The sequence below is a fragment of the Azospirillum sp. 11R-A genome (genome assembly GCF_049472615.1).
GTDB lineage: Bacteria > Pseudomonadota > Alphaproteobacteria > Azospirillales > Azospirillaceae > Azospirillum > Azospirillum palustre.
In genome coordinates, this window is sequence record NZ_JBCEBL010000016.1 from 1 (window position 1) to 115,343 (window position 115,343).

The 115,343-nt window shown below is 68.5% G+C and carries 96 protein-coding genes and 1 pseudogene (1 of these 97 running past the window's edge); 43 read left to right on the forward strand and 54 right to left on the reverse strand.

The features are described from left to right. From VH569_RS20540 to VH569_RS20550, 3 genes and pseudogenes are all read right to left on the reverse strand, one after another. Positions 1-275, reverse strand: a pseudogene (locus VH569_RS20540) (electron transfer flavoprotein subunit beta/FixA family protein); the annotation flags it as partial. A 199-nt stretch (positions 276-474) separates the two neighbouring features. After that, positions 475-1,044 carry a cob(I)yrinic acid a,c-diamide adenosyltransferase gene (locus VH569_RS20545; protein ID WP_423317457.1) on the reverse strand — a complete coding sequence of 190 codons (570 nt, stop codon included), beginning with the start codon at positions 1,042-1,044 and terminating at the stop codon, positions 475-477. Positions 1,045-1,053: 9 nt separating this feature from the next. Next, entirely contained in the window at positions 1,054-1,248 is a 195-nt protein-coding gene (locus VH569_RS20550) for a twin transmembrane helix small protein (protein ID WP_098735145.1), read from the reverse strand. Between the two features lie 149 nt (positions 1,249-1,397). Here VH569_RS20550 and VH569_RS20555 point away from each other — a divergent pair, with 149 nt between their 5' ends. Both VH569_RS20555 and VH569_RS20560 read left to right on the forward strand, forming a co-directional pair. After that, positions 1,398-2,885, forward strand: coding sequence for a GH1 family beta-glucosidase (locus VH569_RS20555; protein ID WP_423317459.1), 1,488 nt, complete (start codon positions 1,398-1,400; stop codon positions 2,883-2,885). A 22-nt stretch (positions 2,886-2,907) separates the two neighbouring features. Continuing rightward, a complete protein-coding gene (locus VH569_RS20560) occupies positions 2,908-3,336 on the forward strand; it encodes a hypothetical protein (RefSeq protein WP_423317461.1) in 429 nt (142 codons plus the stop codon). Positions 3,337-3,340: 4 nt separating this feature from the next. Here the strand turns inward: VH569_RS20560 and VH569_RS20565 are convergent, their stop codons facing one another. Continuing rightward, positions 3,341-3,631 (reverse strand): hypothetical protein, encoded by a 291-nt coding sequence (locus tag VH569_RS20565; RefSeq protein ID WP_423317463.1) that lies wholly within the window; start codon positions 3,629-3,631, stop codon positions 3,341-3,343. 246 nt (positions 3,632-3,877) lie between these two features. On the opposite strand from VH569_RS20565, the gene VH569_RS20570 reads away from it, so the two are divergent. Continuing rightward, positions 3,878-4,864: a peptidoglycan-binding domain-containing protein gene (locus tag VH569_RS20570; RefSeq protein WP_423317465.1), complete on the forward strand. Its 987-nt coding sequence runs from the start codon at positions 3,878-3,880 to the stop codon at positions 4,862-4,864. 12 nt (positions 4,865-4,876) lie between these two features. Here the strand turns inward: VH569_RS20570 and VH569_RS20575 are convergent, their stop codons facing one another. From VH569_RS20575 to VH569_RS20605, 7 genes are all read right to left on the reverse strand, one after another. Beyond that, positions 4,877-5,107 (reverse strand): DUF1178 family protein, encoded by a 231-nt coding sequence (locus VH569_RS20575; protein WP_098735150.1) that lies wholly within the window; start codon positions 5,105-5,107, stop codon positions 4,877-4,879. Positions 5,108-5,193: 86 nt separating this feature from the next. Then, complete coding sequence (locus tag VH569_RS20580) at positions 5,194-5,874, reverse strand: endonuclease III domain-containing protein (protein ID WP_423317467.1); 681 nt, start codon at positions 5,872-5,874, stop codon at positions 5,194-5,196. A gap of 101 nt (positions 5,875-5,975) precedes the next feature. Then, complete coding sequence (locus tag VH569_RS20585) at positions 5,976-6,749, reverse strand: ABC transporter ATP-binding protein (protein WP_377807522.1); 774 nt, start codon at positions 6,747-6,749, stop codon at positions 5,976-5,978. 10 nt (positions 6,750-6,759) lie between these two features. Next, positions 6,760-7,536 carry an MlaE family ABC transporter permease gene (locus VH569_RS20590; RefSeq protein ID WP_109049940.1) on the reverse strand — a complete coding sequence of 259 codons (777 nt, stop codon included), beginning with the start codon at positions 7,534-7,536 and terminating at the stop codon, positions 6,760-6,762. A 331-nt stretch (positions 7,537-7,867) separates the two neighbouring features. Continuing rightward, positions 7,868-8,989 carry an alanine racemase gene (gene alr, locus VH569_RS20595; RefSeq protein WP_423317470.1) on the reverse strand — a complete coding sequence of 374 codons (1,122 nt, stop codon included), beginning with the start codon at positions 8,987-8,989 and terminating at the stop codon, positions 7,868-7,870. 5 nt (positions 8,990-8,994) lie between these two features. Next, positions 8,995-10,500, reverse strand: coding sequence for a replicative DNA helicase (locus VH569_RS20600; protein WP_109049942.1), 1,506 nt, complete (start codon positions 10,498-10,500; stop codon positions 8,995-8,997). A 156-nt stretch (positions 10,501-10,656) separates the two neighbouring features. Continuing rightward, on the reverse strand, positions 10,657-11,241 hold the full coding sequence (locus VH569_RS20605; RefSeq protein ID WP_376965643.1) for a TIGR00730 family Rossman fold protein: 585 nt from the start codon (positions 11,239-11,241) through the stop codon (positions 10,657-10,659). A 146-nt stretch (positions 11,242-11,387) separates the two neighbouring features. On the opposite strand from VH569_RS20605, the gene VH569_RS20610 reads away from it, so the two are divergent. The 3 genes from VH569_RS20610 (at position 11,388) to VH569_RS20620 (ending at position 14,047) form a co-directional block, all read left to right on the forward strand. Then, positions 11,388-11,873: a c-type cytochrome gene (locus VH569_RS20610; RefSeq protein ID WP_109049944.1), complete on the forward strand. Its 486-nt coding sequence runs from the start codon at positions 11,388-11,390 to the stop codon at positions 11,871-11,873. A 3-nt stretch (positions 11,874-11,876) separates the two neighbouring features. After that, positions 11,877-12,773: a c-type cytochrome gene (locus VH569_RS20615; protein WP_423317473.1), complete on the forward strand. Its 897-nt coding sequence runs from the start codon at positions 11,877-11,879 to the stop codon at positions 12,771-12,773. 260 nt (positions 12,774-13,033) lie between these two features. After that, on the forward strand, positions 13,034-14,047 hold the full coding sequence (locus tag VH569_RS20620; RefSeq protein ID WP_423317475.1) for a LysM peptidoglycan-binding domain-containing protein: 1,014 nt from the start codon (positions 13,034-13,036) through the stop codon (positions 14,045-14,047). 22 nt (positions 14,048-14,069) lie between these two features. Here the strand turns inward: VH569_RS20620 and VH569_RS20625 are convergent, their stop codons facing one another. Together VH569_RS20625 and corA are read right to left on the reverse strand one after the other, a co-directional pair. Further along, on the reverse strand, positions 14,070-14,477 hold the full coding sequence (locus tag VH569_RS20625; RefSeq protein WP_423317477.1) for a hypothetical protein: 408 nt from the start codon (positions 14,475-14,477) through the stop codon (positions 14,070-14,072). Positions 14,478-14,567: 90 nt separating this feature from the next. Continuing rightward, entirely contained in the window at positions 14,568-15,599 is a 1,032-nt protein-coding gene (gene corA, locus VH569_RS20630) for a magnesium/cobalt transporter CorA (RefSeq protein ID WP_423317479.1), read from the reverse strand. 151 nt (positions 15,600-15,750) lie between these two features. Between corA and VH569_RS20635 the strand changes: the two genes are divergently transcribed. The 5 genes from VH569_RS20635 (at position 15,751) to VH569_RS20655 (ending at position 22,734) form a co-directional block, all read left to right on the forward strand. Beyond that, positions 15,751-16,275 (forward strand): hypothetical protein, encoded by a 525-nt coding sequence (locus VH569_RS20635; RefSeq protein WP_423317481.1) that lies wholly within the window; start codon positions 15,751-15,753, stop codon positions 16,273-16,275. A gap of 121 nt (positions 16,276-16,396) precedes the next feature. Beyond that, positions 16,397-17,308, forward strand: coding sequence for a ribose-phosphate diphosphokinase (locus VH569_RS20640; RefSeq protein ID WP_423317482.1), 912 nt, complete (start codon positions 16,397-16,399; stop codon positions 17,306-17,308). A 226-nt stretch (positions 17,309-17,534) separates the two neighbouring features. After that, positions 17,535-19,247, forward strand: coding sequence for a methyl-accepting chemotaxis protein (locus VH569_RS20645; RefSeq protein WP_423317484.1), 1,713 nt, complete (start codon positions 17,535-17,537; stop codon positions 19,245-19,247). Positions 19,248-19,396: 149 nt separating this feature from the next. Then, positions 19,397-19,903, forward strand: coding sequence for a hypothetical protein (locus VH569_RS20650; RefSeq protein ID WP_423317486.1), 507 nt, complete (start codon positions 19,397-19,399; stop codon positions 19,901-19,903). Further along, complete coding sequence (locus tag VH569_RS20655) at positions 19,903-22,734, forward strand: bifunctional diguanylate cyclase/phosphodiesterase (RefSeq protein ID WP_423317488.1); 2,832 nt, start codon at positions 19,903-19,905, stop codon at positions 22,732-22,734. The genes VH569_RS20650 and VH569_RS20655 overlap by 1 nt, the downstream gene beginning before the upstream one ends. Before the next feature lie 12 nt (positions 22,735-22,746). Here the strand turns inward: VH569_RS20655 and VH569_RS20660 are convergent, their stop codons facing one another. Then, positions 22,747-23,379: an exonuclease domain-containing protein gene (locus tag VH569_RS20660; protein ID WP_423317490.1), complete on the reverse strand. Its 633-nt coding sequence runs from the start codon at positions 23,377-23,379 to the stop codon at positions 22,747-22,749. A 136-nt stretch (positions 23,380-23,515) separates the two neighbouring features. Here VH569_RS20660 and VH569_RS20665 point away from each other — a divergent pair, with 136 nt between their 5' ends. Both VH569_RS20665 and VH569_RS20670 read left to right on the forward strand, forming a co-directional pair. After that, on the forward strand, positions 23,516-23,884 hold the full coding sequence (locus tag VH569_RS20665) for a DUF427 domain-containing protein (protein WP_423317492.1): 369 nt from the start codon (positions 23,516-23,518) through the stop codon (positions 23,882-23,884). Between the two features lie 473 nt (positions 23,885-24,357). Then, positions 24,358-25,638, forward strand: a complete 1,281-nt coding sequence (locus tag VH569_RS20670) for a DEAD/DEAH box helicase (protein WP_423317493.1) — start codon at positions 24,358-24,360, stop codon at positions 25,636-25,638. 524 nt (positions 25,639-26,162) lie between these two features. Here the strand turns inward: VH569_RS20670 and catB are convergent. Next, on the reverse strand, positions 26,163-26,798 hold the full coding sequence (gene catB / locus VH569_RS20675) for a type B chloramphenicol O-acetyltransferase (protein WP_423317686.1): 636 nt from the start codon (positions 26,796-26,798) through the stop codon (positions 26,163-26,165). Between the two features lie 324 nt (positions 26,799-27,122). Here catB and VH569_RS20680 point away from each other — a divergent pair, with 324 nt between their 5' ends. Next, positions 27,123-27,821, forward strand: coding sequence for a hypothetical protein (locus VH569_RS20680; RefSeq protein WP_423317495.1), 699 nt, complete (start codon positions 27,123-27,125; stop codon positions 27,819-27,821). 67 nt (positions 27,822-27,888) lie between these two features. On the opposite strand, the gene VH569_RS20685 is transcribed toward VH569_RS20680, so the two are convergent. Continuing rightward, positions 27,889-29,217 (reverse strand): acetylornithine deacetylase/succinyl-diaminopimelate desuccinylase family protein, encoded by a 1,329-nt coding sequence (locus VH569_RS20685; protein ID WP_423317496.1) that lies wholly within the window; start codon positions 29,215-29,217, stop codon positions 27,889-27,891. Between the two features lie 159 nt (positions 29,218-29,376). On the opposite strand from VH569_RS20685, the gene VH569_RS20690 reads away from it, so the two are divergent. The 3 genes from VH569_RS20690 (at position 29,377) to VH569_RS20700 (ending at position 31,851) form a co-directional block, all read left to right on the forward strand. After that, positions 29,377-30,219 carry a 2-keto-4-pentenoate hydratase gene (locus VH569_RS20690; protein ID WP_423317498.1) on the forward strand — a complete coding sequence of 281 codons (843 nt, stop codon included), beginning with the start codon at positions 29,377-29,379 and terminating at the stop codon, positions 30,217-30,219. A gap of 144 nt (positions 30,220-30,363) precedes the next feature. Next, positions 30,364-31,320: a DMT family transporter gene (locus tag VH569_RS20695; RefSeq protein ID WP_423317499.1), complete on the forward strand. Its 957-nt coding sequence runs from the start codon at positions 30,364-30,366 to the stop codon at positions 31,318-31,320. 81 nt (positions 31,321-31,401) lie between these two features. After that, positions 31,402-31,851 (forward strand): DoxX family protein, encoded by a 450-nt coding sequence (locus tag VH569_RS20700; protein WP_423317500.1) that lies wholly within the window; start codon positions 31,402-31,404, stop codon positions 31,849-31,851. A 2-nt stretch (positions 31,852-31,853) separates the two neighbouring features. On the opposite strand, the gene VH569_RS20705 is transcribed toward VH569_RS20700, so the two are convergent. Beyond that, positions 31,854-32,369 (reverse strand): adenine phosphoribosyltransferase, encoded by a 516-nt coding sequence (locus VH569_RS20705; RefSeq protein ID WP_423317502.1) that lies wholly within the window; start codon positions 32,367-32,369, stop codon positions 31,854-31,856. Positions 32,370-32,678: 309 nt separating this feature from the next. On the opposite strand from VH569_RS20705, the gene VH569_RS20710 reads away from it, so the two are divergent. The 10 genes from VH569_RS20710 to VH569_RS20755 all read left to right on the forward strand — a co-directional run bounded on the left by VH569_RS20710 (position 32,679) and on the right by VH569_RS20755 (position 44,721). Further along, positions 32,679-33,785, forward strand: coding sequence for an ABC transporter permease (locus tag VH569_RS20710; protein WP_423317506.1), 1,107 nt, complete (start codon positions 32,679-32,681; stop codon positions 33,783-33,785). After that, positions 33,785-34,606 carry an ABC transporter ATP-binding protein gene (locus VH569_RS20715; protein WP_098735177.1) on the forward strand — a complete coding sequence of 274 codons (822 nt, stop codon included), beginning with the start codon at positions 33,785-33,787 and terminating at the stop codon, positions 34,604-34,606. The genes VH569_RS20710 and VH569_RS20715 overlap by 1 nt, the downstream gene beginning before the upstream one ends. Positions 34,607-34,615: 9 nt before the next feature. Then, entirely contained in the window at positions 34,616-35,575 is a 960-nt protein-coding gene (locus tag VH569_RS20720; protein ID WP_423317508.1) for an MlaD family protein, read from the forward strand. Between the two features lie 50 nt (positions 35,576-35,625). Next, the gene (locus VH569_RS20725; RefSeq protein WP_423317688.1) at positions 35,626-36,228 is read left to right on the forward strand and encodes an ABC-type transport auxiliary lipoprotein family protein; all 603 of its coding nucleotides are present in this window, start codon (positions 35,626-35,628) and stop codon (positions 36,226-36,228) included. Positions 36,229-36,342: 114 nt separating this feature from the next. Beyond that, a complete protein-coding gene (locus VH569_RS20730; RefSeq protein WP_423317510.1) occupies positions 36,343-37,107 on the forward strand; it encodes a DUF6969 family protein in 765 nt (254 codons plus the stop codon). A 162-nt stretch (positions 37,108-37,269) separates the two neighbouring features. Beyond that, positions 37,270-38,406, forward strand: a complete 1,137-nt coding sequence (locus VH569_RS20735) for a DUF2336 domain-containing protein (RefSeq protein WP_098735181.1) — start codon at positions 37,270-37,272, stop codon at positions 38,404-38,406. Continuing rightward, on the forward strand, positions 38,403-39,740 hold the full coding sequence (locus VH569_RS20740; protein WP_423317512.1) for a PAS domain-containing sensor histidine kinase: 1,338 nt from the start codon (positions 38,403-38,405) through the stop codon (positions 39,738-39,740). The genes VH569_RS20735 and VH569_RS20740 overlap by 4 nt, the downstream gene beginning before the upstream one ends. Before the next feature lie 28 nt (positions 39,741-39,768). Beyond that, positions 39,769-41,028 (forward strand): GNAT family N-acetyltransferase, encoded by a 1,260-nt coding sequence (locus tag VH569_RS20745; protein WP_423317514.1) that lies wholly within the window; start codon positions 39,769-39,771, stop codon positions 41,026-41,028. A 3-nt stretch (positions 41,029-41,031) separates the two neighbouring features. Next, entirely contained in the window at positions 41,032-42,741 is a 1,710-nt protein-coding gene (gene ade, locus VH569_RS20750; RefSeq protein ID WP_423317516.1) for an adenine deaminase, read from the forward strand. A gap of 324 nt (positions 42,742-43,065) precedes the next feature. Next, positions 43,066-44,721 carry a CocE/NonD family hydrolase gene (locus VH569_RS20755; RefSeq protein WP_423317518.1) on the forward strand — a complete coding sequence of 552 codons (1,656 nt, stop codon included), beginning with the start codon at positions 43,066-43,068 and terminating at the stop codon, positions 44,719-44,721. On the opposite strand, the gene VH569_RS20760 is transcribed toward VH569_RS20755, so the two are convergent. Continuing rightward, positions 44,718-45,470, reverse strand: a complete 753-nt coding sequence (locus tag VH569_RS20760; RefSeq protein ID WP_423317520.1) for a Fic family protein — start codon at positions 45,468-45,470, stop codon at positions 44,718-44,720. The two genes, VH569_RS20755 and VH569_RS20760, sit on opposite strands and share 4 nt — an antisense overlap. A 206-nt stretch (positions 45,471-45,676) precedes the next feature. Here VH569_RS20760 and VH569_RS20765 point away from each other — a divergent pair, with 206 nt between their 5' ends. Continuing rightward, on the forward strand, positions 45,677-46,081 hold the full coding sequence (locus tag VH569_RS20765; protein WP_423317522.1) for a bacteriohemerythrin: 405 nt from the start codon (positions 45,677-45,679) through the stop codon (positions 46,079-46,081). A gap of 42 nt (positions 46,082-46,123) precedes the next feature. Here the strand turns inward: VH569_RS20765 and VH569_RS20770 are convergent, their stop codons facing one another. From VH569_RS20770 to VH569_RS20790, 5 genes are all read right to left on the reverse strand, one after another. Next, positions 46,124-47,839: a tetratricopeptide repeat protein gene (locus tag VH569_RS20770; protein ID WP_423317524.1), complete on the reverse strand. Its 1,716-nt coding sequence runs from the start codon at positions 47,837-47,839 to the stop codon at positions 46,124-46,126. 92 nt (positions 47,840-47,931) lie between these two features. Further along, positions 47,932-48,948, reverse strand: coding sequence for an aminoglycoside phosphotransferase family protein (locus tag VH569_RS20775; RefSeq protein ID WP_423317526.1), 1,017 nt, complete (start codon positions 48,946-48,948; stop codon positions 47,932-47,934). Beyond that, a complete protein-coding gene (moaB, locus tag VH569_RS20780) occupies positions 48,945-49,481 on the reverse strand; it encodes a molybdenum cofactor biosynthesis protein B (RefSeq protein ID WP_423317528.1) in 537 nt (178 codons plus the stop codon). Before moaB ends, VH569_RS20775 begins: the two co-directional genes overlap by 4 nt. 52 nt (positions 49,482-49,533) lie before the next feature. Next, the gene (locus VH569_RS20785; RefSeq protein WP_423317529.1) at positions 49,534-51,567 is read right to left on the reverse strand and encodes a transglycosylase SLT domain-containing protein; all 2,034 of its coding nucleotides are present in this window, start codon (positions 51,565-51,567) and stop codon (positions 49,534-49,536) included. A gap of 492 nt (positions 51,568-52,059) precedes the next feature. After that, complete coding sequence (locus VH569_RS20790; protein ID WP_423317531.1) at positions 52,060-52,950, reverse strand: uracil-DNA glycosylase; 891 nt, start codon at positions 52,948-52,950, stop codon at positions 52,060-52,062. A gap of 152 nt (positions 52,951-53,102) precedes the next feature. On the opposite strand from VH569_RS20790, the gene VH569_RS20795 reads away from it, so the two are divergent. Both VH569_RS20795 and VH569_RS20800 read left to right on the forward strand, forming a co-directional pair. After that, positions 53,103-54,752 carry an electron transfer flavoprotein-ubiquinone oxidoreductase gene (locus VH569_RS20795; RefSeq protein ID WP_423317533.1) on the forward strand — a complete coding sequence of 550 codons (1,650 nt, stop codon included), beginning with the start codon at positions 53,103-53,105 and terminating at the stop codon, positions 54,750-54,752. Positions 54,753-54,920: 168 nt separating this feature from the next. Next, on the forward strand, positions 54,921-55,730 hold the full coding sequence (locus VH569_RS20800) for a zinc-ribbon domain-containing protein (RefSeq protein WP_423317535.1): 810 nt from the start codon (positions 54,921-54,923) through the stop codon (positions 55,728-55,730). Between the two features lie 21 nt (positions 55,731-55,751). Here VH569_RS20800 and VH569_RS20805 read toward each other — a convergent pair whose 3' ends face one another. Continuing rightward, the gene (locus tag VH569_RS20805; protein ID WP_423317537.1) at positions 55,752-57,314 is read right to left on the reverse strand and encodes a sigma 54-interacting transcriptional regulator; all 1,563 of its coding nucleotides are present in this window, start codon (positions 57,312-57,314) and stop codon (positions 55,752-55,754) included. Positions 57,315-57,536: 222 nt separating this feature from the next. On the opposite strand from VH569_RS20805, the gene VH569_RS20810 reads away from it, so the two are divergent. Further along, positions 57,537-58,838, forward strand: a complete 1,302-nt coding sequence (locus VH569_RS20810) for a D-amino acid dehydrogenase (protein WP_423317539.1) — start codon at positions 57,537-57,539, stop codon at positions 58,836-58,838. Here VH569_RS20810 and VH569_RS20815 read toward each other — a convergent pair. From VH569_RS20815 to VH569_RS20840, 6 genes are all read right to left on the reverse strand, one after another. Continuing rightward, positions 58,781-59,053, reverse strand: a complete 273-nt coding sequence (locus VH569_RS20815) for a hypothetical protein (protein WP_423317541.1) — start codon at positions 59,051-59,053, stop codon at positions 58,781-58,783. The genes VH569_RS20810 and VH569_RS20815 overlap by 58 nt on opposite strands. After that, positions 59,050-59,712: a LutC/YkgG family protein gene (locus VH569_RS20820; RefSeq protein WP_423317543.1), complete on the reverse strand. Its 663-nt coding sequence runs from the start codon at positions 59,710-59,712 to the stop codon at positions 59,050-59,052. Before VH569_RS20820 ends, VH569_RS20815 begins: the two co-directional genes overlap by 4 nt. After that, the gene (locus VH569_RS20825; protein WP_423317545.1) at positions 59,705-61,129 is read right to left on the reverse strand and encodes a LutB/LldF family L-lactate oxidation iron-sulfur protein; all 1,425 of its coding nucleotides are present in this window, start codon (positions 61,127-61,129) and stop codon (positions 59,705-59,707) included. The genes VH569_RS20820 and VH569_RS20825 overlap by 8 nt, the downstream gene beginning before the upstream one ends. After that, positions 61,119-61,868: a (Fe-S)-binding protein gene (locus VH569_RS20830; protein WP_423317547.1), complete on the reverse strand. Its 750-nt coding sequence runs from the start codon at positions 61,866-61,868 to the stop codon at positions 61,119-61,121. Before VH569_RS20830 ends, VH569_RS20825 begins: the two co-directional genes overlap by 11 nt. Before the next feature lie 40 nt (positions 61,869-61,908). Continuing rightward, a complete protein-coding gene (locus tag VH569_RS20835) occupies positions 61,909-64,770 on the reverse strand; it encodes an FAD-binding and (Fe-S)-binding domain-containing protein (protein WP_423317549.1) in 2,862 nt (953 codons plus the stop codon). An 82-nt stretch (positions 64,771-64,852) separates the two neighbouring features. Further along, positions 64,853-66,529, reverse strand: a complete 1,677-nt coding sequence (locus VH569_RS20840) for an L-lactate permease (RefSeq protein WP_423317551.1) — start codon at positions 66,527-66,529, stop codon at positions 64,853-64,855. 478 nt (positions 66,530-67,007) lie between these two features. Between VH569_RS20840 and VH569_RS20845 the strand changes: the two genes are divergently transcribed. The 3 genes from VH569_RS20845 to VH569_RS20855 all read left to right on the forward strand — a co-directional run bounded on the left by VH569_RS20845 (position 67,008) and on the right by VH569_RS20855 (position 73,189). Beyond that, a complete protein-coding gene (locus VH569_RS20845) occupies positions 67,008-67,778 on the forward strand; it encodes an FCD domain-containing protein (RefSeq protein WP_423317553.1) in 771 nt (256 codons plus the stop codon). Positions 67,779-67,961: 183 nt separating this feature from the next. Further along, the gene (locus tag VH569_RS20850) at positions 67,962-69,395 is read left to right on the forward strand and encodes a sigma-54-dependent transcriptional regulator (protein ID WP_423317690.1); all 1,434 of its coding nucleotides are present in this window, start codon (positions 67,962-67,964) and stop codon (positions 69,393-69,395) included. Further along, positions 69,392-73,189: a response regulator gene (locus VH569_RS20855; RefSeq protein ID WP_423317555.1), complete on the forward strand. Its 3,798-nt coding sequence runs from the start codon at positions 69,392-69,394 to the stop codon at positions 73,187-73,189. Before VH569_RS20850 ends, VH569_RS20855 begins: the two co-directional genes overlap by 4 nt. 46 nt (positions 73,190-73,235) lie before the next feature. Here the strand turns inward: VH569_RS20855 and VH569_RS20860 are convergent, their stop codons facing one another. Beyond that, positions 73,236-73,481 (reverse strand): hypothetical protein, encoded by a 246-nt coding sequence (locus VH569_RS20860; protein ID WP_423317557.1) that lies wholly within the window; start codon positions 73,479-73,481, stop codon positions 73,236-73,238. Between the two features lie 263 nt (positions 73,482-73,744). Here VH569_RS20860 and gltA point away from each other — a divergent pair, with 263 nt between their 5' ends. The 3 genes from gltA to VH569_RS20875 all read left to right on the forward strand — a co-directional run bounded on the left by gltA (position 73,745) and on the right by VH569_RS20875 (position 76,918). Then, positions 73,745-75,076 carry a citrate synthase gene (gene gltA / locus VH569_RS20865; RefSeq protein ID WP_423317559.1) on the forward strand — a complete coding sequence of 444 codons (1,332 nt, stop codon included), beginning with the start codon at positions 73,745-73,747 and terminating at the stop codon, positions 75,074-75,076. Between the two features lie 46 nt (positions 75,077-75,122). Further along, positions 75,123-76,136: an NUDIX hydrolase gene (locus tag VH569_RS20870; RefSeq protein WP_423317561.1), complete on the forward strand. Its 1,014-nt coding sequence runs from the start codon at positions 75,123-75,125 to the stop codon at positions 76,134-76,136. A gap of 131 nt (positions 76,137-76,267) precedes the next feature. Then, entirely contained in the window at positions 76,268-76,918 is a 651-nt protein-coding gene (locus VH569_RS20875; protein WP_109051712.1) for a response regulator, read from the forward strand. 73 nt (positions 76,919-76,991) lie between these two features. Here VH569_RS20875 and VH569_RS20880 read toward each other — a convergent pair whose 3' ends face one another. From VH569_RS20880 to VH569_RS20890, 3 genes are all read right to left on the reverse strand, one after another. Then, positions 76,992-77,825: a molybdenum storage protein subunit alpha gene (locus tag VH569_RS20880; RefSeq protein WP_423317563.1), complete on the reverse strand. Its 834-nt coding sequence runs from the start codon at positions 77,823-77,825 to the stop codon at positions 76,992-76,994. Positions 77,826-77,836: 11 nt separating this feature from the next. Continuing rightward, positions 77,837-78,676, reverse strand: coding sequence for a uridine kinase (locus VH569_RS20885; RefSeq protein ID WP_423317565.1), 840 nt, complete (start codon positions 78,674-78,676; stop codon positions 77,837-77,839). Between the two features lie 279 nt (positions 78,677-78,955). Continuing rightward, positions 78,956-82,462, reverse strand: a complete 3,507-nt coding sequence (locus tag VH569_RS20890) for a NahK/ErcS family hybrid sensor histidine kinase/response regulator (protein ID WP_423317566.1) — start codon at positions 82,460-82,462, stop codon at positions 78,956-78,958. Between the two features lie 268 nt (positions 82,463-82,730). Here VH569_RS20890 and VH569_RS20895 point away from each other — a divergent pair, with 268 nt between their 5' ends. Continuing rightward, positions 82,731-83,915, forward strand: coding sequence for a hypothetical protein (locus VH569_RS20895; RefSeq protein WP_423317568.1), 1,185 nt, complete (start codon positions 82,731-82,733; stop codon positions 83,913-83,915). Positions 83,916-84,002: 87 nt separating this feature from the next. On the opposite strand, the gene VH569_RS20900 is transcribed toward VH569_RS20895, so the two are convergent. Next, positions 84,003-85,718, reverse strand: a complete 1,716-nt coding sequence (locus VH569_RS20900; RefSeq protein WP_423317570.1) for an MFS transporter — start codon at positions 85,716-85,718, stop codon at positions 84,003-84,005. A gap of 212 nt (positions 85,719-85,930) precedes the next feature. Continuing rightward, positions 85,931-86,998 carry a transporter substrate-binding domain-containing protein gene (locus tag VH569_RS20905; RefSeq protein WP_423317572.1) on the reverse strand — a complete coding sequence of 356 codons (1,068 nt, stop codon included), beginning with the start codon at positions 86,996-86,998 and terminating at the stop codon, positions 85,931-85,933. A 169-nt stretch (positions 86,999-87,167) separates the two neighbouring features. On the opposite strand from VH569_RS20905, the gene VH569_RS20910 reads away from it, so the two are divergent. Next, on the forward strand, positions 87,168-90,629 hold the full coding sequence (locus VH569_RS20910) for an ATP-binding protein (protein ID WP_423317574.1): 3,462 nt from the start codon (positions 87,168-87,170) through the stop codon (positions 90,627-90,629). A gap of 35 nt (positions 90,630-90,664) precedes the next feature. Here VH569_RS20910 and VH569_RS20915 read toward each other — a convergent pair whose 3' ends face one another. Together VH569_RS20915 and VH569_RS20920 are read right to left on the reverse strand one after the other, a co-directional pair. Further along, positions 90,665-91,318 (reverse strand): bifunctional 4-hydroxy-2-oxoglutarate aldolase/2-dehydro-3-deoxy-phosphogluconate aldolase, encoded by a 654-nt coding sequence (locus VH569_RS20915; protein WP_174470653.1) that lies wholly within the window; start codon positions 91,316-91,318, stop codon positions 90,665-90,667. Then, on the reverse strand, positions 91,318-92,244 hold the full coding sequence (locus VH569_RS20920) for a MurR/RpiR family transcriptional regulator (RefSeq protein WP_423317576.1): 927 nt from the start codon (positions 92,242-92,244) through the stop codon (positions 91,318-91,320). Before VH569_RS20920 ends, VH569_RS20915 begins: the two co-directional genes overlap by 1 nt. A 211-nt stretch (positions 92,245-92,455) precedes the next feature. Between VH569_RS20920 and VH569_RS20925 the strand changes: the two genes are divergently transcribed. Next, the gene (locus tag VH569_RS20925; RefSeq protein WP_423317578.1) at positions 92,456-93,298 is read left to right on the forward strand and encodes a fumarylacetoacetate hydrolase family protein; all 843 of its coding nucleotides are present in this window, start codon (positions 92,456-92,458) and stop codon (positions 93,296-93,298) included. Between the two features lie 69 nt (positions 93,299-93,367). Here the strand turns inward: VH569_RS20925 and VH569_RS20930 are convergent, their stop codons facing one another. After that, complete coding sequence (locus VH569_RS20930; RefSeq protein WP_423317580.1) at positions 93,368-95,545, reverse strand: methyl-accepting chemotaxis protein; 2,178 nt, start codon at positions 95,543-95,545, stop codon at positions 93,368-93,370. Positions 95,546-96,038: 493 nt separating this feature from the next. Beyond that, entirely contained in the window at positions 96,039-97,214 is a 1,176-nt protein-coding gene (gene hmpA, locus VH569_RS20935; RefSeq protein ID WP_423317582.1) for an NO-inducible flavohemoprotein, read from the reverse strand. 134 nt (positions 97,215-97,348) lie between these two features. Here hmpA and norR point away from each other — a divergent pair, with 134 nt between their 5' ends. Further along, the gene (gene norR / locus VH569_RS20940) at positions 97,349-98,950 is read left to right on the forward strand and encodes a nitric oxide reductase transcriptional regulator NorR (RefSeq protein WP_423317584.1); all 1,602 of its coding nucleotides are present in this window, start codon (positions 97,349-97,351) and stop codon (positions 98,948-98,950) included. Continuing rightward, positions 98,947-99,213, forward strand: coding sequence for a hypothetical protein (locus VH569_RS20945; protein ID WP_423317586.1), 267 nt, complete (start codon positions 98,947-98,949; stop codon positions 99,211-99,213). Before norR ends, VH569_RS20945 begins: the two co-directional genes overlap by 4 nt. Here VH569_RS20945 and VH569_RS20950 read toward each other — a convergent pair. From VH569_RS20950 to VH569_RS20965, 4 genes are all read right to left on the reverse strand, one after another. Then, entirely contained in the window at positions 99,210-100,493 is a 1,284-nt protein-coding gene (locus VH569_RS20950) for a TRAP transporter large permease (RefSeq protein WP_423317588.1), read from the reverse strand. The two genes, VH569_RS20945 and VH569_RS20950, sit on opposite strands and share 4 nt — an antisense overlap. Then, complete coding sequence (locus VH569_RS20955) at positions 100,490-101,029, reverse strand: TRAP transporter small permease (protein ID WP_423317590.1); 540 nt, start codon at positions 101,027-101,029, stop codon at positions 100,490-100,492. Before VH569_RS20955 ends, VH569_RS20950 begins: the two co-directional genes overlap by 4 nt. Before the next feature lie 79 nt (positions 101,030-101,108). Continuing rightward, positions 101,109-102,938 carry a histidine kinase N-terminal 7TM domain-containing protein gene (locus VH569_RS20960; protein ID WP_423317592.1) on the reverse strand — a complete coding sequence of 610 codons (1,830 nt, stop codon included), beginning with the start codon at positions 102,936-102,938 and terminating at the stop codon, positions 101,109-101,111. Between the two features lie 188 nt (positions 102,939-103,126). Further along, entirely contained in the window at positions 103,127-103,330 is a 204-nt protein-coding gene (locus VH569_RS20965; RefSeq protein ID WP_423317594.1) for a general stress protein, read from the reverse strand. 215 nt (positions 103,331-103,545) lie between these two features. On the opposite strand from VH569_RS20965, the gene VH569_RS20970 reads away from it, so the two are divergent. Next, on the forward strand, positions 103,546-105,030 hold the full coding sequence (locus tag VH569_RS20970; RefSeq protein WP_423317596.1) for a sigma-54 interaction domain-containing protein: 1,485 nt from the start codon (positions 103,546-103,548) through the stop codon (positions 105,028-105,030). A gap of 32 nt (positions 105,031-105,062) precedes the next feature. Here VH569_RS20970 and uxuA read toward each other — a convergent pair whose 3' ends face one another. The 10 genes from uxuA to VH569_RS21020 form a co-directional block, all read right to left on the reverse strand. Next, entirely contained in the window at positions 105,063-106,259 is a 1,197-nt protein-coding gene (gene uxuA, locus VH569_RS20975) for a mannonate dehydratase (protein WP_376965502.1), read from the reverse strand. Positions 106,260-106,308: 49 nt separating this feature from the next. Continuing rightward, positions 106,309-107,583 (reverse strand): TRAP transporter large permease, encoded by a 1,275-nt coding sequence (locus VH569_RS20980; protein WP_376965500.1) that lies wholly within the window; start codon positions 107,581-107,583, stop codon positions 106,309-106,311. Then, positions 107,583-108,086 carry a TRAP transporter small permease gene (locus VH569_RS20985; protein ID WP_423317598.1) on the reverse strand — a complete coding sequence of 168 codons (504 nt, stop codon included), beginning with the start codon at positions 108,084-108,086 and terminating at the stop codon, positions 107,583-107,585. Before VH569_RS20985 ends, VH569_RS20980 begins: the two co-directional genes overlap by 1 nt. Before the next feature lie 71 nt (positions 108,087-108,157). Next, entirely contained in the window at positions 108,158-109,183 is a 1,026-nt protein-coding gene (locus tag VH569_RS20990; protein WP_423317600.1) for a TRAP transporter substrate-binding protein, read from the reverse strand. Positions 109,184-109,255: 72 nt separating this feature from the next. Further along, on the reverse strand, positions 109,256-110,284 hold the full coding sequence (locus VH569_RS20995) for a Zn-dependent oxidoreductase (protein WP_423317601.1): 1,029 nt from the start codon (positions 110,282-110,284) through the stop codon (positions 109,256-109,258). A gap of 39 nt (positions 110,285-110,323) precedes the next feature. Next, on the reverse strand, positions 110,324-111,838 hold the full coding sequence (locus VH569_RS21000; protein WP_423317603.1) for a mannitol dehydrogenase family protein: 1,515 nt from the start codon (positions 111,836-111,838) through the stop codon (positions 110,324-110,326). Between the two features lie 159 nt (positions 111,839-111,997). Beyond that, positions 111,998-112,756 carry a GntR family transcriptional regulator gene (locus tag VH569_RS21005; protein WP_423317605.1) on the reverse strand — a complete coding sequence of 253 codons (759 nt, stop codon included), beginning with the start codon at positions 112,754-112,756 and terminating at the stop codon, positions 111,998-112,000. A gap of 283 nt (positions 112,757-113,039) precedes the next feature. Continuing rightward, complete coding sequence (locus VH569_RS21010; protein WP_423317607.1) at positions 113,040-113,873, reverse strand: ABC transporter permease; 834 nt, start codon at positions 113,871-113,873, stop codon at positions 113,040-113,042. Between the two features lie 12 nt (positions 113,874-113,885). Beyond that, positions 113,886-114,788 (reverse strand): ABC transporter permease, encoded by a 903-nt coding sequence (locus VH569_RS21015; protein ID WP_098735235.1) that lies wholly within the window; start codon positions 114,786-114,788, stop codon positions 113,886-113,888. Next, a protein-coding gene (locus tag VH569_RS21020) for an ABC transporter ATP-binding protein (protein WP_109096235.1) crosses the window boundary here: on the reverse strand, positions 114,785-115,343 show its 3' portion. 509 nt of this gene lie beyond the right edge of the window; only the last 559 of its 1,068 coding nucleotides appear in the window; its start codon lies beyond the right edge, outside the window; it ends in the stop codon at positions 114,785-114,787. Before VH569_RS21020 ends, VH569_RS21015 begins: the two co-directional genes overlap by 4 nt.

The following is a 115,343-nucleotide window of genomic DNA, read 5'->3' on the forward strand; positions in this document are numbered from 1 at the left end:
GGACCTTGGCGACGGCCAGCGGTTCGGTCGTCACGTCGGTCTGCACCAGGATGGCGCGGTCGGCGCCCATGGCCAGCGCCGTGCGCAGCGTCTCCTGCGCCTGGGTCGGGCCGACGGACGGCTTCCTTCAGGCGCACGGCTTCTTCGACGGCGATCTCGTCGAAGGGGTTCATGCTCATCTTCACGTTGGCGGTCTCGACGCCGCTGCCATCCGCCTTGACGCGGATCTTCACGTTGTAGTCGACCACTCGCTTAACGGGGACGAGGACTTTCATAACTCACCCTGGCTGCTGAGCGCGCGCCTGTTACGGCGAACACCGCGAAAATTGCTGTGGTTGCGAACGGACCATAGGATCTGGCAATACCACTGTCAATGACGCGCCGGACGCGCGGGCGGCGTTGTTTGCCGCCCTGTTTGTCGCGGCCAGGGCGAAGGCAAACGTGAATGCCCGGCGCCAATCGGAATGCGCCTACTCAGCGGTTCGCGCCGGGCACCCACAGTACGTCGTCCGCCCCGTTGCGGTTCACCACCCGGCTCAGCACGAACAGGTGGTCCGACAGCCGGTTGACGTATTTCAGCGCCGCCGCGGTCACCGGCTCGTGCCGTGCCAGATCGGTCATCAGACGTTCCGCCCGGCGCACCACGGTGCGGGCCAGATGCAGATGGGCCGCGGCCGGCGAGCCGCCGGGCAGGATGAAGGAGGTCAGCGGGGCCAGACCGGCGTTCATCGCGTCGATCTCCGTTTCCAGCCGGTCGACCTGGGCCTGCACGATGCGCAGCGGCGGGTATTTCGGTTCCTCCTCCTCCGGCGTGCAGAGGTCGGCGCCCAGATCGAACAGATCGTTCTGGATGCGGCCCAGCATGGCGTCGGCGTCCGGCCAGTCATGGGTATGCAGCCGCGCCATGCCGATGACGGCGTTCGCCTCGTCCACCGTGCCGTAGGCGGCGACGCGGCGGTCGCCCTTCGGCACCCGGCTGCCGTCGCCGAGCGAGGTTTCGCCGGCGTCGCCGCCGCGCGTGTAGATCTTGGTCAGCTTTACCATGGGGAAGCGTCAGCCTTGGGTCAGGATGGCGAGGACGAACAGCAGCAGGGCGGCGCCCTGGAGCATCACGCGCAGCCGCATCGCCTTGTTGGAGCGGCGCGGGTCCCCCCTCCCGCCGCGGGCCATGAAGAAGAGGCCGACGAACAGCGAGCCGACCACCGCCAGCATCGCCATGACCATCAGGATGGGGAAGAGAGTCTGCATGGGGCTCACTATATCCCAGCATCCGGCCCGCGCCTACGGCGACGGAATCGGGGCTTGGGGTAATCACCCGGTTGCCAACGCCGTTGGACTGCCTACAGTGCGCGGCGGCAGGACCGGGGAAGCCGGCGGAACAGGCTGGCGGAACCGACATGACTTTGGAGAAGCAGGCGATGCAGCGGCGGACTTTCCTGAAGACGGCCCTGAAGGCGACCGCGGCCACCGCGGCCGGCACCGGCGCCCTGGCGGTGCTGGGCCGCGAGGCTGTCCAGGCCGCTCCCGGGGGCGCTCCCGCCGCGGTCCCGTCGGTGTCCTTCCCGATGGATTTCCTGTGGGGCGTCTCGACCTCCAGCTACCAGATCGAGGGCGCCGTCGCCGAGGATGGGCGGGGACCCAGCGTCTGGGACACCTACAGCCATTCCTTCGGGCGGATCGCCAACGGCGACACCGGCGACGTCGCCTGCGACCATTACCACCGCTATGCCGAGGATGTGGATCTGATGGCGAGGGCCGGGATGAAGGCCTACCGCTTCTCCATCGCCTGGCCGCGGGTGATGCCGCAGGGCACCGGTGCGGTGAACGTCAAGGGTCTGGACTTCTACGACCGGCTGACCGACACGCTGCTGGCCAAGGGCATCCAGCCCTGGCCCTGCCTGTTCCATTGGGACCTGCCGCAGGCGTTGCAGGACAAGGGCGGCTGGACCAACCGCGACATCGCCGGCTGGTTCACCGACTACGCGCTGGCGGTGACCGCCCGGCTGGGCGACCGCGCCCGCAACTGGGCGATGCTGAACGAGCCGTCGGTGGTCGCCATCTTCGGCCACGGCACCGGCGGGCATGCGCCGGGTCTGACTGGCCGCCAGAACTGCCTGAAGGCGATCCACCACCAGAACCTCGCCCAGGGCACGGCGCTGGCGGCGCTGCGCCAGGCCGGCGGCAAGAACTGGCGGCTCGGCACCGTGCTGTCGCTCCAGCCGTCCTGGCCGGTCGGCGGGCTCGACTCGAACTATCCCGCCTCGCTGATGTGGGACGCGCTGTGGAACCGCTCCTGCCTGGACCCGCTGTTCAAGGGCCGCTTCCCGGAGCAGCTGGAGGCCGAGTTCTCCCGCATCGCCAAGCCCGACGATCTGGCCCGCATCAAGCAGCCGGTCGATTTCCTCGGCGTCAATTACTACAGCCGCATGCATCAGCAGCCGGACGGGCAGGGGCTGTTCGGCACCGGCTATGGCTCGGCGCCCGAGGGCACGCGCAAGACCGGCATGGAATGGCCGGTCGAGCCGGACGGCCTCAGCGAGATCCTGGCCGAGCTGCAGGAGAAATACGGCAACCCGCCGGTCTATGTGACGGAGAACGGCGCCGATTACCCCGACAGCGTCGGCCCCAGCGGCCGGGTCGAGGACCGCGACCGCATCGCCTACCTGCGCGACCATCTGCTGGCTGCCGCCAAGTCGATCGACGAGGGCTGCAACCTCAAGGGCTACATGGCCTGGACGCTGCTGGACAATTTCGAATGGTCGGAGGGCTATCGCCGCCATTTCGGCCTCGTCCAGGTCGACCGCAAGACGATGGCCCGCACGCCCAAGGCCAGCTACGACTGGTATGCCTCGGTCATCCGCAACAATGCCGTTCCGCTGGTCTGAGCAACCGCGCTAGACTGCGGCCATGCCGACCCCCCGCCCGACCCAGCCCACCCGATTCGCCATCCAGAAGGCGCGTGGCAAGGGCTGGAAGACGCTGGAGGTCGGGGAGGAACTGGCCCATGCCAAGGCGCGCTTCGACCGGATGGTCGGCGTCAACCCGCGGGCCTATTTCCGGCTGATCCAGCTCGATTACAACGCCGACTCCGGCTATGAGGGCATGGAGTTCAACTGGACGCTGATCGAGCTGTACGACCCGACCCAAGGCGGCCGGGTCAGACCGGCGGCGAAGCCGGTTCCGCCCAAGCCCGTCCCGGCGCCCCCGCGCAAGCCGGGCGGCAAGCGCAAGGCGGACGAGGCGGTCGCCCTGCCGCTGCGCATCTATCTGGCGGTGATCCTGATCGGCACGCTGGCGGGCGGCCTCGTCTATCTGCACTTCGCCGGTGGACGGTAGAGCCTCACTCCGCCGTGTAGCCCTTGCGGCGCATGCACTGGGCGAAGATTTCCTTGCGGTAGCCGAACTGCGGCGTTTCCGGCAGCGGGCGCAGCGGATAGCCGCGCAGGCGCATGGTGGTGTCCACCTGCTCGGTGCATTCGTCATAGGCGACGGTCGGCACGTCCGGGCTGGCGGTCCACTCGCGGTAGGCCGGCGGGCTGCTGCATCCGGTCAGCAAGGCCACGGCCGATAGGACGGCCAGCCCCGGCAAGGCCGGCAGGAGTCGCGGACTTGCGGTATCGGTCCCGGTCATGGCGTGCGTCCTGTTCCTTTTTCGCCCCCGATTTGACGCTACCACGTCCGGCCCTTTCCGATCCATTTTCGCGCACCATTTCCGGGAACGCGCCTTTTCGGCAACGCTGCGCGGCTGACAAAGCAGACGCCCAAAAATCGCCGCCGGAAATGCGACGCAATCTGGTAACACGATCCTAATCCCCGATTCGGGGGGAGTGTCGTGGCTCTGAAGTCGGTCTGATGTCACGGACGAAAGGGAGAGGCAATGTCTGGGATTTCGCGGCGGGTGCATGGTGGCGCCGCGGTGGCGGCTGTCGCGCTGGTGGTTTCGGCCCTGACGGTGGGAGCGCCGGGCCCGGCATGGGCCGAGGCGTCGGTCGCCGACATCCAGTGGGCGCAGACCATCCTGAAGGACAAGGGCTACAACATCGGCGGCCGGGCCAAGGGCCAGATGACGCCGGAAACCCGATCCGCGCTCAGCGCCTATCAGAAGTCGGCGGGCCTTCCCGCCACCGGCAACCTGGATCAGGCCACCATCGCCAAGATGATGGGCGAGCGCGAGAGCAAGGCCGCGCCGACCATGGGCAGCCTGTCCAAGAGCCAGGTCGGCCAGACCCGCCACGACAAGGAGGTGGCACCGCGCGCCGCCCCGACCGGCCGGGTCGAATCCGGCAACGAGAGCGTCGGCGGGATGGCCCAGTTCGGTGGCGCCCCGGTGTCGTCCCCCTCGTCGTCGTCTTCCTCTTCCTCCGCGTCGTCCTCGGCCAGCCACAGCGCGCCCGCCGCGGCACCGGCTCCATCGGCCCGTCCGTCGGCCCCGGCAGCCAGCGCGGTGACCTCCAGCGCACCGCGCCAATCGGCCAGCGCATCAGCCAATGCCCCTGCGGCCAACGCATCGGCCAGCGCGTCCGAAGGGCCGACACCGCAGGCGGCACCGCGCGGAGCGGTGGCGGCGACCACGCCGGATGGCAAGCCGGCCCCGGTCGAGGAACCGGCGGCGGTCGGCGCCGCCCCCTCGATCTGGCAGTCCAACACCGCGCGGGCCGGTGTCGCCGGCCTGATCGCCGCGACGCTGGGCGGCATCGGCTTCGCCTGGTGGCGCAGCGGCCGCGGTGCCGATCCGCTCAGCCGGGCGCCGGCCGGCGACGACCGGCCGCGTGAAAACCGCGTCGAGCCGAGCTTCGGCACCCCCCGCCGCCGCGAGGAGCTGACCACCGGCCCGCGGCTGACGGCGGAAGCCCGGCGGCGCTGAGCGCCGCCCCCCTCACATCATCATCGGGCAGCCGCCTCCGCCGCAGCCGCCGGGGCCGCAGGCGGGGGCGGGGGCCGGCTGAGACTTTCCGACGCGCGGCGCCATGATGGCCTTGGCGACCTCGGTGCCGCCGCAGGACGGGCAGGGGATGCCGGCGGCCTTCTTGGTGTCGTAATCGGCCATGTTGTCGAACCACTGGTCGAAATCATGGCCGCAGGCGCAGTGCAGGGCGTAGACGATCATCGCGGGGAGCTCGAAAAGCGGAAGTCCGGGCGCTCTTCTAGCCAGCCCTTCCGCTGTCCCGCCAGGATCTGCATCAATCGGAAGCGTCACCGTGACGTGGTCACCCCCACCCGCGCGCACATCGGCAGCAGCGGGCAGGTTGAGCAGCGCGGCCGTTCGCCGGTGCACACCCATTTGCCGAAGGGCACCAGCCGCTCGTTGATCTCCACCCAATAGCGTTTCGGCAGCACCGCCAGCAGGGCCGCCATCGTCTTTTCCGGCGTGCGCGCCTGCACATAGCCCCAGCGGTTGACGATGCGGTGGACATGGATGTCGACCGCCAGCGCCGGGATGCCGAAGCCGACCGCCAGCGTCAACGCCGCGATCTTCGGCCCCACCCCATGGAAGCGCATCAGCCCGTCCGGCGTGTCGGGCACCTCGCCGCCCAGTTCCTCGACGATGCGGCGGGACAGCGCGCGGATGTCGCGCGCCTTCGGTTCCGGGAATGTGGCGCCGTGCAGCAGCTCCACCAGCCGCTCCTCCGGCAGGGCGGCCATGGCGGCCGGCGTGCCGGCGACGGCGAACAGCCGCTCGGCGACTGCCAGCGATGTCTCGTCCCGCGTGCGGGCGGAAATCAGGCTGGCGACCAGCTGCTGGAACGGGGTGGCATAGCCGCGGTCGCGCAGCTCGAACATCGCCGCCTTGGGATAGGGGGCGACCGCGACCCGCAGGCGGCGGAAGACCTCGTCGATGTCGAAGTCCGGGGATGTCGCGGGCTGCACACTCACGGGAGGCCACCTCCGGGGAACGGGGCCGGGGAACGGGGCGTTGAAGAGCCCCGTCCGGTAACCGGCAAATCCCCCGATTGTTCCGCCCGCGATTGTCCCGCCTACAGCGCCTTGATCTGCATCTTGATCGGCCCGTCCGCCCGGCCATGGACGAACTGGTCGACATAGGCGTTGCCCGAATTGTCGATGTCGCGGGCATGGCCGGTCCAGATGATCCGGCCCTGGTAGATCATGGCGATGCGGTCGGCGATCTTGCGGGCCGAGGCCATGTCGTGGGTGATGGTGACCGCGGTGGCGCCGAGGTCCTTCACGCACTGCACGATCAGCTCGTTGATGACGTCGGCCATGATCGGGTCGAGGCCGGTCGTCGGCTCGTCGAAGAAGATGATCTCCGGCTCGTCGGCGATGGCGCGGGCGAGGCCGACGCGCTTCTGCATGCCGCCCGACAGCTCCGAGGGCGACAGCTCCGCCACGTCGGGGGTGAGGCCGACGGCGCCCAGCTTGGCGACGGCGATCTCCTTGGCCTGGGCGCGTGGCATATGGGCGCCCTGGATCAGGCCGAAGGCGACGTTCTCCCACACCTTCAGGCTGTCGAACAGGGCGGCGCCCTGGAACAGCATGCCGAACTTGTGCAGCAGCTTCTCGCGCTCGCGCGAGCGCAGCCGGGTCGTCTCGACGCCGTCGACCTGGATCGAGCCGGAATCCGGCGTCAGCAGCCCGAGGATGCTCTTCAGCATCACCGACTTGCCGGTGCCCGACCCGCCGATGACGACCAGCGACTCGCCCTTCGCCACCTCCAGGTCGATGCCGTTCAGCACCTTCTTCGGGCCGAAATGTTTGGTGACGTTCTTGAGCGCGATCTTGGGAACGGTCATGCGGTGGCGCTCACTTGGTCGAGAAGAAGAGGCCGGTGATCAGGTAGTTCCACACCAGGATCATGATCGAGGCCGACACCACCGCGTTGGTGGTCGCCGCCCCGACGCCCTGGGCGCCGCCCTTGGAGTGGTAGCCGTGGTAGCAGCCCATCAGCGCGATCAGGAAGCCGAAGATCGCCGCCTTGACCAGGCCGGAGATGACGTCGACCGGCTGGAGGAATTCCCAGGTGCGGTTGATGTAGCTGGCGGCGTTGAAGTCCAGCCGGTAGACGCCGACCAGGAAGCCGCCGAAGACGCCGATGATGTCGGCGACGATGACCAGCAGCGGCACCATGGTCAGCCCGGCGATCAGCCGCGGCGCCACCAGATATTTGTAGGGGTTGGTCGACAGGGTGGACAGGGCGTCGATCTGCTCGGTCACCCGCATGGTGCCGATCTCCGCCGCCATGGCGGCGCCGATGCGCCCCGCGACCATCAGGCCGGCCAGCACCGGCCCCAGCTCGCGCGTGATCGACAGCACGACGACGGTGGCGATGGCGCCCTCCGCCTGGAAGCGGGAGAAGCCGCTGTAGCTCTGCAACGCCAGCACCATGCCGGTGAACAGCGCGGTCAGCCCGACCACCGGCAGCGAGTAATAGCCGATGTCGATCATCTGCCGCAGGATCTGGCGCGGATAGAGCGGCGGCCGCACGCAGTGCGACAGGGCGGACCCGGTGAACAGGGCAAGGCGTCCGGTCGCTTCCAGGAAGATCAGGAAGGCCCGGCCGGTGGCGGCAAGGAAACCCATTAGTCGGACCGCATCCTTGGTTTGAGACTCATTTGGGCGATGCGGTCATAGCACCGTTGAACGGCTAGGTCATCCTTGGACTTTGCAATGGTGGGCGGAGTTGGTCGTCGCGGTCGCGGGAGCGTTCGGCCGTGTCGGGCAACGACGACACGGATGTCACGGATTAGAACACGGATTTCACGGATACCGCTTCGGCCAATTGTGCCTCTTCCGGCAAAGCAGCCACTTCCCCAAGTGAAATAAAAATCCGTGTAATCCGTGTCTAAATCCGTGTAATCCGTGTAAATCTTGCCAGACATGGCTGAGCCTCGGGCAAGGCTCCAAGCCTCGTCTACTCTCCACCCACATAAACCCGGTGATAGCGCCGGCCGAGCGAGGTCAGAACCTCGTAGCCGATGGTGCCGCCCTCCGCCGCCACGGTGTCGACCGGGCGGCTCGGGCCGATCAGCTCGACCATGCGGCCGGCCTGGGCCACGCTCTCCGGCAGGCCGGTGACGTCGATGGTGATCAGGTCCATCGAGATGCGGCCGACGATGGGGGCGGCGACGCCGTCGACGAAGACGTGCCCCTTGCCGCTCAGCGAGCGCAGATAGCCGTCGGCATAGCCGACGCCGATGGTGGCGATCCGCGCCGGGCCGGTGACCTTGTGGGCGGCGCCGTAGCCGACCGTCATCGGCGCCGTGCAGTTGCGCACCTGCAGGAGCCGCGCGTCCAGCCGCACCGTGCCGCGCATCGGGTTGGGCAGATGCGGCGTCGGGTTCACGCCATAGAGCGCGCAGCCCGGCCGGGCGAGGTCGAAGTGATGGTCCGCGCCGTGGAAGATGCCGGACGAGTTGGCGAAGCTGGCCTTCGCCCTGGGCAGCCGGGCCAGCGCGCCGCGGAACCGCTCCAGCTGCTCCCCGGTCATCGGGCTGTCGAACTCGTCGGCGCAGGCGAGGTGGGTCATCCAATAGCGGACGTCGATGCCCTCCAGCCATTCCGGATGGCCGGCCAGCTCGTCCAACTCGTCGGGGCCGAGGCCAAGGCGGTTCATGCCGGTGTCGATGTGGATCACCGCCGGCAGCACCTCGCCGCGCGAGGAGGCGAAGGCCCGCCACGCCGCGATGTCGCCCAGGTGGTTCAGCACCGGCAGGATGCGCTCGGCGAGGAAATCCCCCTCATGGCCCGGCGGCAGCCCACCCAGCGAGAACACCTGCGCGTCCGGAGCGACCGGCTCCAGCGCCCGGCGGACGGCCAGAGCCTCCTCCAGCTGGGCGACGACGAAGGTCCGGCAGCCGGCCGCGGCCAGCGCCGGCACCACCCGTGCCACCCCCAGCCCATAGGCGTCGGCCTTGACCACGGCGGAACATTCGGCCGGCGCCACCCGGTCGCGCAGCTGCGTCCAGTTGGCGACGACGGCGCCGAGATCCACGGTGAGGATTGCGCAGGCGCGCAGGCTCTGGTCGCTGGTCACTCTGGTCACTCGTCGGTCTGGTGGTGCTGGTCGAGATCGCCGAACTTGGTGAACTGGCCGTCGAAGTAGAGACGGACGGTGCCGATCGGACCGTGACGCTGCTTGGCGATGATCACCTCGGCGGTGTTGTGCACCTCGCCCAGGCGCTGCTGCCAGCGCTGATAGCGGTCGTTGAACTTGTCGTCGCTCTCGTCGGGCCGGCGCGACGGCTCGGCGCGCTCAAGATAATACTGTTCGCGGAAGACGAACATCACGACGTCGGCGTCCTGCTCGATGGAGCCCGATTCGCGAAGGTCGGCCAGCTGCGGGCGCTTGTCCTCGCGCAGCTCCACCGCGCGGCTCAGCTGCGACAGCGCCACCACCGGCACGTCCAGCTCCTTGGCGATGGCCTTCAGGCCGCGGGTGATCTCCGAGATTTCCTGCACCCGGTTCTCCGCCCCGCGCGACGACGAGCCGCGCAGCAGCTGGAGGTAATCGACCACCACCATGCTGAGGCCCGAGGTGCGCTTCAGCCGGCGGCAGCGCGTGCGCACCGCGGCGACCGACAGGGCCGGCGTGTCGTCGACATAGAAGGGGCAGCGCGCCAGATCCTGGCTGGCCTGGACGAACTTGGGGAAGTCGGTGTCGCGGATCTCGCCGCGGCGGATCTTGTCGCCGGGCACCTGCACCTCGTCGGCGAGGATACGGGTGGCGAGCTGTTCCGCCGACATTTCCAGCGAGAAGAAGCCGACGACGCCGCCTTCCTGGCCGCTGGAGCGCATGTGCGCCTTGGCGGCGTTGAAGGCGATGTTGGTGGCCAGCGCCGTCTTGCCCATCGAGGGGCGGCCGGCGAGGATGATCAGGTCCGACGGGTGCAGGCCGCCCAGCTTGCGGTCGATGTCGATCAGGCCGGTGGTGACGCCGGTGACGTGGCTGGAGCGGCGGAAGGCCGCCTCCGCCGTCGTGATGGCGTGCTTGACCGACTCGCCGAAGGCGACGAAGCCGCCCTGCACGTCGCCGGTTGAGGCAAGGTCGAACAGCTGCTTTTCCGCCTCGCCGATCTGGTCGAGCGCGGTGATGTCGAGGTCGTGGCGGTACGCCTCGTTCACCATGTCGGTGCCGACCTCGATCAGCTGCCGGCGGATGAACAGGTCGTGGATGGTCTTGCCGTAGTCGCCGGCATTGACCACCGTCACCACGTTGGCGGCCAGTTCCGCCAGATAGGCGCTGCCGCCTTCGACCGCCAGTTCGGGGTCGTTGTCGAACAGCGCCTTCAGCGTGACCGGGTTCGCGATCTGGCCGCGGTCGACCATCTTGGTGATGGCGGCGAAGATGCGCTGGTGGGCCGGATCGTAGAAATGCTCCGGCCGCAGGAACTCGCCGACCTTCTCATAGGCCTTGTTGTTGACCAGGATCGCGCCCAGCAGCGCCTGCTCCGCCTCCTCGTTGTTGGGAGGCGTTCGGTATTCCGCCGTCGGCTTGACCGCGGCGGAGGGGCGGGGATCGAACAGCGATGAGGTCTGGTTGCTCATGGAGGACACAGTATCAGAAACAGAACGCGAACGCTCGGTGAAGGGCGGGGAGCCATCCACAAAAGCTGTGCACAGAAGTTATCCACAGGCTGGGAAGTCCGGGGATAACGGCGGGAAGGGCCGGTGAGGCCTGAATGCGACGCCTGGAGGCTGGCCTCAGAGCTTCCGGGGCTGCGCCGGATGGGCCGGGTCGGGCATCGTCCCCAGCGCCTCGAACACCGCGTCGACATGGTCGGCGACGCGGTAGAGGGCGGAGCGGTCGATGCGGGCGAAGCCCTGGGCGACCATATGGTCGATCAGCCCCAGGAGCGGGCGCCAGTAGCCGTCGACGTCGGCGATGACGATGGGCTTGTCGTGCAGCTGAAGCTGCTTCCAGGTCAGGATCTCGAAGGCCTCGTCCAGCGTGCCCAGGCCGCCCGGCAGGATGACGAAGGCGTCCGACCGCTCCACCATCATGCGCTTGCGGGTGTGCATGCTGTCGACGACATGCAGCTCGGTCAGGCCGGTGTGCTCGATCTCCGCCGACTGGATGTGTTCCGGGATGATGCCGACCACCTCGCCGCCGGCGGCAATCGCGGCGTCGGCGGCGATGCCCATCAGCCCGACCCGGCCGCCGCCATAGACCATGCGGATGCCGCGCCGTGCCAGCCCGTCGCCCAGCGCGTGGGCGGCCTCCTTGTGGACATCGGCGACACGGGACGACGCCCCGCAATAGACGCAGACGGACGACAGGCTCTTCATCGCGGGTCAACCTTTCTCGCCACCGTCCTCCATAGGGGGCGGGGCCGCAAAAAAATCTGGCGAATGCCATGGAATATCGGGTGGGGGCTGCGCGTCAACAGCGGCACAAGCACCGTTTAAGCCACGGCATCATCGGGAGGGACCACATGAGCAACCGGGTCGTCAATGTTCTTGCGGCGGCATCCGTCGCCGGTCTGATGTTCACGCTGTTCGGCATGTCGGCCGGCGCCGCCGGCGCGGCCGATCCGGCCGAGCAGGTCAAGGACCGGCAGCAGACCATGAAGAAGCTGGGCGGCGGCATGGGCGCCGTCGCCAAGTTCGTGAAGAACGAGGGCGCCACCGCCGAGGATGCGGCCAAGGGGGCGGAAGCCGTGCTGGCGGTGTCCAAGATGGACCCGAAGAAAATCTTCCCCGAAGGCACCGCCGTCGGCGTGGCCGACAGCGCCGCCAAGCCGGAGCTGTGGAAGAGCTGGGCCGAGACCCAGAAATACTGGAGCGCCGTCCAGCCGGCGGCCGAGAAGCTCGACGCCGCGATCAAGGGCGGCGACCGCGCGCAGATCGCCCAGGCGCTCGGCGCCACCTCCAAGACCTGCGGGAGCTGCCACGAGGACTTCCGCGTCAAGAAGAACTGACCGGTGCGGCGCGTCCTGACCGCCGCTGCGATGCTGCTGCCGCTCGCCTTCGCGGGCGGCAGTGCGCGTGCTGCCGGTGATGTGCCTACAGGCGACGCTGCAAAGGACGCCGTCAGCCGGGGCGCCTACATCTTCAACGCCGCCGGCTGCCTCGGCTGCCACACCGACGAGAAGGGCGGCGGCCAGCCGCTGGCCGGCGGCCGGGCGCTGGCGACCCCCTTCGGCACCTTCTATACCCCGAACATCACCGCGGACCCGGTGAACGGCATCGGCCGCTGGAGCGACGCCGACTTCATCCGCGCGGTGCGCGAGGGCGTGCGGCCCGACGGCGCCGCGCTGTTCCCGGCCTTTCCCTATGCCAGCTACACGCGGATGACCGACCGCGACCTGCTGGACCTGAAGGCCTATCTGCTCAGCCTGCCGGCGGCCCCGGCCGCCAACAATCCGCACGACCTGTCGCCGCCCTTCTCCTGGCGCTTCCTGGTGCCGGTCTGGCAGTGGATGTACCTGACCCCCGGCCCGGTCGCCGACGACCCGGCCAAGCCGCCGGCCTGGAACCGCGGGCGCTATCTGGTCGATGCGCTCGGCCATTGCGCCGAATGCCACAGCCCGCGCACCCAGCTCGGCGGGCTGGATTCGGACCGCTACCTCGCCGGCAATCCGCAGGGGCCCGACAATGACAAGGTGCCGGGCATCACCAACTCCAAGGCCAAGGGCAAGGGGATCGGCGACTGGTCCGACGGCGACCTGTCGCTGTTCCTGGAAGCCGGCCTGACCCCGGACGGCGATGTTGCCGGCGGCGCGATGGGCGAGGTCGTTCGCAACACCACCTCCAAGCTGACGGCGGACGACCGCGCCGCCATCGTCGCCTATCTGCGGACGGTGCCGGCGAAGGAGTGAGTCTTCGCGGCAACAGGCGCCGATTTGGTGCGGAATCATGATCCATTCGGGCAATCGAGCCCGATTGGCGGAGGGTTCCGCTCCAACGGCGCCATTCTTTTGCGACCTGTCCTTCTGCTATAGTCAGGCATCCTGCCAGTGTGGCGGGCCGCCGGATGGGTGCTCAGGTGAAACGAAACGCGTTGTTCGCAGCTTTGGGCGTGGCTCTGATGGGTGGGGCGGCGGCGGTCGCCCTTTGGCCCGCCGGGAAACCTGCGACCGTGCCGGCGACCGCACCGGCGACCCTGGCCTCCGCTCCGGCTCCCGTTCCCACGGCGGCACCGGCCCAGACGGCGACGCGCACCGACACGCAGAAGGCGGCACCGGCGGCGGTACCGGAACCGGCCAAGGAGCAGGCGAAGGAACCGGCCAAACCCGCGGCGCCCAGCTTCGACGTGGTGCGGGTGGCGCCGGACGGCGCGACGGTGATGGCCGGCCGTGCCGCCCCCGGTTCGGAGGTGACGGTCACCGACGGCGGCACCCGCGTCGCCTCGGCCAAGGCCGACCAGCGCGGCGAATGGGTGATGCTGCCCGACAAGCCGCTGTCGCCCGGCACCCGCGAGTTGAACCTGACCGAAACCCGCCCCGGCGCCGACGTCCCGCTTCCCGCCGACAAGGTGGTCGTGGTGATGGTGCCGGAACCCGCGGCGAAGCCCGGACCCGAAACGCCGGCCGCACCGGTCGCGGTGGCGGTGCCGCGCGACGGGCTGGCCGGCGTGGCGCCGGCCATGGGCGGCAGCTCGCTCTTGCAGGCCCCGCCGCTTCCCGACAACGGCGCCCCGCCGCCGCCGGGCGGCGTGTCGGTGGAGACGATGGACTACGATCCCGCCGGCCGGGTGGCGCTGGGCGGGCGGGCGGCGCCCAACAGCGCGGTGCAGCTCTACCTCGACAACATCCTCGTCGGCAGCGCCCACAGCGACCCCAAGGGCAACTGGCGCCTGACCCCGGAAAAGCTGATCGACCCCGGCCTCTACACCCTGCGCGCCGATCAGGTCACCCTGTCCGGCAAGGTGGTGTCGCGGGCCGAACTGCCGGTCCAGGTCTCCGCCATGCCGGTCGCCACCGACGGGCGCAACATCGTCGTCCAGCCCGGCAACAGCCTGTGGCGGCTGGCGCGCCGCACCTATGGCGACGGCATGCTCTACACCACCATCTACACCGCCAACCGCGAGCAGATCCGCGACCCGGACATGATCTATCCCGGCCAGATCTTCACGCTGCCGCAGGTGAATTGAGGCGGCGGGTTTCCGCAAACCCTCAGCCCGCCGGCCTCCGCCCGATGGCGGCCCAGCCGAGCGGGGTGAGGCGCAGCACCTCCGGTCCTTCGCCGGCCGGATTCGGGTCGAGCGCCACCAGTTCGCGGTTCTCGAACCAAGCCCAGCGCGACACCTCGGCGGTGGTGCCGGTCCAGCCGTCGGCCAGCCGCTTCAGCACCTCGAGGTCGGCCGCCGCGATGGGGAAGCGCGGCTTCGCCACTGCCGGCTTGGCGGCCGGCGCCGGTGCTGCGGCCACTGGCAGCGGCGGGGCGTCGGCCCCGGCGCGGGCGCGGATCCAGTCGGTCTGGTAGCCGCGCAGCGCCTGTTCCAGTTCCGTGCGCGCGGCCTCCACCGGACAGCGCAGATAGGCGTCCAGCAGGGCGTGCAGCGTGTTCGTCGCGTCGGTCATGTCCGTCACCAAACTCCAAAACCAACCCAGTCAAAGAGCAACCATGTCATTCGGGCCATTTCGCACCGGGACCGCCCGGCCGGAATGCCGTCACAGCCATCCCGTCCGCCGGAAGCGGACATACAGCGCGGTGCAGACCACGGCGATCACCGCCAGCACCGCCGGGTAGCCGTACCGCCAGTGAAGCTCCGGCATATGCTCGAAGTTCATGCCGTAGAGGCCGGCGACGGCCGTCGGCACGGCGAGGATGGCGGCCCAGGCGGCCAGCTTGCGCGTCACGTCGTTCTGCCGCGCGGTCGCCAGGATCATACTGGTTTCGAAGGCGAAGGACAGCACCTCGCGCAGCGAGCCGATCTGTTCGTTGACGCGGATCACATGGTCCTGCACGTCGCGGTAATAGGGCCGGATCGCCTGGTCGATCATCGGCAGGTCGAAGCGCTCCAGCCGCGAGCAGACCTCCAGCAGGGGCGAGGCGTTGCGGCGCAGCCGTTCCAGATCGCGGCGCAGCTGGTGGATGCGCTCGATCTCTCCCGTGCTGGGCGGGCGGGCGATCAGCATCGCGTCCAGCTCGTCCACCGTGGCGCCCATCTGGTCGAGCACCGGGAAATAGCAGTCCACCACATAGTCCATGATGGTGTAGACGATGAAATCCTCGCCATGCTTCAGCAGGTGCGGCGCGCTTTCCGCCCGTGCCCGCACCGGCGAATAGCTGGTCGAGGCGCCATGCCGCACGGTGACGACATAGCCGCGGCCGGCGAAGACATGGGTTTCGCCCAGCACCAGCTCGCCTTTTTCCAGCCGGGCGGTGCGCAGGACCATGAACAGGCTGTCGCCATAGACGTCCAGCTTCGGCCGCTGGTGGGCGTGCAGGGCGTCCTCCACCGCCAGCTCATGCAGGCCGAACTGCCGCTTCACCTCCATCAGCAGCGCCTCGTCTGGCTCCCACAGGCCGATCCAGACAAAATGCCCATCTTTCGCGGCCCAGGCTCCGGCCTCGCCGATGGGCACCTCGGCGATGCGGCGGCCGTCGCAATAGGCGGCGCTCGCCACCACGGCGTTGCGGGGCCGGTCGGGGGAAGGATCGGGAGACGGGGCAGGGGAGGGGGAGGGCAGCTGCGTCATGGAGTGGAAAACCGGAAGAGGGGAAGCAGGTCGCCGCCACTCTAAAGAGGTTCCCCGGCAGCGTCGACGGATCCGCCGCCGCCGTCCGGGCGGAGAGGCCGTCTCGTGCGTTCACACCGTCAAGGACCAGCTTGGACGGAGGGGGAGGGCGATGTTCGAATCGGCGGCACGCGGCATGTATTTTCTGGCGGCGGCGACGCTCGGCCTGTTCGCCCTGATGTTCATCGCCCTGTCGGCCCTGACGGTGGTGGAGGGGGTGGTTGCGCTGGACAGCGCCGTCCTGACCTCGGCCATGCTCGACGGGGTGGGGATGATCGTTCTGGCCATCGCGGTGTTCGAGATCGCCAAATACCTCTACGAGGAGGAGATCGTCCGCGAACGCGAGCTGCGCCGCGCCGACGAGGCCCGCCGCACCCTGACCAAGTTCCTGACCACGATCATCATCGCCGCCAGCCTGGAGGGGCTGGTGCTGGTGTTCGAGGCGCGCACCAGCGAGATTTCCGCCATCGTCTATCCGGTGATGCTGCTGGGCGTGGTCACGCTGCTGGTCGTCGGGCTCGGCGCCTTCCAGCTGCTGGCGCGCAAGGCGGAGAGCATCCATGTCGATCCGGCCGCCTCCGAAGCGGACGAGGCCGAGGAGGACAAGCGGCCGGGGAACCAAGCCGATGGCGATTAGGCCGGCACTCCTGGCCTTTCGCCATACCGCCGTCCGCCATGCCGCCTTTTGCCGTGATTGACCCGCCCATACTGCCTGCGCCAAGCTTGCCGCCGTCCAAGGTGGTAGAGGGAGAAGGGGCATGGCCCGCAATACGGGCAACTACACGGCCGTCTATGGCTTTCCGGAATCGGCGGACGCCGCGCGCCGTCTGGCCCAGGCGCTGGAGATCCCCTGCCACATCGCCGAGCTGCACCGCTTCCCCGACGGCGAAAGTCTGGTCCGGCTGCCGGAGCCGGTAGAGCGCGCCATCGTCTACCGTTCGCTCGACCGCCCGAACGACAAGCTGGTCGAGCTGACGCTCGCCGCGTCGGTGCTGCGGCGCCAGGGGGCGACCGACCTCTGTCTGGTGGCGCCCTACATGGCCTACATGCGGCAGGACGCCATCTTCCGGCCGGGCGAGCCGGTCAGCCAGACGGTGGTCGGCGACTGGCTCGGCCGCTGTTTCGACCGCTTCGTCTGCGTCGAGCCGCACCTGCACCGCACCCACACGCTGGACGAGGTCTTCGTCGGCCGCCCGTCCGTCGCGCTGAGCGGTGCCGCCCCCATCGCCGAGCATCTGCGGGCGAACGGCGTGGCGTCGGGCACCGTCATCGTCGGCCCGGACGAGGAATCCGCCCCGCTGGTGGAGGCGGTGGCCGGTCCGCTCGGCCTCACCGGCATCGTCGGCCGCAAGGAGCGGCGCGGCGACCGCGACGTGACGGTGGCGCTGCCCCCCGACGCGCCGATCCATGGCCGGCCGGTGGTGATCGTCGACGACGTCATCAGCTCCGGCGAGACGATCTTCTCCTGCGCCCGCGCGGCACGGGTCCTGGGGGCCAGCCGGGTGCAGGTCTATGGCGTCCATGCCCTGTTCGGCGACATCGTCGCCGAGCGCTTCACGGCCGAAGGGCTGGGCCGCCCGCTGTCCTGCGACGGCGTGCCACACCCCTCCAACGCCCTGTCGCTCAGCGGCCTTCTCGCCGATGCAATCGGCTCTCTTTGTACCCCCTGACCGTCTTCGGTGAAGCATTGGCAAAGAGTCGGCGGTTCTCAGCGAAGCAAACGGAAAATATCCGGGATAGACTGTTGGTCTTCCCGGAGACTGTTTGCAACCGCCGCTTGTTTCGACCACATTGCCCCAAACTTGTCAGGGGCGACAATTTTTGGTAAAATTCTTTCAATCTTGACGGGTGGCGCGGGAATGATCTTGCGCCACGCATGACGTGATGGATGAAAGAATGAGTGGTGGCGCTGGCCGGCCGTTGGACGGGGATGCTTTCGGACTGGGGCAGGAAGAACTCGGGTTGCTTGCCGGCATCGGCCGGGTCGCCCTCGACCGCCTTCCTGCATTGGCCGGCCGTTTCCTCGCCCACGCGGCCCTGACCGTCGAGCCGAAGCCCGATCTCACCCGCCTGCAGGCGGAGCTGGCCGATCACTGGCGCCGGATGTTCCAGGATGCCGGCAGTCCGCAGCATGCCGAACGCTGCCGCACCCTGGGCGATGCCTACGGCCGCATCGGCCTGACGCCGGCCGGCTGCACCGCCGCCTACGGCCTCATGCTCGGCGATCTGCTGGCCCTGGTTCAGGACGCCCTGTTCTGGCGGCGGGCGACGGCGCGCCGCTCCGCCGCGGCGGTGGCGCATGCGGTGGCCTGCGACATCGGCCGCACGCTTGCCGGCCTGGGCCCGCAGGCCGATGCCGCATCCCACGGCACGGAGTTCGGGAAACTCGCCGGCCAGCTGATGGACCGGACCGTGGATGCCGCCATCGCCATCAACGACTCCGCGGTGGCGACCGCGCAGATGGTCGGACAGCTCCAGGCGGTGGACCACGAGTCGCAGGGCATCGCCGCGGCGACCGAGGAAACGGTGACCGGCATCCAGGAGATCGGCCGGCGCACCCGCGACATCGCCGATCAGGCCGCCGAAGTCCAGGCGGTGACGGTGGACGGCGGCCGCACCGTCGACGACGCCGTCAGGCGCATGGAGGAGATCGCCGGCGCGGTGGATGGGGCCGCCCGGCGCGTCGGCGAGCTGTCCATCGCCTCCGAACGCATCGCCGAGATCGTCTCCACCATCGAGGCCATCGCCAAGCAGACCAACCTGCTGGCGCTGAACGCCACCATCGAGGCGGCGCGCGCCGGCGAGGCCGGCAAGGGCTTCGCGGTGGTCGCCAGCGAGGTGAAGGGCCTGTCCAACCAGACCGCCCGCGCCACGGAGGACATCCGCCTGCGCATCGACGCGCTGAAGGCGGAGATGAGCGCCATCGTCACCTCGATGGAAGAGGGGACGCGCGCCGTCGATGCCGGACAGCATGCGATCCGCGCCGTCAGCGAAAGCATGGCCGACATCGGCGGCCAGATCGGCCTCAACCGGCAGCGCATGGCCGACATCGCCGGCATCCTGACCCAGCAGTCCGCCGCCGCCAACGAGGTCGCCTCCGGCACGGCGCGCATCGCCGAAAGCAGCGCCGCCAACAGTGCGGCGATCCTGCGCAGCGTCCAGGCGACGCGCAGCGTCGAAAGCATGCTGGGCAGCCAGCTGTCGCTGCTGCTGGAACAGGACGTGCCGGGCAAGATCATCAAGATCGCCAAGGTCGACCATGTCATCTGGAAGAAGCGGCTGGCCGACATGCTGGTCGGGCTGGAGACCCTGCGGCCGGAGGAGCTGGCGAGCCACGAGGCCTGCCGGCTGGGCAAATGGTATTACGGCCCGTCCTCGCTGGCCTACCGCGCCCATCCCGCCTTCGGCCGGCTGGAAGCCCCGCACCGCAACGTCCACGACCATGGCAAGGCGGCCGCCCGTGCCTTCGCCGACGGCGACATGGAGCGCGCGCTGGCCGAGGTGGCGGAGGTGGAGCGGTCGTCCAGGCAGGTGATCGAGCTGCTCGACGACCTCGACAAGGCCGGCCCGGCGGGTGGTGCGACGCCGGCGTCCGCGGTCGGCTTCTGATCCGTTGCGGCGGCACGTCGCCGCATGGCGGTCCGCCGGTAATACTAACGTTCGTGGTAGAAACTGGTGTAGTCTGGTCTCCGGACCGTCGAGAGCGGCGGTCCGGATCTGGCGATGCGCGGGGGCGGTCCGTTGAGCGGAGGCGTGTGATGTCTAAGGTGACGGACGTCGTTCTTCGGATGGCCCGCAAATTGACCGAGGACATCGCGGCACTGGCCCGCCTGCGTGCCGCTGGCAAGCCGAAGACCTTTCCGCGCTTCCGCGAAATCCGGGCGGCCTATCTCGACATCCAGGGCCTGATCTTCTCGATCCAGGAAAGGCTGGAGATCGCCGGCAAGGAACTGCCGTCGAATTTCCCGCAATGGGTGCTGCGGCAGAAGCTGAGCGCCATCGCCATCTTCACCGACATCAGCCATTCCTTCGTCAGCGACCCGCCGCTGGCGCTGACCGCCTCGCTGGGGGCCTTCGACGTGCTGGTGGCGGAACAGAAGGCCTTCAACGAGACCCTGCACACCTTCGACACCATGCTGATGGAAGCCGGCATCGACGACAGGATGGCCGACGAGCTGGACGCCACCCGCAGCAAGATCGAAGAAATTCTCGGCATGATCGAAAAGCTTCTGCTGACCAGTCCGAAGATCCTAGAGGAGTTCTGATGCCGGAACCGGCAGCCGATCCCAAGGCAGATCCCGTTGCGGACAGCCCGTCGGCCTCCGGTCCGAACCCGACAGCCCGTCGCATCATGCGCAATCTCCACGTGCCGGTCGCCGTCCCCCTGCTGGCCCTGATTGTCGGCACCGGCCTGTCCCTGCTGGCGATGCTCCAGTCCGAGCGCCTGCTGGCCAGCGAGGAGGCGCACCGCTTCTCCGCGCGGGTCGAGGAGTTCCACGGCCAGCTTGCCGACCGCATCAAGGTGTACGAGCAGGTGGCGCGCAGCGCCGCCTCGCTGGCGATGACCTTCCCCGACCTGCATTGGACGCAGTGGACCCGCTTCGTCGAGGCGCTCGACATGCCGCAGCGCTACCCCGGCATCATCTCCATCGCCTATGCCCGCGCCGTCGCGGCCGACCGGTCGGGCGATCTGGTGGCGTCGATGCGGGCCTCCGGCCTGACGGCCTTCCGCATCTGGCCGGAGCATGCCGGGGCGGACCGGGTGGTCAACATCTTCACCGCCCCGGTCAACGAGGCGAATGTGCGGGCCATCGGCTTCGACATGATGTCGGAGGCGGTGCGGCGCTCGGCCATCGAACGGGCGCGCGACAGCGGCGAGCCGGCCGCCACCCGCGCCATCACCCTGAAGATCGACGAGGCGGCGGGGGCCAGGCCCGCCTTCATCCTCTATCAGGCGACCTACCGCGGCGATCCCCTGCCGCCGTCGCTGGAGGCGCGCCGCGCCTCCTTCACCGGCGTGGTGCTGACCCCGGTCCGGATCGGTCCGCTGGTCGACGGGCTGATCGACGGCCAGCGGGCCGACACCGGCCTGGAGATCTACGACGTGCCGCCGGCGGAGGCCGAGTTTCCGCTCTACCGCAGCCACCGCCCGTTGGAGACAAAGCCCGCGATCAGCCTGGACCGCGAGCTGCCGGTCGGCGGGCGCGTCTGGACCGTCCGCTACGACAGCCTTCCCGACGGCGTGATCACCGCGCATGACTGGGTGCCCGGCGCCCTGCTGGCGGTCGGCATCGCGCTCAGCATCGCGCTGTCGCTGGTCCTGCGCATGGTGCTGGTGATCCATTCCCGCGCGGTCGAGCTGGCCGGCGAGATGACCGCCTCGCTGCGCCTGCAGGAGGCGGAGCGGCAGCAGCTGTTCACCCAGGCGCCGCTGGGCATCGCGCTGGTCGGCACCGACGGGCTGGTGATGGACTGCAACCCGGCCTTCGCCAGCGCCGCCGGCCTGCTGCGGCAGGATCTGCTCGGCACCGACGCCCGGCTGCGCTTCGGCGACCAGGCCTCGGTCTTCGCGCTGGAGGCGGCGCTGCATGGCGAGAGCGGCAAGCTCGAATCCGACCAGCCCCTGCTGATGGGCGGCCGGCGCAGCCATTTCAGCCTGCATTTCCAGCCGGTCACCGCCGGGGGGGCGCTGAAATTCGTGCTCGCCTTCGCCGAGGACATCGGCGAGAAGCGCCGGGCCGAGCAGCACATCCAGTATCTCGCCCATTTCGACGCGCTGACCGGCCTGCCCAACCGTGTCCTGCTCTACGACCGCATCGCCCAGGCCCTGCGCGAGGGGCGGCGCGACGGCAGCAAGGTGGCGGTGCTGTTCATCGACCTCGACCGCTTCAAGGTGATCAACGACAGCCTGGGCCACAGCTTCGGCGACGAGGTTCTGCGCTCGGTGGCGCGCCGGCTCCAGGCGGGCCTGCGCGAATCCGACACGGTCGGCCGGCTGGGCGGCGACGAGTTCCTGATCGTCGTCCGCCGGGTGGCGGAGCCGGGCGACGCCGCCCGCGTGGCGGAGAAGGTGGTTGCGCATCTGGCCAGCCCGTTTGCCGTCGGCGGCCAGAATTTCGTGGTGACGCCCAGCATCGGCATCAGCCTGTACCCGGACGATGCCGACGATCCCGAAGGGCTGATCCGCTGCGCCGACATCGCCATGTACCATGCCAAGGAGCAGGGGCGGAACGGCTTCCGCTTCGTCACCAAGGAGATGGGCGCCAAGTCGCGCGAGCGCATGGATCTGGAGGGCGCGCTTCGTCAGGCGATCCGCGAGGGCGAGCTTTTCCTGGTCTACCAGCCCCAGGTCGACACCCTGACCGGCCGCATGGTCGGTCTGGAGGCGCTGGTCCGCTGGCGCCATCCCGATGAGGGGCTGATCCTGCCCGGCCGTTTCCTGCCGGTGGCGGAGGAGACCGGGCTGGTTTTGGCGATGGGCGACTGGGTGCTGTTCGAGGCCTGCGCCCAGATCCGGCGCTGGCGCCAGCGCTTCGACCTGTCGATTCCGGTGGCGGTCAACGTCTCCGGCGCCCAGTTCCGCGACGGGCAACTGCCGGTCAAGGTCGCCCGCGCGCTCGACGCCAACGGCCTCAGCGGCTGCGAGCTGGAAATCGAGGTGACGGAAAGCACGCTGATCGACGATGTCGAATCGGCGGCGGCCACCCTGGCGGCGCTGAAGCAGCGCGGCGTCCTGATCGCGCTGGACGATTTCGGCACCGGCTATTCCAGCCTCAGCTACCTGCACCGGCTCCCCATCGACAAGCTGAAGATCGACCGTTCCTTCATCCACGACCTGTCCATCGGCGCCAGCGACGCCTCCGTCCCGCGCGCCATCGTCGGCCTCGGCCGCAGCCTGGGCCTGTCGGTGATCGCCGAGGGGGTGGAGACGCAGGAGCAGTTGCAGCTGCTGCGCGATCTGGCCTGCGAAAGCTACCAGGGCTTCCTGTTCAGCCGCCCCATCCCGCCCGAGGAGATCGAGCGGCTGCTGGAGAAGCTGACGGCGGTGCAGTCCCCCCCCATGCAGCCCCCCGTACAGCCCGTGTCGGCGGAGTGAGGGCGTTGTGCCTCACTCATACACGGCGTCGCGCGGGCCGGTATCTCCCAACGCCATCTTGACGAAGGCGTCGGCCGTCAGGTCTGCGTCGAGCAGCGCGCCATGGCGGGCGAAGCGGTCGCTCCGGTCGAGCCACAGCCGGTCGCACAGCGCATCGAGCGAGCCGGAAGCGCCGGGGAAGGCCTCGTGCGACATCTCCTTGGTACAGATGAACCGGTCGGCCGGGAAGCTGTCGGCACCCCATGCGGCGCGTCCGCAGCGCGCGAACTCATAGTTCAGGAAGTCCATCTCGTTCTCATAGGCATGGGCCACCAGAGGATCCTCGCCCAGAAAGGCGAGAAGCGCGTCGGCCACCTCGGGAAAGCGGGGTGCCGCCTTCAGGTCGGCGGGCTTGATGCCGTGCACCTTGATGGAGTCGGGATGGAGAGGGGCGTCGGGGTTGACCCGCGTCTCCCAGCTGCGCGCTTTCCTCCAGCCATCGCCCTCGCGGATGAGTTCGAGACACCCGATCTCGATGACGATGCCGGGCTGACGCAGGCCCTTGGGCGCCTTACGGATGTCCTGGAGGCTCGGCAGGCGCCGTCCGGTCGTCTCGATGTCGATTGCGACCAACCGGTCACGCCCTTCCCATGGCTGCATGCTCATTGAGATCCAATCTTTCTTCGGTGGAGCCACCTGTGGCACGGATGTGAAACGAGGACAACGCTCCGTCACACCGCCCAGAGTAGCATGGCGCAAGCGCCGTGACCGGCGCGACCGCTGGCGAGCAAGGAGTATCGCTGTGAAAATTCCCGGCCCCGAGCATCCCATCGCGATCGTCCCCAACCCGAACCGGATCCGTGTCGTCTTCGCCGGCCGGGTCGTCGCCGAAACGGCACGCGCCCTGACGCTGACGGAGGCGAATTTGCCCGCGGTCCACTATATTCCCCGCGCGGATGCCGACATGACGGCCTTCGAGCGCACGGCGCACACGACGCATTGCCCTTACAAGGGCGATGCCACCTACCACAGCCTGCGTGTGGGTGACCGCGTCGCGGTCAACGCTGTCTGGACCTACGAAACCCCCTATCCCGCCGTGGCCGCCATCCGCGACCATTTGGCGTTTTATCCGGACCGCGTCGATTGCATCGAAGAGCACGCAGCCCCATAGCGGCAGCCGGCGGAAGACTCGGCATGCGGTGCGGTTTCCAGCGAAATACCCGACGCCTCCGTCCCGCGCGCCATTGTCGGCCTCGGCCGCAGCCTGGGCGCGGAGCAGCCCAGCATGGGACAGCAGAGGGTGGGAGGCGAAATTTCGGGAAATCCTGCCATTCCGATTCAAGTCTCCACAGGCCATGCGATAAATCCTGCGCATGGCTGGCAAGCATCCGGTTTCGTTCCTGAGCACCGAATAATCTTGATATTGCGGCGCAATATCTTATTATACACATATTGATCGCTGGAGGCTTGAACGTCTCTTGAGTGAGACGCGGTAGGTTTCATGGCGTGGCACCCTGCTGCGCCCCCAGCAAGTCGCAACTCCCTCGTTCGACCCCCCTCCTGGCGAGATAGCCGGCGCTTGACCGTTCCCCGATCGGGGGGTGGTCCGCTTTGCGCCGTCATGCTTGTGGAAGGCTCCACTCCTTGTCCGAACTGATTGTTGCTGAACAGACTTTCGCTGACCTTGGCATTCATTCCAAGATCGCCCAGGCTCTCGGTGAGCATGGCTACACCACGCCGACGCCGGTCCAGGCGGCGGCCATCCCGCCGGCGCTGGCCGGCCGCGATATCCTCGCCACCGCCGAAACCGGCACCGGCAAGACCGCGGCCTTCATGCTGCCGGCCTTGACCCGCGTGGCCGAAATGCCGGTTCCGGGGATTGCCGCGCCGCGCATCCTCGTGCTTGCCCCGACGCGTGAACTGGCCAGCCAGGTCACCCAGGCGGCGCGCAAATATGCCAGGCCGCTGCGCATGAACATCATCGACGTGGTCGGCGGCATGCCGTACGGCGAGCAGCTTCGCATGCTGTCGCGCCCGGTTCATGTCGTGGTGGCGACCCCCGGGCGCCTGATCGACCACATCGACCGTCAGCGGATCGATCTCAGCGCCGTCGAGGTTCTGATCCTCGACGAAGCGGACCGCATGCTGGACATGGGCTTCCTCGACGATGTCGAGCGGATCGCCGATGCCTGCAAGGCCGACCGCCAGACGTTGCTGTTCACCGCCACGCTGGACCGCCGCATGGGCCAGCTTGCCGGCAAGCTGCTGCGCAACCCGGAGCGTGTCGCCGTCGAAAGCCAGGCGACCGCGATCAACGTGGAACAGCGCCTGCACCATGCCGACGACATGGACCACAAGCGCCGCCTGCTGATGCACTTCGCCGGCCAGGAAGAAGTCGGCAAGGCGATCATCTTCGCCGCGACCAAGCGCGATGCCGACGCGCTGGCCGAGGAGTTGAGCGCCGCCGGCCATGCCGCGGCCGCCCTGCACGGCGACATGGACCAGTCCAAGCGCAACCGCACGCTCCAGCGCCTGCGCACCGGTCAGGTCCGCCTGCTGGTGGCGACCGACGTGGCGGCGCGCGGCATCGACGTGCGCGACATCACCCATGTCATCAACTTCGACCTGCCACGCTCGGCGGAGGACTATGTCCACCGCATCGGCCGCACCGGCCGGGCCGGCGCTTCGGGTATCGCGGTATCCTTCGCATCCCGATCCGATCGCGACACCTTGTCCCGCATCGAACGCTTTACCGGCGCGACGCTGGCGATCCACACGATTTCGGGCATGGAGCCGCAGCGTTCCTTCTCCGGCGGTGGCGGCCGGCCGGCGGGCCGCCCGGCCGGTGGTCGCGGAGGAGCGAGGCCGTGGCAGCGCGACGGCGGCCAGGGCAGGCCGTCACAGGCCCGGGCCGGACGCTGGTAAGCGCCGTTCAGACAGGATATGACCAGATCAGGCGCGGTTCCCCCCGGAACCGCGCCTGATGTCTTGTGGGCCTGAAGCGAGCGTCGGGCGATCTCGCGGAAACGGCGTAATCCAGCCTGTTCTGTTGCAAAGTTCGACGGCAGGCGCGAAGAGTCGTGGCGTCCGCGTATCGGGCGGCCACACCGAACAGGCGGACTCTAACCTTTTGGTTTTTCGTGTGATTCACGCTTCAAGCGATTCCGCTTGAACCGATCACACTCTAAGGCGGCCTCGGCGGGCAGGCACCGTCAAGTTGGCGTCGGCGCAGGTGCCGGCGGCAGCTGGCCCGGGGTTTGGCGCGGGTGCGGACGACGCGCCCTGAACGCCGCTACGCTGGCGACCGCTCGACAGCCGCAGCTTCACCAGCGGCTTGCTTTCGCGACAGCACCGGGGATTTCGGCCATTCCAGTTCTGAACGAGGGGCGCGACGGCTGCCGGCTTTGCCCATCCCGCTCCAGCGACAGGCGAAGCCGGCATGGTCGCCGTCAACTGCGTTTGATCACGCTTTCCCAATGACGATGAAGCGCTGCAACGTCGCCGCTGGTCAGGATCGGCATGGCGCTCTGCAACTGGTCGTCGGACCAATCCCACCACGTCATCTCAAGCAGCAATGCAACAAGCTGGTCATCGAAGCGCTTCCGGATCGTTCTGGCGGGGGAGCCACCCACAATCGCATAGGGTTCGACATCCCGCGTCACCAGCGACCTTGTGCCGATCACAGCGCCGTCGCCAATCGTGATGCCGGGCATGACGATGGCTTCCGAACCGATCCAGACGTCATTGCCGATCACCGTGTCGCCTCCGGGCTGGTAGCCGTTCTGCGCGCCGGCGAATGCCGGCACGTCGGGCATCCAGAAGAAGGGAAAGGTGCTGATCCAGTCGCTCCGGTGGCCTTGATTGCCCGCCATGATGAACGCTGCGCCGGAGCCGATGGAGCAGAAGCTGCCGATCACCAGCTTGTCGGCCCCTTCGTCCGGGAGAAGAAACCGGGCGCAGTCATCGAAGCTGTGGCCATGGTAATAGCCGGAATAATAGCTGTAGCGGCCAAAAACGATGTTCGGGTTGGTGACCTGCTTTTCCAGAAGGATGCCCTTGAAGGGGCTTTCGAAAAAGTTCTTCATCGGATCGCTCCGCTGCATCTGAGCCGCCAGATAGGCGGTTTCCTGTCCGCGTGGGCGCGCAGACAACCGACGCGAGCCGCCAATCGGGTTGCTCACGTCAAAGCTCTTCGCGTCAAGCGCGCGAGAGCACGATGCAGGTGGTACTTGGTGCGGCCTTCATGGCGAGGATATTTACAGCGCAACATTCGGATCGCAAGAGCGAGAGGGCAAGACTTCCGCTGTGCCGATGGAGCGACCCCCCATCTCCATTTTCAAAGAACGCCACCGAAAAGGAAAATTTTCCTGTAATCTCCCCCACAAGCCCCCGACTTGTGGAGTTCCGCCATGCCTCTCGATCCCCGCAGCTTCACCACCGACAATTTCCCCCGTTGGGCCGAGGAGCCGCCGACGCCGTCGGATGGCACGCTGGTTCCCGGTTCGCAGTTCCATGAGGAGCAATGGATCATGGCCGCCGGCATGCTGGCCCGCGGCAACAGCTTCCTTCAGGTCTCGCGCGCCATGGGGTGCAGCCGAACCACGCTGTGGCGCGCCTATTACGGTTCCAAGGATTTTCGTCACAGGGTGTGGTGGGAACGGCAGGCGCTGAACCGCGAGGCCGAGCTGCGCCTGTCCTCGCTGCGGGTGCTGGTGGCCGAGCAGATCGAGCGGCTGGTCACGTCCGGCGATCCCGCCACCGTCCGCTGGCTGGCCGAGCGGCTCGGCCTGTTCGCCGGCCTCGACCTGCCCGCGGCCAAGCGGCAGGCCGCCCAGCCCGATCAGCCGCCCGCCCCGAAACCGGCCCCGAAGCCTGAAGACCCGCCCGCCGTCATCGTCCCCGAACTGGACGACGACGCCATCCCCGGCGCGATCCGCGAGCGCCACCCGCCGAGCCCGGCGCTAGTCGCCGCCGTCCTGGCCCAGCCGGAGGCGACGGGGCCGAAGGGCGTCTTCCCCTATACGCTCAACCAGTATGAGGAGTATCCCAACCTCAACCCCGGCCCGGTCAGCCGCCGCGCCGCCGGTGCCTTCGCCGGCCGGCGGTAGATGGAACGTCCGGCGGAAACTGTTCCACGCCGTTCCATCCGCCACTTTGGCCGCAGCGCCGGTGCCGTCAGAAGCGCAGCCCGCCGCCGGCCTCCGCAGCACCCCCCAGAAGATCCAGCGTCGCCAGCGCCATCACCTGCGCCGACTGCACCATGTCGTCGATGCCGACCCATTCGTCTGGCTGGTGGGCGAGGTCGAGGATGCCGGGGCCGTAGGCGATGCAGTCCTTCAACTGGCCGACGCGGACCACATGCTTCTGGTCGTAGGTGCCGGGGGACACCACATGCTGCGCCGGGCGGCCCAGCACCGTTTCGATGGCGGCGGCCACCGCCCGCACCACGGGGGCGTCGGCGTCGGTCATCGTCGGCAGGAAGGCCAGCACCTCGCGCAGCTCGTAGTCGAAGCCGGGGCGGTTGCGGCGCAGGTCTTCCAGGATGGCGACGATCTCGCCGCGCACCGCGTCCGGGTCCTCCTCGATCAGGTAACGGCGGTCGATCACTATGCGGCAGCGGTCGGGCACCATCGGGCTGGGCAGGCCGTCATGATCCTCGCGCTGGCCGCCATGGATGGCGTTGATGTTGATGGTCGATTGGCGCGCCCCCTCCGGCACCACCGGCATGTCGGTGCGCTTGGCGGCGAGGCGCGGGATCAGCTCGGTCTCGATCCGGTGCAGAACGGCGCCCATGTGGCGAACCGCGCAGTTGCCGAGGAAGGGCATCGAGCCGTGGGCGACGCGGCCCTTGGTCTCGATCTCCGCCCACCAGACGCCGCGGTGGCCGATGCAGACGCGGTCGACGTTCAGCGGCTCCGGAATGATGACATGATCGACCCTGGGCCGGGAGAAATAGCCGAGCGTCGCCAGATGCCCGACCCCGCCATAGCCGCCGGACTCCTCGTCCACCGTGCCGGAGATCTCCAGGGCGCCGGCCGTCAGCAGCCCCTCCTCCAGCAGCGATTCCACCGCGATGATCGAGGCGGCGATGCCGCCCTTCATGTCGCAGGCGCCGCGGCCATAGACCCGTCCGTCCTTCACCACCCCGCCGAAGGGATCGACGGTCCAGCCCTGGCCGGCCGGCACCACGTCGATGTGGCCGTTGAAATGCACGCAGGGTCCCGGACGCGGCGCCTCGATGCGGGCGACGACGTTGGTGCGCGGATAGCGGTCGCTGTCGCCGGCCGCCCCCTCCGCCCGCACATACTCCACCGCGAATCCACGCGCCGCCAGCCGCCGGCCGATCAGCTCGGCACAGTCGGTGTAGACATCGCCCGGCGGGTTGACGGTGGGGATGCGGATCAGCGCTTGAGTCAGCGCGACCAGCTCGTCGCGCCGCGACTCGATCCGCTCGAAAAGCCGGCGAAACAGCAGCTTGGTTGCGGCGTCGGTGTCGGAACGCATGGCCTCTCCCGCGGCAAGGACCCCGCCAGTGTCGCCGCATCCCGATGGTCCGTCCACCCCGCCTTTCGGGAAGCGTGCCTGTCGGCGCTCTTGTGCAGCGCACTTTCCCGGATCGTCCGGGGCCGCTACAGTCGCGGCGCCTCTCAGTGGAGATCCTCTATGACCGTCACGCATCCCATCGGGCTGAGCGCCCCGACCCTGGCCGACCCGGTGATCGCCGAGGCCGCGACCCGTTTCGTCGACGCCCGCCGCAGCGCGACCGGCCTTGCCGATTTCCCCGGCCCGCTGCCGGCCGACCTCGCCACCGCCTACGCCATCCAGGCGACGGCGACCGCCGCCTGGCCCGACGAGGTCGCCGGCTGGAAGGTGGCGCGGGTGCCGCCGGCCCTGGAGGAGACGCTGGGCGCCATGCGCTACATCGGCCCGATCTTCGCCGGCACCGTGGTGACGGGGGCCGGCGGTCCCTTGACCTTCCCGGTCATCCCCGGCGGCTTCGGCGCGGTGGAGGCGGAATTCGCGGTGCGCATCGCCGCCGATGCCCCCGCCGACAAGCTGGATTACAGCCCGGCGGAGGCTGCGGCCTTCATCGCCGCCGTCCATGCCGCCATCGAGGTGGCGGGCGGTCCGCTGGCCCCCGTCAACACGCTGGGCCCGACCGCCTCCACCGCCGTCTTCGGCAACAACAACGGCCTGATCGTCGGCGAGGAGATCGTCGGCGGCGTCGAGGGCAGCGACGCGCTCAGGGCCGAGGTGCTGATCGACGGGCAGAGCGTCGGCGTCGGCAGCAGCGCCAAGCTGCCGGGCGGCATCGCCGCCGCGGTCGCGGTGGCGCTGAGCATCGCGGTCCGGCTCGGCCGTCCGCTGAAGGCCGGGCAGTGGATCTCCACCGGCGCGCTGACCGGCGTGCACGCCATCGCCATCGGCCAGCAGGCGCGGATCGCCTTCACCGGCCTGGAGCCGATGTCCGGCACCGCCGTCGCCGCCGGGGCAGTGGGCGCCTGACGGTTCACTCCCTTCACCATCAGCACCGCGGCCGGTGCAATCCAGGGTATGGCGCCGGTCATGGCCCGACACGGCCTTGACGGAAGCCAAACGGCGGCGGGGATGCTTGAATGGCCTCCCCCCTCCAGTCCCCGGATTTTCCCCTTGTCCCAGTCCAGCCTGTCTTCCGAAGCGACCGCGCCCGACCTGTCCGGGGCGCGCCTGCTGCCCGTCCAGATGCTGGCCGGTCTGGGGCTTGCCGTGGCCGGGGTGGTCGCCTTCTCGCTGCGGCCGGTCATCATCAAGCTGGCCTACCGCTACAATGTCGATCCGGTCACCCTGATCATGCTGCGCATGGTCTTCGCGCTGCCCTTCTTCCTGGGGATGGCGCTGTGGGCGGGAGCCAGCAAGGGAGAGCGCGCCCCGATTGCCGGCCGCGACATCGCTTTGACGGTGGCGCTGGGCGTCACCGGTTATTATGCCGCCAGCTTCTGCGATTTTCTGGGCTTGCGCTATGTCTCGGCCGGGATGGGGCGGCTGCTGCTGTTCCTCTACCCGACCATCGTCGTGCTGCTGTCGGCCCTGTTCCTCGGCAAGCGGATCGGCCTGCGCGAGGTGGTGGCGCTGGTGGTCTCCTATGCCGGCGTCGCCCTGGTGGTCTGGTCGGAGATCGGGACCGGCCATCCCGACTTCGCGACCGGGGCGGCTCTGGTCTTCATGGGTGCCTTCCTCTATTCGATCTATCTGGTCGGCAGCAGCCGGGTGGTCCAGCGGATCGGCTCGATGCACTTCACCGCCTATGCGATGACGGCGGCCTGCCTGTGCTGCATCCTGCAATTCCTGGTGCTGCGGCCCTTGTCGGCGCTGGACCTGCCGCTGCCGGTCTATGGACTGTCAGCGGTGATGGCGGTGGTCTGCACCGTGCTGCCGGTGCTGATGACGGCGGAGGCGCTGCGGCGCGTCGGCCCCAATCTGGTGGCGCTGAGCGGCGCCATCGGCCCGGTCTCCGCCGCGGTGTTCGGCTATCTGGTGCTGGCCGAACCGATGGGCTGGCTGCAGCTGGCCGGTGCCGCCCTGACCGTCGCCGGCGTCATGATCATCAGCCTGTGGAAGACGGCCTGAGTTTTCCCCTGTTCTTTTCCGGGGAATAACCGTGCGCCTTCCGTCGTCTCATCTTCCAACAGAATGAAAGGGATATCCGAGATGACGAACTATGCGACCACACCGGCGGGATACGGCGCCGCCACCACCGGGCAGGACGCGCTGCTGCTGGCGGCCCGCGTGCTGCTCGGCGCCATCTTCGTGCAGAGCGGTTTCGGCAAGCTGATGGCGCTCAGCGGCTTCATCGCCGGGATGGAGAGCCAGGGCGTGCCGATGGCCGCCATCGTCGCTCCCATCGGCGCGCTGGTGGAGGCGTTCGGCGGGCTGGCCATCGTGCTGGGTGCGTGGACCCGGCTGGCAGCTCTGCTGGTCGCGGTCTTCACCGTCGCCGCGACGCTGATCGCCCACCGCTATTGGGAGGCGGCGCCCGACGCCGCGAAGATGCAGCAGGTCCAGTTCATGAAGAACCTCGCCATCATCGGCGGCTTCCTCTCGCTGGTCGCGTCGGGCGGCGGGCGCTTCAGCGTCGACGGCTGGCTCAGCCGGCGCTGACCTCAGGAATCGTACGCCATCAGCGAGACGCTGGGCACGTCGATCCGGTCGCGGCCATTCAGGAAGGTCAGCTCCACCAGGAAGGCGGCGGCGCGGACGTCGGCGCCGACCTGGCGCAGCAGGCTGATGGCGGCGGCCATGGTGCCGCCGGTCGCCAGCAAATCGTCCAGCACCACCACGCGCTGGCCGGGCTTCACCGCGTCGGCCTGCACCTCGATGGTGTCGGTGCCGTATTCGAGGTCGTAGGAATGGGCGATCTTGTCGCCCGGCAGCTTGCCGTGCTTGCGCACCATGATGAACCCGATGCCCAGCGTCAGCGCCAGCGGGGCGGCGACCAGGAACCCGCGCGACTCGATCCCGACCAGCAGGTCCGGCTTGTGCGGGCGCACCTCTTCGGCCAGTGCGTCGATGGCGGCCTTCCAGGCGGCACCGTTCGCCAGCAGCGGCGAGACGTCGTAGAACAGGATGCCGGGCTTCGGGAAATCCGGGATGTCGCGGATATGGTCTTTGAAGTTCATCGGAGGTCTTGTCCGTAAAGAATCGCAAGCCGGCATAAGTGGCCCGGTCCGCCTTCCGGCACTCTAGCCGCTGGCCACCCCGGCGCAAAGCCGCGATTGGACGCAGACCAAGGTGTCGCCTTGACCCGGCTGAGCCGGATTTGCCGGATGGGGTTGACCATCCGGCGATGCTCCGCCACGTTCCAGGCGTGCCGGCCAAACGTACCGGTCGATGTGCGGATGCGTGCGGCGGAGCCTGTGGCAGCGACTTTGGCGAAGGACGGAGCGGCGAAGGATGGGGCCCGGATCGAAGCCGGGAACGATCCGGGCTTGGCCGACGGCGGGTGGCGGATCGCCGCCGCCGGGCGCTGGACCCTGCAATGGGCCACGGCCGCGTCGGATGCGCTGGACCGTGCGCCCAAGCCGCCGGGCGGTGCCGTGGTGCGGCTCGATCTGGCGCAGGTGGAGGCGCTCGACACCGTCGGCGCCTATCTGCTGAACCGCCTGGCTGAACGGCTGGGGGCCGACGGGCATGCCGTGTCGGTTGCCGGCCTCCGGCCGGAACATTCCGCCCTGTTCGATGCCGTGCGCGACGCCGGCAAGGCGCCGCCCCACCCGATCGAACGCGAACACCACCCGATCCTCGACATGGTGGTGCGCACCGGCCAGACGACGGTGAACGCCGCCAAGGAGATCCTCGACCTCGTCGGTTTCCTCGGCCTCGTCACCGTCACCTTCGCCCGGCTGATCCTGCGCCCGTCGCGCCTGCGGCTGACCTCCGTCCTGTTCCACATCGAGCAGACCGGGCTGAACGCCCTGCCGATCCTGGGGCTGCTGTCCTTCCTGATCGGCGTGGTGCTGGCCTTCCAGGGGGCGGACCAGCTGAAGCGCTTCGGGGCGGAACTGTATGTGGTGAACCTGCTGGGCATCTCCGTCCTGCGCGAGATCGGCATCCTGATGACGGCGATCATCGTCGCCGGCCGCTCCGGTTCCGCCTTCACCGCGCAGATCGGCACCATGAAGGTCAACCAGGAGGTCGACGCCATCGGCACCATGGGCCTCGACCCGGTGGAACTACTGGTGGTGCCGCGGGCGCTGGCGCTGATGATCACCCTGCCGCTGCTGGCCTTCTACGCCGACGTGATGGGGCTGTTCGGTGGCGCCGTGATGGCCTATGCCACGCTGGACATTACCTTCGGGCAGTTCATCCGCCAGCTGCACAGCGCGGTCGGCATCAACACGGTGATCGCCGGCCTGATCAAGGCGCCGGTCTTCGCCCTGGTGATCGCCATGGTCGGCTGCTACGAGGGGCTGAAGGTCTCCGGCAGTGCGGAGAGCGTCGGCATCATGACCACCAAGGCGGTGGTGGAGGGCATCTTCCTGGTCATCGTCATCGACGCGGTGTTCTCCGTCCTCTTCTCCATGCTGGGGGTGTGATGGCAGGATCCCCCGTCATCCGCGTGCGCGGACTGGTCACCCGCTTCGGCCCGCAGACCGTCCATGACGGCCTCGACCTCGATGTCGAGCGGGGAGAGGTGCTGGGCGTCGTCGGCGGTTCCGGCACCGGCAAGTCGGTGCTGCTGAAGGAAATCCTCGGCCTGATCGACCCTGCCGCCGGCCGGATCGAGCTGCTGGGCCACGACACCGCCGACCTGGACCGGGCGGAACGCACGGCGTTGCAGGCCCGCACCGGCGTGCTGTTCCAGAACGGCGCCCTGTTCAGCTCGATGACGGTGGCGGAGAATGTGATGCTGCCGCTGAAGGAGCACACCGACCTCTCCCCGGCGCTGATCGCCGAGGTGGCGCGGGTGAAGATCGCCATGGCCGGGCTGCCGCCCGATGCCGGCACCAAGCATCCGGCCCAGCTGTCGGGCGGCATGATCAAGCGCGCCGGCCTCGCCCGCGCCCTGGCGCTCGACCCCGACATCCTGTTCCTGGACGAGCCGACCGCCGGCCTCGACCCCATCGGCGCCGCCGCCTTCGACACGCTGATCCAGGGCTTGCAGCGCAGCCTGGGGCTGACCGTCTTCATGGTCACTCACGATCTGGACAGCCTGACCTCCATCTGCGACCGCATCGCCGTGCTGGTCGACAAGAAGATCCGGGTGGGCACCCTGGCCCAGCATCTGGCCGATCCCCACCCGTGGATCCACGACTATTTCCACGGACCGCGCGGCCGCGCGGCCCTCGACGCCAAAGAGCGCAACCAGGCTCGACGCCACGAAGAAGAAGACGCCAGGCGTCTTGCGAAAGGGTAGGGGCACGTCATGGAAACCCGCGCCAGCTACATTCTGGTCGGCAGCTTCGTGCTGGCTCTGGTCGCCGGCCTGCTGGTCTTCACCGCCTGGATCGCCAAGGTCCAGCTCGATGAAACGCGCGAGACCTACCGCATCTATTTCACCGGCTCCGTCACCGGGTTGCAGCAGGGCAGCCCGGTGCGCTACCGCGGCGTGCCGGTGGGAACCGTGTCGGACATCCGGCTCGACCCCGACAACGTGACGCGGGTCCGGGTGACGATCATGGTGCAGAACGGCACGCCGATCATGTCCGATTCCATCGCCTCGCTGGAGGTGCAGGGCATCACCGGCGGCGCCTACGTCCAGATCTCCGGCGGGAATGTCGGGGGCAAGCGCCTGACCGCCACCGATGCCGACGGCGTGCTGACCATTCCGTCGCGGCCCAGCTCGCTGACCGCGGTGGTCGACAGCGCGCCGCAGCTGGTCAATCGCTCGCTGGAGGTCATCACCAAGCTGGGCGAGATGCTGAACGGCGAGAACCAGAAGGCCATCGGCGACATCCTGGCCAACGCCCGCACCATCAGCGCCGAGCTTGCCCGCGCCAGCACCGGCCTGGAGGAAACCATGACCCAGGCGCGCCAGACCCTGCACGGCTTCGAGACGGTAGGACCCCAGCTGGACCGCACGCTGGCGCAGGCGCACGACACGCTGGCGACGGTCGACGGCACCGCCAAGCAGATGGGCGGCGAGACGCGCGAGCTGTTGCGCTCGCTGAAGCGCACGTCGGACACGCTGAATTCGCTGGTCGCCGAAAACCGCGAGCCGGTGCGCGACTTTACCGCCACGGGGCTGTATGAATTGACGCTGTTGATCACCCAGTTGCGCGATCTGTCCGGACAGCTGTCGCGGGTGGTCACCCGGATCGAGAACGACCCGTCGAACTTCCTCTTCGGCGGGACGCGGCAGGGCGTGGAGGTGCGTGGGAAATGAGGCGGGTGACGATGGTGCGGAGCGGGTTTGCAGGGGCTGTCGTGCGCGGGATGTGCGGGGCGGCCCTGCTGCTGGGGCTGGCCGCCTGTTCAACGCTGAACCCGACGGCACCGCATCTCTACACCCTGACCCCGCGGGCCAGCGTCGCCGCCGGCCCGAAGGCCGACTGGCAGCTGCTGGTGGAGACGCCGGCGGCGGCGGCGGGGATCGACACGCCGCGCATCGCGCTGGCCCGCACGCCGACCTCGCTCGACTATTTCGCCGACGTGTCCTGGGCCGACCGGGCGCCGAACATGGTGCAGGGGCTGATCGTCCAGACCTTCGAGGACAGCGGCCGCATCGTCTCGGTCGGGCGCGACACGGTGGGGCTGCGCTCAGACTATGTGCTGAAGTCGGAACTGCGCGATTTCCAGGCGGAATACGCCACGCCGGGTGCGGCCATGCCGGACCGGGTGCATGTTCGGCTGTCGGCCAAGCTGGTCGCCATGCCGCGCCGGACCATCGAGGCCGGCGAGACCTTCGAGGCGTCGGCGCCGGTGCGCGGCCGCTCCTTCACCGACGTGATCGCCGCCTTCGATCAGGCGCTGGGGCAGGTCACCGGCGAACTGGTCGGCTGGTCGCTGTCGCAGCGCGTCCGCCCTTCCGGCAGCTGACGGAAGGCAAGCGCAGGCGGAGCTGCAACCGCAGGTGCGATGTCCGAAAAGGCCTTGCCACGCCCGCATAGCCGCGTACGTAATAGGGATGTTCGCGCAGCGCAGGATCGGGCGATGACGGATTTGTCGGACGTGTCGCGGGAAGAGTTGGAGGCGATGGCCGAGGCGGGACACGAAGTGCGCCTGTGCCGGCGCGTTCTCGCCAAGACCGGCGACACGGTGGTGGGTGAGCTTCTGCGCGGACATGGCACGCTGTACGAGTGGAAGCATTATCCGCCGGGCGACGTCTACGACGCCGAGTTCCATGCCCAGTATTATTACCACTGCCATCCCGAAGGCGAGCGGCCGCACGGGGAGCATGGCCATTTCCACACCTTCCTGCGCCCGCACGGCATGCCGCCGGGCCTGCGGCCGGCGCCGCTGGCCGATTTCGTGGCGCCTGACAACGACAACGACGCGCTGTCCCACCTGATCGGCATCGCCATGGACGTCGCCGGCCAGCCGGTGCGGCTGTTCACCACCAACCGCTGGGTGACGGGCGAGACCTGGTACAAGGCGGACGACGTGATCGCCATGCTCGACGCCTTCGAGATCGATCACGCCCGGCCGTCCTGGCCTGCCAACCGCTGGATCACGGCGATGATGCGGCTGTTCCGTCCCACCGTCGTCGCCCTGCTGCGCGAACGTGACACCGCCATCCGGCATTGGGCCGACAGCCATCCCGATGCCTATGTCTATGAGGACCGCGGGCTGGAGGTCGCCTCACAGCGCCACATCTCGGTGGAGCAGCAGATCGCCGAGGTGGCGCTGCAACTGCGCGGGACGCGCCGCCGTGGCTCCATCCTGCCGGAACCGCCCAGCTTCGTCGAAATGTCGTGATCCACTTCCCGGCGGATGGGCTTATGACCGCAGGGCGTTAAGGAAGGTTCAACCGTTTCGGAAGATCCTGAACGTGTGGACAAGTCTCCGCCCACACCCGCGCGGGTTTTGCGTTCCGCGTCCAATATGGAGACGGACCAGGGCAGGAAGGGTCCGGGACCCATGAGTGACGATTTCAAGTCGGGTCATCTGACACAGCAGGACGTGGCGCGGCTTCTGGCCGACCCGTCGCCGAACAGCCGGACCGATCTGGCCGCCAAGCTGTCCCAGCAGTTCGACAGTCCCGAGCTGTCGCAGGCGGAGCGCAAGCTGGCGGAGGACATCATCCGCGTCATGGTCAAGGACACGGTCCTGCGCGTCCGCCAGACCCTGGCGGAGAACCTGAAATCCAGCCCCTCCCTGCCGCGGGACGTCGCCCTGACCCTGGCCCGCGACGTGGAGGCGGTGGCGATTCCGGTGCTGAGCGTCTCCACCGTGCTGACTCCGGCCGATCTGGTCGAGATCGTGCGCTCCGGCGCCGATGCCAAGAGCACCGCCATCGCCCAACGCCCGACCGTGCCGGCCGCCGTCGCCGACGCGCTGATCGAAAGCGGGTCCGAACGCGCGGTCGCAGCATTGGTCGCCAACGAGGGGGCGGAACTGGGCGAGCAGAGCCTGGGCCGCGTCATCGACCGTTTCGGCGCCAGCGAGGCGGTGCAGGACCCGCTGGTCCACCGCTCCAGGCTGCCGATCACCATCGCCGAACGGTTGGTGGCGGTGGTGTCGGAACGGCTGCGCCAGCATCTGGTCTCGCACCACGAACTGCCGTCGAAGGTCGCGTCGGAGCTGATCCTGCAGAGCCGCGAGCGGGCGACCGTCGCCCTGTTCACCGGTGAAAGCGACGAAGGGGCGCTCGACCGTCTGGTGACGCAGCTTGCCCGCACCGGCCGCCTGACGCCGTCGCTGCTGGTCCGCTCGCTGTGCACCGGCGACATCGCCTTCTTCGAGACGGCGATGTCGCGCATGGCGAATGTGCCGATGACCAATGCCCGGCTGCTGATCCACGATGCCGGCCGGCTTGGGCTGAAGTCTCTGTACGACAAGGCGAAGCTGCCGCCGGCTCTGTTGCCGGCCTGCCGCATCGCCATCGACGTGCTGAAGGAAACTCCCTATGACGGCGAGCCGGGCGACCGCGAACGCCACCGCCGCCGGGTCATCGAGCGTATCCTGACCCAATATGAGGATCTGGCGCCGGAGGATCTGGAATTCCTGCTGGCGAAGCTGGGCGACATGATGCAGCCGGAAAACGCGGCGGCGTGACCAACCCGACCTTTTTCTCCGGTCCCGGCCAGCCGGCAGGCGGCGGTCCGGCCGACGCCGTCCGCTGGCTGGAACGCCGCATCGCCGAATTGGAATCCGCTTTGCGCCAGAGCGAGGCGCGGGCCGGCGAAGCACGCTTCCGATCGCTGTTGCGGACGGCGGCCAGCATCATCCTGGTTCTGGGCGACGACGGCCGCATCGTGGAGGCCAACCGCGACGCCGAGCGCGCCTTCGGGCTGGAAGCCGGCAGCGCCATCGGCCGTCTCTGGGCCGAGGCGATGAGGGAGCAGCCGACCGGCCCCTTCGCCGCGCAGCTTGCCGTCGCCGCGATGGGCACGGAGGTCCGCAACTTCGAGCAGGTGCTGCGCGAGCAGGACTGCATGAGCGAGCGGGTGCTGCTGTGGAACCTGAACCGCCTGCCGAAGGCCGACGGCGCTTCTGCCGGCATCCTGTGCGTCGGCCAGGACATCACCCGGCGCAAGCGGGCCGAACTGGCCCTGCGGCAGGCCCGTGACGAGCTGGAGATGCGGGTGGCCGAGCGCACCCGCGCGCTGATGCAGGAGGTTCAGGAACGCCGCCGCGCCGAGCAGGCGCTGATCCAGGCCAAGGAGCAGGCCGAACTGGCCAACCGCGCCAAGAGCGAGTTCCTGGCCAACATGAGCCATGAGCTGCGCACGCCGCTGAACGCCATCATCGGCTTTTCCTCGATGATGGAGAGCGAGATCGTCGGGCCCCTCGGCCATCCCAAATATCTCGACTATGCCAAGGTGATCGGCAAGTCGAGCCAGCATCTGCTGGCGGTCATCAGCGACATCCTGGACGTCGCCAAGATCGAGGCCGGCAAGCTGGAAATGCACCCCCAGCCGATGGATGTCCGCGACGCGGTGGAAAGCTCGCTCCTGCTGATCGCCGAGCGGGCGGAGGAGGGCGGACTGGCCCTGTCCCAGGACATTGCCCCCGACACCCCTCACCTGCTGGGCGATCCGGTGCGGGTGAAGCAGATCCTGCTGAACCTGCTGAGCAATGCGGTGAAGTTCACCCCCGTCGGCGGCAGCGTCGCCCTGCGGGTCCGTCCGGAGGGCGACCGCATCCTGATCGAGGTCGCGGACAGCGGGATCGGCATGAGTGCGGAGGGCATCGCCATCGCCCTGCAACCCTTCGGTCAGGTCGACAGCCAGCTGTCCCGGCGGTCCGGCGGCACCGGACTGGGCCTGCCGCTCGTGCGGTCCTTCGTCGATCTGCTGAACGGCACGCTGGACATCCGCAGCCGCGAAGGGGAAGGCACGACGGTCAGCGTGCGCCTGCCGGTGGCGTTGCCGTACGACGGGGAATAGCCAGGGCCCGAGGCAATCAGGGAATGACATGTCTGTGATACAGGGACCGGCGGCGCGGGACGGCGACCGGAACGATGGGCCGTTGTCGGTCGCGATGGTGTTCGGGATTTCCGGGGTCGATCCGCTGGAGTGGGATGCCTGCGCCGCCGGCAAGGGACCGTTCGTGAGCCATGCCTATCTGAGGGCGCTGGAAGAAGGCGGTCTGGCTGGCCCGGACATCGGCTGGCGTCCCGCCCATATGATCGTACGGGAGGCGTCTGGCCGGCTGGTCGGCGTGGCTCCCCTCTATCTGCGCGACCGCTCGACGGACGAATTCTGGTCGGATCAGGCCTGGGTCGATGGCTATCAGGGGTCGGGCGGGCGCTATTTCCCGAAGCTGGTCATGGAGATTCCCTACACGCCGGTGACCGGGCCGCGCATCCTGTTGCGGAATGGGGCGCCGTCCGGCACGGCCGATGCGCTGATCGGCACTCTGCGGTCGCTGGCCCACAAGCACGGACTGTCGTCCATCCATGTCGGCTTTCCCGGCGAAGAGGACCGGGCCCGTTTCGAGGCGGCGGGATGGCTGACCCGCCATGCCGTCGATTACGAGTGGCGAAACGAGGGATATCGCGACTTCGCCGATTTCACCGCCGCCCTGTCGAGCCGCCGGCGCAGAGTGATGCTGTGGGAGCGCCGCAAAATCGCTGCGAGCGGGCTGCGGTTCCGCGAGGTGCCGGGCAGCCGGGTCGCAGAGGCCGATGTCGCGATTTTCCTGGACTTGCTGAGCGATCTTCATCTCCGCCGGGGAAGGCGTCAGGCACTGACCATGGATTTCGTTCTGCGGCTCTGTGCCGTCCTGGGCGATGCCGTGACGCTGACCTTTGCCGAATCAGGCGGCGTTGCGATCGGTGCGCTGATGACGGTGGAAGGGGACGACTGCCTCTATGTCCGAACCTGGGGGGCGAGAGAGGAGGCGCGCTTCGTTCATTTCGAAACCTGCTATTACCGTAGCATCGAACGGGCGATTGCCCATGGCCTGAGCCGGGTGAATGGCGGGCGCGGCGGGCCGCACAAGCTTGAACGCGGTTTCCTGCCGGTGCTGGCCCATGCCTGCCACTGGTTCCTTCACACCAACATGCGCGGTGCGGTCGCGGAAGGCTTGGATCTGTACAACGCAAAGGCTCTCGCCAAATTCGCGCAGGAGCAGGCCCGCTCCCCTTACCGGCAACGGGATGGCCGATCGGTGCTTGCACGGCATGGTGAGGCGGGCCACCTTGCCTCTTTGAATGGACGAGGGGCGGAGTAGGACATGACTGTAAGCCGCGACGATCTGAAGACGCGCATCGGGCAGGCGCTGGGAGAGGCGAAGGCCGATCTGGTCATCAAGAACACGCGCTTTCTCAATGTCGTGACCGGCGAGATCGCGGAAGGCGACATCGCCGTCTGCGGCGAGGTCATCGTCGGCACCTACGAGTCCTATGATGGGGTGGAGGAGATCGACGGGCGCGGGCTGACCGTGGTTCCCGGCTTCATCGACACCCATGTCCATTGCGAGTCCACCTGCGTCACCCCGCAGGAGTTCGACCGCTGCGTCCTGCCGCGCGGCACCACCACCGCCATCTGCGACCCACACGAGATCTGCAATGTGCTGGGCGAGCAGGGGCTGCGCTATTTCCTCGACAGTGCCGGCGGAACGGCGCTCGACCTGTTCGTGCAGTTGTCCTCCTGCGTGCCGGCGACGGAGCTGGAAACGTCGGGTGCCCGGCTGGAGGCGCCGGACCTGATCCGCCACATGGACCATCCCCGCGTGCTGGGGCTGGCGGAGTTCATGAACTTCCCCGGCGTCTTCCACAAGGTGGACGGGGTACTGGACAAGCTGGCCGCCTTCGACGGGCGCCACATCGACGGCCACGCTCCGCTGGTGTCGGGGAAGGAGCTGAACGCCTATCTCTCCTGCGGCATCCGCAACTGCCACGAGACGACCAGTGCGGATGAGGCGATGGAGAAGCTGCGCAAGGGCATGCAGGTGCTGATCCGCGACGGTTCGGTGTCGAAGGACGTCCATGCCCTTGCCGAAGTGATCACGCCGGAGACCTCCCCCTTCCTCGGCTTCTGCACCGATGACCGCAACCCGCTGGACATCGCGGAGGAGGGGCACATGGATCACCTGATCCGCAGCGCCATCCGCCTCGGTGCGCCGGTCGCCCATGTCTATCGCGCCGCCACCTGGTCGGCGGCGCGCGGCTTCCGCCTCTATGACCGCGGGTTGGTGGCGCCGGGGCATCGCGCCGACCTCGTCCTGCTCGACGACCTGGAGGACTGCGCGGTCAACCGGGTCATCCGCAACGGTAAAATCGTCGGGCCGCACAGTTTCGACGGCCGGCCGGCGGTGACGCCGGTGGGGCTCGCTTCGGTGAAGCTGGAGCCGGTGGCGGACGAGGATTTCGTCGTGCCGGGCGGCGGGTCGGTCCAATCGGTGATCGGGCTGGAGCCGGGCAGGATCCTGACCGAACACCGGCGGATCGAGGTGCCGGTGGTGGACGGCCGGATGGTGGCCGATCCGTCGCGCGATCTGCTGAAGATCTGCGTCTTCGCCCGCCATGGCAGCAACCGCAACATCGGCCGCGGTTTCGTCCAGGGCTTCGGCATCGCGGAAGGGGCGCTGGCGTCGTCGGTCGGGCATGACAGCCACAACATCTGCGTGGTCGGTGCCAGCGACGCCGACATGCGCGTCGCAGTCAACCGGTTGATCGAGCTTCAGGGCGGCTTCGTCGCCGTGCGAAACGGACAGGTGGTCGGCGAACTCGCCCTGCCGCTGGCCGGGCTGATGAGCCTGGAGCCGTTCGAGACGGTGGAGGTGAGGCTGCGGTCCCTGCGCGCCGCCGTCCGCGCCATGGGCTGCCCGCTGGCCGAGCCCTTCCTGCAACTGGCCTTCCTGCCGTTGCCGGTCATCCCGCACCTGAAGATCACCGACCGCGGCATGGTCGATGTCGACCGCTTCGAGCTGATTGCCGCTTGAGCGGGCGAACTGCTCAAGAAAACGGCAAAAGCCTGAGGATCGAGCGGAGGTGGTCGGTTGGGAAGCCGGGAGCCTGCCCACCTGACGGATCCCCTCTCCTCTTGTGGGAGAGGGTTAGGGTGAGGGGTTGCAAACCCTGGATTTCCGTTGGCCTTCCGGCCGCCGCACCCCTCACCCCGACCCCTCTCCCACAAGGGGAGAGGGGATTTGATAGACGCAAGACCTAGCTTAAAGATTTATACAATTTGGTGCAGGTGCTCTGGCACGAGCTTTGCCACGGCAACACGTTATTCGTTGTCTGTCATCGAGCGAGCCCGACCCGCCATGACCCATCTGGCCCCGATGATCCACCCGTTGCACAGCCTGCTGCCGGTCCGGCCGCCGGAAACCGTGTCGATGCGGACGCGGGACGGCATTCGGCTGGATGCCGACCTTTACCGGCCCGATGCCGCGGGGACCTGGCCGGTCCTGCTGCTGCGGGTTCCCTGCGGCCGTCGCGTTGCCTTGACCAGCCATTACGCCCACCCGCGCTGGTATGCGGCGCGTGGCTATGTCGTGGTGGTGCAGGATATGCGCGGCTGCGGCACCTCCGACGGCCGGTTCCGACCCTTCGAGGCGGAACGGGAGGATGGGGCCGACGCCATTGCCTGGGCGGCGTCCCTGCCGGGATCGTCGGGGGCGGTGGCGATGTATGGCTGCGGCTATTCCGGCATGGCGCAGTGGCTGGCACTTGCCGAGGCGCCGCCGGCCCTGCGGGCGGTGGCGCCGGCCTTCGCCGGCTGGGACGTGTTCTCCGACTGGGCTTACGAAGGTGGGGCGTTCCGGCTGGCAGATGCCATGAACTGGGCCTTGCGCACAGCCGCCGACGCGGCACGGCGGGTCGAGGACGGCACCGGCCACCGGGTGCTGTCGGACGCGGCACGCAGCCTGCCCATCGATGATGAAATTCCGTCGCGGCCGCAGGCCCTGCGCGACTACGCCCGCTACACCCATTACGACGACTGGCTGACCAACCCGGTGCCCGGCCCGGCCTGGGCCGCGCTGTCGCCCAAGGCCATGCAGGACAGCATGCCGGCCGATGTGGCGGTCCTGCAGATCGGTGGCTGGTACGATCCGCGGCTGGCCGGGATGCTGGATGCCCATGACCGCCTCAAGGCACGTGGGCGGGCGCCGGTGCGGCTGGTGGTCGGCCCCTGGGGCGCTGACGGACCGGCAGCGGCACCCGGACAGGCTCCGACTCTCGACACGCTGCAGCTTGCCTGGTTCGAACGGGTTCTGAAGGGAGAGGTGGCCGACCGTGGCGGTCCGGTCCGCCTGCATGACGTGGAAGCGGGACGCTGGCACGACCTGCCCGACCTTCCGGCGGCCGAGGCTGTCCTGCATCTGTCCAGCGACGGCCTCGCCAACCGGCAGGGCGGGCGGCTGGAGTTGGAGATGCCCGAAATGGAGGCACTCGACGTGGTGGTCCACGATCCGCGCACGCCGGTGCCGACGATGGGCGGCCATGCGGTGCCGGACGCTTGCGGCCGCCCCGACCGCGCCGCCGTGGACCGCCGTCCGGATGTCGCCACCTACACCAGCCTGCCGCTGGACGAACCGTTGACGCTGGCCGGGAGGGTGGCGCTGGAGGTGTGGGTGGAGGCCGACGCTCCATCCTTCGACGTCAGCGCCGTGCTGTCGGTGGTGCGGCCCGACGGGCAGGTGCTGCCGCTGACCCAGGGCCATGCCCGGGTGGAACCGGGCGACCCGACCCGGCCGCTGGCCGTCGCCATGCGGGCGGCCTGCGCCACCCTGGCGCCGGGATCGGCCTTGCGCCTCAGCCTTGCCGGATCCTGCTTCCCGGCCTATCCGGTCAATCCCGGCACCGGGGCGGAACCGGGCGAGACCCGCCGGGTCGATGCGTTGCCGATCACGTTGCTGATCCACAGCGGTCCCGACCGGCCCTCGCGCCTGCGCCTGCCGGCCGGGCTGTCCGCTTAAGGCGTCTCATCCCCGTCTGTGCCCTGGCCGGCGGCCTCCAGGCAGAAGTCGAGGCTCTGCGACAGGAAGCGCAGCATCAGGTCGCGGAAAGGCGTCTTGTCGCCGACCGCCCAGGCCCGCTCGACAAGATCCAGATAGAGGCTGCGGTCGTCGGCGCCGATCACCACCGGCGGATAGCCGGCGCGGTTCAGGATCAGGTTGCACAAGAGCAGCGCCGTCGCCCGGTTGCCGGCATCGAAGGGGCGGATGGCGCTCAGCCGGTGATGCGCTTCGAAGGCGGTGTCGGGGCCGGTGTCGGACTTGCGCATCCAGGTCGACAGCGCCGACATCGACACGCGCAGTTTGGCCGGATCCGGCGCGGTTTCCGCCGGGTCGTCCTTCGGCGCAGCATTGCGGTATTTGCCGGCGTCGTCGTCGATCCCGCGGTAGAGCACATTGTGGAAGGCGGTGACGGTGCGCTCGGTGACCGCCCCCGACGGGTCGAAGGACAGCCGCGCCATCAACTCCAGGGCGGCGCGGTGGTTCAGGACGAATCGCTGCTCCTCGACCGCACGGTGGCGCAGGACGCTGCCGCGCTCCAGTATGGCCTTCACGTCGGCGCGCTTGAGCGGATAATCCTCCAGCGCCGCAGCGGCGGCGGTCAAATCCAGCTCGAACCGGTCGGCGATGCCGTGGACGACCTCCTGCGGCAGGGGGCGTGCGGCGTCCAGCGCCCGTTTCTTCTCCGCGATCTCGTCGAGCAGGGCCATCGGTCACTCTGTCGCTTTGGCAGGGGAGGGGGTGGCGCACCGCGCATCCTGCCGCCCCCCTGCGGGGATTTGCCGCTTGGACTGGCACGGTTGCTGGTTTTAGGATCCCTGTCAAGATGTCCACAACCCTGCCATGGCCGGCCGCAACCGCTTGATTCCGCGGGATGCACCTGCAATTGCGGGATGCGAAGGGGGAGATCGCTGCGATGAGCTATGTCGTCTGGGACGAATCCATGAGCGTCGGCGTGCCCGTGCTCGACGACGAGCATCGGCGGCTCCTCGACCTGTTCAACGGCCTGCTGGAAAGCGGCATCACCCCCGCCAACCGCGAGGAGCTGTCCAGCCTGCTCGCCAGCCTCCGCGACTATGTCGCCGTCCATTTCGCGCGGGAGGAGGCGATGATGGTGCGCTGCGGCTATCCCGACCTGGACGGCCACCTCGCCGCCCACCGCTATTTCGCCGACGAGGTGGAAAAGCTGGCCCGCGACTTCGAGGGCGACAACCCCACCATGCTGCGCGTGGACTTGATCCTGCTGCTCAAGGACTGGTTCGTGGAGCACATCCAGCAGACCGACAGCCAGTACAAACCCTATGTGGGGAAGCACGCATAAGGCGGGACAATTCCCTCTCCCCCGAAGGAGAGAGGGGCTTTTTCACTGCTTCGCGGCGGCTTTCTGGTCGGGCAGGCCCTTGTCGAGCTTGGCCTGGATGGCTCCCTTGTCCGTCTCCTCGTCGGCGCTGCGCAGCGCGCGCATCCACTGGAAGCGGGCCTCGTTCCGGCGGCCGGCCCGCCAATAGGCGTCGCCGAGATGGTCGTTGATGGTCGGATCGCCCGGCTTCAACTCGACCGCGCGTTCCAGCTTGGCGACCGCCGCCTCGTAATCACCAAGCGTGTAGAGCGCCCAGCCCAGGCTGTCGACGATGTAGCCGTCGCGCGGGCGCAGTTCCACCGCGCGCTCCACCATCGCCCTGGCCTTGGGCAGATTCTCGCCGCGGTCGATCCAGCTGTAGCCGAGGAAGTTGAGCAGCGACGGCTCATCCGGGCGCAGCTTCAGCGCGGCTTGCAGGTCGGCTTCGGCCTGTTGCCACTGCTTGGTCTTCTCGAAGCACATCGCGCGGGCGTACAGCAGCGGCCAATGCCGTTCCTGCGGCGTGCCGATCCGCTCCAGCGCCGTGGTGTAGGCGGGGATCGCCTCGGCGTAGCGCTTGGAGTAGCGGTAGATGTCGCCGAGCCGGGTGATCGCGTCGGTACGCTCCGGCCGTTCGGCGGAGAGATCCTTGAGGATCGCGATGGCCTCGTCGTTGCGGTCCATGCGGGCGAGGCTGTCGGCCTCGCGCATGCGGGCGGTCCAGCCCAACAGCGGATCCGTCTCCAGCCGCTTGTAGGCGGCCAGCGCCTCCTCGTGATGGTCGCGCGAGGCGGTGATGTCGCCGATCAGCAGATGGGCCAGCGCCAGATCGTCACGCAGATGCAGGGCGATGCGGCCGAACAGCAGGGCCGGCTCGTCGGCATTCTCGTGGTGCAGCGCGCTGCCCAGGTCGAACAGCGCCTCCGCCAGACCGGACCGGGCATCGGGGACCGGGCGGGCTTCCGACGGCGCGTTCGCCATGGCGGCCAGCGCCGGCTCCACCAGCAGCCCGTCGGGGTTGTTGCCCTGGAAGGTCTGATAGAGCTTGCGCGCCTCGTCCTTGCGGCCGGTGCGCGTCATGAAGTTGCCGACGATCTGCACCACCCGCAGCGGCGCGTCGGTATCCGTCACCTTGGCATAGCGGGCCGCCGCCTCGTCGTTGCGGCCGGCAAGATCGAGGATCAGAGCGGCATGCAGGTTGTAAAGCGCCTCGAAGCCCTTGACGTCGGACAGCGGCTGCAGGGCCGCCAGCGCCTCGTCCGTCTTGCCGCGGGCAGTCACCAGCCACGCGCGGGTCAGCGGCGTCAGGAAGCGGCCGAGCCCGTCGGACGGCAGCCGGGCGGCATAGCCGTCGGCCTCGTCCAGCTTGCCCTTGGCCAGCGCATCGGCGGCCAGCAGGGTCAGCGCCATCTGCGGCTCGCCCTGGCCGTTGAGCAGCCGATTGGCATGGTCGATCGCCGCTTCGATCCGGCCCTCACCCAGCCGCAGCAGGAAGGTGCGGCCCAGCAGGGCGGGGTCGTCCGGGTCGGCGGCCAGCGCCTGCGCGGTGAAGCGCGCCGCCGCGGTCCAATCGTCCTGGTGCTGGGCATAGCGGCCGGCCAGATAGCTGCCGGTGGCCGATCCACCGCCATCCGCGCCCCGGTCTACACCGGGACCGGCGGCAAGGGCGGGCGTCAGGGTGGTCCCGGACATCAGGATGGCCAGGGAGACCGGCAGCAACCGGCGTCGGAACCTCGTCATGCTCTCGTCACCTCGTTTTCCGAGTCGGTATCCCATCATCTTCGGCAGGGCGCGGGCAAGAGACTTTCGTACGCGCCCCCTTTTCGCACCTGCTAACGCCACTCCCGCCGCACCTGCTCGATCCGTTCCGGTCGCAGAATGTCGGTGGCGTGGGCGTCCATATGGGTGCGCAAATCTTCCGGCATGCCCGGCGACAGGCTGGCGCCCTCCACCGACCAGCGGGCCATCCAGGACAGGGTGCGCAGCCAGGTCAGCCGGCGCAGTGGCTTCAGCCAGGGCAGCACCTCGTCGGCGAGGTCGCCCGGCACCGCCATCGCCCAGGCCGCGACGAAGGCGTCGATGTCCTCCGGGGCCAGTTCCGCATTCACCGCCGGGTCCCATCTGGTCGAGGTGTAGAGGCTGGCATGGGCAAGGTCGCTGGCCGGGTGGCCGTATTGCAGCTTCTCCAGGTCGGTGAACCACGCCTTGCCGTGGCCGTCGATCAGGAAGTTGCCGGGATGCACATCCACCCCGACCGCGGTCAGCGGCATCGGCGTTTCGGGCGGCGGTAAGAGGTCGCCGACACGGGCGGCGGCGAGCTCCTCCGCGATCAGGATGCGGGCCTCGGTCGACAGGGGGGCATTGTCGAACCACGCCGCCTGCCGTTCGACCTGGGCCAGCAATGCGGCGACCGGATCGGGCGGGGCGGGCAGCGGCTCGTAGAAGTCCGGCGGCGCCATGCGGTGCAAAGCCGCCAGCGCGCGGGCGATGGCCGGCATGTCGCCGGGCAGGACGGGCGTCCGCCCCTCGACCTCGCCGACCACCAGGGCGCCCAGCGGCAGCCCCTCGCCGGGCGGCAGCAGGCCGGCGAAGCGCGGGGTGTGGCCCGACATCTCCGCCCGCCGGAAGGCGGCGGCCTGCCGGTCCAGCGCCGTCCAGGCATCGAGTCCGAGCTGGCTCCAGCGCGGGATGCGGGCGACCAGCCGCCGGCCGCGCAGGCGGACATGGTCGTGGGCGACGCCCTTCAACGGCATCGGCTCCAGCGCGTCGGCGGAGAGATCGGCAAGGCGCGGCAGCCGGATCAGGGCGGCGTGCAGCGCCGCCATCGAGAAGCCCAGGGGTTCGTTCACGCCATATGCTCGCGCAGGCGGGGCATCAGTTCCACCAGATTGCAGGGGCGATGGCGGTTGTCGAGCTGCCAGACCAGGATGTCGTCCCAGGCGTCGCGGCAGGCGCTGGGCGAGCCGGGCAGGGCAAAGATGTAGGTGCCGTTGGCGACGCCGCCGGTCGCCCGGCTCTGGATGGTGGAGGTGCCGACCTTGGCATAGCTGAGATAGCGGAACAACTCGCCGAAGCCGGGGATCGCCTTCTCATACAGGGCCTCGACCGCTTCCGGCGTGACATCGCGGCCGGTGACGCCGGTGCCGCCGGTGGTCAGCACCACGTCGATCTGCGGATCGGCGATGAAGGCCTGCACCTGGGCACGGATCGCCGCGATGTCGTCCCGGACGATGGTGCGGGCGGCGAGCTGGTGGCCGGCCCCGGCGATCCGCTCCGCCAGCGCATCGCCGGAGCGGTCGTCGGCGGCGCTGCGGGTGTCGGACACCGTCACCACGGCGATGTTCACGGGAAGGAAGGGGCGGCTCTCGTCGATCTTCGGCATGGCGGCAGGCGTGTCCTCATGTCGGGCCGGAGCCCGACATGGGCGCCGGCGGTCAGGGTATCGGGCTGGCCTCTCCCCGCTCAGCAACCGTTTCCACCGGCACCGTCACTGGCGCCGGTCCCACCGGATCCGATGCCGTCGCGACAGGCAGGTCGGCGGCCGGGGAGGCCGCCTTCGCCGCAGGCTGCGGATCGGGGCGGGCGGCGACCTGGGGCGGACGGCCGTCCATGGGAATATAGGCCGGCCATTTCCCGTCGGCGACGGCGGTGAGCGAGGCGGTCTCCTGGCCCAGCCGAAGCTGGTAGATCCAGAAGTTCGCCATCACCTTCTCCACATAGTCGCGCGTCTCGCCGAAGGAAAGGCTTTCGATGAACAGCAGCGGATCGGTGATGTCGCTCAGATCCCGTCGCCAGCGCGCCAGCGTGCCCGGCCCGGCGTTGTAGGCGGCCGTCGCCAGGAACATGTTGCCGTCGATCTCCGGCATGCCCAGCAGTTCCGACAGGTAGCGCTGGCCAAGCTCCATGTTGCGGGACGGGTCGAACAGGGCGTCGCGGTTGGCGTCGTCGCTGCCGATGTCGGCGTTGCGCTCCCGCACATGCTGGGCGGTGCTGGGCAGGATCTGCATCAGCCCTGTCGCACCAGCGGAGCTGACCAGCCGCGGGTCGAAGCGCGATTCCTGCCGCATGACCGCGAAGACCAGCGCACGGTCGACCGCGAAGCCGTCGCGCGGCGTCCAATGGGGCAGCGGGTAGAGTGCGGCGGCATAGGGGGCGCCGTCCGGGCCGGCCACCGCATTGCCGAGCCGCAGCGCCAGCGAGGCCACCCCGGCGCGGTCGGTCAGCGCGACCATCGCCTGTTCGATCAGCGGTTCGCCCTGCGGGTCGATGCGTTGCAGCTCCAGCCCCGCCAGTTCGCGCTGACCGGCCTGGAGCAGGGCGATGGCACGGGATCCTGCCGGCTTGGCCGCCATCGCCGCCAGCTGCCGCCCGGTCAGATCCGGCGCCTGCCAGCGCACGTCGCCCAGGCTGCCCAGTGTCTGCAGGGCGATCAGGCCATAGAAGGTGTGGGGATAGCGGGCGGCGGCGGTCAGATGCTCCGCCGCCTCCTTCTCCTTGCCGGGCTTGCGGGCCAGCGCGCGGGCCGCCCAGTAATCGGCCGCGGCGGCCTTCCAGGGGTTACGTGGGCCGGCGGCGGCCATGCCGGTGAAATGGCGGGCGGCGCGGTCGGTCTGCTTCATCCGCCAGGCGGCCAGACCGGCGATCCAATGCGCCTCGGGCAGCATGTCGCCCGACCGCGCGGCGCTGGCCGAGGCGAGCGTCAGTGCCTGGGCCGTCTCGCCGGCATAATAGAGGGTAGCCGCGATGCGGGCGCGGGCGGCATCGTACTGCACGGTGTCGAGCTTGCCGCCGAACTCGTCCTGGCCCAGCAGGCTCAGGGCACTGTTGGTGCGGCCGGAGCGCAGCAGCTCTTCCACCCGCGCCACCGCCGCACGGTCGCTGCGGGCACGGGACACGGTGCGGCTGCGCGGGGCGACGGTGACACTGTCGTCATCGTCCTCCTCGTTGCTGGCGACGGTGCGCAGGCCGCCCAGCCGTTCCAGCGACCCGACGAGGCGGACACGCTCCTCGCCGCGCGGCGGCTTCGGCGCCCGCTGGCCGGCGGGCTGGCGCTTCTGGGCCAGAGCGTAGACCCGCTCCGCCCCTGCGAGGTCGCCGTAATCCTGCATCCAGCGGGCGAGTTCCTCGTAGCCGGCGCGGCGGTCGGGGTGGAGATAGCGCTGGCGCAGGACATAGCCGATCAGCCGGCGGTCCTTCAGCTTCGCCATCTCGGCATCTGCGGCGTCCCACTCCGCCCGTTCCTGGGCTGCGAAGATGCGGCGGTAACGGGCGGCATCCTCCTCGTCCAGCTGGACGGCGCGGGCCGTCTCGTCGAACGCCAGCAGCAGCGGTGCGCTGGCGGAGGCGGGGGAGTCGTCCACGACCGCGGACGGCGCGGTCCCGGCGGTCGGGTTGCCGGATGCCGGGGAATCGACAACGGTGGAATCAGGTGCGGAGGAATCGGGGGTGGCGGTTTCGGGAAGCCCCATTGCTGGATCGACCGGCGCAGGATCGATAGGCGCGTCGGCGAAAACGGGGCTGGTGGGGTCAGGCACGGAATCCCCGCCGGGCGGGACGACGGCGTGATCGTCCGGCGCGTGGATGATGAGGGCGGCGCAAGCGGGCTGGGACCCGACCGCACCGTCGGGTCCCAGGGTGTAAGCCACCGTGAGACCCAGCACCCCCAGAAGGTTCCGCCGCAGCGGGGCCGCGCTCGCGACCCGGTATGCTGCACTGCAAAATATCCGGAGCATGGCTTCGGGATACCTCACGTCGGCGCGAACCGCAAGCAACGGATTCGCTCGGAATGTGTCGGCCCCGGTATTCGCCAGATGTTACAACGCTTTAACAGAGATGGGAAAAAGGCTCTAGCCCGTTGGGAAAATGCCTTTCGGCATGGTCTGACCACATTTGTGCTGCGCGGTGATCGCAATCATACGAACGATTTCGGCAGCGCTGTGACATCCCGTTTTCTCTTTCGATTACTTGATCCCTTCTTCGGCGATCTTTTGCTGCAACGCAAGCATGTCCCGCCACGCTTCCCGTTTTGCGATAGGGTTGCGCAGGAGGTACGCCGGATGGAGCATGGGCATCAGCGGAACGGGAGTTCCCGCGACCTCGTAGGTCCGCCACTGTCCGCGCAGGCGGGTGATTCCCTCCGCCCGGTTCAGCAGGGTCTTGGCCGAAACCCCGCCGAGCGCCACCAGCAGCTTCGGCCGCACCAGCTCCACATGCCGCTCCAGGAAGGGCAGGCAGGCGGCGATCTCCGCCTGGGTCGGGCTGCGGTTGCCGGGCGGGCGCCAGGGCAGGATGTTGGCGATGTAGACGGCGCTGCGGTCCAGGCCAATCTGGGCCAGCATGCGGTCCAGCAGCTTGCCGCTGACCCCGACGAAAGGCTTGCCCTGCCGGTCCTCGTCCTCGCCCGGCGCCTCGCCGATCAGCATCACCCGCGCCTGCGGGTTGCCGTCGGCGAAGACGGTGTTCATTGCCGTCGCCTTCAGCGGGCAGCCGTCGAAGCTGCGCAGGGCCGCCTCCAGCGCCTCCAGCGTCTGCGCGTCTCCGGCGCGGGCACGGGCCTGGATGCCGGCCTCGCTGGCGCCCAGCGGCTGGTCGGGCGAGGCGAAGAGGGCCGTTGCCGGACGTGCCGCCGCCGGGGCCGGCGCCCGAGTCGGGGTGGGGCCGCGCGCCGCGTTGGGCCCCGCAGCAGGGCCGGAAGCCGCGCCACCGGCCGCGGCTGCGCCGGCGGACGGTGCGCGTGCGACCGGCCGGGCGGTGAGGGCGGCCCAGTCGGTCGGCTCGTCGCCGATGGCCTCGTCGCAGCCGATATCGGCATGCCAGCGCAGCGCGTCGAGGATGTCGCATACGTCAATCATCGTTTGACCTTACCACAGATCGTGTGGTCTTACATGTCCAGATACCCAATTTGGGTGCGGCGCAAACCGTGCTACAAGCACGCGCCCGCAAAAAGACCATAGGGCGTCCCGAGGGAAACAGTACCAAAACAAGACGGTGGGGGAGTGTGGTGATGGAACGCGAACCGCGCGAGGTCATGGAATACGATGTTCTGATCGTCGGCGCCGGCCCGTCGGGCCTGAGCGCCGCGATCCGTCTGCGGCAGCGCGCGGTCGAGACCGGGCAGGAACTCAGCGTCTGCGTGATCGAGAAGGGGTCGGAGGTGGGTGCCCACCTGCTGTCCGGTGCCGTCTTCGAACCGCATGCGCTGGACGAGCTGATCCCGGACTGGAAGGAAAAAGGCGCCCCCCTCACCACCAAGGCGCGCGAAGACCATTTCCTGTTCCTGACGGAAACGAAGGCCTACAAGTCGCCCTTCGCCCCGCCGCAGATGAACAACCACGGCAACTACATCATCAGCCTGGGCAATCTGGCCCGCTGGATGGCGACGCAGGCGGAAGAGCTTGGGGTCGAGATCTACCCCGGCTTCGCCGCGGCGGAAGTGCTGTATGACGACAAGGGCGCGGTGAAGGGTGTCGCCACCGGCGACATGGGCATCGACAAGGACGGCGAGAAGACCGGCAACTACACGCCCGGCATGGAACTGCACGCCAAGCAGACCATCTTCGCCGAGGGCTGCCGCGGGTCGCTGACCAAGACCCTGTTCGAGAGGTTCGACCTGCGCCGCGACTGCCAGCCGCAGACCTACGGCATCGGCATCAAGGAGCTGTGGGAGGTCGATCCCTCCCAGTCGAAGCCGGGCCTGATCGTCCACACCATCGGCTGGCCGATGGACCCCAAGACCTATGGCGGGTCGTGGCTGTATCACATGGAAGGGAATCTGGTGTCGGTCGGCTTCGTCGTCGGCCTCGACTACTGGAACCCGCACATGAGCCCGTTCGAGGAGTTCCAGCGCTACAAGACCCACCCGGCGATCCGTCCGACCTTCGAAGGCGGCCGGCGTCTGTCCTATGGCGCCCGTGCGCTGTCGGAAGGCGGTTTCCAGTCGATCCCGAAGCTGACCTTCCCCGGCGGCCTCCTGATCGGCGACGGCGCCGGCTTCCTGAACGTGCCGAAGATCAAGGGCAACCACACCGCCATGAAGTCGGGCATGGTCGCGGCCGAGGCGGTGTTCGACCACCTGACCGGCGGCGCCGACAACGGTCCGGAGGTCATCGCCTATCCGGAGCGTCTGAAGCAGTCCTGGGTCTGGCCGGAGCTGTACGCCGTCCGCAACATCCGCCCGGGCTTCCAGAAGGGCCTGTGGGCCGGTCTGGCGAACGCCGCCTACGAGACGGGACTGAAGGGCAAGTCGCCCTGGACGCTGAAGCACCATGCTGACCACACCACCCTGGTGAAGGCCAGCGAGGCGCCGAAGATTGCCTACCCCAAGCCGGACGGCAAGGTCAGCTTCGACCGCCTGTCCTCGGTCTACCTCTCCAACACCAACCATGAGGAAGACCAGCCGCCGCACCTGACGCTGAAGGACAAGTCGGTCCCGATCAGCGTCAATCTGGCGCTCTACGACGCGCCGGAGCAGCGTTACTGCCCGGCCGGCGTGTACGAGATCGTCCGCAACGACGACGGCAGCGATCCGCGGTTGCAGATCAATGCGCAGAACTGCGTGCACTGCAAGACCTGCGACATCAAGGACCCCACCCAGAACATCAACTGGGTCGTGCCGGAAGGCGGCGGGGGGCCGAACTATCCGGGCGGCATGTAAGACGCTTTTGTCTCCCCCCGACCCACGGCTTCGCCACGGGTCGGAGGGGGCATGCGCATGCGCCGAAGCCACATGCAGATGGATGACCGGCACCACCCCGCGGGTGCCGGTTGCGCCGCGCGCCACTCCTATCTATAAGGCAAGCGGTAACCTTTCTGCGACGGCGCGATGATCGTTTCCTGTCCGACCTGTTCGACGCGCTATACCCTCTCCGACGAATCGCTCGGGCAGGATGGCCGGAAGGTTCGCTGCGCCCGCTGCGGTCACACCTGGTGGCAGATGCCCGACCGGGCGGAGCTCGAGCCGGTCGTCCCCGATGCCCTGACCGAACTGCGGCCCGCAAAGCCCGCAGCGAAGGCCGCCGGGAAATCCGCAGAAAAATCCAAAAGCAAATCACCGAAGGCCCCGCGTGCCAAGCCGGCCCGCAGCACGGTGATCGGCTTCGCGGTGTTGGGGCTGCTGGTCGCCGGGTCCGCCGCCGGCGCCTATTTCGCCCGCGACGCCATCGTCCGCAGCTGGCCGCCCGCGGCATTGCTCTATGATGCCGTCGGCATGCCGGCCGAGCCACCGGGCTTCGGGCTGGAACTGCGCAACATCCGCTCGGAACAGAAGCTCGAAGGCGGGAAGACCGTCCTGCTGCTGGAGGGGGAGGTCGCCAACACGACCGACACCGAGCGCACGCTGCCGCCGCTGCGCGTCAATACCTTCGGTCCGGAGCACAAGCTGCTGCAAAGCTGGGCCATCGAGCAGTCGGCCGAGACGCTCGGCCCCGGTGCCGCGGCGGGCTTCCACCACAGCCAGCCCGATCCCGGCCCGGTGACCGAAGTGACGATCACCTTCGGCGGTCCACCCCCCGGTCTGGAGCCGCCCGCTGCCGAGAAGCCTGCCGAGAAAGCCCCGGAAAAGCCGGCTGCTGCGAAGCCGGCTCCCGAGAAGCACCCCCCTGAAAAGCACGCTGCTCCGGCCAAGGGCCACTGATCCGGATCGGGGCGGCGATCTTCACCGCTCCGGAATGCCGTATTTCCGCAGTTTGTTGGCGATCATGGTGTGCGAGGTGCTCAGCCGCGCCGCCAGCTTGCGGCTGGACGGAAAGCGCGGGTAGAGCCGGCGCAGCAGCGTCCGCTCGAATCCATCCACCGCATCCTCCCAGCTGCCGGCATCCTCCGCCGGCACTTCGGCCGCCTGCATGCCGGCGCCGGCCAGTTCCAGGTCGGCGGCGTCCAGCGTGCCGCCGTCGCTCATCGTCATGGCGCGGAAGATGACGTTCTCCAACTGCCGCACATTGCCGGGCCAGCGGTTGGCGAGCAGCGCCGCCGCCGCCGCCGGGGTCAGCCGGCCGGGCGGGCGGCGGGCCTGCGCCGCCGCGCGCGCGATGAAATGGCGGGCCAGCAGCAGGATGTCCTGCCCACGCTCCCGCAGAGGCGGGACGTCCAGCGTCAGCACGTTGAGGCGGTAGAACAGATCCTCGCGGAAGCTATGGTCGGCGACCATCGCCTCCAGCGAGCGGTGGGTGGCGCTGATGACGCGGACATCGACCTTCTGCTCGCGCTCGCCGCCCACCCGGCGGAAGCTGCCGTCATTGAGGAAGCGCAGCAGCTTGGCCTGGAGATAGGCCGACATCTCGCCGATCTCGTCGAGGAAGACGGTGCCGCCATGGGCCAGCTCCAGCAGGCCGGGCTTGCCGCCGCGCTGCGCCCCGGTGAAGGAGCCGGGGGCGTAGCCGAACAGCTCGCTCTCCGCCAGATTCTCCGGAACGGCGGCGCAGTTCAACGCCAGGAAGGGCTTGTCCCGGCGCGGGCTGGCGCGGTGGCAGGCATGGGCGATCAGTTCCTTGCCGGTGCCGGTCTCGCCCAGGATGAGCAGCGGCGCCTCCATCGCGGCGACGCGTGCGGCGCGTGCCTTCAGCGCCCGGATCGGCGGCGATTCACCGAGGATGCGGTCGAAGCCGCCCTCATCGAAATTCTGGATCGCATCCAGCCGTTCGCCAAGGCGCGACGGGGTGAACAGGGTGATGACGGCGCCCGCCGCCTCGACATCGACGATGGGCGTCACCTCCAGCAGGAAGGGCTGGCCGTTCAGCGTCACCTCGCGCCCCGACATGCGGAAACCGCCCGCGGTCAGTTCGTCCCTCAGGCCCGGTTCGCCGAACAGCTCGCCGAGATCGAGGCCGGCGAGGCGCGCCTCCGGCAATCCGGCGACCTGGGCGGCGGCGGCGCTCGCCACCACGACGCGGGCCGTACGGTCCACCGCCAGCACCGGGTCGGGCAGGGCGGCGAGCAGCGCATCCAGATGCAGCCGCCGCCGCGTGCCCGGCAGCATGTCGATGGCCGCCACCGACCGCACCCCGACAATGCCCCGCAGCGCGTCGGAAAGAGCCGGCAGGGCCGCCGGATCGAGGCCGGGGGCGTCGATGTGGATCAGCGGCGGGTCGACCTCGACACCGACCACATTGAGCCGGCGCAACGCCAGCACGGCGAGGATCTCATGGGCGATGCCGACACGGTCGGTGAAGGTGACTTCGATGCGCATGGGCGTGGCGTTGGCAGTGGAGGCGACCGACACTCACTGTACACATATCGTTACGCCGTATCAAAATCTTTACACCGCTTCAAACCGTTGATTTCCAACATTCTAGTCCGGAAAGGCCACCTCCCTGTAAATATACGCATACACCAGATCACCCGCCGCTCCGCCCGCATTGCAGCAAATCCGCCATTTCGTGGACTGGCACGGTGTTTGCGAAACACCCAAGCGAAGTCATCCATCCCTCGGGGAGCCAGTCTCATGCGCGTGATCGTTCTGGGCAGCGGCGTCATCGGTGTCACCACCGCCTATTATCTGGCGCGCGCCGGGCATGAGGTGACCGTGATCGACCGTCAGGCCGGCCCGGCGCTGGAGACCAGCTATGCCAACGCGGGCGAGGTGTCGCCGGGCTACTCCGCTCCCTGGGCGGCGCCGGGGCTGATGCTGAAGGCCGCCAAGTGGATGATGATGAAGCATTCGCCGCTGGTGATCCGGCCGAAGCTGGACCCGGCGATGTGGTCCTGGTGCCTGAAGCTGCTGGCCAACGCCAACGAGGCGAGCTACCAGCTCAACAAGAGCCGCATGGTCCGCGTCGCCGAATACAGCCGCGACTGCCTGAAGGCCCTGCGCGCCGAGACCGGCATCACCTATGACGAGCGCACCCAGGGCACGCTCCAGGTCTTCCGCACCCAGAAGCAGATGGACGCCGCCGGCTACGACATGGCGGTTCTGGAGCGCTACGGCGTTCCCTACAGCCTGTTCGACCGCGATGGCCTGACCTCGGTCGAGCCGGCTTTGGCCCATGTGAAGGACAAGCTGGTCGGCGCGCTGCACCTGCCGGGCGACGAGACCGGCGACTGCTTCCAGTTCACCAGCAAGCTGGCCGCCTATGCCGCCAAGCGCGGGGTGGAGTTCCGCTACGGCGTCTCCATCCGCGGGCTGGAGAGCGACGGTCGCAAGATCACCGGCGTGCTGACCGACCAGGGCACGCTGACCGCCGACAGCTACATCGTCGCCATGGGCAGCTATTCGCCCAAGCTGGTGAAGCCGCTGGGCATCGACCTGCCGGTCTATCCGGTGAAGGGCTATTCGCTGACCCTGCCGATCACCGACGCCGCCCATGCCCCGGAATCGACGGTGATGGACGAGACGCACAAGATCGCCGTCACCCGCCTCGGCGACCGCATCCGCGTCGGCGGCACGGCGGAGCTGTCCGGCTTCGACCTCAGCCTGCGCGAGAGCCGCCGCGGCCCGCTGGACCATGTGGTCAGCGACCTGTTTCCGAAGGGCGGCGACCTGTCGAAGGCGGAGTTCTGGACCGGCCTGCGCCCGAACACTCCGGACGGCACGCCGATCCTGGGGACGACCAATGTCCGCAACCTGTACCTCAACACCGGCCACGGCACGTTGGGCTGGACGATGTCCGCCGGTTCCGCCCGCGTGCTGGCCGACGTGGTCAGCGGCCGTCAGACCGAGATCGACATGGAAGGCCTCAGCGTCGACCGCTACGGCCGCAAGCCGTCGGTGGCGGTGTCGCGCCCGGCGGCGGTGCGCCCTGCCTGACCTGGGCCGGCCTGACCTGAATATGTGACCCGCGCCGTACGGCGGACGCGGGTCATCGCCAGCTCAAGAAGGGCGGCGTCGGTGATCTCGGCCCCATCCAGCCGATGTCGCCCGCGCCGCCCTTCGAATTTCTCCACCCGGTGTCCGAGGCGCCTGAGATGCAGGATCGCCTCGTAGAGCCGGGCCGCCGGCTCCGCGCTCGGACGGGCCGTCATGGATGGACCACCAGGACGACCAGCCGCTTTGGCCCGTGGACGCCGTAGGCCAGCGTCTGCTCGATGTCGGCGGTCTTGCTGGGACCCGACACCAGCAGCACGTTGGTCGGCATCGCCTGCGCCCATCCCTGCTCGCGCATGGCTTGCAGGAAGGTGTCGTAGAGGGCGTCCGCACGCAGCAGCGCGATGTGGATGTGCGGGACCAGCGAGAGGGTGCGCGGTTCGTCGGCCGTCGGCCACAGGATCAGGCTGCCCGTCTCGGCGATGGCGCCGCGGGTGGTGGTCAGGCCGGCTTCGATGGAGTCGAACAGCTGGGGCTTGATGTCTTCGAAGGGCCGGTCGTAGGGGATGAGGGCGGTGGAACCTGCGCCCCACCCCTCGACCAGCCGCTTCCCCGCCTCCGTCTCCGGCGCGTAGACCAGCGACCCCACCCCCTCACGCGCCAGGAACTCGCTCAGCACCGCCGGCCAATCGGCCTCGGCCGCGTCGAGAAACTCGGTATGCACCGCCTCCATCAGGCGGCGGATGCGGGGCAGCCGCTCCTCCTCCGCCCACTGCTTCGCTTCGATCGGCGCGAAATCCGAGGCCGGCGGGGTCAGCGGGTGGGCGTCGCGCGTCCTGCGCAGTTTCGTCAGGATCGAGTTGCGGGCGTCAGACATCGGGAACCCCCTTGGCGCGGGCGAGGTCGTGCAGGGTGCGGCCGGCAAAGCGCGGCTTGGTGCGGACGTTCGTCCACTCCTTCAGCATCGGCAGCGACGACGGCGCCGCATTGCCGAGTTTGCTCATCGCCAGCGTGGCGACGCGGTAGGCGGTTGGCGAGGCGTTCATCGCCGCCCAGCCGCTCCACACCATCGCTTCCGTCCGGCTGGCCTTGGCGCCGCCGTCCTTCACCGCACCGCTGGGCTTCACCGCCTCGACCCGCAGGCGCCCCATGATCTCGACGATGGGGATCTTCACCGGGCAGATCTCGACGCAGGCGTTGCACATGGTGCAGGCGTGGGGCATGGCGCCGCGCTTGGCCAACCCCTCGATCTGCGGCACCAGGATCTTGCCGATGGGGCCGGGATAGGGGGCCTCATAGGCATGGCCGCCGACCTTGGTGTAGACCGGGCAATGGTTCATGCAGGCGCCGCAGCGGATGCAGCGCAGCGTGTCGCGCAGTTCCGGGTCGGCGTAGATGCTGGACCGCCCATTGTCGAGGATGACCAGATGCACCTCGCGCGGGCCGTCCTTCTCACCCGGCTTGCGGGGACCGGAGATCATGTTGACGTAGGTGGTGATCGGCTGGCCGGTGGCGGAGCGCGGCAGCAGGCTGATCACCGGCGGCACGTCCTCCAGCTTTTCCACCACCTTTTCCAGACCCATGAAGGCGATGTGGACCGGCGGCACCGTGGTGCACATGCGGCCGTTGCCCTCATTCTCGATCAGGCAGAGGGTGCCGGTCTCCGCCACCGCGGCGTTGACCCCGGACATGCCGACATCGGCGGCCTGGAACTTGGCGCGCAGCACCCGGCGGGCGAGGTCGGTCAGATAGGCGGCATCCTCGCGGCTCTCGGCGTCCTTGATCTTGCGCTTGAACAGATGGGCGATCTGTTTGGTGTTCAGGTGGATCGCCGGCATGATGATGTGCGACGGCATGGTGCCGTCCAGCTGCACGATGTATTCGCCGAGGTCGCTTTCCAGAACCTCGATGCCGTCCTTTTCCAGGACGGCGTTCAAATGCATCTCCTCCGTCACCATCGATTTGCCCTTGACCACCAGTTTGGCGTCGACCCGGTGCAGGATGTCGAGGGCGATGGCGTTGGCTTCATCCGTCGTGGCGGCCCAATGGACGGTGATGCCGTTGCGGGTACAGTTCTCCTCCAGCGTCTCCAGCAGTTCCGGCAGCTTCGACAGGGCGCGCAGCCGGACCGAGGCGGCCAGCGCCCGCACCCCCTGCCATTCGCCGGCATCGGCGAACTGGGCGGCGCGCTTGCTCATCAGCCCGTCCATCGCGCGGCGGAAATTGCCGCGCAGCTGCGGATCGGCCAGCGCCGCGTGCGAGGCGGCGGCGAAATCCGGTGCGTTACCGTCCATGGATGCGCTCCTTCAGGAACTGGGCGATGTGCTGGCCGCGTGCAGCCTTGGCTCCGGCCTCCAGCGCGCCGCCGATGTTCAGCAGGCAGCCGCAGTCGCCCGACACCACGCGGGCGGCGCCGGTGCCCTCGATGTCCGCCACCTTGTCGCCGACCATCGCGGCGGAGATCTCCGGATGCCGCACGGCGAAGGTGCCGCCGAAGCCGCAGCATTCCTTCTCCCGCTTCAGCTCCACCAGCTCGACATTGGCAAGCTGGCGCAGCAGCGCCTTCGGTTCCTCGACCACGCCCATTTCGCGCTGGGCATGGCAGGAGGCGTGCCAGGTGACGCGCACCGGCTCCCCCTTGTCGGTGAGCTGGACGTCGAGGACATGGACCAGGAACTGCGTCAGTTCCCAGACGCGGGCCGCAACCTGCACCGCCTTGGCCTCATCCGGCTCCCCGTGGAACAGGTCGGGCCAGTGCTTCTTCATCATGCCGGCGCAGGAGCCCGACGGTACGACGATGGGATCGTCGCCGGGGAACAGGTCCAGCTGGGCGCGGGCGACCTTCAGCGCGTCGGCGCGGTAGCCGGAATTGTAGGCGGGCTGGCCGCAGCAGCTCTGCCCCTGTGGAAAGACGACGGTCAGGCCCTGCGACTGCAACAGCTCGATCCCTGCCATCCCGGCGTCGGGGAAGAACAGGTCGACGAGGCAGGTGCCGAAGTAATAGACGCGGGTGGGTTTGGGGATCGCGGACATCGGGCGCTTCCTCAGGAATAATCGTGTCGGCGGGCGTCGTTCAGAAGGCCGGTTCCGCCACCCGCGCCGTCGCCTCGGCCTTCGCTGTCGTGCAAGCGTCGACCAGATAGACGATGGACCGGTAAGGAACACCCGCCTTGTCGGACAGGCCGATCTCGCAGGTGCGGCTGGTGGAGTAGCCCGACGCGCAGCCTTCCGGCACCGTGGCCGGCAGGTGGCGCAGGGCGTGCGCATTCAGTTCCGGCGTGGTGAAGCCCTTGTCGCCGGCGAAGCCGCAGCAGCCGACGTCGGGTGGCACAACCACCGTCTCGGCGCAGGCCTTTGCCACCGCGGTCAGCGCACCGTCCAGCCCCATCCGGCGGGTGGAGCAGGTCAGGTGCAGCATCACCGGCTCCGCCGTCTTGGCGATGTCCAGGCGGGGCAGGGCGAACTCGCCGAGGAACTCCGCCACGTCGAGGATGCGCAGCCCCGCGTCGGTCAGCCGCTTCTTCAGCCGCAGGGCGCAGGGGCTGGTGTCCATCACCACCGGGTAGCGGCCGCCCCGGCTCGCCTTCGACAGGGCGGCCAGCATGGCATCGGCCTTGGCGTCGGCGGCCTCGATCAGGCCCTTACTCTCAAGCGGCATGCCGCAGCATTGCCCATCCGCCGCTTCCGGATAGAGGATGCGGAAGCCGGCCTTGCGCATCACCGATTCGACGACCTCGGGCAGCGGGCGCTGCTGTGGATCGCCGGCGGCCGGGCCCATGGTCCGGCTGACGCAGCTGGGGGCGTAAACCACCGTCGGCACGTCGTCGTCGGTGACGACGGTCTCCGCCTTCGGCGAGAAGGTCGCAGCGGTCGGCAGGCTGCGCGGCAGCGAGGGCAGGCCGCCGCCGCTCAGCACGCGGGCCGCGGCTTCGGCGACCCCATGTCCGACCGTGCGGCGGGCGAAATCGGCCAGACGCAAACCGGTGCGGGCGAGGCTCAGCGTCCCTTCCATATGGTCGGCGACCAGAGCCCCCGCCTTGCGGGCTACGGCGCCGCGCCGCTCGCCGCGCATGGATTTGATCAGCAGCCCGGTCTCGATCCCCACCGGGCAGGCGGTTGCGCACAGGCCGCAGGCGGCGCAGGTGTCGATGCCCTGGTAATCGTAGGCGGCGGCGATCTCGGCCAGGCGCCCGGCATCGTCACCGGTGGCCTCCAGCCGCGCCAGTTCGCGCCGGCCGACGATGCGCTGGCGCGGCGACAGGGTGAAGCGGTGGGACGGGCAGGTCGGCTCGCAGAATCCACACTCGATGCAGGTGTCGACCAGCGGGTCGGCCGGCGGCAGCGGCTTGAGGTTTTTCAGGTGGGCCTGCGGGTCGCCGTTCAGGATGACGCCCGGATTCAGCAGCCCGTCGGGGTCGAAGAGATCCTTGATCTCCTTCATCAGCCCATAGGCCTGCGGACCCCATTCCATCTCGACGAAGGGGGCCATGTTGCGGCCGGTGCCGTGCTCCGCCTTCAGCGAGCCGTCATAGCGGGTGACCACCAGCTCGGCGACATCGTCCATGAAGCGGCGGTAGCGGTCGATCTCCGCCTGGGTGTCGAAGGCCTGGGTGAAGACGAAGTGCAGGTTCCCTTCCAGCGCGTGGCCAAAGATGATCGCCTCGCGGTAGCCGTGGCGCTCGAACAGTGCCTGCAATTCGCGTGTCGCGTCGGCCAGCCGCGGTAGGGGGAAGGCGACGTCCTCAATGATGACGGTGGTGCCGGTCTGGCGGATGGCGCCGACCGCCGGGAACAGGCCCTTGCGGATCTTCCAGAAGCCTTCGCAGGCCTTGGCGTCGGTGGTGAAGCTCGTATCGCCGATGGTGACGCAGCCGGCCAGCACCGCGGCGATCTCCGCCACGTTGGCGTCGAGCGCCGCGGCGCTCTCGGCACGGGTCTCCACCAGCACGGCGGCCACCTCGGGGCCGAAGCCGCGGATCTGCGGCGGCATGCCCGGCTTGTCCTGGATGGAGCGGAGCGAGGCGCGGTCCATCAGCTCGGCGGCGTCGACCGGGGCGGCCTTCAGCAGGGCCACCGCGCGGCAGGCCTCGGCGATGTCGGGGAAGAACAGGAGCGCGCTGGCCTTGTGCGGATGCTCCGGCACGGTGCGCAGCGTGATGGTGGAGATGAAGCCCAGCGTGCCTTCCGACCCGATCATCAGGTGCTGGAGGATGTCGACCGGGTCCTCGTAATCCACCAGGGCGTTCAGGCTGTAGCCGGTGGTGTTCTTGATGCGGAACTTGTCGCGGATGCGGGTCGCCAGCGCCTCGTCGGCGCGGGTGCGGGATCCCAGCGCCGCCAGCCGGTCGAGCAATGGGCCATGGCTGTCGCGGAAGCGGCTGCGGCTGGCCGGGTCGGCGCTGTCCAGCACCGTGCCGTCGGCCAGCACCAGCCGCATCGACTCCAGCGTGCGGTAGCTGTTCTGCGCGGTGCCGCAGCACATGCCGCTGGCGTTGTTGGCGGCGATGCCGCCGATCTTCGCCGTGGCGATGGAGGCCGGGTCGGGACCGATCTTGCGGCCCAGCGGGGCGAGGCGGCGGTTTGCCTCCGCCCCGATCACGCCGGGTTGCAGGGTGACGGTGGCCGCGGCCGGGCCGATGGTGCAGCCCCGCCAGCCGTCCCCCAGCACCACCAGCACGCTGTCGCTGACCGTCTGGCCCGACAGGCTGGTGCCGGCGGCGCGGAAGGTCACCGGCACGCCGTGCCCGCGGGTGATGCGCAGCAGCCGCACCACCTCCTCCTCCGTTTCCACCAGCGCCACGATCTTCGGGATCAGCCGGTAGAAGCTGGCGTCGGTGCCGTAGGCCAGCGTGCGCAGCGGGTCGGTGACCAGCCTTGCCTGCGGGATGACGGACTGAAGCTCGGCCAGCACACGGTCGTAAGGGGCGGGCAGCATTGGCGGCGGCTCCTGCTTGGGGGAGGAGGACGTGGAGGTGGAAGAAGGACCGGCCGCTTGGCGGCGGATGGTCAACGGCCGCTTAGCGGCCGATCACCATCAGGGTGAAGGGCCAGAGATAGGCCTGCGCCATCACCAGCAGGCCGACCAGCGCGGTCAGCGCCAGCGAGTGCCAGATGACGAAGCGCAGGATCTTGCCCTCATGTCCATGCCACTTGGTGGCGACGGCGGCGACGACGATGCTCTGGGCGTCGATCATCTTGCCCATCACGCCGCCCGAGCTGTTGGCGGCGGCCATCAGCGTCGGCGGCAGGCCGAGCTGTTCCGACGACACCTTCTGCAGGCTGCCGAACAGCACGTTGGATGCCGTGTCCGACCCGGTCAGCGCCACGCCGAGCCAGCCCAGGAAGGTGCCGAAGAACGGGTAGAGGAAGCCGGAGTTGGCGAAGGCGAGGCCCAGCGTGGTGTCGAGGCCCGAGTAGCGGGTGGTGTAGCCGAGCGCCAGCATCGCCGAGATGGTCAGCAGCGAGTTGCGGATGGCGTAGAGGGTGCGGCCGTAGGTCTTCACCATCTCGACCGGCGAATAGCCCATCAGGAAGCCGGAGATGACGGCGGCGATGAAGATGCCGGTGCCGGTGGCCGACAGCCAGTTCAGGGTGTAGACGGCCGCCTCCGGATGGGCCTTGGCCACCACCGGGGGAACGCGCATCACCATGTTGTGCAGGCCGTCGATCGGGAACTTGAAGATCGACACGCCGTCGAGGAAGGCCTTGACCTCGGGGATGCCCCACAGGAAGACCAGCACGCTGAGGATCGCCCAGGGCATCCAGGCGCGGCGGACTTCCGCGCCGCTGTAGCCGTGGCTGCGGCGCGCCTCGCCTTGTACCACGGCGGCGCCGGCGGACTGCGTCATGGCGGAGGCCCCGCCGGCGGTGTGCCAGATCGCCTTCGGGTGCCAGACCTTCAGGAACAGGGTGACGCAGACCAGCGAGACGATGGCGGCGGCGACGTCCACCAGCCAGGGGCCGTGATAGTTCGACACCAGATACTGCGGGACGGCGAAGGAGACGCCGGCGACCAGGATGGCCGGCCAGATCTGGATCATGCCGCGCCAGCCGGCGAAGGCGACGATCAGCCAGAACGGCACCAGCACCGAGAAGAACGGAAGCTGACGGCCGATCATCGCCGACAGGTCCAGCAGAGGCAGGCCGGTGACCGCCGCCAGCGCCAGCACCGGCGTGCCCAGCGCGCCATAGGCGACCGGGGCGGTGTTGGCGATCAGCGACAGGCCCGAGGCCGCCAGCGGGGTGAAGCCCAGCCCGATCAGCATGGCGCCGGTCACGGCGACCGGCGTGCCGAAGCCGGCGGCACCCTCGAAGAAGGCGCCGAAGCAGAAGGCGATCAGCAGGAGCTGGAGCCGGCGGTCGTTGGTGATGCCGGTGATGCTTTCCTGCAGGATCTTGAACTGCCCGCGCTGCTCGGTCAGGTGATAGAGGAAGATGATGTTGACGACGATCCAGCCGATCGGCAGCAGACCGTAAGCCGCACCCAGCAGCGCGGTCTTTCCCGCCATCGCCACCGGCATGCCGAACACGACGATGGCCACCGCCAGCGCCGTCGCCAGACCCAGCAGGGCTGCGCGGTGCGCCTTCATATGGAAGATGCCGAGACCGCCCAGCATCACCAGGACCGGCAGCGACGCGAACAGCGTCGACAGCCAGATGTTGTTCATCGGGTCGTAGACTTGCGACCAGCTCATCGTCAGGGGGCTCCTTCTCGGGGAGTGATGTCGGTCCGAACGGTGTCCCGGGAGAAGGAGAGCCGATTTTGCACACATCCTGCCTGCCCGCGCCTGGAGGACGGCGCGGGAGGAAGGCCGGATGTCGGCAAAACAGAGGCGTTCACCGCCGCCGGGGTCTTGCGGCCCCGATGCTTACGGTGCGGATGCGCCCTTGCGGGTGCTGGTCCGTCCTGTCCCGGTACGTTGTGGATGCACTTTCCGCCCCGGCTGGTTTGGGGAAGGCCCCTAGCCAGTCCGGCGGCGATGGACATCTCTTATCCATACGGTGGGCGTTGGATAAAATATTTTACCAGACTGTGCAATGGCTGAATCGTTTGTCAGCCGACCAACTTTGGTAGGGGGGTGCGACCTCGCCGGTCGCCGCCGCTCTGGACGCCTGTTCCGTCCATCGCTATTGAAGAGGATCGGGACGCACAAGGGAGAGGCCGCCCACCCAATGCAGGGGACGATCAAACCGGCCAAGCTGGCCGACGCCATTGCCGAGCATCTGGAACGGCTGATTCTGGAAGGCGCGCTGCGTCCGGGGGAAAAGCTGCTGGCCGAACGCGAGCTGGCGGTGAAGCTGGACGTGTCGCGCCCGTCGCTGCGCGACGCCATCGCCAAGCTGGAGGAGCGTGGCCTGCTGGTCAGCGGGCGCGGCGGCACCCATGTCGCCAGCTTCCTGTCGCAGATCGCCGATCCGCTGATGACGCTGATGCGCAACAAGCCGGACGCGTCCTTCGACTATCTGGAGTTCCGCCGTTCCATAGAAGCGGCCGCCGCCGGGCTCGCGGCCCAGCGGGCGACCGACCTCGACCGCGATGGCATCCGCACCATCGTCGCCCGGATGCAGGCCGCCCACGGCAAGGACGACAGCTCGGAAGAGGCGGATTCTGACGCCGACCTGCATCTGGCGATCTACGAGGCGGCGCACAACGTCGTCATGCTGCACATCATGCGGACGCTGTCCGACCTGCTGCGCAACGACGTGTTCTACAACCGCACCGACCTCTATTCCCGGCCGGGCGTGCGCGAGCTGCTGCTGCAACAGCATCTGGCCATCGCCAATGCGGTGCTGGACGGCAACGCCGCGGCAGCGAGTGCGGCGGCCGAGGGCCATGTGGAGTTCACCTTGCAGACCCTGCGCGAGATCCGCGAGCACAACGCCCGCGTCCAGGTCTCGCTGCGGCGGATCGGCCGGACCGACCTGATCGACAGCGGGGTGTGAGAGGACCCGGACCGCTCCGGATCTCTGCCCGGCGGGGCGTCATGGCGAAGGTACTATGTCTGTGGGCTTGCCCTGACTGGCGGCAAGCCCTTGGCCGGGTTACACTGTGGCATTGCTCAGTGCCGCCGTCTGCCTGACTGGACTTGCCTTATCCACTCTGCCCGAGTGCCGCCCTTGTCTTCCTTGTCCACTTCCTCGTCCTCTTCCAAGAAGCGCCGGATCCTGCTGATCGAGGATACGGTCCCGCTCGCCAAGCTCTACATCGAGTTCCTGCGCGCCGACGCGCATGAGGTCGTGCATTGCACCCGCGGGGGCGAAGCGCTGGACGCGGCGGCGGCCTCCCCGCCCGACGCGGTGATCCTGGACCTGAAGCTGCCGGACATGGACGGGCTGGAGGTGTTGCAGGCGCTGCATGCCCGCGACGCAAGCGTGTCGGTGGTCATCATCACCGCCCATGGCTCCATCGATCTGGCGGTGGAGGCGATGAAGCTCGGCGCCTTCGATTTCATCGTGAAGCCGTTCAACGCGGACCGGCTGAACCTGACCCTGCGCAACGCGCTGGAACGGCGGACCCTGGCCCGCATGGTGGAGGGATACCGCAAAGATCTGGACCGCGGGCGCTTCCATGGCTTCATCGGCAGCTCGCCCGAGATGCAGGCGGTCTACCGCACGATCGAGAGCGTGGCCGCCAGCCGGGCCAACGTCTTCATCACCGGCGAAAGCGGAACCGGCAAGGAGGTGGCAGCCCAGGCCATCCACCGTGCCAGCCCGCGTCGCAACGGCGCCTTCGTCGCGCTGAACTGTGCCGCGATCCCCAAGGACCTGCTGGAATCGGAGATCTTCGGCCATGTGAAGGGCGCCTTCACCGGAGCGGCGGGCGACCGGCCCGGTGCGGCGCTGCTGGCCGACGGCGGCACGCTGTTCCTGGACGAGATCTGCGAGATGCCGTTCGACTTGCAGAGCAAACTTCTGCGCTTCGTCCAGACCGGCACGGTCAACCCCGTCGGCAGCGGCCGGGAGGAGCGGGTGGACGTGCGCTTCGTCGCCGCCACCAACCGCGATCCGCTGGCGGAGGTGCAGGCCGCCCGTTTCCGGGAGGATCTCTATTACCGCCTGCACGTCATCCCGCTGGCCCTGCCGCCGCTGCGCGACCGCGGCGACGACGTGATCGAGATTGCCCGCTCCTTCCTGTTCGACTATGCGCGGGAGGAGGGGAAGGCGCTGGCGGCCTTCACGCCGGAGGTGGAGGCTAGGCTGCGTGCCCATGACTGGCCGGGCAATGTGCGCCAATTGCAGAACGTCATCCGCAATGTCGTGGTCCTGAACGACGGGCCGCAGGTCACCCTGGACATGCTGCCGCCGATGGCCGGCCCGGATGGCTCTGCGGCCGCCTGCGCCGCCTGCGGTTCGCCGCCCGCCGACCTGCCGGAAGGGGACGACGCCGTGCAGCCGCTGTGGCAGGTCGAGAAGGAGATGATCCAGAAGGCGCTGCGGCTGACCGGCGATGATGTGCCGCGCGCCGCCCTGATACTGGAGATCAGCCCCTCCACCATCTACCGCAAGCTCCAGCAGTGGCGTATCGCCGACGGCCGCAGCGCCGGGGAGACGGCTGCGTGAGTGCGGATCCGGTCGAGGGGCCGGTGCCGGCGGCCCTGCCGCCCGACGAGAGCGGCCGGCTGGCGGTTCTGCACTCCTACTGCATCCTCGATACGCCGCCCGAGCCGGGGTTCGACAACATCACCCGGCTGGCCCGCCATTTCTTCCGGACCCGCATCGCGCTGGTGTCGCTGATCGACCGCGACCGCCAGTGGTTCAAGAGCCGCGCCGGGCTGGAGGCGACGGAAACTCACCGCGACTTCGCCTTCTGCGCCCATGCCATTCTGGACGACGGCGTGCTGGTGGTGGCCGACGCGACCAGGGACCGGCGGTTCGCCGGAAATCCGCTGGTCACCGGCGACCCGCACATCCGCTTTTATGCCGGTGCGCCGCTGGTGGCGGACGGGCGGAAGCTGGGGACGCTGTGCGTCATCGACGACAGGCCCCGTGGCGGTTTCGATGCCCGTGAGGCGGAGACGCTGGCCCAGCTCGCCCGGCTGGTGGTGGACGAGATGACGCTGCGCCGCGAGGTTGCCCGGCGCGAGTTGGCGGAAGCGGAGCTGCGCGACCGGTCGCGCCTGCTGAATCTCGCCGAGGAGATTGGCCAGTTCGGCCACTGGTACGTCGACTTCGTCACCGATATCCGCCGCTGGTCCGACGAGGTCTACCGCATCCTGGGCCTGCCGCCGCAGCAGCAACAGCCGACCGTCGAGCTGTCGCGCGCCTGTTACCACCCCGACGACCGCAAGCCCCTGGCCGATCTGGTCGAGCGGGCACGGAAGACCGGCGAGGGGTTTTCAATCGAGGCACGCGTCATCCGGCCGGGCGGGGCGCTGCGCCATGTCTTCATTCGCGGCATGGCCGAATGCGGCGACGACGGCCGGCCGGTCGGCCTGCTCGGCGTCGTGCAGGACATCACCGACGCCAAGCGGGAGGAGGCGGAACTGCGGTCGAACCGCGAGCTTCTCGACCTGACCGTCCAGGCGACGCGGGACGGCATCTGGGACTGGAATCTGGAAGGCGGCGGGATCTGGTTCTCCCCCACCTGGAAGGAGCAGCTCGGCTACCGCGACGGCGAGTTGGAGAACAGCCTGGACATGTGGGCCGGCCTGATCTTCGAGGAGGACCGGATCGCCGCGCTGGAGATGGTCCGCGCCTACAATGCCGGGCTGATCCCGAAATTCGAGGCGGTGCAGCGCTTCCGCCACAAGCAGGGCCACACCGTCTACATCCTCAGCCGCGCCATCCACATCCGCGATGCCGAGGGCCGCGTCGTGCGCATGGTCGGCGCCCATACCGACATCACGCGCGACAAGCTGACGGAAGAGGAGCTGAGGCTCGCCAAGCAGACGCTGGACGATGCGATCGAGGCGGTGCCGGAGGGGCTGGCCTATTTCGATGCCGACGACCGGCTGATCCTGTGCAACGAGCGCTATCGCGAAGCCCATCCGCTGACGGCGCCGCTGATGGTCCCCGGCCGCCCGTTCGAAGATATTCTGCGCGCCGCCGTGGCGAACGGCGAGTTCGCCGGCAATCCGGACGGGCCGAACGACGAAACCTGGATCCAGGCCGAACTGGCCCAGCACCGCAACCCCGGCGCGCCGTTCGAGCGGGAACTGCCTGACGGCCGCTGGATCGTGGTGGCGGAGAACCGGACCAGCAACGGCTCGCTGGTCTGTACCCGCACCGACATCACCGAACGCAAGCGCTTCGAGGCGGAGTTGCAGCGCCAGGCCGCCGACATGTGTGCGCTGGCCGAAGGGCTCGACGCCGCCCGCGAGGAGGCCGACGCCCTGCGCGCCCGTGCCGAGGCGGCGACCCAGGCGAAGTCGGAATTCCTGGCGGCGATGAGCCACGAGATCCGCACGCCGATGAACGGCATCCAGGGCATGACGGAGCTGCTGTTCGACACCCCGCTGACCGACGAGCAGCGCCAGTTCGCCCAGGCCATCCGCAGCTCGTCCAATGCGCTGCTGACCATCATCAACGACATCCTCGACATCTCCAAGCTGGAGGCCGGCCGGGTCACCATCGAAACGCTGCCCTTCGACGCCGCCGATCTGGTGGAAGGGGTGGTGGAACTGCTGACCCCGCGCGCCCACGAGAAGGGGATCGAGATCGGCTTCTACATCGATCCGCTGCTGCGCCGCACCCTGCTGGGCGATCCGACGCGCATCCGGCAGATCCTGGTCAATCTGGTCGGCAACGCGGTGAAGTTCACCGACCGGGGCTCCGTCGCGGTGGAACTGGAGGTGCTGGACGCCACCGACGCCCATCTGGTGCTGCGCATCACCGTGACCGATACCGGCATCGGCATCCCCGCCGAAGCGATGCCGACCCTGTTCAACAAGTTCCAGCAGGTGGACGGCTCGATCACCCGCAAGTTCGGCGGAACCGGCCTTGGGCTGGCGATCTGCCGCCAGCTGTCGGAACTGATGGGCGGCAGCATCGCGGTGGAAAGCAGCCTGGGCATCGGCAGCCGTTTCCTGGTGGACCTGCCGCTGGCCCTGTCGGAAGAGGCTCTGCCGCCGGCCGAACAGCCGCTGGCCGGGCGCAGCGTGCTGGTGGTGGACGATCTGGCGGTGAACCGCCGGGTCCTGGCCTCGATGCTCGACAGCCTGGGTGCCTGGCCGACCTGTGTGGAGAGCGGGCCTGACGCGCTGGAGGCGTTGCGGCGCGGTGCGGCCGGGGGCCGTCCCTTCGACGTGGTGCTGGCCGACCAGACCATGCCCGGCATGGGCGGCGACACGCTGCTGGCGACGGTCGCCGGCGATCCGGCGCTGATCGGGACGCGGCGCGTGCTGATCGTCACGCTGGGTCCGGCGGTGCGCGGCGAAAGCGGACCGGCGCCCGGTTTGGCCCATGCGACCCTGAACCGCCCGCTGCGCCAGAGTTCGCTGGCCGCCTGCCTGACCGGGCTGTTCGCCGCTGCGGCCCCCGCCGCGTCTGCCGTTCCGTCCGCCGAAGCGAAGGTGGAGGACGTGCTCCGCCGCGGACGCATCCTGCTGGCGGAGGACAACCGCACCAACCAGCTGTTCGCCACCACCCTGCTGCGCCGGCTGGGCTACACGGTGGAGGTGGCGGAGGATGGCGAGCAGGCGGTGGCGGCGGCCTGCCGCGGTGGCCTCGATCTGGTGCTGATGGATGTCCAGATGCCGGGAATGGACGGGCTGGAGGCTGCCCAGGCGATCCGCGCGCGCGGCGGCGCGCTGGCCGGCCTGCCCATCATCGCCCTGACCGCCGATGCCATGCCCGGAACGCGCGAACTGTGTCTGCGTGCAGGGATGAGCGATTATCTGACCAAGCCGATCAGCCGCGCCGGCCTGCTGTCCGCGCTGGATCGCTGGATCGGCACGGCTGAACCGCCGGCCGCTGCGGCGGAGGCCGGTGGTGGAAGCGGTAAGGGCAGCGCCGCCGTGAACGATGATGGCAGCGGCGAGGACGGCGAGGCGCTGGACGAGGCGGTGCTGGACGATCTGGTGGAAACGGTGGGCGCCGACAGCCTGGCGCTGATCGTCGACAGCTTCCTTGAAGATGTCTCGCACCGGCTGGAGCGGCTGTCGGCGATGGATGATGCCATGCCGGCCGGCACCGTCGACCTGCGCGCGCTGGCCCAGGAGGCGCACGACCTGTCCAGTCTCGCCGGCAGTTTCGGCGGCATGGCGGTCATGCACATCGCCTGGCGCATGGAGGTTCTCTGCCGCAACGGCGACAGGGATCAGGCGGCCCGGCTTCTGCCGGTCCTGTTGCGCGAGGCCGCGCGGCTGGAGCGGAGCTTGCGCGAGCGCACCGGCGTGCCGCGGCCGGTGGCGTGAGGCCGGCGGGCTGAAGCCGGTGCGCCGCGACTGTCCGAAACCGGCGTCAGCCGGTGCCGGGCTGGGTCGAGCCGTCGATATCCTCGGCCCGCTCCCGCAGTTCCTTCGACGACAATCCGGCCGGGGTGGCGTCCTGCAACGTGCCGTCGCCCGGTGTCTTCGTCATGTCCTCGCGCGGGGAGCGTTCGCCGGCCGGGGTCTGGTCATGGGTGTCCGCCCCGGATTTCGCCCCGGATTTCTTCGGCTGGGGCATTCCTTCGGAGGGGGTGCGCGTTTGAGGCGTGTCGGTCATGATGTCCTCTGCTATCTTCTGCCTCTGCAATCTTCCGGAGGAGTCAACGACCAGGATGGGTGCGTGTTCCGCATCCGGCCTATCCTTCGGAGGGTTGAAGGAAGACGTCTCCGTCCAAGGAGACCGGGAGAAGACGGCGCGGCGCCCCGCAGGGTGCCGAAGCGCGCAGTCCCAGTGCGTGCCAAGTCGGGCCAACCACCAAGGTCCGGCAGCGGAGGCCGCGAGCCGCCGCCCAGCCGGCCAGCAAGGAGTGTGAAAAGGTCATGGAATCGAGCAAGCACACGCCGCATGGCGATGTGACCCAGGTCGGCACCGTCACGCTGACCGACGACGCCACCGGCAAGACTTTGAAGCTGCCGCTGCTCGGCGGGTCCACCGGTCCCAACGTGATCGACATTCGCAAGCTCTACGCCGAAACCGGCTATTTCACCTACGACCCCGGCTTTACCTCCACCGCCGCCTGCGATTCGGCCATCACCTACATCGATGGCGACGAGGGCGTCCTGCTGCACCGCGGCTATGCCATCGCCGACCTTGCCGAGAATTGCGATTTCCTTGAGGTCTGCCATCTGCTGCTGAACGGCGAACTGCCCAATCCGCAGCAGAAGGCCGATTTCGAGCGCACCATCACCTACCACACGATGGTGCACGAGCAGCTGGCCAAGTTCTACAGCGGCTTCCGCCGCGACGCCCACCCGATGGCGATCATGTGCGGCGTCGTCGGTGCCCTGTCGGCCTTCTATCACGACTCCACCGACATCTTCGATCCGGTGCAGCGCAAGATCGCCGCGCACCGCCTGATCGCCAAGATGCCGACCATGGCCGCCATGGCCCATAAATACACGGTCGGCGAGCCCTTCATGTATCCGCGCAACGACCTGTCCTACGCGGAGAACTTCCTCTACATGACGTTCGGCACGCCGTGCGAGGAATGGAAGGTCGATCCGGTCCTGTCGGAAGCGATGGACAAGATCTTCATTCTGCATGCCGACCACGAGCAGAACGCCTCGACCTCCACCGTCCGCCTGGCCGGCTCGTCGCACGCCAATCCGTTCGCCTGCATTGCGTCGGGCATCGCGGCCCTGTGGGGGCCGGCCCATGGCGGTGCGAACGAGGCCGTGCTGAAGATGCTGGAGGAGATCGGCTCGGTGGAGCGTATCCCCGAGTTCGTCCGCCGTGCCAAGGACAAGAACGACAGCTTCCGCCTGATGGGCTTCGGCCACCGGGTCTACAAGAACTACGATCCGCGCGCCAAGATCATGCGCGAGACCTGCTATCAGGTTCTCGACCGSCTSGGCATCCAGGACGAGCCGCATCTGGCCATCGCGATGGARCTGGAGARGATCGCCCTGTCGGACGAGTACTTCATCGAGAAGAAGCTCTATCCGAACGTCGATTTCTACTCGGGCATCATCCTGAAGGCGATGGGCTTCCCGACCAGCATGTTCACCGTGCTGTTCGCGCTGGCCCGCACCGTCGGCTGGATCAGCCAGTGGAAGGAGATGATCGAGGATCCGGCCCAGAAGATCGGCCGCCCCCGCCAGCTCTTCACCGGCCACGCCGCCCGTTCCTTCGTCCCGTTGGACAAGCGTTGATCCCACATTGCCGGACATCCCCTCTTCGAAAGGAGAGGGGCGCACCGTGACCCAATCTCTCCAACTGGGCCTGTCGGTCGCCATCGTGGCGGTGACCGGCGGGACGCCGCGCGTCGTGACGGTGCGCAGCGGCTTCACCGTGCCGGACAACCACCGGCGCGGCGACGAGCCGTTGCCGCATCGCGACGCGCTGCCCGGCGCGCCCTTCGAACCCGACCGTTTCCGCACCTTGCAGGATGGTGTCCGCGCGGTGGCGGAGGGGTTGTCGGGTCTGGCGCTCCGCTATGTCGAGCAGCTCTACACCTTTGGCGACCGTTACCGCGACCCGCACGAGCTGTTCGGCGGTCCGCGCTCGGTCGTGGTCGGTTATCTGGCGCTGGTCCGGGATGGCCCCCTGGGCGGCGGCGGCTCGGCCGAATGGCGCGATCTCTACGACCATTTCCCGTGGGAGGACTGGCGCGACCAGCGCCCGCCGCTGCTGGATGGCGTGATCGCCCCGGCGCTCGGCGGCTGGATCGCCTCGGCACCCGACGAGGAGACCCGGCTGCGCCGGGCCGAACGCGCCCAGATGGCCTTCGGCCTGGACGGTGCCGACTGGGACATGGAACGTGTGCTGGAGCGGTTCGAACTGCTCTACGAAGCGGGGCTGGTGGTGGAGTCCTTCCGCGACCGTGATCTCGCCGCCCGGGTCGACCCGTCGGTGTCGGCCGGCGGGCCGATGCCGCGCGCGCTCGGCCGGCCGATGGCGCGCGACGGCCGACGTATCCTGGCAACCGCGTTGGAGCGGCTGCGCGGCAAGCTGCGCTACCGCCCCATCGTGTTCGAACTGCTGCCGCCGACCTTCACCCTGCACCAGCTCCAGCTGGTGGTGGAGGCGCTGTCGGGCGAGCGCGTGCACAAGCAGAATTTCCGCCGCCTGATGATCACCGGCGGCTTCGTCGAACCCACCGGCCAGTATGAAAGCCAGACCGGGGGCCGGCCGGCCGAGCTGTACCGCTTCCGCCGTCAGGCCATCCACGAACGCACCAGCGCCGGTGCCATTCCGTCCGCGGACGGATGAAGGGAAATCCACCGGAAACGTCGACGCGCGGCATTGGGCGCAGTTGTCAACGGTCGGCTGCAAGGGGATACTGGTGGAACCGTTTTAAACCCGGACTATCCTTGTCCGGAAATTCCATTCTCGGAAAATCAATGTCGCACCGCATCCTGATTGCCGACGACCACCCGCTGATGCGCACCGCCTTGACCCAGACCATCGGTCAGGCGATTGCCGGCGCCGTGATTCTGGAAGCGTCGCGGTTCGAACAGATCAAGCCGCTGCTGGACACCGGGGAGCCGCCGGACATCATCCTGCTGGACCTGCACATGCCCGGCATGAGCGGCCTGATCGGCCTGATGATGCTGCGGTCCGAACACCCGGCGATCCCGGTGATCGTGGTGTCGGCATCGGAGGATCCGGTGACGATTCAACGCTCCATCGACTACGGCGCCTCCGGCTTCGTGCCCAAATCGGCGCCGAACACCCAGATCGTCGAGGCGATCCACGCCGTGCTGGACGGGGAGCTGTGGCTGCCGGAGATCAACGGCGGTCCGGAAACCGAAGCGCCCGACCCGGCCCAGCGCGCTGCCACCCTGACGCCCCAGCAGCTCCGCGTCCTCGCCGGCATCGCCGAAGGCAAGCTGAACAAACAGATCGCCTATGAGATGAACGTCGCCGAAACGACGGTGAAGGCGCACGTCACCACGATCCTGCGCAAGCTGGGCGTGCTGACCCGCACCCAGGCCGCCGTGCTGGCGAGCCAACTGGCGCTGTCCGCCGTACCGCCGCCACCGGTGGAGTAGAGGCGGGCGCACCGGATCGCTGCCGGTACGCCCGCTGCCCTGGTTTCAATCGCGGGGCTTCAATTGCTGGCCGTCAATTCCGGCGGGCGCCGGTGTGGATCATGGTGCCGACATGCTCGCCGCGCAGTGCGGCGGTCAGCCGTCCCGGAACCAGGCCGTTCACCAGCTGGACGCGGGTGATGTGGCGGGCGTTCGCCAGCACCTCGACGAATGCCCGGTCCACCGGCAGGGGACCGTCATGGGCAGCCAGATCGGCGGCGGTGACCTCCGCCAGCAGACGGGCCGCGGCACCGTCCGCACCGTTGGGATCGGTGCTGTAAATGCCGTCCACATCCTCGACGATGGTCAGGCTGGCGGCCCCCAGCGCGTCGGCCAGCAGGAAGGCCCCGGTGTCGGCCCGGTGGGACGGAATGCGCGAGGTCGGGAATTCGTGATGGTGGTAGGGCGGGAAGGCGCTGCCCACCACCGCGCGGGCGGCCGACAGATGGACGGCCAGCTGGCTGGCGATGGTCGGATGCTCCACATAGGAGACGCCCTCCGGTGCCAGCAGCGAAGCCAGGATATGGCCGTTCTGCCCGGCCTCGCTCGCCGCCAGCGGCGCCAGCGAGCCGACCGGCAGGCCGAGATCGAGCCCGACGCTGTAGAGATGGCGGGCGCGGATGCCGGCCCCGGTCAGGATCAGCAGACGGTGTTCCGGCAGGATGCGGCGGATTTCCTCGACGACCGGCAGGATCGCGTCACGGCCGCGGTCCATGATCGACCGGCCGCCGATCTTCACCACATGCAGCCAGGGCAGCAGCGCGATCGGCCGGCCGCCGGCAACCGGACGGGTCAGGTCGTCGTTGAGAAGGGTCTGCCGCGCGAGCGGCGAGGCCACATGCTTGATGGTGTTGATGGTCTCGGACATGTCCCGGCTCCTCAGCTCGCGGTGATGATGGTGCCGACATGCTCGCCGGCGAGTGCGCGGGTCAGGTTGCCGGGGACCAGACCATTGACGATCTGCACCTCGCGGACATGGCGCGCGGCCTTCAGCAGGTCGAGCACCGGGAATTCCAGGATCGAGTCCTGAAGCCCCTTCGCCTTCATCTCGTCGACCGAAATCTTCGGAATGAAGGTCGCATCCTTGGACGTCTTCGGGTTGGCGGTGTAGAGCCCGTTCTCGTCCTTCACATAGATCATCCGCTTGCAGCCGAACTGCTCGGCGACCAGGAAGCAGCCGGCGTCGGTGCGGTAGGGCGGGATGACGCCGTTGGCCGGAGGGCGCATCCACAGCGTGTAGGGCGGCATGCCGCTGAAGACCACGGCATGCACCTCCGCCAGATAGAGCGGGACTGCCGACAGACCGGCGCCGTCCACGGCGGAGACGCCATGCTTGGCGAGCAACTGCCCCAGCATGGCGGCATTCTGGTCGGCGACCGAGGCGCCGAGCTGCGACAGCACGCCGGCCGGCAGGCCAAGGCCGGCGGCGATGGAATAGAGGTGCCGGGCGCGGGTGCCGGCGCCGGTGCCGATCAGCAGCTTGTGGGTCTTGCGCGCCGCCGCGATCTCGTCCACCAGCGGGTAGACCGCCGCCCGGCCGCGGTCGATGACGCTCTGTCCGCCGATCTTGATCACCGTGGCATCGGGGAGGATGCGGAAGTCTGCCGCCGCTTCCGCCGTCGCCTGAAGCTCGACATCGGTCAGCGGACGCTGCATCAGCAGCGCCTCAAGTTCCGCAGTCGAATGTGTCGTGGAATTTGCCGCCGTGGGATTCACCATGGAAGGGCAATCCTTTCGTTCCGTCATTGCACGTCAATACCTGTCGTCGGCGCCGCCGCTGCGTCCTTTTGCGGAACCGAGTCCTCCCGACGGTTCCGGACGAAGCCGCAAGGCGCCTCCCCAGTATTCGCATCCTGCCTGACGGGGCCTATTCGGATCGTGGAGTCCGTTGACCGGAAGCTCCAAGGCTGGCCGTGACGGTCGATGCCCCGGAACCGTATGGCTCCGCGTCTCAACCGTCAATAATCTCAATTTCTGTGCGGTTTAATTTCGGCGCGGCTAACCGGCCATCCGCTGCCTTTCGGCGAGCAGCTGGCCGAGCAATGCCCGCAACGCGCCCGGACGCACCGGCTTGTACAGCAGACGGCAGCCGGCCGCCTCGATGTCCTCGCGCACGGCGGCGTCGCGGTCGGCGGTGACGACGGCGGCGGGGATGTCGCTGCCCAGCGAGGCGCGCAGGGTCCGCAAGGCCTCCACGCCGGTCAGGCTGCGGTCGAGGTGGTAGTCGGTCAGGATCACGTCCGGCGTCCGCCCCTCCAGCTTCGCCAGCGCAAGGTCGGGGGCGACGGCGGTGACGACGCGGCAGGACCAGCTGGACAGCAGATCCTCGGTGGCGCGGGCGATGGCCGGCTCGTTCTCCAGGCAAAGGACCAGCACGCCGCGCAGGTCGCGGCCGCGCGGGCGGACCACGACGGCACGGGCGGCGACCGGCTCGTCGGTCAGCGGTACCAGCACGGAGAAGGCGCTGCCCCGCCCGACCTTGGAGCGCACCTGCACCGTGTGGCCGAGGATGCCGGCCAGACGCTCGACGATGGCGAGACCCAGCCCCAGCCCCTTGCCGCGGTCGCCCCGATCGTCGCCGTCGTTGTCGAGCTGGCGGAACTCCATGAAGATTTCCGGCACCTTGTGTTCGGGGATGCCGGGCCCGGTGTCCCACACTTCGATGGACAGGAAACTCCCCCGCCGCCGGCAGCCCAGCAGGATGCGGCCGGTGCGGGTGTAGCGCACCGCGTTGGCGAGATAGTTCTGGAGGATGCGCCGCAGCAGCGTCGGGTCGCTGCGGACGATGGCGGAACAGTCGACCACCCGCAGCCCCAGCCCATGGCGGCTGGCCAGCACGGTGAATTCCTCGCCCAGCGGCTTCAGCAACTCCTCGATCCGCATCGGCACCGGGTTCGGCTTCACCACGCCGCTGTCGATCTTCGACACGTCCAGCAGATCGCCCAGGATCGTTTCCACCGACCGCAGCGAGGTGTCGATCTGGCGGATGGCGCTGTCGCCGTTGCGTTCGCCCAGAGCCGACAGGAACAGCCGGGCGGCGTGCAGCGGTTGCAGCAGGTCGTGGCTGGCGGCGGCCAGGAAGCGGGTCTTGCCGCGGTTGGCGCGCTCGGCCTCCGCCTTCGCTTCCGACAGGGCGTGGGTGCGCTCCTCGATGCGGCGTTCCAGCGTTTCGTTGGCCTCGCGCAGGGCGGCGGCGGCGCGGTGGCGTTCGGTGACGTCGGTGTAGACGGCGACGAAGCCGCCGCCACCACCGGGCCTTTGACCCGGCATCGGGTTGGTGGCGATCTCCAGCACCGTGCCGTCGGGCCGCACCCGCTCATAGACGTCGGGCTTGTTGCGGCGGCGCGGATCGGACCGGCGCTCCAGCAGGGTCTCGATCTCGCCGTTGCGGCCATACTCGCCGCGCCGGGCGATCAGCCCGACGATGTCCTGCAACGAGGTGCCGACCTGGACGAAGCCGTCCGGCAATTCCAGCAGGACGACGAACTGGTTGTTCCAGGTAGCGACGCGCCAGTCCTCGTCGAACACGGCGATGCCCTGGGGCACATTCTCCACGGTGGCGCGGAGAAGCTCGTGCTGCTTCAGGATGGCGCGTGAGGCTTCGTCGATGATCGACCGCGCATCGGTGCGCGACAGCCGGCGGTCGGACAGCAGTCCAGCCACCACGACGCGGGCCGAGGCCGATCCGACGGCGCCGGCGAGCAGACGCTCGGTCAGCTGGATCGCCTCGCCATCGGTGCGCATCAGCAGCGCGGTGCGCAGATCGCCGTCGGCCACGCCGGTGAAGCGGCGGAAGGCGGCATCGGCGCGCGACTGTCCGACATAGCGCAGAGCCAGATCGTGCAGGTCGGCCAGCGTGGCACCGCGCGGCCCATGCGGCTCGCCGTCGGAGGCGCGGCGCAGGCTCATGAAGCGGGCGGCCTGCTGGCGCTCCAGCGTCGACGGACGGGTCAGCAGCGAGACCACGACGAACAGCAGGAGGTTCGGCCCCAGGCTCCACAGGGCGGCATTGGTCAGCGGGTCGATGCCGGCGATGCCGGCGAGCGCCACCGGGCTGAGGCCGGTGAGGCCGAACGGCCCCTCGCGCAAGGCGCTGGAGGCCAGCCATCCGGCGTCGGCGAAGGACGGCAGCAGCATGGTGTAGGCCCAGCCGACGAAGCCGGCGCAGATGCCGGCGAAGGCGCCGCTGCGGCTGGCGCGGCTCCAGATCAGCCCGCCCAGCAGGGCCGGGGCGAACTGCGCCACCGCAGTGAAGCTCATCATGCCGATGGTCGCCAGCGGAAAGGCCGGGCCGATCAGCCGGTAGCAGCCGTAGGACAGCAGAACCAGCACGATCACCGCCGACCGCCGCACCAGCAGCAGGATCCCAGCCGGATCGTCGCGCAGCCGCCGGTCGTCCGGGCGCAGCGCCATCAGCAGCGGGACGGCCACGTCGTTGCAGATCATGGTGCTGAGCGCCACCATCTCCACCAGGATCATGCTTGTGGCGGCCGACAGACCGCCGATGAAGGCGGCCAGCGCCAGCCACGGCCAGCCCTGGCTCAAGGGGATCGACACCATGAAGGTGTCGGCATTCGTCGTGCCGTCCGGAAACAGCATCAGCCCGGCCAGCGCCACCGGCAGGACGAAGATGTTGATGGCGACCAGATAGGCCGGGAACAGCTTCGCCGACGACCGCACATCGCCGCCATGGGTGTTCTCCACCACCGCGACGTGGAACTGGCGCGGCAGGCACAGGATCGCCAGCCCCGACAGCAGGCAGGCCACCCACCAGTCGGTGCCGATGCTGTCCATCCGGATCAGTTCCAGAAAGCCCGGATGGCGGACGGCGGCGTCGAAGAAGGTCGCCGGGTCGCCGAAGACGGACAAGGCGATGGCTCCGCCCACGCCCAGCGCCGCGGCCAGCTTCACCACCGATTCCGCGGCGATGGCCATCATCAGGCCGCGGTGATGCTCGTTGGCCGACACGCTGCGCACGCCGAACAGGATGGCGAAGGCCGCCATCAGCAGTGCCGCCATCAGCGCCGTCCCGCCCGGCATCTGGCTGAGGTCGGTGCCCAGCGACGCCCCGGCCAGGATTTCGAAGCTGACGCTGATCGCCTTCAATTGCAGGGCGATGTAGGGCAGCAGCCCGATCACCGCGGCGACGGTGACGAGTGCCGCCAGGCTGCGGCTCTTGCCGTAGCGCGCCGACAGGAAGTCGGAGATCGAGACGACGTTCTCCGACTTCGCCACCCGGACGATTCGGGCCAGCACCGGCCAACCCAGCCCGATCATCAGGATCGGTCCGATATAGATGGGCAGGAAGTAGAAACCGCCGGTCGCCGCCCGTCCGACCGCGCCGTAGAAGGTCCAGGAGGTGCAATAGACGCCGAAACTCAGGGCATAGAGCCAGGGCGTGCGCCGCTCGCTGCCATGGGGGCCGGTCCGGTCGCCGTACCATGCGATGGCGAACAGCGACAACAGATAGGCCAGCGACGCGGCCAGGATGAACCAGCTTTCCATGGGGCTTTGCGCCTCCGGTTCTTGATCTTCGCTCCCTGTGGGCAGCAGCCTATCACAAACCGGCCATTGTCGCCGCGCCTGCGATCCGCATCCGCTTGCGGTTTCCACTTTCGGTAGAGCGCAAAGGGAGGCGTCCGGTTGTGTGGGGGGCAAAGGGGGCCGTCCTACCGCACGGCCGATCCCGTCGGGACACTTCCCCTCCTTTGGTGTTCTTCCTGCAAGGCTGCAAAGCCTTTGGTCGAACACGAAAAGGTGAAGGAGAGTCCGAATGGTTTCGGTCAGCGCCGGTTCCCAGTCCAGCCTCAACACCGACGCGCTTGATGTGACGAACATCCAGGGCGGCACGATCACCGGTGCCACGCCCGACCAGCTCGTCATCACCTATCCCGGCAACCGGTTCACCGATTTGCGCGGCAATTTCACTTATGATCCGCTCACCAAGGCCCTGACCGGGGGCACCGTCACCAGCGTCACCAACGCGAGCAACGGCGTTCTCGACGTGGCGGTGTCGGATCTGAACCTGCCGGTGGCGACGGCTCTGAACTGGGCGAGCACCGGCACCAGCCCGGAGGCGATCCGCGCCGCCCTGCTGGGAGGCAATGACAGCCTGTCCGGGTCGGAGCTCAACGACACGCTGCGCGGCTATGCCGGCGACGACACCATCAAGGGCGGCATGGGCGACGACCTGCTGGATGGCGGCAGCGGCATCAATGTCATCGATGGCGGCGACGGTAGCAACGACACGGTCGCCCGCCACGCCTCGCTGGCCGACAGCGGCGCCGTCAAATACAATGGCGAGATCTATGTGATCGACGCCAACGGCTATGACCGGCTGACCAACGTCGAGTTCATCCAGTACACCGACCAGACGGTGGCCGGCGCCTCGGCCCCGGTGTTCGACGGCCTGTCCTATATCGCCGCCAATCCGGACCTTGCCGCCGCCTATGGGATGGACAGCGAGGCCGCCTTCGACCATTACCGCTCCTTCGGCTGGAGCGAGGGGCGGTCGCTGACCTTCAACGCCGCCGGCTATCTGGCCGACAACCCCGATCTGGCCGCGGCCTTCGGCACCAACACGGCCGATGCCACCCGCCATTACATCGAGACCGGCCGCAACGAGAATCGCCGGTTCGATTTCGATGCGGAGTCCTATCTGGCCGCCAACCCAGACCTGATCCAGGCCTTCGGCAACGACCCGACGGCGGCGGCGCTGCATTACGCCACCATCGGCCGGACCGAGGGGCGGAGCCTGGGCTTCGACGCGCAGGCCTATCTGGCGCGCTACCCGGATCTGCAGGCGGCCTTCGGCAGCGACCTTCAGGCGGCGACCGCCCACTATGTCGCCGAGGGCTATGAGGAGGGCCGTGTCGCCGCACCGCTCGCCCCCGCCACCGGCGCCGCCTTCGCCGTGGACGATGCGGCCCAGCGCAATGCGACGCTGACCATCGCCTGACGGCGAACGGGCAGAGGCTGAACGGCAAACGGGCGGAGGGTCATCCCCTCCGCCCGTCTTCCTTGTCAGACGTTCATGCGGCCGCGGTCAGTCGTGCTGGTAGATGTCTACGTCCTTGGTTTCGCGGACGAACAGCAGGCCGATCACCAGGGTCGCTGCGGCGATGATGATCGGGTACCAGAGGCCGGAGTAGATGTCGCCGGTGGCCGCTACGATGGCGAAGGAGGTGGTCGGCAGGAAGCCGCCGAACCAGCCGTTGCCGATGTGGTAGGGCAGCGACATCGAGGTGTAGCGGATGCGGGTCGGGAACATCTCCACCAGCATCGCGGCGATCGGGCCGTAAACCATCGTCACGTAGAGGACCAGCACCGTCAGCAGGGCGATGACCATCACCGTGTCGATGCGGGCCGGATCGGCCTTGGCCGGGTAATTGGCGGTCTTCAGCGCATCGCCCAGCCCCTTGTCGAAGGCGGCACCGGCGGCCTTCGCATCGGTCGGGGTGGCGGCGGTGGCCGGGCCGTGGCTCAGCGACACGGTGGTGTTGGCCTGCGGCACAGCCGTATAGCTCGGGATGACCGTGCTGCCGACCTTGATCGACGCCACGGTTCCGGCGGGCGCCACTTCGTTGGTGTAGGGGATGCCGCGCCTCACCAGGGCGCTCTTGGCGATGTCGCAGGAGCTGGTGAACTGGCTGGTGCCGACCGGGTTGAACTGGAACGAGCACTCATTGGGATCGGCGACGACGACGACCGGCGCGGTGGCGATAGCCTCCTCGAGCGCCGGGTTGGCGTAGTGGGTGATGCCCTTGAACAGCGGGAAGTAGGTCAGGCAGGCCAGCAGCAGCCCGGCCATGATGATCGGCTTGCGGCCGATCCGGTCGGCCAGCGTGCCGAAGATCACGAAGAAGGGAGTGCCGATCAGCAGGGCCGCCGCGATCATCAGGTTGGCCGCCTGGGCATCGACCTTCAGCGTCTGGGTCAGGAAGAACAGGGCATAGAACTGGCCGGTGTACCAGACCACCGCCTGACCGGCGACGAGGCCGAACAGGGCGAGGAGGACGATCTTCAGGTTCTTCCACTCGCCGAAGGATTCGGTCAGCGGCGCCTTCGAATGCTTGCCTTCCTCCTTCATCTTCGTGAAGGCGGGCGACTCGTTCAGCATCAGCCGGATCCACACCGAAATGCCGAGCAGAACGATGGAGATCAGGAACGGGATGCGCCAGCCCCAGGCGTTGAAGTCCTCCGGCGACATGGCGACGCGGCAGCCGAGGATGACCAGAAGCGACAGGAACAGGCCGAGCGTCGCGGTGGTCTGGATCCAGGAGGTGTAGTTGCCGCGGCGGCCGTGCGGCGCATGTTCGGCGACATAGGTCGCGGCACCGCCATACTCGCCGCCCAGCGCCAGACCCTGCAGCAGGCGCAGGCCGATCAGGATGATCGGGGCGGCGATGCCGATGGAGGCGTAGTTGGGCAGGATGCCGACGATGAAGGTCGACAGGCCCATGATCAGGATGGTGACCAGGAAGGTGTATTTGCGGCCGATCATGTCGCCGAGGCGGCCGAAGACCAGGGCGCCGAAGGGACGGACCGCGAAGCCGGCGGCGAAGGCCATCAGCGCGAAGATGAAGCCGGCGGTCGGGTTGACACCGGAGAAGAACTGCGCGGCGATGACTGCGCTGAGCGATCCGTAAAGATAGAAGTCATACCATTCGAAGACGGTCCCGAGCGAGGATGCGAAGATGACTTTTTTCTCCTCGCCCGTCATCGGTCGGACGGCGTCCGATGTCGAAGCCGCATAGGCCATGGTCTTCACCCTCCCAAGTGAATAGTCCACAACTTTGGTTGGTTTTTTCGCGTGCGGTGCCTGTCGGTCACGTGATTCGATGACCGAGCCCGCGACTTGGTTATGTCACTGATAGTTGCGTGCACGAACAGTGCACGTCACCCCCGACCATGGTCGGGGGTATCGGGGGCACGGTAATGGGTTACGCTAATCTTTTGAGCGGATACCGGTTCCTACTGGAACACGGGGGCGTAGAGCAGGCCCCCTTGTGTCCAGGGCCGGTTCAGGCCGCGGTCGAGCTTGAAGGGCGACCTGTTCCCGAGATTGCGTTCGAAGATCTCGCCGTAATTGCCGACCTGCACAACCGCCTGATAGGCCCAGTCCGGCCGCAGTCCCGCTTTCGCCGCCACCTCCGGCATGCCGGACAGCAGGCGGCGCATCTCGCTGGTGCCGGTGATGCGCTGGAAATTGGCGTTGGCGCCGGACACCCCGGCATCGTCGGTCAGGAACAGGGCGAACATGGTCCAGCGCACCGCCGCCATCCAGTTGCGGTCGCTGTTCGGCGTCAGCGGGGCCAGCGGCTCGCGCGAGGCCAGCGACGATGGAATGTCGGCGATCTCCACCGCGTCCTGCGGTGTCTCCAGCATGTGCAGCGCCGTGGTCAGCAGCGCGCGGTCGGCGCTGATCGCCGCGCAATCGCGGCTGAGAAAGGCTTCCAGCGTATCGGGCCAACCGGGGAAGCTGCGCAGCTTCCAGGGGCGCTTGCCGCCGCCGATCAGCGTTTCCAGCTCGGCCTGGGTGGTGGTTCCGGCCGGCACGCAGACCGTGAGGTCGCCGTCCAGCGCCGAATGGCCGTCGGGCAGCCGCCATGCGGCAATCCCCTGCACGTCGTAGAAGATCGGCGGCCCGAAATCGACGGCATAGGTGGCGTCGCGCGTCAGTGTCCAGGATGTCTGGGCGAAGGAGACGTCGACCTCGCCGGCGGCGACGGCGGCGAACTCCTGCGGCTTGGACAGACGGCGGATTTCGATGGCGTCGGCCTTGCCCAAAACCGTAGCGGCCAGCGCCCGGCACAAATCGACCATGAAGCCGACCGGCCGCCCGCCGTCGTCGTTGGCGGCGAAGCCGGGATTGAAGGACACCCCGCAGCGCACGACTCCGCGCCGTTCGATCTCGGCAAGGACCGGGCGGTCGCCGTTGCGTGCGGCGGCGTCCGGCTGTGCCGCGACGGTTCCGGCGGACAGCAACGGTTGCAGCGCCAGCAGCAGGCCGACTGTGGCGGCAACAGGCTTCGACCCCATCCTTCTCCCCTTATCCGACGACCGCGCTATGATACGCTGCCGGCGCCGCCACGCAAACGATGCGCGGCCGAGGGAAGCGGGAACGGGAATGGCGGGCGACAGCAAGGCGGGGCCAAGCGGTTCCGGATCGGGCGCTTCCGGATCGGGGAAGGCGCCGGGGAAGGCTGGCATGGTCAGGATCGGTGTCGGCGCGCGATTGTTCGGCGCACTCGCCTTCAACGGTCTGGTCGCATTCCTGATCGGGCTTGGCGCCTATATCGCCTTCGATGGGCTGCATGCCGGCATCACCAAGGTCACGTCGGAGCAGTTCCCGGCGGTCGTCGCCTCCGCCAAGCTGGAGCGCCAGCACCAGCGGATCATGCGGACCCTGGAACAATTGGCCCTGTCGCAAGAGAATTTCGGACGCGAAACGATCAAGCAGGGGTTGGCCGACCAGTTGGACGGCTATGACCGGCTGCTGGCGGAGATGGACTCCTCCGACGGCCGGCAGACCCAGCGGATCACCGGGCTGAAGAGTCAGCGCGACGAGATCCTGCGGCTGCGCGACGCCATCGACCGCGGCGTGACCGCCCGCATCACCGCCCGCCGCGCTCTCGCAGAGCGCAACCGTGACGTGCGACGGATGGCCGACGCCCTGGCCGAACCGGCCCTGCGCGGGGTGGAGGATGCAGGCGTGCAGCGCTGGCTGGCGATGGCGGAGCGGCTGCTGTTCCTGATCGCCTCGGTCCATCAGGCGGAGAACAGCTTCGCGCTCACCCGGCTGGCCGACAGCGCGGTGGCGCAACTGTCGGCGCTGGATGGGTCCGCACCGGTCGGTCCGGCGGACGGCTCAGGTGACAATGTGGCGGACCGGCTCGCCCGGCTGGCGGAGGGCATGCGCTCGGTGGTGGAGGGGGACCGGTCCGTCTTCCGCCAGCGGCAGGCGGAGTTGCAGGCCTCTGAGATGCTGAACGGGCTGGTCGACCGCGCCAATCAGGTGTCGCTGGTCAACACCGGCCTCAACACCGGCATCTTCGTCGAGCAGACCAAGGCGGCGGAGGAAAGCCGCCAGCAGGTGATCGAGGTGTCGACCACCTACACCCGCCTGTTCTTCGCCTCGGTCGGGGTGGTGGTGCTGGGAATGGTGCTGTCGGTGCTGTATGTGCGGCGCAAGGTGCTGGCCCGGTTGTGGGCGGTCAGCGAGGCGATCCGCGACCGCACCGGCGGCGGCCGGGCGGAGGTGCCGGTGACCGGTGCCGACGAGATCGGCGAGCTTGCCCGGGCCCTGCGCTTCTACATCCAGGAGACGGAGGACAAGAGCGAGGCGCTGCGCCGCAACGAGCAGTGGCTGCGCACGGTGCTGGAGGCCGCACCGGTCCCGCTGGTGATCTCCGGCCGTGCCGACGGCCAGATCCGCTTCGTCAACCGCCGTGCCGCCGACCTGTTCGAGGTGGACGAGGCCGGCGAGCTGCTGGGCCGCCCCGCCGCCAGCGTCTGGTACGTCCCGCAGGTGCGCGACGAGTTCGTCCGCGACGTCTTCACCAGCGGGCTGGCACTGGATGTGGAGACCGAACTGGTGACCCGCTCCGGCCGTCGGCTGTGGGGCCTGCTGTCCGGCATCGCCTTCGAATTCCAGGGCGAGGAGGTGCTGCTGAGTTCGGTGGTCGACATCACCCGCCGCCGCGAGGCGGAGGAACTGCTGCGCCGGACCCAGGCCTTCCTGGACGCCGTCATCGACAATGTGCCGAGCGTCCTCTACGTGCTGGACGGCGACAGCGGCCGCGTCCTGCTGTGGAACCGGGCGGCGGAGGATTGCTTCGGCACCCGCCGCGCCGACATCGAGGACCGCACGCTGGCCGAAGTGCTGGGTCCGGAGACCGGCCGGGCGCTCGCCGGCGGCGATCCGGGATCCATGCGCTCGCTGGGGGTGGAGGAGCTGGTTCTTCCCCGCAACGGCGAGAACACCGTCTTCGCGTTGCAACGCCATCCCTTCGAATGGTCGGGCGACGGGCGTTGCCGCATCATCTGCGTCGCCAACGACATCACCGCGTCGCGCCGGGCGCGCGAGGAACTGCGGCAGGCCAAGGAGCGGGCGGAGCGCGCCGACGCCGCCAAGACGGAGTTCCTCGCCACCGTCAGCCACGAGATGCGCACGCCGCTGAACGGCATCCTCGGCCTGTGCCGGCTGCTGCTGACCGGGCAGTTGCATGCCGGGGAGCGCCGCTATGCCATGTCGATCATGCGCTGCGGCCACGGGCTGCTCGATCAGGTCAACGACATCCTCGACCTGCGCAAGATCGAGGACGGCAAGCTCGACCTCGACCCGACTCCCTGCGCCCTGCTGCCGGTGCTGGAGGAGGTCGTTGCGACCGTGGAAGGACTGGCGAACGAGAAGGGGATCTACCTCGACCTCGACATCGCGCCGGAGGTTCCGGACCAGGTGGTCATCGACCGCCAGCGGTTGCGGCAGATCCTGGTGAACCTCGTCGGCAATGCGGTGAAGTTCACCGAGCGCGGCGGGGTGGACCTGCGCGTCGACATCGAACCGGGTCCGGAACGTTCCGGTACCGGAGAGATGCTGCGTCTGGCCGTGCGCGACACCGGGATCGGCGTGCCGGCCGACCGCCGCGCCGCCATCTTCGAAAAGTTGGAGCAGGCCGATCCGACCATCGCCCGGCGGTTCGGCGGCAGCGGGCTGGGGCTCGCCATCGTCCGCCATCTGCTGGACGCCATGCAGGGCAGCATCCGTGTCGACAGTGTGGAAGGGCTGGGCAGCGTCTTCACCGTCACCATCCCCTTGCTGCGGGTCGATGAGCCGGCGCTGCCGGCGCGTCCCGGACGGCTGCTGCCGATCAGCCGGGTGCGGTCGCTGGCCCTGCTGCTGGTGGAGGACGATGCGATCAACCGGGAGGTGGCGCTGGGGCTGCTGTCCGACGCCGGCCACCGCATCACCGTCGCGGAAACCGGGGAAAGCGCGCTGGAACTGGCGACCCGGCGGCACTTCGACGCCATCCTGCTGGACATCCGCCTCCCTGACATCGACGGGCCGGAGGTGGCGCGCCGCATCCGTGCCCTGGAGGATGCCGACCGTGCGGCGGTGCCCATCGTCGCGGTGACGGCCAACGTCTTCGCCGCCGACCGTGCCCGCTACATCGCCTCCGGCATCGATGCGGTGATCGAGAAGCCGATCTTCCCGGAGCGGCTGATGCACCTGCTGTCGAACGCCGTCGCCCCGCGTGACGACGATGAGGAGCCGGGAGCGGGGATGGTCCCGGCGGAAACGTCGCCCCGCCCGCGGGTGGTCGAGGACGATGTGAACGAGGAGATTCTGGAACGCTACATCCGCTCCCTCGGCCCCGCCCGCTTCACCACCATCCGCGGCCTGCTGCTGGAATCGGCCCAGGAAGGGCTGCCCCGCCTGTCCGCCGCCGACACGCCCGATGACGAGATCGAGGACATCGCCCATCGGCTTGCCGGCGCCGCCAGCCATTTCGGCCTGACCGCTTTCGTCGGGCTGATGCGGGCGGTGGAGGACGGCATGCGCGAAGGCCGCCGGGTGGAGGCGCAGGAGTTGGCCGCCACCGCGGAATCGGCCTTCAGCCGCGGCCTCGCGGCGATGGACGCGGTGCGCGGGGTGCTGGAAGGGGTTTGAGGCGGAGGGTCGGCCCCCGCCTCAGGCCGGTTCGCTCAGGCGCCCTTGGCGGCGCGATAGGCTTCCATCAGCTGGCGGCCGGCGGCGAGGATGCCCTCGCGGTCACCCTTCTTGACCAGGGTTTCATCGACCAGCTTGCCGCCGGCGCCGACGCAGGCAACGCCGGCCGCAACATAAGAAGCCACGGTGGTGGCGTCGATGCCGCCGGTGGGGACGAAGCGGACGCCGGGGAAGACCGACTTCAGCGCCTTGATGTGCGCCGGGCCGACGGTGGAGGCCGGGAAGATCTTGATGGCGTCGGCACCGGCGGAGATGGCGGCATGCACCTCGGTCGGGGTCAGGGCGCCCATCAGGCAGGCCACGCCATGGTCGCGGCAGGCGGCGGCCACCTTCGGCACGACGCAGGGCGACACCACATACTTGGCGCCGGCCTTCACCACGTCGGCGACGGCGGCGGGGGTCAGGACGGTGCCGGCGCCGATCAGGGCGCCGCCCTCCGCCGACAGCTCCTCGATCAGGCCGACGGCGCCGGGGGTCGTCATGGTGATCTCGAAGGTGCCGTAACCGGCCTCGCGCAGCCAGGTCACGGCGGTGCGCGCCAGATCGGCGGAGCTGTTGCGGATGACCGGAACGACGCCGTAAGCGACGAGCTGGTCCAGGATTTCGTTGGGGGTTTGCGTGGTGGACATCAGGATTCCTCGGTTTTTTTTCGGGTGACGGAAGACGCGGAGTTTGAAACGGAAGCCGGCCGCTCCGGCGCGCGGTGGTGCCCGGCCAGGACGGCCTTGATGCGGGCGAGACGGCGGTCGAGGCCGGGCGGGGCCTGCAGGCCGACGGCGACGGTCAACACGTCGATCAGCGCCAGCTGCGCCAGACGGGAGGCCATCGGGGTGTGGACCGCGGTGTCCTCGTCCACATCGACGGTCAGGCGGATGTCGGCGCGTTCGGCCAGCGGGGTCGCCGATGCGGTGATGGCGATCACCGTCGCCCCGCCGTCGCGGGCGATGGCGGCGACGTCGAAGATCTCGTCGCTGGTGCCGGTCTTGGAGATCGCCAGCAGCGCGTCGCCGGGGCCGAGCGTCGCGGCGGCCATCGCCTGGAGATGGGCGTCGGTGCTGGCGGTGACCTGCGGCAGCAGGCGGAACAGCTTGTGATGGGCGTCCAGCGCCACGGCACCGGACGCGCCGACGCCGACGATCTGCACCCGCCGCGCCCGTGCCAGCACCCCGGCCGCCTTTTCCAGCGCCAAGGCGTCGAGCCGGCCGCGCAGGCGGACCAGCGCGTCGATGGAGCGGTTCAGCACCTTTTCCGCCGCACTGGCGACGCTGTCGCCGGGCGAGAGGTCGCGCACCAGCGGGGTCGGGCGGTCGCCCGCCTCCTCCCGCGCGGCCGACGCCGCCAGATGCTGGGCCAGCGCGATCTTGAATTCCTGGAACCCGCCAAAGCCGGCGGAGCGGCAGAAGCGCAGGACCGACGGTTCGCTGACCCCCGCCTTGCCGGCAAGCTGGGCCAGGCTGTCGCGCACCGCCGCACCGGGATCGGCCAGAACGCTGCGCGCCACCGCGGCTTCCGCGCGGCGCAGGCTGTCGAGGGAGGAGGCGATGCTGTCCAGCATGGGAGGACCGGAGTGGCTGCCGAAGGGGCAGCGGATGGAGGCGTATCGGAACCGAATGTAGTTTTACTACAGACGGGCCGCTTTGTCGACCCGCCTGTGGAGCAATGCTACAATTCGTTCGCTCCCCCCTTTACTTTCCGCGCCGTCCGGGCAGGATCGGCCGGCACCGCCGTCCTGTCGGAGGCAACCTCCTTATCTGGAAGGGTTTTTCATGAAACTGCTGCGCTACGGCCCGCCGGGCCAGGAAAAGCCGGGCCTGCTGGATGCCGATGGCCGCATCCGCGATCTGTCCGCCCATGTCGACGACATCGCCGGCACCGCTCTGCTGCCGGACGGGCTGGACAGTCTGCGGGCCATCGACCCGGCCTCGCTGCCGCTGGTGGAGGGGAACCCGCGCCTCGGCCCCTGCGTCGGGCAGGTGGGCAAGATGGTCTGCATCGGCCTGAACTTCTCCGACCATGCGGCGGAGACGGGCATGGCGGTGCCGCCGGAGCCGATCATCTTCATGAAGGCGACCAGCGCCATCGTCGGCCCGAACGATCCCATCGAACTGCCGCGCGGCTCGGAAAAGACCGATTGGGAGGTCGAACTGGCCTTCGTCATCGGCAAGACCGCCAAATACGTCTCGGAAGACGAGGCGATGGACCATGTCGCCGGCTATTGCATCGTCAACGACGTGTCCGAGCGCGCCTTCCAGATCGAACGGCAGGGCCAGTGGACCAAGGGCAAGAGCTGCGACAGCTTCGGCCCGACCGGTCCGTGGCTGGTGACCCGTGACGAGATCGAGGATCCGCAGGCGCTGAAGATGTGGCTCGAGGTCAACGGTCACCGCTATCAGGACGGCAGCAGCGCCACCATGGTCTACGGCGTGCGCTATCTGGTGTCCTACCTGTCGCGCTTCATGAGCCTTCAGCCGGGCGACATCGTCTCCACCGGAACGCCGCCCGGCGTCGGCATGGGTCAGAAGCCGCAGGTCTTCCTGAAGGCCGGCGACGTGGTGGAACTGGGCATCGAAGGGCTGGGCATCCAGCGCCAGACGGTGGTCCAGGGCTGAAACCGCTTTGGGGCTGAAAAACGAAAGGCCCCCTCTTCCCCGCGGGGAAGAGGGGGCCTTTCGCTGGCATCATGCCGACCGCACCTGACTGAGGAAGCGGTCGATCTGCTGCTGGAGACGGCCGGTCTGGCTGGAGACCTCCTGGGCGACCGACAGGACTTCCTGGGCCGACTGGCCGGTCTGGCCGGCGGCGGTCCGCACCTGACCGATGTTCTGGGAAGCCTGGGCGGTGCCGCCCGCCGCCTGCTGGACGTTGCGGGCGATCTCCGAGGTGGCGGCACCCTGTTCCTCCACCGCCGCGGCGATGCTGGCGGCGATGTCGTTCAGGCGGCCGATGGTCAGGCCGATGCTGCGGATGGCGCCGACCGCCTCGCCGGTCGCCTGCTGCATGGCGCCGATCTGGCCGGCGATCTGCTCGGTGGCCTTCGCCGTCTGGCTGGCCAGCTGCTTCACCTCGCTCGCCACCACGGCGAAGCCCTTGCCGGCTTCCCCGGCGCGCGCCGCTTCGATGGTGGCGTTGAGCGCCAGCAGGTTGGTCTGGCCGGCGATGTCGGAGATCAGGTCCAGCACGGCGCCGATGCGGCTGGCCGCCTCGTTCAGGTCGCGCATGGTGCTGTCGGTGCGCTCGGCCTCATTGGCGGCCTTGGCGGCGATGGTCGCCGATTCGGTCACCTGCCGGGCGATCTCGCTGATCGACTGCGACAGCTCATGCGCGGCGGAAGCGGCGCCATCCACGTTGACGGACGCGGTTTCAGCCGCCTCTGCCGCGTTGCCGGCCTGGCGCGAGGTGTCGTCGGCGGTCGCCACCATGCCGGCGGCGGTCTGGTGCATCTGGGTGGCGGCGGCGGACACCGTCTCAACCACCGTCTTGACGCCATTCTCGAACTGGTCGGCCAGCGACAGCATGGTCTGGCGGCGTTCGCCGGCGGCCCGCTGGCGTTCGGCCTCGGCGGCGGTGCGGGCGGTCTCCACCTCGCGCGCGGTGTCGCGGAAGACCAGCAGCGCGGCACCCATCTCCGCGATCTCGTCCTTGCCGGTCAGCGCGATCTCGGCATCGAGGTCGCCGGCGGCGATGCGGCCCATGCCGGTCTTCAGATCCATCATGCGGCGGATGACGATCCGGCCGATATAGAGCCAGACCACCAGGATCGACACCAGGATGCTGATCCCCGCGACGGCGATCTGCATCATGCGGCTGTTGTCCAGCATATGGGTGGTGGCGGCGCTGGCCTCCGCGATGCTGCTCTTCTGCCCGTCCACCAGGGCGGAGATGCCCTTGGCGAGCGTGGTGGTCAGGGCGTGGTTGCTCTCCAGCAGCTGGGTGAAATAGCCCTCGATGGTCAGTTCCTTCTGCCGCAGGGTGACCATGGAGTTTTCGCCGATGGAAAAGCCGTTCAGCAGTTCCGCCTGCTTGGTGGCCACGGCGGCCAGCCGTTCCGGCAGTGCCTCCGCGTTGTTGGAAAGCCCGGCGAGCGACACGCCCACCCGCGTCTCGATGATCGCCAGCCGCTGATCGTCCCTGGTGGTCGACGCTTCCATCAGCATGTTGCGGATATTGGCGGCTTCCGCCGTGACGATGGCCAGCGGCTTCTTCTGCGCCATCACCTTGTTCAGGGTGGCCGCCGCCTCGCGCATCGCCGCAGGGGCGGCATCCGGTTCCGCCAGGGTCGAGCGGGCCTGCTCCTCGTCATTGTTGAGGACGGAGGTCCAGGGGGCGGCGAATTTCTGGATTTCCGCTTCGGCCGCCATCACCTTCGGCATCATCGCCATGCGTTCGGCGCCGAGCGCCACCCGTTCGGCCGCAGCCTGATCGAGCTGCGCCAGATTGCCGAGCAGCCCCTGCGATGCCTCCTCGATTGCGGCGAGCTGAGACCCGGCGGAGCCGGTGGCGCGCAGCCGGGACAGGCGCGCGTTGAACTCCTCCTTCGCGGCGGCGATGCGGGCGGAGACCGCCTCGCGCGCAGCGGCGCTATCGGCGGAGGTCAGGGCCGGGGCCAGCGCCACCAGCCGTTCGGCCTGCTGCGCCACCGCCATGCCCTCGGTCATCGCCGGCACCGCCTGACCGACGATGGCGTCGATGGTGGTGCGCACGTTCGCATAGCCGATCAGCGCCACCGCGGCGGCGACCAGCGTGCCGGACAGCACCACGCCGATGGCGATCATCAGCTTGGCGCGCAGCCCGGAATACCATGCACCGCCCTTGGCGGGTGCGCCATGGCGCGTCATGCTCTGGCTATCCTTCGACATCCCATCCTCCCCCTTCGGTGCTCGGACACCGACGCTCCACAAGTCATTGCGGCTGGCCGTTCCGGCTCTCGCCGCACCTTCATTCCACCGAACCTGCCTGCAACGGTCGCGGGCGGTTCGCAGGCGATGTCGCAGAAAAGGAACAATTGCAAATAATCTGACCGTTCCGTGACTAGGAAAGCGCCAAATCGCTTAAGAAAGAAATAAGGAGAATCCACGATTCTTCCGTGACGGCCTGCGAAACATGCCGCAGCGCAATGATCGGTCAGTCGGACCCCGTTTCGATTTCACTAAAAGCGCGCATGGCTTGGCCGCCGCAAGCCGGAATGATGATCCAGGCCAACCGTCGACATATATAAAACTGGTGATATAACAGATTTACTCACAACCGGCGGGCGCAACGGCCTCGCGCTCCGCCGGACCGGCAGAAAGAAGGCCGGCCTTCGAAAAGGCCGGCCCATCCAGTCGGAGGCAAAGCGGTGTCGGCGTCGCGTCAGGCGAGCGCTTCGCGCGGGCCGAAGAACTCATGCACGATGGCCGACTCCGGCAGGCCGAGCGCGGTCAGCGCCTTGACCACCGCAGCCATGAACGGCTTGGGACCGACAACATAGGCGGCGACCCCCGGCTCCTGCGGCAGCAGCTTGCCCAGCCGCTCCTGGTCCAGCAGGCCGACCATGTGCGGCTCGTCGCCCGGCTGCGGGTCGGCATAGCAGTAGACCGGCTTCAGCGCGTCATGCAGGGAAGCCAGCTGGTCGACCTGCCGGCGGAAGGCATGGACCGAGCCGTTGAGCGCCGCATGGACGTAGATGACCTTGCGGCCGGCGGCCAGCGCCTGTTCGGCCAGCGGCAGGGCGGGGGTCTGGCCGACACCGCCGGTGATCAGCAGCAGCGGACCGGCGCCCTCGCGCAGCACGAACTCGCCGGCGGGCGGATAGACGTCGATCTCGTCGCCGACCTGCACGCGGTCATGAAGGAAGCCGGAAACCAGCCCCTGCTGTTCCCGCTTCACCGAGATGCGGTAGTCCTTGCCGTTCGGCGAAGCCGACAGGCTGTAGTTGCGGTGGACGGTCTCGCCGTCGATGGTCAGCCGCAGGCCGAGATACTGGCCGGGATGGAAGCCCATCACCTTTCCGCCATCGACCGGCGCCAGCCGGAAGGAAGTGATGACGGCACTCTCCGGCGTCTTCTCCGCGATGCGGAAACGGCGGGCGCCGCGCCAGCCGCCGGTCAGCGCCGCCTTGCGGGCATATTCCTTCTCTTCCGCGGCGATCAGCAGTTCCGCCAGCTGCCAATAGGCGGCACCCCAGGCGTCGGCGACCTCGGCGGTCACCGCGTCGCCCAGAACCTTGCCGATGGCTTCCATCAGGCAGGTGCCGACGATCTTGTACTGGTCGGGCGTGATGTTCAGCGAGACGTGCTTCTGCACGATCCCGTCCACCGCCGGACCCAGCACCTCGAGCCGGTCGATGTTGGAGGCGTAGGCGATGATGGCGTTGGCCAGCGCTTCCGGCTGGGCGCTGCTGCGCTGGTGGCTCTGGTTGAAGACGGCGCGCACCTCGGGGAAGCGCTCGAACATCAGCGGATAGAAGGTGCCGGTGATCTTGTTGGCGTTGGCGGCGACGACGGGAGCAGTGGCCTTGATGACGGCGATCTGGGCAGGCGTCAGCATGGGAGGGAGCAATCCTTTTGCGCGTCACGATGTCGCAACCAGATGGCAAGCCCTGTGCCAAAGCGACGCAGCGCGGGAATCCGCGCTGCATAGAAGCCGCGTTGTCAAAGTGACCGCGCGCGGTATGATGTCGGATGGACAACGATGCGGTCATTTCGACACCGTCGCTCCCGCTGGAAGAGGCCGGAGCGCTGGTGCAGGCGCTGGACGATCCGGCACGGCTGTGGCCGTTGCTGCTCGATCTGATGGCGCGCCATCTGCCTTGCGATGCCTGCGCGCTGCTGCGGCGGGACGACCGTGCCGGCACCGGGCGGGCGGGGGAGGGGTTGCTGGTGCCGCTCGCCACCCGCGGCCTCAGTCCCGACACGCTGGGGCGGCGCTTCGAACTGGACGAGCATCCCCGCCTGAAGGCGATTACCGAGGCCGGGGACGGACCGTTGCGCTTCCCCGCCGGCTGCGAGCTTCCCGACCCCTATGACGGGCTGATCCCCGACCTGCGCGAGCGGCTGCATGTCCATGACTGCGTCGGTGCGCCGCTCAGCGTCGATGGGCGGCCATGGGGCATGCTGACCCTGGATGCGCTGAACGAGGGGCGTTTCGAAGGGTGGGAGGGGGCGATTGCCGCCTGGGCCCGGCTCGCCGCCGACCTTGCCGCGGCGATGGAGCGGCGTGCCGCCCTGGCCGGCGATGGCGGCACCGCCCTGCGAATCCTCGACGACCCGCCGCACGGGCTCGACTTCGACCCCATCGGCGCCAGCCCGGCGATGGCGAGCCTGCTGACGGAGATCGACACCGTGGCGGCCAGCAACCTCGTCGTGCTGGTGCTGGGCGAAACCGGGGTGGGCAAGGAGTTGGTGGCGCGGCGGCTGCACGCCCGTTCCTCCCGCGCCGCCGGACCGCTGGTCCACGTCAACTGTGCCGCCCTGCCGGACGCGCTGGTGGAAAGCGAACTGTTCGGTCATGTGCGCGGCGCCTTTTCCGGTGCGGTTGCCGACCGGCGCGGCAAGTTCGAACTGGCCGACGGCGGCACCCTGTTCCTGGACGAGGTCGGCGAACTGCCGCTGGCAGCGCAGGCAAAGATGCTGCGGGCCTTGCAGAATGGCGAGATTCAGCGCGTCGGCTCCGACCGCCACATCACCGTCGACGTGCGGGTGGTTGCCGCCACCAACCGCGATCTGGCGGCGGAGGTGCGGGAGGGCCGCTTCCGCGCCGACGTCTATCACCGGCTCAGCGTCTATCCGCTTCGGGTGCCGCCGCTGCGCGACCGCGGCACAGACGTTCTGCGGCTGGCCGGTCTGTTTCTGGAGCGCAACCGGGCACGGCTGGGCCTGCGCAACCTGCGCCTGTCGGTGGCGGCGGAGCGGCGCATGCTGGCCTATCCCTGGCCCGGCAATGTGCGCGAACTGGAGCACGCCATCGGCCGCGGCGCCATCCGCGCCCGCGTCGCCCGCCCGCCGGACGGCGGCGTGCTGACCCTGACCCCCGCCGATCTTGGGCTGGACGAGGGAGAGGGGAGCGCCGTGACGGCTACCGTCCCGGTGCGGCAGCCCCGCCCGCCGGAAGCGCCGGAGGTGCCAGACCTGCCGCTGCGCGACGCGGTGGAGGATCTGGAACGTCGGATGATCCGCGAGCATCTGGACCGCCATGATGGCAATTGGGCGCAGGCGGCGCGGTCGCTCGGGCTCGACCGCAGCAACCTGTTCCGCCTCGCCCGCCGGCTGGGGCTGCGGGAATGAGCAGGGAGGGGTTGTCCTGGCGCGCGGACATCGATGCGCTTGTCTTCCAACCGGCCGGGCATGGCGGCTGGTGCGCTGTCCACCGGCTGGCCTTCCGCGCCTTGCTGGACCGGCGGGAACCGACGCCGGAAGACTGTCTCGCCTACGCCGCCGCCCACCGTGCCTCGTTCGAGGCCGCGGCGGCCGGCAAGATCGCACAACGGGGCTACGGCGCCGCGGCCAGCCTGCATCTGACCAGCCGCGACGTCGCCTGCCTCCTCTAGAACCCCATTTGCCGCGGCATCCACAGTGCCAGCTCCGGCCAGACGATCACCGCGACCACCACCAGCAGCATGGTGATCAGCGGCCACATCACCCAGCGCAGGGTGCTTTCCATCGTGCAGCCTGTCATCCGGCAGGCCACCATCAGGTTGACGGCCATCGGCGGGGTGAACTGGCCGACCGCGATCATCAGGGTGAGGATGACGCCGAACCAGGTCAGGTCCCACTTGTAGGCGGTGGCGATGGGGATCAGCAGCGGCAGCAGGATGATGAAGATCGAGATGCCGTCCAGGAAGGTGCCGACGACGGTCAGCAGCACCACCAGCAGCGCCATCACCCCATATTCGCCGAGCCCGGAATGGATGATGGCGTCGGCGATGGGGTCGATCACCGACAGGGTGCTCAATGCCCAGCCGAACACGCTGGCAAGCGCGATCACCGTCAGGATGATGGCGGAGATCTCCGCCGCCTCGACCAGCATGGAATAGAGATCGCGGACGCGGATGGTGCGGTAGACCACCATGCCCAGCAGCAGGCCATAGGCCACGGCGATCACCGCCGCTTCCGTCGGGGTGAAGATGCCGAGCCGCAGGCCGCCCAAAATGATGACCTTGGCGAACAGGCCCAGCGACGCATCCCACAGGCTGCGCCAGAAGGGCGGGCGCGGCTCATGCGACAGCTTGGAGCCGAGATTGTATTTCCGCGCCAGCCAGAAGACCGGGATGATCAGTGCCAGACCGGCCAGGGTGCCGGGAATGATGCCGGCGGCGAACATCGAGGTGGTCGGGGCGGCCGGAACCAGCACACTGTAGATGATCAGTGCGACCGACGGCGGGATCAGGATGTCGGTGGCCGCCGCCGCCGCGATGACGCTGGCGATGTAGGGGCGGGGATAGCCGGCGCGGATCATGCTGGGCGCCATGACGCCGCAGACCGCCGCGGCGATGGCCGGACCGGAACCGGAAATGCCGCCCATCATCATCGCCACCACGACGGCGATGACCGCCAGAGCGCCCTTGCCCTGGCCGACGATGGCGGTTGCGAAGCGCACGAGCTTCTGCGCCACGCCCGACCGGTCGAAGATGGTGCCGGCCAGCACGAACATCGGGATGGTCAGCAGCGGATACTTGGCGATGCCGGTATAGACGCTGGTCGGTACCGAGATGACGCCGAGATGAGCGAAGGCGATGGCGGCAGTGCCGGCCAGCCCGAGGGCGGCGGCGATCGGCACGCCCAGCACCATCATCACCAGGAAAGATCCGAAGAGCAGAGTGGTGATCACGGCTCGCCCTCCGGGATATGTCCGGTCTCAAGCGGCTCCGTGCCCTTGTGGATGCGCACCATGCGGCCGACGGTGCGGGCCAGCACCACGAACGACAGAACCGGCAGGCAGATCGTGTAAATCCACTGCGGCAGACCCAGTGCCGGCGATGTCACCTCAAACCGGTAATCGTCCCAGGTGGTCCAGGCGCCGTAAACCGTCAGCAGCCCGTACATCAGCGCGACGCAGGCCATGGCGAACTGCTCGGCCCGGCGGCGGTTGACGGGCGACATCTTGTCGGTGACGAAGGTGATGCGGATATGCCGGTCCTTCACCACCGCGGCCGACGCGCCGAGGAAGGTCAGGATGACCATCAGCGCAATCGAATACTCCTCGGTGAAGGCGAAGGAGACGTCGGTCAGGTAGCGCACGACGACGTTGGCGAAGGTGATCAGGGCCACCGCCGCCATAGTGATGGCGACCAGCACTTCTTCGATGCCCAGGGGGACGCGTGGTTTCGGCACCGGCCGGACGACGGTGGGGTCGTGATCGCTCATATTGCCAGGGTCCAGATGGAGGGAGCGGGATTATTCCCCTCACCGGGCAATCAATGCAAGAAACGATCTCCCAGCCGGATTACTCCGCCGGCATGCCGGCCATCCCGTCTTCGCAGATCGTCTCCTTGGACAGCGGGATCCGCAGGGTGAAGACGCTGCCCTCGCCCAGCCGGCTGTCCACCGTCACGGTTCCGCCATGCAGCGCGGCGATGCGGCGGACCATGTTCAGCCCGACCCCGCTCCCCGCCGCCGTCCCGGTGTTGGACGCGCGGAAGAAGCGGTCGAACACCCGGTTCCGCTCGCTGTCCGGGATGCCGATGCCCCGGTCGGCGACCGACAGCGCCAGCCACGGTCCATCCGCCGCCGCCTCTTCCCGGGCCAGTAGCCCGACCGGAGTGCCGGAGGGGGAGTATTTCAGCGCGTTGTTCAGCAGGTTGTGGACGCACAGTTCCAGCATCGGACCGTCGCCCACCACCCAGTGCGGGCAGCCGTCCAGATCCAGTTCGATGCGCCGGCCGGGTGCCGCGTCGCCCTGGGCCGAGGCGGCGGCGCGCAGCAGGGCTGGCAACGCCAGCCGGTCGCGGCGCAGCGCAAAGGCGGGATCGTTCAGCCGGTCGTCGGCGAGGCAGGTTTCCAGGATGTTGATCTGCCGGCGCACGGCGCGGCGGATCTTTTCCAGCCGAGGCAGCATGCCGGGGGCCTTCACCTCCGCATCCATCAGTAGAAGCTGGGCCGCCCCGTCGATGATGGCGAGCGGCGTCTTGAACTCGTGCGCCGCCATCGACAGGAAGCCGTTCAGCGCCCGCTTCGCCTCCTGTTCCGCCACCAGCCGCTCTTCCGCCTCCAGCCGGGCGAGGTCGAGGCGGCGCACGGTGTCCTCCAGCCGCCTCTCGGCCCGGTGGCGGTGCGTGACGTCGCGCAGCATCAGCAGGCAGCCGACCTCGCGCCCGCCGCCGCCCGCCGTCAGCGGTACCCAGGTCACCTCGAAGCTGCGCGGAGAGTCGCCGCAGTCCAGCGTCAGCGGTCCCGGTGCAGCCGCCGGCATGGCGCCGACCATGGTGGACAGGGCCGACAGTCCGGGCAGGTCGGCAAGCCGTCGCCCGATGGCGGCATGATCGCCGGCAAGCGCCTGTGCCGCCGGATTGGCTTCCACCACGGTGCCGTCGCCGTCCAGCACCAGCACCGGATCCGGCACCGCGTCGAGCAGCACATCGCGGGCTACCGGCAACAGTTCGAAAAGGCGCCGCCGGGTGATCAGCCAGTAGAAGATCCCGTCCATCATCAGGAAGCTGAAGGCGGTGGGATCCAGGTCGAACAGGGTCAGGTTACCGAAGACATAGCCGGCATTGGCGGCCCACGGGACGGCCATCACCACCAGGAAGCCCAGGTAATGGGTGCGGTAGGCCGGGGTCGCCCGGTGGATGCCGCTGGCGGTGACGACGATGCTCATCACCATGAAGGCATAAATATAGATGGTGACGGCGTAGAAGAGCAGCCCGTGGCTGTAGACCAGGGCGGCGCCCGGCTCCGCGTTGACTGGCTGGATGGCGGTGTAGAACAGGTGATGGGCGTCGTTGGTCATGGCCACCGCCCAGGTCGCCAATCCGATCGTCACCAGCACCAGCCGCCAGCGTGCCGGCAACTCGCCCCTGGTGTAGGACCACAGGAAGAACGCCCACAGGCTCGGTGTGCAGACAATGCCCAACCAGGCCATTTCCGCCCACAACAGCTTGTCGGCGGGCGCCGGCACCATGCTCTCGACGGCGACGGCCGTCGACCACCAGGCGGCCGACAACTGCATCAGGACGAAATCGGTGCGGCCGGGGAAGGCGGGGAGGGTCCAGCTGCGCGCTGCGATCCACAGGGTGGCGACGACCGCGGCCAGAAGCAGGGCTGACGGAAGGGTCATCGCGGAGCGTGCATGGGTCGGGGCTTCGGCGGTGGTCGGTTGCGGCGGACGGGAAGTGCGGAGAATGAACCTTTCCGTCGAAGCTGCGCAAGCTTCTCCGCGGAAAAGGAAAAGCGCGCCGAAGTCAGCGCGCTTTCCCAGCCGGGCTGCTCGCCCGGACCTCACCGGATCTTAGAGCCGGTCACTCCTTATTCCTTGTTGCCGCCGCCGCCGTGGCTGTGTTCGCCACCCTTCTTGCCGGCCTCGGACGCACGTTCGGGATCGTTCTTGAAGCTGCCGCCCGACGCTTGGCCGCCCTTTTTGCCGGCTTCGGCCGCGCGCTCCGGATCGTTCTTGAAGTTGCCGCCGGAGTGCTGGCCGCCTGCGCTGCGCCCTTCGTTCTGGTTCGCCATGATGTGTTCTCCATCCTGTGTGATGATCGAAAGGTCGTCACCGTGCGGAAACGCAACGGTGCAGATCAGAACAGGGTGCCGGTGGGATGGTCGCACCGCCCCCGCCATCGGTTCAGTGCGGCCTTACCGGAAGTGGCAAGCCCCAGCCGGTTGCGGATTCGGATGGACGGGCCGATAAGGTATGGCTGCGCTGACAAGGAACGGGGACGGCGGGAGTGAGTGAGCGGGAACGGTTCTCCGAAGTGCGGCAGGGCGACGCGGCGCTGCTGCGCAGCCGGGCGATTCCCTCGCTGTTCGAAGCGCTGGAAACCCAGTCCGAAGGAACGGTGGCGGTCGACCGCCATGCCCGGGTCGTGTGGATCAACGAGAAATACGCCCGGATGCTCGGCATCTCCGACCCCGCCGAGGCCATCGGCCGCGAGGTGGAGGAGATCATTCCCCATTCGCAGATGCGCCAGATCCTGGCGACCGGCCAGCCGATCCTTCTCGACCTGATGCTGTTCGGAACCCAGCGGCTGGTGGTCTCGCGGTTTCCGCTGACCGACGATGCCGGTGCGGTGATCGGCGCCGTCGGCTTCGTTCTCTACGACAGCCTGCACCGGCTGAAGCCCCTGTTGGCCGAACTGTCGCGGCTGGAGGCTGAACTGGCGGCGACCAAGCGCCGGCTCGACGAGGGGCGGCAGCCGCGCTACACGCTGCAAAGCTATGTCGGCGACAGCCCGGTCTGCCTGGAGGTCAAGCGCAAGGCCCGTCTCGCCGCCCGCACCGACGCGCCGATCCTGCTGCTGGGGGAGACCGGCACGGGGAAGGAACTGATCGCCCAGGCCATCCACGGCCTGTCGGCGCGCAGCGGCCGTTCCTTCGTCGGCGTCAATGTGGCGGCGATCCCGGAAACGCTGCTGGAGGCGGAGTTCTTCGGCGCGGTGCCCGGCGCCTACACCGGGCTGGACCGCCGCGGGCGGGAAGGGCGCTTCAAGACCGCCGACGGCGGCACCCTGTTCCTCGACGAGATCGGCGACATGCCGCTGGGGCTCCAGGCCAAGCTGCTGCGGGCCTTGCAGGAGCAGGAGATCGAGCCGCTGGGGTCCGACCGGCCGGTGAAGGTGGATGTGCGGGTGATCGCGGCGACCAACGTCGACCTGGAGCAACGGATCCGTGACGGCCGCTTCCGCTCCGACCTCTATTACCGCCTGAACGTGCTGCCGATCCGCCTGCCGGCCCTGGCGGAAATGGGCGGCGGACTGGAGGCCATCGCCGAATCCATCCTCCAGGAGATCGCCGCCCGTACCGGGCTCCCGCTGCGCGGCCTGACCCCGGAGGCGGTGGAGGCGCTGGGCCGCCACCGCTGGCCGGGCAATGTGCGCGAACTGCGCAACGTGCTGGAGCGTGCCTGCCTGCTGACCGACAACCGCCGCCTGACCGCCGCGGACCTCGCGGAAGCCTTGCCTGACCTGGGTGAGGCCGGCACCGACGGCGCGCTTGCCGTTTCGGTTCCGGCGGCTATCCGAACGGAGCAGCGTCCGCAATCGCTGCCTCTGCCGGGCTATGACCAAGCCTACGACGAGTTCGAGCGCGGGCTGCTCGGCCGGGCGCTCGCGGCCAGCGGCGGCCGGGCGACGGAGGCGGCACAGGCGCTCGGCATCTCCCGCGCCGCCTTCTACAAGAAGCTCGCCCGTCTGGGGATGCGCGCCGGCGGGTAACGCCGGCGCGCATTCAGCTCAGAACAGCTTGCTCAGACCGGCAGCTGCTTCATCGCCGCGACGGCGGTCATCACGCCACGGATCTCGGCCAGACCGCGCAGACGGCCGATCATCGGATAGCCGGGGTGGGTCGGCTTGCCGACATCGTCCAGCAGCTCGTGACCGTGGTCGGGGCGGAAGGGCAGGCGCCAGTTGTCGTTGCCGGCGTCCTGGCGGCGCTTCTGCTCTTCCAGCAGGGTGGTGACGACCGACACCATGTCGACGTCGCCGCCGAGATGGTCGGCTTCCTCGAAGGACCCGTCCGGATCCTTGGCGACGTTGCGCAGATGGACGAAGTGGATGTCCTCGACGAAGCGCTTCGCCATCGCCGGCACGTTGTTCGTCTGTCCCGCCCCCAGCGAGCCGGTGCAGAAGGTCAGGCCGTTGTTGGGCGACTTCACCGCATCGATCAGGTGGGCGAGGTCGTCCTCGGTGCTGACGATGCGCGGCAGGCCGAACAGCGGACGGGGCGGGTCGTCGGGGTGGATCGCCATGCGGATGCCGACCTCTTCCGCGGTCGGGATGACCTCGCGCAGGAAGCGGGCCAGCGTCTCGCGCAGGCCGTCGGCGGACATGCCGTTGAAGCGCGCGATCATCTTGCGCAGGCCGGGGATGTCGTAGCGGTCATAGGCGCCCGGCAGGCCGGCCATGATGTTGGTCAGCAGCTTGGCGCGGTCGCTTTCCGACGAGCGGTCGAACCATTCCTTGGCCTTGGCGAGAACCTCCGGCGAATGGTCCTCCTCCGCGCCCGGACGCTCCAGCATGTAGACGTCGAAGGCGGCATGCTCATGGGCGTTGAAGCGCAGCGAGGTGCCGCCGCCCGGCAGCGCCGCCGCCAGTTCCGTCCGCGTCCAGTCCAGCACCGGCATGAAGTTGTAGCAGATGGTCGTCACGCCGCAGGCGGCGAGGTTGCGCATCGACTGGCGGTAATTGTCGAACAGCTCGGTCAGGTCGCCTTCGCCGATCTTGATCGCCTCATGCACCGGCAGGCTTTCGGTGACCGTCCAGCTGAGGCCGAGTTCCTTGTCGGACTCGATCATCGCCTTGCGCTTCTGGATCTCCTCCACCGACCAGACCACGCCGTAGGGGATGTGGTGCAGGGCGGTGACCACGCCGGTGGCGCCGGCTTGGCGGATGTGGTTCAGCTTGATCGCGTCTTCGGGACCGAACCAGCGCCAGGATTGTTCCATGGCTGCGAACTCCTTGGAGTAGAGAGGGGGCTTTGGAAGTCTGGAAAAATCAGCGGAAAAGCAGGCTCGGCAGCCACAGCGACAGGGCCGGGATGTAGGAGACCAGGAACAGGATCAGGATGTTGCAGAGCAGGAAGGGCCAGATCGCCTTGGTGATGGCGCCCAGCGAGATCTTCGCGATGTTGGCCGCGACGAACAGGCAGACGCCGACCGGCGGGGTGGTCAGGCCGATCATCAGGTTCAGCACGGCGAAGGTGGCGAAATGGATCGGATCGATGCCGACCTGGGTCGCCACCGCCAGCAGCGGCGGGAACAGGATGATCAGCGCCGCAATCGTCTCCATGAAGGTGCCGACGATCAGCAGCAGGATGTTGATCAGCAGGATGATCAGGTACTTGTTGGTGGTCAGCGCCAGCATCGATGAGGCGATGGCCTGCGGAATCTGCTCGCTGGTCAGGATCCAGCCGAAGACGTTGGCGAGGCCGACCAGCAGGATCAGCCCGCCCGCTCCGATGGCGCTTTCCAGCAGGATGCCCGGCAGCTGGCGCAGCTTGAAACCCTTGTAGACGAACAGACCGATGACGAAGGCGTAGAGAGCCGCGACGATGGAGGCCTCGGTCGGTGTGAAATAGCCGCCGACGATGCCGAACAGGATGATCGCCGTCATCAGCAGCGCCCAGAAGGCGCCGCGGCTGGCGCGGACCAGCGCGCCGAAGCCCTGCCACGGCTCACGCGGGTAGTTGCGCGCCCGTGCCAGGATCCAGACCGTCAGCATCATGCCGATGCCCAGCAGCAGGCCCGGAATGGCGCCGGCCATGAACATCTTGCCGACCGACAGGCCGGTCAGGGTGCCGACGATGATCATCGGCACGCTGGGCGGGATGATCGGCCCGACGGTGGAGGCGGCGGCGGTCACGGCGGCGGCGAAGGGCGCGTCGTAGCCGGACTTGCGCATCGCCGGGATCATCACGGCGCCGATGGAGGCGGTTTCCGCCACCGCGGTGCCGGAGATGCCGGCGAACACCATCGACCCGGTGACGTTGGCAAGGCCGAGGCCGCCGCGGATATGGCCGACCAGCCGGTTGCTGAACAGCACGATCTGGTCGGTGATGCCGCCGCCGTTCATCAGGTTGCCGGCCAGCACGAAGCCGGGAATGCAGAGCAGGACGAAGCTGTCCATGCCCGCATACATGAACTGCGGGACCACCGCGAGGTCGATGTCGCTGCCGACCAGATAGACCGCCGACGCGCCGCCCAAGGCGATGCCCACCGGCGCGCCCAGGATCAGCAGGACGGCGAAGGTGACGAACAGTGCGGTGACCATCAGACGGTTTCCCCATGGCTGGGCGGCGCGGAGTCGCGCCCGAGCCCGGCCAGCCGGGCAATCGAGAAGAAGGCGAGCGAGACCGGGATGATCAGCGTTACGACATAGACCCAGATCATCGGGACGTTGATGGAGCGTGCGCGCTCACCCAGGCTGCCGACGACATAGTCCCAGGCACCGGGAATGATCGCGATGGCGAAGACCAGGATGGCCACGTCGACCAGACGGGCGACAGCCCATTGCATCGGCTTGGGCAGCAGCAGGATGAACATGTCGACGTTCACCAGCTCGCCGCGCAGCAGCGCCAGCCCGCAGGAGAAGGCGACGAGATGGACCAGCGCGAAGCGGGCCACCTCTTCCGTCCAGGGCGGCGAGGGGAAGCCCGGTATCCGGCCCAGCACCTGGATGGTCACGACGACGATGAGGACGCCGATGGCCGCCAGTGTTCCCCAACGGCAAAGGGCGGAGACGGCCGACACCAGGGCGGCAAAGACGTTGCGCATTGGAATGGCTCTTACGGTTAGGGGGAGGATTTATCTCCCTCTCCCCCCAGGGGGAGAGGGAGAGTCTCCGCTCACTTCACCGCAAGGATTTCGTCGTAGATCGGCTTGATCTCCGGCGACAGCGCGGCGACGACGGCCGGACGGCCCTTCTCGGCGAAGGCGGCCTTGTCGACGGCGATGAACTCCATGCCCTTGGCCTTCAGGTCGGCGGCCAGCTTGGCCTCGTCCTCGATGAACAGCTTGCGCTCGGCAGCCTGGGCGGCCTTGGCGGCCTCCATGATGGCGGCGCGCTGTTCGGCCGGCAGCTTGTTCATCTTCTTCGAGCCGCCGACCAGATAGATCCAGCTGATCACGTGCTCCGTCTGGTTCACGTATTTCTGGACCTCGTAGAAGCTCGCCGACTTGATCAGCGCCAGCGGGTTCTCCTGCGCCTCGATGGTGTCGTTCTGCAGGCCGGTGAACACCTCCGAGAAGGCCATCGGCGTCGGCTTGGCGCCCAGCCCCTGCCAGAAGGACACGAACAGCGGCACGTTGGGAACGCGCATCTTCAGGCCGTTCAGCTCGTCCGGCGACTTGATCGGGCGCTTGCTGGTCAGGTTGCGCGGGCCGCGGGCGAAGTAGGTCAGCGGGACCAGCTGGGTCTTCTGCTCGATGGCCTCGGCGATCTTCTTGCCCGGCTCGCCGGTGACGACCTTGTCGAGATGATCGAGGTCGCGGATGGCGTAGGGGACGGCCAGCAGTGCCGCGGCCGGAGCCCAGTTCTGCAGGGACTCACCCGTGATGGTGAAGTCGATGGTGCCGAGCTGGATGCCCTTGATCAGGTCGGTTTCCTTGCCGAGCTGCTCGTTGGGGAACACCTTGACCTCGACCGCACCGTTGGTGCGCTTGGCGACTTCCTCGGCGAAGACCAGCGAGGCCTTGTGCCAGACATTGTCCTCGTTGGCGAGGTGACCGAGCTTCAGCGTCGTCTTGGCCTGGGCGCGAACGATGGCCGGGGCGGCGATGCCGCCCAGCAGCGTCGCACCGGCGGCGATGCCGGCGCCGAGGCCGATGCTCTTGGCCAGCGTGCGGCGCGAAATCGGGGTCTTGCTGTTCATCCTGGTGTCCCTCCGTTTTTGGCGGATCATGCCCGCCATTGCTTTGACTGGTGTCTGCCGTCCGGCAGGCGATCAGCTTTCGAAGTCGAGCTGGACCTTGATGGTGCTGGACGGGTCGGTCTCGATCAGCGAGAAGGCGCTCGCCGCATCGGCGATCGGGAAGACCTGGGTGATCATCGCCGCCGGCTTCAGCTTGCCGCTCTCCAGCCACTCGATGACCTGCGGCAGCAGGCGGCGGTTCAGGCGCGAGCCGACCAGCGTCAGTTCCTTCTTCACGATCTCCTGCTGGCTGATGTTGCAAGGGGCCGGCGAGAAGCCGAGTAGGCCGATGCGTGCCGCCGGGCTGGCGAGGCGGCAGGCCTCCTCCAGCAAGGCCGGCACGCCGGCGCCGTCGATCACCACCGTGGGGCCGAGCCCGTCATTCTCGTCGCGCACCGCGTCGGGCACCGACACCCGCGAGGAGTTGAGGACAACATCGGCGCCGAACTCCTTCGCCCGCTCCAGCCGCTTGTCGTCGAGGTCGGCGACGATGCAGCGGGCGCCGTGCAGCTTGGCGACCTGCACCACCGTCAGCCCGACCGTGCCGGCGCCATAGACCAGCAGCGTGTCGTCGGCGCCGATGCCGGTGCGCGACAGCACGTTGGCGGCGATGGACAGCGGTTCCGCCAATGCTGCAATCGAGATCGGCAGGTCGGAGCGGACCTTGACCGCATTGCCGGCCGGCACGACGACATGGTTGCGGAAACCGCCGTCGCGGTGGACGCCGAACACCTCCAGATTGGCGCAGACATTGGTGCGCCCGGCCCGGCAGGCATAGCAGCGGCCACAGGACACAACCGGATCCACCACCACATGGTCGCCGACCGCGACGTTGGTCACGCCGTCGCCGACCGCCTCCACCGTGCCGGCGAACTCATGGCCGATCACGCGGGGGTAGACCGCGAAGGGGTTGGAGCCGTGGTAGATGTGCAGGTCCGACCCGCAGATGCCGGCGCGCTGGACGCGGACCAGCACCTCGCCGGCCTTGACCGGTCCGGCAGACGGGGTGTTCTCGGGACGGAGCGCCAGCACATGCGGCTTTTCAACGGTCAGGGCAACCACGGGACTACTCCCTACTGAAGAGGATGCGGTGAAACGGGATCAGGCAGACACTGCGACGACGGCGCGGGCGCCTTCGGCGAACAGGCGCTTGAGTGCGGCGGTCACCGGGGCGGTGAAGCGCGGGTCGCGCGGCAGATCCTCGCCGAACACGGCGGTCAGGCCGAACAGCGCCTCGGCCAGCCGGTCGGGATTGCCGGCTGTGGCGGCTGCGATTTCAGCCAGACGGGATGCCAGCGGATCGCGCACGTCGATGGGCTGGCCCTTCTCGTCGGTGCCGGCGACGTAGCGCATCCAGGCGGCGACGGCCAGGGCCAGCCGGTCGATGGGCAAACCGGCGGCCAGCCGGTCGCGGATCGGGTTCAGTAGGCGCTGCGGCAGCTTCTGCGTGCCGTCCATGGCGATCTGCCAGGTGCGGTGGCGCAGCGCCGGATTGCGGAAGCGGGTGATCAGCGCGTCCTTGTACTGCTCCATATCCGCACCCGCAGGCATGTGCAGCGTCGGCCCGGTCTCCCGGTCCATCAGGTTGCGGACCAGCGTGGCAAAGGCAGGATCGGCCATGGTGTCCGACACCGTCTCGTAGCCCGCCAGATAGCCGAGATAGGCGATGGTGGAGTGGCTGCCGTTCAGCAGCCGCAGCTTCATCGTCTCATAGGGATGGACGTCGGCGACCAGTTCGACCCCGACCGTCTCCCAGGCCGGCCGGCCGGCGGGGAAACGGTCCTCGACCACCCACTGGGTGAAGGGCTCCGTCACCACCGGCCAGGAATCCTGCACGCCGAGCGCCTGCGAGACGCGGGCGCGGTCGGCCTCGGTGGTGGCGGGGACGATGCGGTCGACCATGCTGTTGGGGCAGGCGACCGTCTCAGCCACCCAGGCGCCGAAGGCCGGGTCGCGCAGGTCGGCGAAGCGGCGCAGGATGCGGGCGACGGTGTCGCCGTTGCTCGGCAGGTTGTCGCAGCTCAGCACGGTGAAGGGGGCCAGCCCGGCAGCGCGGCGGCGGGCCAGCGCCTCGGCCAGGAAGCCGATGGCGGTGCGCGGCTTGCCCGGTTCGTCCAAATCGTGGCGGATGTCGGGATGGGCTTCGTTCAACGCGCCGGTCGCCGGATCGTGGCAATAGCCCTTCTCGGTCACCGTCAGGGTGACGATACGCACCGACGGGCGGCACATCCGCTCCAGCACCGCCTCGGGATCCTCATGCGCGACCAGCAGGTCCAGCAGGCAGCCGATCACCCGCAGCCGCTCCCCCTCCGCATCGCGCACCGCGACGGTGTAGAACCCGTCCTGCGGCTCCAGCGCGTCGCGGGTGTCGGGGCTGCGCAGGCTGACACCGGCGATGCCCCACGGCCCGAACTGCTGTTCCAGCAGGGCGTCGGTGTAGGCCGCCTGATGGGCGCGCTGGAAGGCGCCGACGCCGAGATGGACGATCCCGATGTCGAGATCCTTGCGGTCATAGCCGGGCCGGGCCACCGTCGCCGGCAGGGTGGACAGGCCGGAGACGCCGAGGCGCCGCGACGAGGCGCCGGAAGGAGGGACGGTGGACGCGGACGATTGCATGGGGAGCATTTCCTTCCAGGCGAGCGGTTGGCTCACATTCTTGTATGGTAGTATGTCAAGAAGTGCGGAGAAGGGCAACCCGGATTGTCATCCTGGCGAACCATATAGTCCTGCTACTGCCGTCTGTGCATCCGGCCGGCCTCGGAAATGTCGTGCCGATCAGCGCAGGGCAGCAACCCGTGACCGGCCGCTGCTTCTGGAGGTCGTCTTGGGCGCCGGCTGAGTTCCGGCCTCCTCAAGGGTGAACAGGTCGGGGAACTTGCCTTCCAGTTCGGGCAGCGAGGTCAGGATCTCACGCAGATGCAGACCCATCGCCGCCTCCGCCTTGACCGGGTCGCGGGCGACAATCGCCTCCAGCACCGCCTGATGCTGCGAGATCAGCCGGCGGATCGGCGTGGCGTAGGGAACGCTGAGATAGCGGACGCGGTCCATCTGCGCCTTCGTCTCCTCGACGATGCGCCAGGCATAGTCGCACTCCGCCCCGATGGCGATGGCGCGGTGGAAGGCCTCGTCCAGTTCCAGGAAGCGCACCGGCACCGGTTCGTCGGCGATATCCCACTGGGCCTTCAAAAGGTCGCGCAATTCGGCGATGCCGGCCGGCGTGATGGTCTCACAGGCCTTGCGCACCACGGCGGTTTCCACCGCTTCGCGCACGAAGCGGGCATCGAGCACCTGCTTGACCGAGATCTTGACGACGAAGCTGCCGCGCTGCGGCCGGATGGTGAGAAGGCCGGCTTCGCTCAGCTTGATGAAGGCCTCGCGCACCGGCTGGCGGCTGACGCCGAGCTGGTCGGCGATCTCCTGCTCCGACAGGGCTTGGCCGGGGCTGAACTGCATCGTCACGATGGCTTGGCGCAGCACCCGGTACACGCGCCGCGCGATCGGCTCGCCGGATTCCACGTCGATCTTGTTCAGCATCGGCACGTCATGGTTTATGGCGCCTCGAAACCTGCCCGAAGGGCCGGAGCGAATGATTGGTCTATCAGGATACTACCATACCAAGCGGTCGGCAAGAGTATTTCCCGCCGACCCTGCTTGATGCGATGCGGATTTCTCAACGAAAGCTCGTCCGGATTAAACAGACCTCGTCAGAGTTCCACAAACAAACTGCCGGCCTGTACGGGCGGAAATTACGGGAACCCCGTTCAGGATCATGATGTTGGCATCACAGCCTTGAACGGGGCAGGCATGGACAGCGGACTTATGCCGCCGGACGCTTGCCGCGGCCGACGATCTGGGTCGGATTGACGAAGCGCAGGGCAACGATCAGCCAGACCAGCGTGGTCACCATATAGATGACCGCCATGGAGTCGATCGACTGCACCGCCCGGACGCCGGAGGCGAACACCGCGTAATAGAGCGCCACCACCAGGGTCTGGCTGCCGGGTCCGGAGACCAGGAAGGTCAGCTCGAACATGCCGATGGTGCGGACCAGCACCAGCAGCAGCGCCGCCAGCACGCCCGGCATCAGCATCGGCACCAGCACATGGACGAACATCTGGAAGATGTTGGCGCCGAAGACGCGGGCCGCGGCCTCGGTGCGCGGATCGATCTGCTCGATGAAGGGGATCATCACCAGCACCACGAAGGGCACGGTGGGCACCAGATTGGCCAGGATGACACCGGTCAGCGTGCCGCCCAGCCCCGCCTTATAGAGCACCGTCGCCAGCGGGATGCCGTAGGTGATCGGCGGAACCAGCAGGGGCAGCAGCAGCAACAGCATCACCGCCCGCTTGGCCGGAAACTCGCGCCGCGCCAGCGCATAGGCGGCCGGCACCCCCAGCAGGCCGGACAGCAGGACCACCGCGCCGACTGCCTGGAAGGTGACCCACAGCACGTCGCCCAGCTGGAACTCGTCCCAGGCGGCGAAGTACCAGCGGGTGGTGAAGCCCACCGGCAGCCAGGTGCCGAGCCAGCGCGTCGCCACCGACGAGGTCACCACCGAGGCGATCAGCCCCAACAGATTGATCAGAAACAGCCCGATCACCGCCCAGACGGCGAAGACCCACAGGCGGGACATGATGGATTTCTGCATTGCCGCCTCTCCTCAGCCTTTGGCGCCCGCGGCGGGGCCGCGGTAGAACAACGAGCGGCAGCCGAGAACCGCGACGACCACCAGCAATTGGACCGCCCCCATGATCATCGCGATGGCCGAGGCCATGGAGTAGTCGTACTCCTCGAACGCGGCCTGATAGGCGGCGATGGAGATGACGCGCGTGGCGCCGGCCGGATCGCCGACCAATACCGCCGACGGCAGCACCGAATAGGCCTGGACGAAGGACAGGCAGAAGGTGATGGCGAGACCGGGGATCAGCAGCGGCAGGAAGACCTCGCGGAAGCGGGCGGCCGGACCGGCGCCCAGCGTCGCCGCCGCGTTCTCCAGCGATGGGTCGATGCCGGTGACGTAGGACAGCGTCAGCAGGAAGGTGAAGGGGAAGCCGGTCAGCACCAGCGAGATGAAGACGCCCCAATAGCCGTTCAGCACGGAGATCGGGGTGGACAGCAGCCCGACCGCCATCAGGGCGCGGTTGAACCAGCCCTGCGGCCCGAAATAGAACAGCATGCCTTCGGCCACCAGAACGGTGCCGAGCGTGATCGGCAGCACCAGCAGGGTGGTCAGCAGACGCTGGCGCCGCATCAGCCGCACGCGGAAGGCGATGGGAATGGCGATCAGCAGATTCAGCAGCGTGACCGGGAAAGCCAGCCGCAGCGTCTTGAAGATGGTGCCGTAGAGGAAGGGATCGCTGAAGAACCGGGCGTAATTGCCGAACAGCGATCCGTCCTTGGGCTCGAAGGACAGCATCAGCCCATACAGGAACGGGTAGATGAACAGCCCCAGGATCAGCGCCACGCAGGGCAGCACCAGCAGGGTCGCCCCGTCGATGCCGCGGGCGGCCAGCCGCTGGCGCAGGGTCGGCCCCTCGGCGCGACCTTCGAGGACGGCGCTCATCGCGCGTCTCCGAACACCAGCACGCGGCCGGCATCGGCGCCGAGCCGGACGGCGGCGCCCCGCTGCAATGGATAGGGGGAGGCGAAGTGCAGCTCGGTGCCCGATGCGGTGACGCCGACGCCGTGGAAGCCGCGCCCGCGATACTCCACCGCCTCCACCCGCACCGGGATGCCGCTGTCGGTGCCGGTCGGCTCCAGATCGTCGGGGCGGATCGCGGCGACGGCCGCCTTGCTCGCGGAAGCGGCCCGCATCCGGCCGCGGATCACCGTGCCTTCGATGTTCAGCAGGGCGTCCTCGCCCTCCATCCCGACCAGTTCGCCGTTGACGCGGTTGCGGAAGCCCATGAAGTCGGCGACGTCGAGATGGGCGGGCAGGGCGTAAAGCTCCGCCGGGGTGCCGACCTGCCGGATGGCGCCATCGCGCAGGACGACGATGCGGTCGGCCAGCGACAGCGCCTCTTCCTGGTCGTGGGTGACGTAGATGGTGGTGGAGCCGAGGGACTGGTGGATGCGGCGGATTTCCTGGCGCATCTCCAGCCGCAGCTTGGCGTCGAGG

Bases quoted from the DNA above. Each gene is read 5' to 3' on its own strand.
- VH569_RS20840 (WP_423317551.1), bottom strand. From the start codon at position 66,529: ATGAGCTGGTCGCAAGTCTACGACCCGATGAACAACATCTGGCTGTCG.
- VH569_RS20745 (WP_423317514.1), top strand. From the start codon at position 39,769: ATGTCTGTGATACAGGGACCGGCGGCGCGGGACGGCGACCGGAACGAT.
- VH569_RS20605 (WP_376965643.1), bottom strand. From the start codon at position 11,241: ATGAAGAGCCTGTCGTCCGTCTGCGTCTATTGCGGGGCGTCGTCCCGT.
- VH569_RS20895 (WP_423317568.1), top strand. From the start codon at position 82,731: ATGGTTTCGGTCAGCGCCGGTTCCCAGTCCAGCCTCAACACCGACGCG.
- VH569_RS20915 (WP_174470653.1), bottom strand. From the start codon at position 91,318: ATGTCCACCACGCAAACCCCCAACGAAATCCTGGACCAGCTCGTCGCT.
- VH569_RS20640 (WP_423317482.1), top strand. From the start codon at position 16,397: ATGGCCCGCAATACGGGCAACTACACGGCCGTCTATGGCTTTCCGGAA.
- VH569_RS20600 (WP_109049942.1), bottom strand. From the start codon at position 10,500: ATGAGCAACCAGACCTCATCGCTGTTCGATCCCCGCCCCTCCGCCGCG.
- VH569_RS20725 (WP_423317688.1), top strand. From the start codon at position 35,626: ATGTGCGGGGCGGCCCTGCTGCTGGGGCTGGCCGCCTGTTCAACGCTG.
- VH569_RS20760 (WP_423317520.1), bottom strand. From the start codon at position 45,470: ATGGCCCTGCTCGACGAGATCGCGGAGAAGAAACGGGCGCTGGACGCC.
- VH569_RS20700 (WP_423317500.1), top strand. From the start codon at position 31,402: ATGACGAACTATGCGACCACACCGGCGGGATACGGCGCCGCCACCACC.
- VH569_RS20920 (WP_423317576.1), bottom strand. From the start codon at position 92,244: ATGCTGGACAGCATCGCCTCCTCCCTCGACAGCCTGCGCCGCGCGGAA.
- VH569_RS20930 (WP_423317580.1), bottom strand. From the start codon at position 95,545: ATGTCGAAGGATAGCCAGAGCATGACGCGCCATGGCGCACCCGCCAAG.
- VH569_RS20650 (WP_423317486.1), top strand. From the start codon at position 19,397: ATGTCTAAGGTGACGGACGTCGTTCTTCGGATGGCCCGCAAATTGACC.
- VH569_RS21005 (WP_423317605.1), bottom strand. From the start codon at position 112,756: ATGCTGAACAAGATCGACGTGGAATCCGGCGAGCCGATCGCGCGGCGC.
- hmpA (WP_423317582.1), bottom strand. From the start codon at position 97,214: ATGCTGACGCCTGCCCAGATCGCCGTCATCAAGGCCACTGCTCCCGTC.
- VH569_RS20730 (WP_423317510.1), top strand. From the start codon at position 36,343: ATGACGGATTTGTCGGACGTGTCGCGGGAAGAGTTGGAGGCGATGGCC.
- VH569_RS20890 (WP_423317566.1), bottom strand. From the start codon at position 82,462: ATGGAAAGCTGGTTCATCCTGGCCGCGTCGCTGGCCTATCTGTTGTCG.
- VH569_RS20885 (WP_423317565.1), bottom strand. From the start codon at position 78,676: ATGGTGAATCCCACGGCGGCAAATTCCACGACACATTCGACTGCGGAA.
- VH569_RS20910 (WP_423317574.1), top strand. From the start codon at position 87,168: ATGGTCAGGATCGGTGTCGGCGCGCGATTGTTCGGCGCACTCGCCTTC.
- VH569_RS20610 (WP_109049944.1), top strand. From the start codon at position 11,388: ATGAGCAACCGGGTCGTCAATGTTCTTGCGGCGGCATCCGTCGCCGGT.
- VH569_RS20980 (WP_376965500.1), bottom strand. From the start codon at position 107,583: ATGGTCACCGCACTGTTCGTCACCTTCGCCGTCCTGCTGATCCTGGGC.
- VH569_RS20655 (WP_423317488.1), top strand. From the start codon at position 19,903: ATGCCGGAACCGGCAGCCGATCCCAAGGCAGATCCCGTTGCGGACAGC.
- VH569_RS20585 (WP_377807522.1), bottom strand. From the start codon at position 6,749: ATGACCGTTCCCAAGATCGCGCTCAAGAACGTCACCAAACATTTCGGC.
- VH569_RS20880 (WP_423317563.1), bottom strand. From the start codon at position 77,825: ATGTCCGAGACCATCAACACCATCAAGCATGTGGCCTCGCCGCTCGCG.
- VH569_RS20575 (WP_098735150.1), bottom strand. From the start codon at position 5,107: ATGATCGTCTACGCCCTGCACTGCGCCTGCGGCCATGATTTCGACCAG.
- VH569_RS20905 (WP_423317572.1), bottom strand. From the start codon at position 86,998: ATGGGGTCGAAGCCTGTTGCCGCCACAGTCGGCCTGCTGCTGGCGCTG.
- VH569_RS20985 (WP_423317598.1), bottom strand. From the start codon at position 108,086: ATGCGCAACGTCTTTGCCGCCCTGGTGTCGGCCGTCTCCGCCCTTTGC.
- VH569_RS21010 (WP_423317607.1), bottom strand. From the start codon at position 113,873: ATGCAGAAATCCATCATGTCCCGCCTGTGGGTCTTCGCCGTCTGGGCG.
- VH569_RS20845 (WP_423317553.1), top strand. From the start codon at position 67,008: ATGCAGGGGACGATCAAACCGGCCAAGCTGGCCGACGCCATTGCCGAG.
- corA (WP_423317479.1), bottom strand. From the start codon at position 15,599: ATGACGCAGCTGCCCTCCCCCTCCCCTGCCCCGTCTCCCGATCCTTCC.
- VH569_RS20955 (WP_423317590.1), bottom strand. From the start codon at position 101,029: ATGAGCGATCACGACCCCACCGTCGTCCGGCCGGTGCCGAAACCACGC.
- moaB (WP_423317528.1), bottom strand. From the start codon at position 49,481: ATGCCGAAGATCGACGAGAGCCGCCCCTTCCTTCCCGTGAACATCGCC.
- VH569_RS21015 (WP_098735235.1), bottom strand. From the start codon at position 114,788: ATGAGCGCCGTCCTCGAAGGTCGCGCCGAGGGGCCGACCCTGCGCCAG.
- VH569_RS20875 (WP_109051712.1), top strand. From the start codon at position 76,268: ATGTCGCACCGCATCCTGATTGCCGACGACCACCCGCTGATGCGCACC.
- VH569_RS20795 (WP_423317533.1), top strand. From the start codon at position 53,103: ATGGAACGCGAACCGCGCGAGGTCATGGAATACGATGTTCTGATCGTC.
- VH569_RS20680 (WP_423317495.1), top strand. From the start codon at position 27,123: ATGCCTCTCGATCCCCGCAGCTTCACCACCGACAATTTCCCCCGTTGG.
- VH569_RS20820 (WP_423317543.1), bottom strand. From the start codon at position 59,712: ATGTCTGACGCCCGCAACTCGATCCTGACGAAACTGCGCAGGACGCGC.
- VH569_RS20770 (WP_423317524.1), bottom strand. From the start codon at position 47,839: ATGACGAGGTTCCGACGCCGGTTGCTGCCGGTCTCCCTGGCCATCCTG.
- ade (WP_423317516.1), top strand. From the start codon at position 41,032: ATGACTGTAAGCCGCGACGATCTGAAGACGCGCATCGGGCAGGCGCTG.
- VH569_RS20965 (WP_423317594.1), bottom strand. From the start codon at position 103,330: ATGGCGAACCAGAACGAAGGGCGCAGCGCAGGCGGCCAGCACTCCGGC.
- VH569_RS20990 (WP_423317600.1), bottom strand. From the start codon at position 109,183: ATGAACAGCAAGACCCCGATTTCGCGCCGCACGCTGGCCAAGAGCATC.
- VH569_RS20555 (WP_423317459.1), top strand. From the start codon at position 1,398: ATGACTTTGGAGAAGCAGGCGATGCAGCGGCGGACTTTCCTGAAGACG.
- VH569_RS20900 (WP_423317570.1), bottom strand. From the start codon at position 85,718: ATGGCCTATGCGGCTTCGACATCGGACGCCGTCCGACCGATGACGGGC.
- VH569_RS20645 (WP_423317484.1), top strand. From the start codon at position 17,535: ATGAGTGGTGGCGCTGGCCGGCCGTTGGACGGGGATGCTTTCGGACTG.
- VH569_RS20815 (WP_423317541.1), bottom strand. From the start codon at position 59,053: ATGACGGCCCGTCCGAGCGCGGAGCCGGCGGCCCGGCTCTACGAGGCG.
- VH569_RS20755 (WP_423317518.1), top strand. From the start codon at position 43,066: ATGACCCATCTGGCCCCGATGATCCACCCGTTGCACAGCCTGCTGCCG.
- VH569_RS20660 (WP_423317490.1), bottom strand. From the start codon at position 23,379: ATGAGCATGCAGCCATGGGAAGGGCGTGACCGGTTGGTCGCAATCGAC.
- VH569_RS20735 (WP_098735181.1), top strand. From the start codon at position 37,270: ATGAGTGACGATTTCAAGTCGGGTCATCTGACACAGCAGGACGTGGCG.
- VH569_RS20565 (WP_423317463.1), bottom strand. From the start codon at position 3,631: ATGACCGGGACCGATACCGCAAGTCCGCGACTCCTGCCGGCCTTGCCG.
- VH569_RS20960 (WP_423317592.1), bottom strand. From the start codon at position 102,938: ATGACCCTTCCGTCAGCCCTGCTTCTGGCCGCGGTCGTCGCCACCCTG.
- VH569_RS20765 (WP_423317522.1), top strand. From the start codon at position 45,677: ATGAGCTATGTCGTCTGGGACGAATCCATGAGCGTCGGCGTGCCCGTG.
- VH569_RS20570 (WP_423317465.1), top strand. From the start codon at position 3,878: ATGTCTGGGATTTCGCGGCGGGTGCATGGTGGCGCCGCGGTGGCGGCT.
- VH569_RS20715 (WP_098735177.1), top strand. From the start codon at position 33,785: ATGGCAGGATCCCCCGTCATCCGCGTGCGCGGACTGGTCACCCGCTTC.
- VH569_RS20560 (WP_423317461.1), top strand. From the start codon at position 2,908: ATGCCGACCCCCCGCCCGACCCAGCCCACCCGATTCGCCATCCAGAAG.
- VH569_RS20790 (WP_423317531.1), bottom strand. From the start codon at position 52,950: ATGATTGACGTATGCGACATCCTCGACGCGCTGCGCTGGCATGCCGAT.
- VH569_RS20825 (WP_423317545.1), bottom strand. From the start codon at position 61,129: ATGGACGGTAACGCACCGGATTTCGCCGCCGCCTCGCACGCGGCGCTG.
- VH569_RS20925 (WP_423317578.1), top strand. From the start codon at position 92,456: ATGAAACTGCTGCGCTACGGCCCGCCGGGCCAGGAAAAGCCGGGCCTG.
- VH569_RS20860 (WP_423317557.1), bottom strand. From the start codon at position 73,481: ATGACCGACACGCCTCAAACGCGCACCCCCTCCGAAGGAATGCCCCAG.
- VH569_RS20945 (WP_423317586.1), top strand. From the start codon at position 98,947: ATGAGCAGGGAGGGGTTGTCCTGGCGCGCGGACATCGATGCGCTTGTC.
- VH569_RS20785 (WP_423317529.1), bottom strand. From the start codon at position 51,567: ATGGGGCTTCCCGAAACCGCCACCCCCGATTCCTCCGCACCTGATTCC.
- catB (WP_423317686.1), bottom strand. From the start codon at position 26,798: ATGAAGAACTTTTTCGAAAGCCCCTTCAAGGGCATCCTTCTGGAAAAG.
- VH569_RS20550 (WP_098735145.1), bottom strand. From the start codon at position 1,248: ATGCAGACTCTCTTCCCCATCCTGATGGTCATGGCGATGCTGGCGGTG.
- VH569_RS20720 (WP_423317508.1), top strand. From the start codon at position 34,616: ATGGAAACCCGCGCCAGCTACATTCTGGTCGGCAGCTTCGTGCTGGCT.
- VH569_RS20800 (WP_423317535.1), top strand. From the start codon at position 54,921: ATGATCGTTTCCTGTCCGACCTGTTCGACGCGCTATACCCTCTCCGAC.
- VH569_RS20685 (WP_423317496.1), bottom strand. From the start codon at position 29,217: ATGCGTTCCGACACCGACGCCGCAACCAAGCTGCTGTTTCGCCGGCTT.
- VH569_RS21000 (WP_423317603.1), bottom strand. From the start codon at position 111,838: ATGCAATCGTCCGCGTCCACCGTCCCTCCTTCCGGCGCCTCGTCGCGG.
- norR (WP_423317584.1), top strand. From the start codon at position 97,349: ATGGACAACGATGCGGTCATTTCGACACCGTCGCTCCCGCTGGAAGAG.
- VH569_RS20545 (WP_423317457.1), bottom strand. From the start codon at position 1,044: ATGGTAAAGCTGACCAAGATCTACACGCGCGGCGGCGACGCCGGCGAA.
- VH569_RS20635 (WP_423317481.1), top strand. From the start codon at position 15,751: ATGTTCGAATCGGCGGCACGCGGCATGTATTTTCTGGCGGCGGCGACG.
- VH569_RS20590 (WP_109049940.1), bottom strand. From the start codon at position 7,536: ATGGGTTTCCTTGCCGCCACCGGCCGGGCCTTCCTGATCTTCCTGGAA.
- VH569_RS20705 (WP_423317502.1), bottom strand. From the start codon at position 32,369: ATGAACTTCAAAGACCATATCCGCGACATCCCGGATTTCCCGAAGCCC.
- uxuA (WP_376965502.1), bottom strand. From the start codon at position 106,259: ATGGAACAATCCTGGCGCTGGTTCGGTCCCGAAGACGCGATCAAGCTG.
- VH569_RS20810 (WP_423317539.1), top strand. From the start codon at position 57,537: ATGCGCGTGATCGTTCTGGGCAGCGGCGTCATCGGTGTCACCACCGCC.
- VH569_RS20830 (WP_423317547.1), bottom strand. From the start codon at position 61,868: ATGTCCGCGATCCCCAAACCCACCCGCGTCTATTACTTCGGCACCTGC.
- VH569_RS20835 (WP_423317549.1), bottom strand. From the start codon at position 64,770: ATGCTGCCCGCCCCTTACGACCGTGTGCTGGCCGAGCTTCAGTCCGTC.
- VH569_RS20690 (WP_423317498.1), top strand. From the start codon at position 29,377: ATGACCGTCACGCATCCCATCGGGCTGAGCGCCCCGACCCTGGCCGAC.
- VH569_RS20625 (WP_423317477.1), bottom strand. From the start codon at position 14,477: ATGACCGACGCGACGAACACGCTGCACGCCCTGCTGGACGCCTATCTG.